Annotated in this window: 110 protein-coding genes (2 of these 110 cut by a window edge); 61 read left to right on the forward strand and 49 right to left on the reverse strand. The window is 58.7% G+C overall.

Annotated features, from left to right (window positions below):
• The 8 genes from soxC to ACO0LO_RS23445 all read left to right on the forward strand — a co-directional run.
• Positions 1-718 carry the 3' portion of a sulfite dehydrogenase gene (soxC, locus tag ACO0LO_RS23410; RefSeq protein WP_422967929.1) on the forward strand. It extends 641 nt beyond the left edge of the window, so only the last 718 of its 1359 coding nucleotides appear in the window; its start codon lies beyond the left edge, outside the window; its stop codon occupies positions 716-718.
• Between the two features lie 16 nt (positions 719-734).
• Positions 735-1817, forward strand: coding sequence for a c-type cytochrome (locus ACO0LO_RS23415; protein WP_422967930.1), 1083 nt, complete (start codon positions 735-737; stop codon positions 1815-1817).
• Positions 1818-1930: 113 nt separating this feature from the next.
• Positions 1931-2398, forward strand: a complete 468-nt coding sequence (gene soxY / locus ACO0LO_RS23420; protein ID WP_422967932.1) for a thiosulfate oxidation carrier protein SoxY — start codon at positions 1931-1933, stop codon at positions 2396-2398.
• Between the two features lie 72 nt (positions 2399-2470).
• Complete coding sequence (gene soxZ, locus ACO0LO_RS23425) at positions 2471-2782, forward strand: thiosulfate oxidation carrier complex protein SoxZ (RefSeq protein WP_422967933.1); 312 nt, start codon at positions 2471-2473, stop codon at positions 2780-2782.
• A 72-nt stretch (positions 2783-2854) separates the two neighbouring features.
• Entirely contained in the window at positions 2855-3670 is an 816-nt protein-coding gene (soxA, locus tag ACO0LO_RS23430) for a sulfur oxidation c-type cytochrome SoxA (RefSeq protein ID WP_422967935.1), read from the forward strand.
• Between the two features lie 15 nt (positions 3671-3685).
• Positions 3686-4342 carry a sulfur oxidation c-type cytochrome SoxX gene (soxX, locus tag ACO0LO_RS23435; RefSeq protein ID WP_422967937.1) on the forward strand — a complete coding sequence of 219 codons (657 nt, stop codon included), beginning with the start codon at positions 3686-3688 and terminating at the stop codon, positions 4340-4342.
• Positions 4343-4377: 35 nt separating this feature from the next.
• Complete coding sequence (gene soxB / locus ACO0LO_RS23440) at positions 4378-6126, forward strand: thiosulfohydrolase SoxB (protein ID WP_422967939.1); 1749 nt, start codon at positions 4378-4380, stop codon at positions 6124-6126.
• Positions 6127-6128: 2 nt separating this feature from the next.
• Complete coding sequence (locus ACO0LO_RS23445) at positions 6129-6638, forward strand: thioredoxin fold domain-containing protein (RefSeq protein ID WP_422967941.1); 510 nt, start codon at positions 6129-6131, stop codon at positions 6636-6638.
• A gap of 43 nt (positions 6639-6681) precedes the next feature.
• Here ACO0LO_RS23445 and ACO0LO_RS23450 read toward each other — a convergent pair whose 3' ends face one another.
• From ACO0LO_RS23450 to ACO0LO_RS23470, 5 genes are all read right to left on the reverse strand, one after another.
• Complete coding sequence (locus tag ACO0LO_RS23450; protein WP_422967943.1) at positions 6682-7107, reverse strand: BLUF domain-containing protein; 426 nt, start codon at positions 7105-7107, stop codon at positions 6682-6684.
• 64 nt (positions 7108-7171) lie between these two features.
• Complete coding sequence (gene folE / locus ACO0LO_RS23455; protein ID WP_422967945.1) at positions 7172-7873, reverse strand: GTP cyclohydrolase I; 702 nt, start codon at positions 7871-7873, stop codon at positions 7172-7174.
• Positions 7874-8023: 150 nt separating this feature from the next.
• Positions 8024-8236: a cysteine-rich CWC family protein gene (locus ACO0LO_RS23460; RefSeq protein ID WP_422967946.1), complete on the reverse strand. Its 213-nt coding sequence runs from the start codon at positions 8234-8236 to the stop codon at positions 8024-8026.
• 30 nt (positions 8237-8266) lie between these two features.
• Complete coding sequence (locus tag ACO0LO_RS23465; RefSeq protein WP_422967948.1) at positions 8267-8470, reverse strand: zf-HC2 domain-containing protein; 204 nt, start codon at positions 8468-8470, stop codon at positions 8267-8269.
• Between the two features lie 22 nt (positions 8471-8492).
• Entirely contained in the window at positions 8493-9062 is a 570-nt protein-coding gene (locus ACO0LO_RS23470; RefSeq protein WP_422967950.1) for a sigma-70 family RNA polymerase sigma factor, read from the reverse strand.
• Between the two features lie 137 nt (positions 9063-9199).
• Here ACO0LO_RS23470 and argB point away from each other — a divergent pair, with 137 nt between their 5' ends.
• From argB to slmA, 3 genes are all read left to right on the forward strand, one after another.
• On the forward strand, positions 9200-10123 hold the full coding sequence (argB, locus tag ACO0LO_RS23475) for an acetylglutamate kinase (RefSeq protein ID WP_422967952.1): 924 nt from the start codon (positions 9200-9202) through the stop codon (positions 10121-10123).
• 135 nt (positions 10124-10258) lie between these two features.
• A complete protein-coding gene (locus ACO0LO_RS23480; RefSeq protein ID WP_422968221.1) occupies positions 10259-10963 on the forward strand; it encodes a pyrimidine 5'-nucleotidase in 705 nt (234 codons plus the stop codon).
• Positions 10964-11041: 78 nt separating this feature from the next.
• Positions 11042-11617 carry a nucleoid occlusion factor SlmA gene (gene slmA, locus ACO0LO_RS23485; protein WP_422967954.1) on the forward strand — a complete coding sequence of 192 codons (576 nt, stop codon included), beginning with the start codon at positions 11042-11044 and terminating at the stop codon, positions 11615-11617.
• Positions 11618-11654: 37 nt separating this feature from the next.
• On the opposite strand, the gene ACO0LO_RS23490 is transcribed toward slmA, so the two are convergent.
• On the reverse strand, positions 11655-12929 hold the full coding sequence (locus ACO0LO_RS23490) for a diguanylate cyclase domain-containing protein (RefSeq protein ID WP_422967956.1): 1275 nt from the start codon (positions 12927-12929) through the stop codon (positions 11655-11657).
• Positions 12930-13119: 190 nt separating this feature from the next.
• On the opposite strand from ACO0LO_RS23490, the gene pabB reads away from it, so the two are divergent.
• On the forward strand, positions 13120-15114 hold the full coding sequence (gene pabB / locus ACO0LO_RS23495) for an aminodeoxychorismate synthase component I (RefSeq protein ID WP_422967958.1): 1995 nt from the start codon (positions 13120-13122) through the stop codon (positions 15112-15114).
• Here the strand turns inward: pabB and ACO0LO_RS23500 are convergent.
• The 3 genes from ACO0LO_RS23500 to ACO0LO_RS23510 form a co-directional block, all read right to left on the reverse strand.
• Positions 15111-15929, reverse strand: coding sequence for a putative DNA-binding domain-containing protein (locus ACO0LO_RS23500; protein WP_422967960.1), 819 nt, complete (start codon positions 15927-15929; stop codon positions 15111-15113). The genes pabB and ACO0LO_RS23500 overlap by 4 nt on opposite strands.
• Positions 15926-16795, reverse strand: a complete 870-nt coding sequence (locus ACO0LO_RS23505; protein ID WP_422967962.1) for a DUF692 domain-containing protein — start codon at positions 16793-16795, stop codon at positions 15926-15928. The genes ACO0LO_RS23500 and ACO0LO_RS23505 overlap by 4 nt, the downstream gene beginning before the upstream one ends.
• A gap of 132 nt (positions 16796-16927) precedes the next feature.
• The gene (locus ACO0LO_RS23510; RefSeq protein WP_422967964.1) at positions 16928-17191 is read right to left on the reverse strand and encodes a hypothetical protein; all 264 of its coding nucleotides are present in this window, start codon (positions 17189-17191) and stop codon (positions 16928-16930) included.
• 407 nt (positions 17192-17598) lie between these two features.
• Between ACO0LO_RS23510 and ACO0LO_RS23515 the strand changes: the two genes are divergently transcribed.
• The 4 genes from ACO0LO_RS23515 to ACO0LO_RS23530 all read left to right on the forward strand — a co-directional run bounded on the left by ACO0LO_RS23515 (position 17599) and on the right by ACO0LO_RS23530 (position 22475).
• The gene (locus ACO0LO_RS23515) at positions 17599-18711 is read left to right on the forward strand and encodes an ABC transporter substrate-binding protein (RefSeq protein WP_422968222.1); all 1113 of its coding nucleotides are present in this window, start codon (positions 17599-17601) and stop codon (positions 18709-18711) included.
• 132 nt (positions 18712-18843) lie between these two features.
• The gene (locus tag ACO0LO_RS23520; RefSeq protein WP_422967965.1) at positions 18844-19899 is read left to right on the forward strand and encodes a branched-chain amino acid ABC transporter permease; all 1056 of its coding nucleotides are present in this window, start codon (positions 18844-18846) and stop codon (positions 19897-19899) included.
• Entirely contained in the window at positions 19899-21704 is a 1806-nt protein-coding gene (locus tag ACO0LO_RS23525; RefSeq protein WP_422967966.1) for an ABC transporter permease subunit, read from the forward strand. The genes ACO0LO_RS23520 and ACO0LO_RS23525 overlap by 1 nt, the downstream gene beginning before the upstream one ends.
• 24 nt (positions 21705-21728) lie before the next feature.
• Positions 21729-22475, forward strand: coding sequence for an ABC transporter ATP-binding protein (locus ACO0LO_RS23530; protein ID WP_422967968.1), 747 nt, complete (start codon positions 21729-21731; stop codon positions 22473-22475).
• 69 nt (positions 22476-22544) lie between these two features.
• On the opposite strand, the gene ACO0LO_RS23535 is transcribed toward ACO0LO_RS23530, so the two are convergent.
• The 6 genes from ACO0LO_RS23535 to gpmA all read right to left on the reverse strand — a co-directional run bounded on the left by ACO0LO_RS23535 (position 22545) and on the right by gpmA (position 28325).
• Entirely contained in the window at positions 22545-22745 is a 201-nt protein-coding gene (locus ACO0LO_RS23535; RefSeq protein ID WP_422967970.1) for a hypothetical protein, read from the reverse strand.
• A gap of 147 nt (positions 22746-22892) precedes the next feature.
• Positions 22893-23651: a HesA/MoeB/ThiF family protein gene (locus ACO0LO_RS23540; protein ID WP_422967972.1), complete on the reverse strand. Its 759-nt coding sequence runs from the start codon at positions 23649-23651 to the stop codon at positions 22893-22895.
• A 70-nt stretch (positions 23652-23721) separates the two neighbouring features.
• Positions 23722-24384, reverse strand: coding sequence for a LysE family translocator (locus tag ACO0LO_RS23545; protein ID WP_422967974.1), 663 nt, complete (start codon positions 24382-24384; stop codon positions 23722-23724).
• A 205-nt stretch (positions 24385-24589) separates the two neighbouring features.
• A complete protein-coding gene (locus ACO0LO_RS23550) occupies positions 24590-26095 on the reverse strand; it encodes a S41 family peptidase (RefSeq protein WP_422967976.1) in 1506 nt (501 codons plus the stop codon).
• Between the two features lie 77 nt (positions 26096-26172).
• The gene (locus ACO0LO_RS23555) at positions 26173-27543 is read right to left on the reverse strand and encodes a murein hydrolase activator EnvC family protein (protein ID WP_422967978.1); all 1371 of its coding nucleotides are present in this window, start codon (positions 27541-27543) and stop codon (positions 26173-26175) included.
• A 35-nt stretch (positions 27544-27578) separates the two neighbouring features.
• Entirely contained in the window at positions 27579-28325 is a 747-nt protein-coding gene (gpmA, locus tag ACO0LO_RS23560) for a 2,3-diphosphoglycerate-dependent phosphoglycerate mutase (protein ID WP_422967980.1), read from the reverse strand.
• Between the two features lie 155 nt (positions 28326-28480).
• Here gpmA and ACO0LO_RS23565 point away from each other — a divergent pair, with 155 nt between their 5' ends.
• The 5 genes from ACO0LO_RS23565 to ACO0LO_RS23585 all read left to right on the forward strand — a co-directional run bounded on the left by ACO0LO_RS23565 (position 28481) and on the right by ACO0LO_RS23585 (position 31526).
• Complete coding sequence (locus ACO0LO_RS23565) at positions 28481-28891, forward strand: rhodanese-like domain-containing protein (protein WP_422967982.1); 411 nt, start codon at positions 28481-28483, stop codon at positions 28889-28891.
• 43 nt (positions 28892-28934) lie between these two features.
• Positions 28935-29198, forward strand: coding sequence for a glutaredoxin 3 (gene grxC, locus ACO0LO_RS23570; RefSeq protein WP_394780133.1), 264 nt, complete (start codon positions 28935-28937; stop codon positions 29196-29198).
• Between the two features lie 161 nt (positions 29199-29359).
• The gene (gene secB / locus ACO0LO_RS23575; protein WP_422967984.1) at positions 29360-29854 is read left to right on the forward strand and encodes a protein-export chaperone SecB; all 495 of its coding nucleotides are present in this window, start codon (positions 29360-29362) and stop codon (positions 29852-29854) included.
• Positions 29855-29977: 123 nt separating this feature from the next.
• Positions 29978-30424 carry an SH3 domain-containing protein gene (locus ACO0LO_RS23580; protein WP_422967986.1) on the forward strand — a complete coding sequence of 149 codons (447 nt, stop codon included), beginning with the start codon at positions 29978-29980 and terminating at the stop codon, positions 30422-30424.
• Positions 30425-30527: 103 nt separating this feature from the next.
• Positions 30528-31526 carry an NAD(P)H-dependent glycerol-3-phosphate dehydrogenase gene (locus tag ACO0LO_RS23585; protein WP_422967988.1) on the forward strand — a complete coding sequence of 333 codons (999 nt, stop codon included), beginning with the start codon at positions 30528-30530 and terminating at the stop codon, positions 31524-31526.
• Positions 31527-31558: 32 nt separating this feature from the next.
• On the opposite strand, the gene ACO0LO_RS23590 is transcribed toward ACO0LO_RS23585, so the two are convergent.
• The 3 genes from ACO0LO_RS23590 to hslV form a co-directional block, all read right to left on the reverse strand.
• A complete protein-coding gene (locus ACO0LO_RS23590; RefSeq protein WP_422967990.1) occupies positions 31559-31744 on the reverse strand; it encodes a hypothetical protein in 186 nt (61 codons plus the stop codon).
• Between the two features lie 71 nt (positions 31745-31815).
• A complete protein-coding gene (gene hslU, locus ACO0LO_RS23595) occupies positions 31816-33165 on the reverse strand; it encodes an ATP-dependent protease ATPase subunit HslU (protein WP_422967992.1) in 1350 nt (449 codons plus the stop codon).
• Between the two features lie 13 nt (positions 33166-33178).
• Positions 33179-33715 carry an ATP-dependent protease subunit HslV gene (gene hslV / locus ACO0LO_RS23600; protein ID WP_422967994.1) on the reverse strand — a complete coding sequence of 179 codons (537 nt, stop codon included), beginning with the start codon at positions 33713-33715 and terminating at the stop codon, positions 33179-33181.
• Between the two features lie 12 nt (positions 33716-33727).
• On the opposite strand from hslV, the gene ACO0LO_RS23605 reads away from it, so the two are divergent.
• A complete protein-coding gene (locus ACO0LO_RS23605; protein ID WP_422967996.1) occupies positions 33728-33973 on the forward strand; it encodes a hypothetical protein in 246 nt (81 codons plus the stop codon).
• 42 nt (positions 33974-34015) lie between these two features.
• Here ACO0LO_RS23605 and ACO0LO_RS23610 read toward each other — a convergent pair whose 3' ends face one another.
• The 7 genes from ACO0LO_RS23610 to dapF form a co-directional block, all read right to left on the reverse strand.
• Complete coding sequence (locus ACO0LO_RS23610; protein WP_422967998.1) at positions 34016-35542, reverse strand: STAS domain-containing protein; 1527 nt, start codon at positions 35540-35542, stop codon at positions 34016-34018.
• Positions 35543-35983: 441 nt separating this feature from the next.
• Positions 35984-36388 (reverse strand): RNA polymerase-binding protein DksA, encoded by a 405-nt coding sequence (dksA, locus tag ACO0LO_RS23615; RefSeq protein WP_422968224.1) that lies wholly within the window; start codon positions 36386-36388, stop codon positions 35984-35986.
• Between the two features lie 248 nt (positions 36389-36636).
• On the reverse strand, positions 36637-37695 hold the full coding sequence (locus ACO0LO_RS23620; RefSeq protein WP_422968000.1) for a CobW family GTP-binding protein: 1059 nt from the start codon (positions 37693-37695) through the stop codon (positions 36637-36639).
• Positions 37696-37778: 83 nt separating this feature from the next.
• Positions 37779-38321, reverse strand: coding sequence for a Fur family transcriptional regulator (locus ACO0LO_RS23625; protein ID WP_422968002.1), 543 nt, complete (start codon positions 38319-38321; stop codon positions 37779-37781).
• A gap of 114 nt (positions 38322-38435) precedes the next feature.
• Complete coding sequence (gene xerC / locus ACO0LO_RS23630; RefSeq protein ID WP_422968004.1) at positions 38436-39359, reverse strand: tyrosine recombinase XerC; 924 nt, start codon at positions 39357-39359, stop codon at positions 38436-38438.
• Positions 39360-39363: 4 nt separating this feature from the next.
• The gene (locus ACO0LO_RS23635; RefSeq protein WP_422968006.1) at positions 39364-40020 is read right to left on the reverse strand and encodes a DUF484 family protein; all 657 of its coding nucleotides are present in this window, start codon (positions 40018-40020) and stop codon (positions 39364-39366) included.
• A gap of 10 nt (positions 40021-40030) precedes the next feature.
• Positions 40031-40882: a diaminopimelate epimerase gene (gene dapF / locus ACO0LO_RS23640; protein ID WP_422968008.1), complete on the reverse strand. Its 852-nt coding sequence runs from the start codon at positions 40880-40882 to the stop codon at positions 40031-40033.
• A gap of 476 nt (positions 40883-41358) precedes the next feature.
• On the opposite strand from dapF, the gene ACO0LO_RS23645 reads away from it, so the two are divergent.
• From ACO0LO_RS23645 to ACO0LO_RS23675, 7 genes are all read left to right on the forward strand, one after another.
• Positions 41359-44934, forward strand: coding sequence for an indolepyruvate ferredoxin oxidoreductase family protein (locus tag ACO0LO_RS23645; protein ID WP_422968010.1), 3576 nt, complete (start codon positions 41359-41361; stop codon positions 44932-44934).
• A 121-nt stretch (positions 44935-45055) separates the two neighbouring features.
• Positions 45056-45433, forward strand: coding sequence for a DUF423 domain-containing protein (locus tag ACO0LO_RS23650; protein WP_422968012.1), 378 nt, complete (start codon positions 45056-45058; stop codon positions 45431-45433).
• A 184-nt stretch (positions 45434-45617) separates the two neighbouring features.
• Entirely contained in the window at positions 45618-46946 is a 1329-nt protein-coding gene (locus ACO0LO_RS23655) for an MFS transporter (protein WP_422968014.1), read from the forward strand.
• 43 nt (positions 46947-46989) lie between these two features.
• Positions 46990-47496: a DUF2867 domain-containing protein gene (locus ACO0LO_RS23660; RefSeq protein WP_422968015.1), complete on the forward strand. Its 507-nt coding sequence runs from the start codon at positions 46990-46992 to the stop codon at positions 47494-47496.
• Positions 47497-47720: 224 nt separating this feature from the next.
• Positions 47721-48344, forward strand: coding sequence for a hypothetical protein (locus ACO0LO_RS23665; protein WP_422968017.1), 624 nt, complete (start codon positions 47721-47723; stop codon positions 48342-48344).
• Between the two features lie 104 nt (positions 48345-48448).
• Positions 48449-49408, forward strand: a complete 960-nt coding sequence (locus ACO0LO_RS23670; protein WP_422968019.1) for a sensor histidine kinase — start codon at positions 48449-48451, stop codon at positions 49406-49408.
• The gene (locus ACO0LO_RS23675; RefSeq protein WP_422968021.1) at positions 49405-50139 is read left to right on the forward strand and encodes a LytR/AlgR family response regulator transcription factor; all 735 of its coding nucleotides are present in this window, start codon (positions 49405-49407) and stop codon (positions 50137-50139) included. Before ACO0LO_RS23670 ends, ACO0LO_RS23675 begins: the two co-directional genes overlap by 4 nt.
• A 16-nt stretch (positions 50140-50155) precedes the next feature.
• Here the strand turns inward: ACO0LO_RS23675 and ACO0LO_RS23680 are convergent, their stop codons facing one another.
• Entirely contained in the window at positions 50156-50719 is a 564-nt protein-coding gene (locus tag ACO0LO_RS23680; RefSeq protein ID WP_422968023.1) for a hypothetical protein, read from the reverse strand.
• A complete protein-coding gene (locus ACO0LO_RS23685) occupies positions 50704-51426 on the reverse strand; it encodes a gamma-glutamyl-gamma-aminobutyrate hydrolase family protein (protein WP_422968025.1) in 723 nt (240 codons plus the stop codon). Before ACO0LO_RS23685 ends, ACO0LO_RS23680 begins: the two co-directional genes overlap by 16 nt.
• Before the next feature lie 172 nt (positions 51427-51598).
• Between ACO0LO_RS23685 and ACO0LO_RS23690 the strand changes: the two genes are divergently transcribed.
• Positions 51599-52594, forward strand: coding sequence for a LysR family transcriptional regulator (locus ACO0LO_RS23690; RefSeq protein ID WP_422968027.1), 996 nt, complete (start codon positions 51599-51601; stop codon positions 52592-52594).
• 194 nt (positions 52595-52788) lie between these two features.
• Positions 52789-53940, forward strand: a complete 1152-nt coding sequence (locus tag ACO0LO_RS23695; RefSeq protein ID WP_422968029.1) for a branched-chain amino acid ABC transporter substrate-binding protein — start codon at positions 52789-52791, stop codon at positions 53938-53940.
• Positions 53941-53992: 52 nt separating this feature from the next.
• Here the strand turns inward: ACO0LO_RS23695 and queC are convergent, their stop codons facing one another.
• The 3 genes from queC to ACO0LO_RS23710 all read right to left on the reverse strand — a co-directional run bounded on the left by queC (position 53993) and on the right by ACO0LO_RS23710 (position 56801).
• Entirely contained in the window at positions 53993-54724 is a 732-nt protein-coding gene (gene queC / locus ACO0LO_RS23700) for a 7-cyano-7-deazaguanine synthase QueC (protein ID WP_422968031.1), read from the reverse strand.
• Positions 54725-54835: 111 nt separating this feature from the next.
• The gene (locus ACO0LO_RS23705) at positions 54836-55603 is read right to left on the reverse strand and encodes a DUF3108 domain-containing protein (protein WP_422968033.1); all 768 of its coding nucleotides are present in this window, start codon (positions 55601-55603) and stop codon (positions 54836-54838) included.
• Positions 55604-55688: 85 nt separating this feature from the next.
• Complete coding sequence (locus tag ACO0LO_RS23710) at positions 55689-56801, reverse strand: DUF3108 domain-containing protein (protein ID WP_422968035.1); 1113 nt, start codon at positions 56799-56801, stop codon at positions 55689-55691.
• 151 nt (positions 56802-56952) lie between these two features.
• On the opposite strand from ACO0LO_RS23710, the gene ACO0LO_RS23715 reads away from it, so the two are divergent.
• The 10 genes from ACO0LO_RS23715 (at position 56953) to ACO0LO_RS23760 (ending at position 69082) form a co-directional block, all read left to right on the forward strand.
• Positions 56953-58233: a branched-chain amino acid ABC transporter substrate-binding protein gene (locus ACO0LO_RS23715; protein ID WP_422968037.1), complete on the forward strand. Its 1281-nt coding sequence runs from the start codon at positions 56953-56955 to the stop codon at positions 58231-58233.
• A gap of 49 nt (positions 58234-58282) precedes the next feature.
• Positions 58283-59101: an enoyl-CoA hydratase/isomerase family protein gene (locus ACO0LO_RS23720; protein WP_422968039.1), complete on the forward strand. Its 819-nt coding sequence runs from the start codon at positions 58283-58285 to the stop codon at positions 59099-59101.
• A gap of 87 nt (positions 59102-59188) precedes the next feature.
• Positions 59189-60043, forward strand: a complete 855-nt coding sequence (locus ACO0LO_RS23725; RefSeq protein WP_422968041.1) for a PhaM family polyhydroxyalkanoate granule multifunctional regulatory protein — start codon at positions 59189-59191, stop codon at positions 60041-60043.
• A 210-nt stretch (positions 60044-60253) separates the two neighbouring features.
• Complete coding sequence (locus ACO0LO_RS23730) at positions 60254-60871, forward strand: hypothetical protein (RefSeq protein ID WP_422968043.1); 618 nt, start codon at positions 60254-60256, stop codon at positions 60869-60871.
• Positions 60872-61303: 432 nt separating this feature from the next.
• Positions 61304-62179: a fumarylacetoacetate hydrolase family protein gene (locus tag ACO0LO_RS23735; RefSeq protein WP_422968044.1), complete on the forward strand. Its 876-nt coding sequence runs from the start codon at positions 61304-61306 to the stop codon at positions 62177-62179.
• Positions 62180-62220: 41 nt separating this feature from the next.
• Positions 62221-63306 carry a gentisate 1,2-dioxygenase gene (gene gtdA, locus ACO0LO_RS23740; protein WP_422968046.1) on the forward strand — a complete coding sequence of 362 codons (1086 nt, stop codon included), beginning with the start codon at positions 62221-62223 and terminating at the stop codon, positions 63304-63306.
• Positions 63307-63400: 94 nt separating this feature from the next.
• Positions 63401-64606 (forward strand): FAD-dependent oxidoreductase, encoded by a 1206-nt coding sequence (locus ACO0LO_RS23745; RefSeq protein WP_422968048.1) that lies wholly within the window; start codon positions 63401-63403, stop codon positions 64604-64606.
• A 167-nt stretch (positions 64607-64773) separates the two neighbouring features.
• Positions 64774-65850, forward strand: a complete 1077-nt coding sequence (locus ACO0LO_RS23750) for a porin (protein ID WP_422968049.1) — start codon at positions 64774-64776, stop codon at positions 65848-65850.
• A 79-nt stretch (positions 65851-65929) separates the two neighbouring features.
• Positions 65930-67294 (forward strand): MFS transporter, encoded by a 1365-nt coding sequence (locus tag ACO0LO_RS23755; protein ID WP_422968051.1) that lies wholly within the window; start codon positions 65930-65932, stop codon positions 67292-67294.
• Positions 67295-67441: 147 nt separating this feature from the next.
• Entirely contained in the window at positions 67442-69082 is a 1641-nt protein-coding gene (locus tag ACO0LO_RS23760; protein ID WP_422968053.1) for a methyl-accepting chemotaxis protein, read from the forward strand.
• 75 nt (positions 69083-69157) lie between these two features.
• Here the strand turns inward: ACO0LO_RS23760 and ACO0LO_RS23765 are convergent, their stop codons facing one another.
• The gene (locus ACO0LO_RS23765; RefSeq protein ID WP_422968054.1) at positions 69158-69859 is read right to left on the reverse strand and encodes a TetR/AcrR family transcriptional regulator; all 702 of its coding nucleotides are present in this window, start codon (positions 69857-69859) and stop codon (positions 69158-69160) included.
• A gap of 311 nt (positions 69860-70170) precedes the next feature.
• Between ACO0LO_RS23765 and leuC the strand changes: the two genes are divergently transcribed.
• Together leuC and leuD are read left to right on the forward strand one after the other, a co-directional pair.
• Complete coding sequence (gene leuC / locus ACO0LO_RS23770) at positions 70171-71610, forward strand: 3-isopropylmalate dehydratase large subunit (RefSeq protein ID WP_422968056.1); 1440 nt, start codon at positions 70171-70173, stop codon at positions 71608-71610.
• Positions 71610-72260, forward strand: coding sequence for a 3-isopropylmalate dehydratase small subunit (gene leuD / locus ACO0LO_RS23775; protein WP_422968058.1), 651 nt, complete (start codon positions 71610-71612; stop codon positions 72258-72260). Before leuC ends, leuD begins: the two co-directional genes overlap by 1 nt.
• Before the next feature lie 52 nt (positions 72261-72312).
• Here the strand turns inward: leuD and ACO0LO_RS23780 are convergent, their stop codons facing one another.
• The 7 genes from ACO0LO_RS23780 to ACO0LO_RS23810 all read right to left on the reverse strand — a co-directional run bounded on the left by ACO0LO_RS23780 (position 72313) and on the right by ACO0LO_RS23810 (position 78200).
• Positions 72313-72780, reverse strand: coding sequence for a DUF4148 domain-containing protein (locus tag ACO0LO_RS23780; protein WP_422968060.1), 468 nt, complete (start codon positions 72778-72780; stop codon positions 72313-72315).
• 199 nt (positions 72781-72979) lie between these two features.
• Entirely contained in the window at positions 72980-73426 is a 447-nt protein-coding gene (locus ACO0LO_RS23785; RefSeq protein WP_422968062.1) for a nuclear transport factor 2 family protein, read from the reverse strand.
• Complete coding sequence (locus ACO0LO_RS23790; RefSeq protein WP_422968064.1) at positions 73423-74070, reverse strand: chalcone isomerase family protein; 648 nt, start codon at positions 74068-74070, stop codon at positions 73423-73425. Before ACO0LO_RS23790 ends, ACO0LO_RS23785 begins: the two co-directional genes overlap by 4 nt.
• A complete protein-coding gene (locus ACO0LO_RS23795; protein WP_422968066.1) occupies positions 74067-75296 on the reverse strand; it encodes a class I SAM-dependent methyltransferase in 1230 nt (409 codons plus the stop codon). The genes ACO0LO_RS23790 and ACO0LO_RS23795 overlap by 4 nt, the downstream gene beginning before the upstream one ends.
• An 11-nt stretch (positions 75297-75307) precedes the next feature.
• Positions 75308-76108: a DUF1365 domain-containing protein gene (locus ACO0LO_RS23800; protein WP_422968068.1), complete on the reverse strand. Its 801-nt coding sequence runs from the start codon at positions 76106-76108 to the stop codon at positions 75308-75310.
• A 24-nt stretch (positions 76109-76132) separates the two neighbouring features.
• Positions 76133-77416, reverse strand: coding sequence for an NAD(P)/FAD-dependent oxidoreductase (locus tag ACO0LO_RS23805; RefSeq protein ID WP_422968070.1), 1284 nt, complete (start codon positions 77414-77416; stop codon positions 76133-76135).
• A 235-nt stretch (positions 77417-77651) separates the two neighbouring features.
• The gene (locus ACO0LO_RS23810; RefSeq protein WP_422968226.1) at positions 77652-78200 is read right to left on the reverse strand and encodes a glutathione peroxidase; all 549 of its coding nucleotides are present in this window, start codon (positions 78198-78200) and stop codon (positions 77652-77654) included.
• A 262-nt stretch (positions 78201-78462) separates the two neighbouring features.
• Between ACO0LO_RS23810 and ACO0LO_RS23815 the strand changes: the two genes are divergently transcribed.
• Positions 78463-79326, forward strand: a complete 864-nt coding sequence (locus tag ACO0LO_RS23815) for a ferritin-like domain-containing protein (RefSeq protein WP_422968072.1) — start codon at positions 78463-78465, stop codon at positions 79324-79326.
• A gap of 126 nt (positions 79327-79452) precedes the next feature.
• A complete protein-coding gene (gene rfaE2, locus ACO0LO_RS23820; protein ID WP_422968074.1) occupies positions 79453-79932 on the forward strand; it encodes a D-glycero-beta-D-manno-heptose 1-phosphate adenylyltransferase in 480 nt (159 codons plus the stop codon).
• Between the two features lie 21 nt (positions 79933-79953).
• On the opposite strand, the gene trmL is transcribed toward rfaE2, so the two are convergent.
• Together trmL and ACO0LO_RS23830 are read right to left on the reverse strand one after the other, a co-directional pair.
• The gene (trmL, locus tag ACO0LO_RS23825) at positions 79954-80424 is read right to left on the reverse strand and encodes a tRNA (uridine(34)/cytosine(34)/5-carboxymethylaminomethyluridine(34)-2'-O)-methyltransferase TrmL (protein WP_422968076.1); all 471 of its coding nucleotides are present in this window, start codon (positions 80422-80424) and stop codon (positions 79954-79956) included.
• Positions 80425-80452: 28 nt separating this feature from the next.
• The gene (locus ACO0LO_RS23830; protein WP_422968078.1) at positions 80453-81166 is read right to left on the reverse strand and encodes a phosphoribosyltransferase family protein; all 714 of its coding nucleotides are present in this window, start codon (positions 81164-81166) and stop codon (positions 80453-80455) included.
• Between the two features lie 151 nt (positions 81167-81317).
• Between ACO0LO_RS23830 and ACO0LO_RS23835 the strand changes: the two genes are divergently transcribed.
• From ACO0LO_RS23835 to ACO0LO_RS23870, 8 genes are all read left to right on the forward strand, one after another.
• Complete coding sequence (locus ACO0LO_RS23835; RefSeq protein WP_422968080.1) at positions 81318-82235, forward strand: methyltransferase domain-containing protein; 918 nt, start codon at positions 81318-81320, stop codon at positions 82233-82235.
• A gap of 171 nt (positions 82236-82406) precedes the next feature.
• Entirely contained in the window at positions 82407-82850 is a 444-nt protein-coding gene (locus ACO0LO_RS23840) for a DUF2244 domain-containing protein (protein WP_422968081.1), read from the forward strand.
• A 29-nt stretch (positions 82851-82879) separates the two neighbouring features.
• Positions 82880-84061, forward strand: a complete 1182-nt coding sequence (coxB, locus tag ACO0LO_RS23845) for a cytochrome c oxidase subunit II (RefSeq protein ID WP_422968083.1) — start codon at positions 82880-82882, stop codon at positions 84059-84061.
• A 19-nt stretch (positions 84062-84080) separates the two neighbouring features.
• Positions 84081-85676, forward strand: a complete 1596-nt coding sequence (ctaD, locus tag ACO0LO_RS23850; protein ID WP_422968085.1) for a cytochrome c oxidase subunit I — start codon at positions 84081-84083, stop codon at positions 85674-85676.
• Positions 85677-85716: 40 nt separating this feature from the next.
• Entirely contained in the window at positions 85717-85821 is a 105-nt protein-coding gene (locus ACO0LO_RS23855) for a cytochrome oxidase small assembly protein (RefSeq protein WP_422968087.1), read from the forward strand.
• 9 nt (positions 85822-85830) lie between these two features.
• Positions 85831-86430 (forward strand): cytochrome c oxidase assembly protein, encoded by a 600-nt coding sequence (locus ACO0LO_RS23860; RefSeq protein ID WP_422968088.1) that lies wholly within the window; start codon positions 85831-85833, stop codon positions 86428-86430.
• Positions 86430-86645: a DUF2970 domain-containing protein gene (locus ACO0LO_RS23865; RefSeq protein WP_394779012.1), complete on the forward strand. Its 216-nt coding sequence runs from the start codon at positions 86430-86432 to the stop codon at positions 86643-86645. The genes ACO0LO_RS23860 and ACO0LO_RS23865 overlap by 1 nt, the downstream gene beginning before the upstream one ends.
• Positions 86646-86729: 84 nt before the next feature.
• A complete protein-coding gene (locus tag ACO0LO_RS23870) occupies positions 86730-87590 on the forward strand; it encodes a cytochrome c oxidase subunit 3 (protein WP_422968090.1) in 861 nt (286 codons plus the stop codon).
• Positions 87591-87736: 146 nt separating this feature from the next.
• Here the strand turns inward: ACO0LO_RS23870 and ACO0LO_RS23875 are convergent, their stop codons facing one another.
• Positions 87737-87943: a twin transmembrane helix small protein gene (locus tag ACO0LO_RS23875; RefSeq protein WP_394779010.1), complete on the reverse strand. Its 207-nt coding sequence runs from the start codon at positions 87941-87943 to the stop codon at positions 87737-87739.
• 78 nt (positions 87944-88021) lie between these two features.
• Here ACO0LO_RS23875 and ACO0LO_RS23880 point away from each other — a divergent pair, with 78 nt between their 5' ends.
• The 5 genes from ACO0LO_RS23880 to ACO0LO_RS23900 are packed head-to-tail and all read left to right on the forward strand — an operon-like array spanning position 88022 to position 91896.
• Positions 88022-88741, forward strand: coding sequence for an SURF1 family protein (locus ACO0LO_RS23880; protein WP_422968093.1), 720 nt, complete (start codon positions 88022-88024; stop codon positions 88739-88741).
• Entirely contained in the window at positions 88722-89312 is a 591-nt protein-coding gene (locus ACO0LO_RS23885; protein ID WP_422968095.1) for an SCO family protein, read from the forward strand. The genes ACO0LO_RS23880 and ACO0LO_RS23885 overlap by 20 nt, the downstream gene beginning before the upstream one ends.
• Positions 89313-89318: 6 nt before the next feature.
• Positions 89319-90380, forward strand: a complete 1062-nt coding sequence (locus ACO0LO_RS23890) for a COX15/CtaA family protein (RefSeq protein WP_422968097.1) — start codon at positions 89319-89321, stop codon at positions 90378-90380.
• Positions 90381-90418: 38 nt separating this feature from the next.
• Entirely contained in the window at positions 90419-91303 is an 885-nt protein-coding gene (gene cyoE, locus ACO0LO_RS23895; protein ID WP_422968099.1) for a heme o synthase, read from the forward strand.
• An 8-nt stretch (positions 91304-91311) separates the two neighbouring features.
• Positions 91312-91896, forward strand: coding sequence for an SCO family protein (locus ACO0LO_RS23900; protein WP_422968101.1), 585 nt, complete (start codon positions 91312-91314; stop codon positions 91894-91896).
• A 71-nt stretch (positions 91897-91967) separates the two neighbouring features.
• On the opposite strand, the gene ACO0LO_RS23905 is transcribed toward ACO0LO_RS23900, so the two are convergent.
• The 5 genes from ACO0LO_RS23905 to ACO0LO_RS23925 form a co-directional block, all read right to left on the reverse strand.
• Positions 91968-94712, reverse strand: a complete 2745-nt coding sequence (locus ACO0LO_RS23905; protein ID WP_422968103.1) for a molybdopterin-dependent oxidoreductase — start codon at positions 94710-94712, stop codon at positions 91968-91970.
• 23 nt (positions 94713-94735) lie between these two features.
• Positions 94736-95992, reverse strand: a complete 1257-nt coding sequence (locus ACO0LO_RS23910; protein WP_422968106.1) for an NAD(P)/FAD-dependent oxidoreductase — start codon at positions 95990-95992, stop codon at positions 94736-94738.
• Positions 95989-96336 carry a nitrite reductase small subunit NirD gene (gene nirD, locus ACO0LO_RS23915; RefSeq protein WP_422968108.1) on the reverse strand — a complete coding sequence of 116 codons (348 nt, stop codon included), beginning with the start codon at positions 96334-96336 and terminating at the stop codon, positions 95989-95991. The genes ACO0LO_RS23910 and nirD overlap by 4 nt, the downstream gene beginning before the upstream one ends.
• 71 nt (positions 96337-96407) lie before the next feature.
• Positions 96408-98957, reverse strand: a complete 2550-nt coding sequence (gene nirB, locus ACO0LO_RS23920; protein ID WP_422968110.1) for a nitrite reductase large subunit NirB — start codon at positions 98955-98957, stop codon at positions 96408-96410.
• A complete protein-coding gene (locus ACO0LO_RS23925) occupies positions 98954-99397 on the reverse strand; it encodes a hypothetical protein (protein WP_422968112.1) in 444 nt (147 codons plus the stop codon). Before ACO0LO_RS23925 ends, nirB begins: the two co-directional genes overlap by 4 nt.
• Positions 99398-99914: 517 nt before the next feature.
• Between ACO0LO_RS23925 and ACO0LO_RS23930 the strand changes: the two genes are divergently transcribed.
• The 3 genes from ACO0LO_RS23930 to ACO0LO_RS23940 all read left to right on the forward strand — a co-directional run bounded on the left by ACO0LO_RS23930 (position 99915) and on the right by ACO0LO_RS23940 (position 112835).
• Positions 99915-108308 (forward strand): SdrD B-like domain-containing protein, encoded by an 8394-nt coding sequence (locus ACO0LO_RS23930; protein ID WP_422968114.1) that lies wholly within the window; start codon positions 99915-99917, stop codon positions 108306-108308.
• Entirely contained in the window at positions 108295-111696 is a 3402-nt protein-coding gene (locus tag ACO0LO_RS23935) for a hypothetical protein (RefSeq protein WP_422968116.1), read from the forward strand. Before ACO0LO_RS23930 ends, ACO0LO_RS23935 begins: the two co-directional genes overlap by 14 nt.
• Before the next feature lie 80 nt (positions 111697-111776).
• Positions 111777-112835, forward strand: coding sequence for an OmpA family protein (locus ACO0LO_RS23940; RefSeq protein ID WP_422968118.1), 1059 nt, complete (start codon positions 111777-111779; stop codon positions 112833-112835).
• A gap of 80 nt (positions 112836-112915) precedes the next feature.
• On the opposite strand, the gene ACO0LO_RS23945 is transcribed toward ACO0LO_RS23940, so the two are convergent.
• From ACO0LO_RS23945 to ACO0LO_RS23955, 3 genes are all read right to left on the reverse strand, one after another.
• On the reverse strand, positions 112916-113584 hold the full coding sequence (locus ACO0LO_RS23945; protein ID WP_422968228.1) for an O-methyltransferase: 669 nt from the start codon (positions 113582-113584) through the stop codon (positions 112916-112918).
• A 103-nt stretch (positions 113585-113687) separates the two neighbouring features.
• The gene (rpoH, locus tag ACO0LO_RS23950) at positions 113688-114587 is read right to left on the reverse strand and encodes an RNA polymerase sigma factor RpoH (protein WP_422968120.1); all 900 of its coding nucleotides are present in this window, start codon (positions 114585-114587) and stop codon (positions 113688-113690) included.
• Between the two features lie 326 nt (positions 114588-114913).
• Positions 114914-115343: the end of a cell division protein FtsX gene (locus ACO0LO_RS23955; RefSeq protein ID WP_422968122.1), read on the reverse strand. It continues 485 nt past the right edge of the window; the window shows 430 of its 915 coding nt (coding positions 486-915); its start codon lies off the right edge, out of view; it ends in the stop codon at positions 114914-114916.

The following is a 115343-nucleotide window of genomic DNA, read 5'->3' on the forward strand; positions in this document are numbered from 1 at the left end:
GCTATCGACAATACTGGATGCCTGCGGCATCGATCGCAAACGCGCGCGGTTCATCCTGGCGGAAGGGGCTGATGGCTCTTCGATGACACGCACTATTTCGCTGGAAAGGGCCATGGATGATGTCATGGTGGCGTATGGCATGAACGGCGAAATGCTGCGGCCGGAAAACGGCTATCCGTTACGGCTGGTGGTGCCGGGCGTGCAGGGTGTTTCCTGGGTCAAGTGGCTGCGCAGGATAGAGGTCGGCGACATGCCGTATGCGACCAAGGACGAGACCGTCCACTATATCGACCTGATGCCGGACGGCACGCACCGGCAATATACGTCGATACAGGAATGCAAATCCGTCATCACGACGCCATCCGGCGGGCAGCAACTGATCGACAAAGGCTATTTCAATATTTCCGGCATTGCCTGGTCGGGACGAGGCAAGGTCAAACGGGTAGATGTTTCCGTGGATGGCGGCAAGAACTGGCGTACGGCAAGGCTGGAAACACCGGTGCTCAGCAAATGTCTGACGCGCTTCAATATCGACTGGGTATGGAATGGTGGTGCGGCGATACTGCAATCGCGGGCCATCGATGAAACCGGCTACGTGCAGCCGCAGATGCGGCAGTTGCGCGAAGTACGTGGCGCAAAATCGATCTATCACAACAACGCGATACAGTCTTGGCAAGTGGCGGAAACCGGTGAGGTAGGCAATGTCCACGTTTCCTGAAATGTGTAGCTTCGCTGTGAGCCGAGCAGTTCGCGCAGTATTCACCGTTCTGCTGCTGTGCTTTGTGTCGATGCAAGCGCTTGCTGCAGACAGCTATCCCGGCGTGGGCCGTACTGCCACGGCGAAGGAAATCGCCGCATGGGATATCGACGTGCGTCCGGACTTCAAGGGTTTGCCGCCCGGTTCCGGCAGTGTGGAAAAAGGCATGCTGGTGTGGGAAGGAAAATGCGCGATGTGCCACGGCAGTTTCGGCGAGTCCAACCAGGTGTTCACGCCCATCATCGGCGGTACAACAAAGCAGGATATAGAAATTGGCCGCGTGGCCGCGCTAAGCGGCAACACGCAGCCGCAACGCACGACGATGATGAAACTGTCGCAGGTCTCCACGCTGTGGGACTATATCAACCGTGCAATGCCCTGGAATGTGCCCAAATCACTGACGACCGACGAAGTCTACGCGGTAACTGCGTATATCCTGAACATGGCTGAAGTGGTGCCGGACGACTATGTGCTCAGCAACCATAACATCGCCGATGTGCAGAAACGCCTGCCGAACCGCAATGGCCTGCAAACCCGCCACGGCATGTGGGATATCAAAGGCAAGCCTGACGTCAGGAATATTGCCTGCATGACGGATTGCGCTGCAAGCGTCAGCATCTCATCCCGCCTGCCTGATTACGCCCGGAATGCCCACGGCGATATCGCCGAACAAAATCGTCTCATCGGCCCGGTGCGCGGTGCGGACACGCTGGCCGCCGCGCCGACTGAGCCGCTGAAAGGAAAGACCGTGCCCGCGGCGCCTTCGGCCTCTGCTGAACCGCCGAAAAACAATGTTGCGCCCGTCATTGACGCGGCAGCGCTGGCAAAAAAATATGCGTGCATGGCCTGCCATGGCATCAGCAACAAGATAGTAGGTCCGGCCTTGCGCGACGTGCAGAAAAAGTATGCGGGTGTATCCGGCGCTGAAGACACGCTGGTCGCCAAGATAAAAGCGGGCGGGCAAGGCGTCTGGGGCAGTGTTCCCATGCCTTCCAACGCGCAAGTGCCCGATGCCGATATCAAAATGATTGTCAGATGGATCATGGGCGGCGCCCAATAAAAAAGCCGGGGCACGGAATGGAGAAAGCCGGCAATTTACTCTTGTTTCCATGGAAATAATAAATCCGGCTGAAAAACTATTAAAATAGGTTTGTATAAACAGGAGAGACGTCAATGGAACAAAATCGTCGTGATGTATTGCGCATCGCCAGCATCATGGGTATGGCGGTCGCTGCGGGACTGATCAAGCCGGGCGAGGCCTGGGCGCAGGCGCAGGACTGGAACAAGTCTGCGTTTGATGCCAAGAGCCTGGGCGACACCGTAAAGGCATTGGGTGGCAGCACTGCCAGCGCTTCGACAGCAGTGGTGATCGATGCGCCGGATATCGCCGAAAACGGCGCCGTGGTGCCTATCGCGATATCGTCCACGCTGCCCAATGTGCAGCAGATGGCCATCGTCGTGGAAAAAAATCCGGCGGCGTTGTCCGGGACCTTTGCGATCCCTGCCGGTACGGAGCCCTATGTCGCGACCCGCGTCAAGATGGCGCAGACATCCAATGTGCATGCACTGGTCAAGGCCGATGGCAAATGGTTCGTCGCAAGCAAAGAGATCAAAGTCACTCTGGGCGGCTGCGGCGGCTAGCAGGCGACCCGGAAGGCCCGGTGCAACAAGCATAGGGCATACCGGGCACGAATAAATAATCAGGAGAGCAGCATGGCAGACCCGATGCGCATACGCGCAACAGAAAAAGCAGGCGTCACCGAAGTCAAGGTATTGATGAGCCACGAAATGGAAACCGGTCAGCGCAAGGACGGCAGCGGCAAGATCGTGCCGGCCTGGTTCATCCAGAACGTGTCGTTCAAGCATAAGGACAAGGAAGTGTTTACTGCGCAGTTCGGCACGTCCATTTCCAAGAACCCTTTATTGTCCTTCCGTTTCAAGGGTGCGGAAAAAGGCGACAAGATCACCGTAGACTGGGTCGATAACCATGGCGACAAGCGGCACGACGAAGGCACCGTCATCTGACGAAGTGTTGTTTTTCCCTGCATTTCCCCTGTCACGCATGGTTGCGGCAGGCAGCAAGATCATGGAGACAAGATGAAAACGTTGAACAGGCTGATCCTGGCGGCAGGCGCGCTGGCGCTGGCAAGCACGGCACATATCGCCCTTGCCCAACAGGGCAAGGATGATCCGCTGACCAAATACCGCGACATGCTGGCAGGCGACAATCCGGCGGAGCTGTCGGAAATGAAGGGCGAAGTGCTGTGGAAGACGCCGCGCGGCCCCAACAAGGTCAGCCTGGAAAAGTGCGATCTCGGTGTCGGCCCGGGCGTGGTGGCGGGCGCCTACGTAAAGCTGCCGCGTTATTTTGAAGACACCAAAACGGTCCAGGACCTGGAATCGCGGCTGGTGACCTGCATGGTGACCTTGCAGGGCATGAGTGCTGCGGACGCCAAGAAAAATCCTTTCTCTTCACCGGGCAAGCCCTCCGACATGGAGGCGCTGGCAGCCTACATCACCGAACAGTCGCGCGGCATGAAGATGGCGACGCCGCTGTCTCATCCCAAGGAAAAAGAAGCCTATGCGATAGGCCGCCAGATATTTTATTACCGCGCCGGACCTTACGATTTCTCCTGCGCTACCTGCCACGGTGCGCCGGACAAGCGCATACGGCTGCAGTATCTGCCGGACCTGACCAATTCCAAGGACGCCCGCGAAGCCTATGCGACCTGGCCTGCCTACCGCGTTTCGCAGGGCGAGGTACGTACGATGCAGCACAGGCTGAACGACTGCTTCCGCCAGCAGCGTTTTCCCGAGCCCTTGTACACCTCCGATGCGATTACCGCGTTGACGATGTTCCTGGCGAAGAATGCCGAAGGCGCGACCTATAATGCGCCCGCTCTTAAACGTTAAGCCTGAAGCGAGATCATGATGAACAAGAAAAACATATCGATGGCAGGCGCGGCGCTGATAGCGCTGGCGGTCGCCCTGGCCGGCTGCGCCGGCATGGGCAGCAGTGGCAGCAATGGTATTTCCGACGCAGAAGCGGCCAGGCTGGCGCAGGAGTCGATGAAGGCTTCTTTCGTGACCAGCGGCATTGCATCCATCGACAGGCTGACCCAGGATGAGCTGCAACGCATCTGCACCGAGTATGCGGGCAAGGAGGTGCCGAAGGACATTGCAGGAAAAATAGAAAAAGCACAGCTATCCGCCATCGTCATGCCGGCAACGGATACGCCGAACGGTAGCTGGCAGGAAGGCGAAAAAATTGCGCAGAACGGACGAGGCCTGACGTTCAGCGACAAGGCCGGTGATGTCGGCGGCGGCAACTGCTATGCCTGCCACCAGATTGCGCCGCAGGAGATTTCCTATGGCAATATCGGCCCTTCGCTGTACAACTACGGCAAGCTGCGCGGCCAGGGTAAGGAAATCGCCGATTATACGTACAAGAAAATCTACAATGCGCAGGCATTTTCAGCATGCTCGAACATGCCGCGCTTCGGCCACCAGAAGATATTGACGCAGGCGCAGATCATGGACCTGGTCGCGCTGCTGCTGGATCCGAAGTCGCCGGTCAACCAATAAGGCCGGCCGGTTCGTTCCACTCCTTCGGAGCAGTCATGTACAGGCGAGAATTTCTACAAATGCTGGCAGCGGGCGCCGCTGCCGGTTTGCCTTTGGCCAGGTATGCATCCGCGGCCAATGCTGCCGATGCTGCGGACGCCAGTGCCGCGGATGGCGGCATGTATCATCTGCCCGCTTTTGGTAATGTGCATCTGCTGCACTTTACCGATTGCCATGCGCAGCTCAATCCCCTGTATTTCCGCGAACCTGATGTCAACCTCGGTTTTGACGGCCAGTTCGGCAAACCGCCGCACCTGGTTGGCGAAGCCTTGCTGAAGGCCTACGGCATACGGCCCGGTACGGTGGAAGCGCATGCTTTTACTTATCTAGATTATGCGCAGGCAGCCAAGACTTATGGCAAGGTCGGCGGATTTGCGCACATCGCTACGCTGGTCCGGCAATTGAGGGCGAGCCGGCCGCAGGCGCTGTTATTGGACGGAGGCGACAGTTGGCAGGGTTCGGCGACTGCGCTATGGACCAAGGGCCAGGACATGGTCGAGGCCTGCAAACTACTGGGCGTGGATATAATGACCGCGCACTGGGAGTTCACGCTTGGCGATAAAAGGGTGCAGGAAATTATCAGCAAGGACCTGGCCGGCAAGATCGATTTTGTCGCGCAGAATGTCAAGACCAATGATTTCGGCGACCCGGTATTTATGCCCTATGTCATCAGGCAGCTCAACGGCGTGCCGATGGCCATCATAGGCCAGGCCTTTCCTTATACGCCGATTGCCAACCCGCGCTATATGGTGGCGGACTGGACCTTTGGCATCCAGGAAAAGGAAATGCAGGCTACCGTCAACGATGCACGTGCCAAGGGTGCGCAGGTGGTCGTGGTGCTCAGCCATAACGGCATGGATGTGGACCTGAAGATGGCCAGCCGCGTCACCGGCATTGACGCCATCATGGGCGGACATACGCATGACGGCGTGCCCGCACCCGTCATCGTCAGCAATGCCAGCGGCAAGACGCTGGTGACCAATGCCGGCTCCAACGGTAAATTCCTCGGCGTGCTGGATTTCGATGTGATGCACGGCAAAGTCAGCGATTTCCGCTACAAGCTGCTGCCGGTATTCGCCAATATGCTGCCGCCCGACCGGGAAATGCAGGCGCTGATTACAAAGCTGCGGGCGCCGTATGCGCAACAACTGGCGGAGGAACTTGCCGTCAGCGAGGGTCTGCTGTACCGGCGCGGGAATTTCAACGGCAGTTTCGACCAGCTGATCCTGGATGGCCTGATGGCGGAAAAAAATGCAGAGATCGCTTTTTCGCCGGGCTTCCGCTGGGGCACCTCGCTGCTGCCCGGACAGACCATCACGATGGAACACCTGATGGACCAGACCGCGATCACCTATCCGTATACGACTGTGACCATGATGAGTGGCGACACCATCAAGACCATCCTGGAAGACGTGGCTGACAACCTGTTCAATCCAGATCCCTACTACCAGCAAGGCGGCGACATGGTGCGTGTCGGCGGCTTGCAGTATGCGATTGACCCGGTGGCTCCCATGGGCGGGCGCATCAGCGACATGCGGTTGGCCGGCAAGACGATAGAAGCAGGCAAGCAGTACAAGGTGGCAGGTTGGGCGCCGGTGGCCGAAGGCGCCAGCGGCGAGCCTATATGGGACGTCATGGCGCGTTATCTGAAATCGCAGAAGCAGGTCGGCACGCGCACGCTGAACCAGCCAAAGATCAAGGGCGTACGCGGCAATCCCGGCATTGCGCCGGGCCAGGGGAGCTGAGCATGCGAGGCTGGCGTGTCTATCGGGGCTATCGCGTCTATCGTATCCATCATCTCGTCGGCTTGCTGCTGACACTGCTTGCGATCTGCCTGTTACAGGCAACTCCCGTCATGGCAAAGGAAACGCCGCTGCCTGCGGCGGTCAACCTGCGGCAGGAGGCCATTGCCGCAGCGAAGCAGGGCATGCCGCTGATCCTGATCGTCAGCCTGCCGGATTGCCCCTACTGCGAGCAGGTGCGGCGCCAGCATCTGGTTCCGCTGAGCAAGCAGGGAGTCATCGTGCGCCAGGTATATATCAACAGCGAAATCATCGTCAGCGGGTTCGACGGCAAGCTCATCAGCGAGCGGCAAGTGGCGGCCGCCTATGCGGTCAAGGCCGCGCCTACGGTGCTGTTCCTGGATAGGGATGGAAATGCGCTGGCGCCGCCCATCGTCGGCGCCTTGCTGGAAGATTTTTATGGAGCGTATCTGGACGAGGCGATAGAAACGTCCAGGCGCAAGCTTGCGGAATAAGCCGTGGTCTGTCTCTTGTGTCGGCCACCGATGAATGAAGCGTTCAGGTGCGTCCGACGATGGAGGCCGTGGCGATCAGCTCTTCCACCAGCGCCAGCGACATCTTGCCCGACATTGCATGCGGGTTCAGTTCCGGCAGATCCGAATATTTCAACAGGATGGATGGGTTGATCTTGCCCAGGTTGGCCTGGCCCATGGTCCAGCCGCTATAGCGCCGCTCCATGATTTCTTCATAGTGCAGCAATATCACATCGGTATGGCGCGGATCCTTCAAAATCTGCGCATACAGTTTGTTGACCGCTTCGCGGCCGCCTTCCAGCACCTGCATGAACACGTTGTCGCTGTGGCACAGGATGCCGGTAATGCCGTTCTTCGGGTTATGGGTGCGCGACTGCTGCATGATGTCGGCAATGATATCGCAGAGCTTCTTGTCTGCGGCCCGGCTGGCATAAAGTAATCTGACTAGCATGCTGCTCTCCTTGTACTGTTGCGCACTATCGCGTTGCGCCTTTATCTGCCGGCGCGGACGCGGGCTATCGTTTAATCAGGGACAGGAATTCACGGCGCAGGTTGGGATCCTTCAGGAAGGATCCGTGCATCACGCTGTTGATCATCTTGGCATCCATGTCCTTCACGCCGCGCCAGTGCATGCAGAAGTGGTCGGCTTCCATGACCACGGCCAGCCCATCCGGATGCATCTTCTCCTGCAGCGTGTCGGCCAGTTGCACGACGGCCTCTTCCTGTATCTGCGGGCGGCTCATGACCCATTCGGCGATCCGCGCGTATTTGGACAAGCCTATCAGGTTGGAATGTTCATTCGGCATTACGCCTATCCACACCTTGCCGATAATCGGGCACAGATGGTGCGAGCAGGCGCTGCGCACCGTGATCGGGCCGATGATCATCAGCTCGTTGAGGCGAGATGCATTCGGGAATTCAGTGACCGCCGGCATAGGTACATAGCGGCCCTTGAAGACTTCGTTGATAAACATCCTGGCCACGCGGCGGCCGGTGTCCTGCGTATTGTGGTCGCTGTCGGTATCGATGACCAGGCTTTGCAGCACCCCCTTCAGCTTCTCTTCAACCTCGTCAAGCAGCTGGTCGAGTTCGCCCGGCTGGATGAACTGCGCAATATTATCGTTTGCATGGAAGCGGGTTTTTTTCGCCTGTATGCGTTCGCGTATGCGCTGGGAAACAGGGATGGGCGTATCGACTGGGGTCAGGGTGGTAGGCATGCTTGCTTCCGGTGGTGTGTATCCATTTCCCTTCAGGCGCGTCTCACGCAGTGATGGAATGGATACTATTTTAGGTAAACATGCTTATGGTAACTGAAATGCGCGCAGGCTGTCCCGCCGGCATCATTGCTTCGCCAGCGTAAGCGCGGGCTAACTCTTTTGTGCTGCGGCGTCATTTTCAGCTTTCCAGGCGCGCAGGCAATCAGGACAATAGCAGCTGGCGTCCTGGGGGATGGCGATACTGCTGCTGGCCGGCAGGTCTTCCAGGCGCAGCCTGGGCATGGCGCCGCACCAGCAATCTTTGCCGGTCTGGTCGGCCATGCAACAGGTGAATTGCGCGTTGCAGCGCGGGCAATTGCTCATGGTGCGATGATAGTGCGTTTGTCGTGGGAATCAGGGCTCCGGGGAAAACGGATCCTGGAATTTCATTTTTTGCATCGCCTGGCGTATGGTCTGCATCTGCCCGTTAAAATTGGTGCAGGCATCGCACACGCTGAGGTGCAGGCGTAGCCGGGTGCGCTCGAAAGTTCCCAGGTCCCGGTCCAGGCCTTCGGAGACTATCTTGTGCGCTTCCTTGCATGTGAGTCGAATCAGCATATCTTTCCTGCAATTTATATTATTAGGCTTGTTTGCCGAACCAGTTCAAATCCAGGCACTCCCTTAGGCGCAGCCGTGCGCGATATAGAACTACCCATACGTTAGACGTAGTCAGCTGCAATTCCTTACAAATTTCTTCGGTATCCAGATCCAGCCATTCGCGCATCATGAAAACCCGGGCGGTCTTGGCCGGCAGCTTTTCCAGGCATATTTCCATGACACGGAAAAAATCCTTCTGTTCCAGCGTCGCGTCCGGGTCGCCCCAGGCCTTCGGCATTTCTATCGTGTGGCCGTCAGCCGCAAACAGGCTGTCGATCAGATCGGCCTCGGACTCATCGTCGGTGGTCTGCAATTGCTTTTCCTTGCTGGACGCGCGCAGGCAGTCGATGATCTTGTATTTCAGGATGCCTATTACATAAGTCCGCAGCGATGACTGGCCGGCAAAACTGTCCGGTTTCTCCAGAATGGCCAGCAAGGCGTCCTGCACCGCATCTTCCGCCAGCGTATCGTTGCGTAATTGCAGTAGGGCAAAGCGCAGTAGCGCAGGGCGCATTGCCTCCAGTTGCAGGTAAAGTGTTTCGCTAGATGTCATTTGAGCAAAATATTCAAAATTTGCGATCTGAAATACCCATGTTCGGCAAAGAAACTTGCACTGTTTCCCTGTAAAATCCTGAAAATCGAATTGAAGAAACGAATTTAAGACCTTTTATCAGGACATCAGGATACCTTATGAGCAATGCAACCGATACCGAAACGGCGCCGATAGACAGACTGGCTTCGGTCGCTCCGGAGATCAAGGCAGAGATTCTAGCTGAAGCGCTGCCGTATATCCGTAAATTTCACGGAAAAACCATCGTCGTCAAATACGGCGGCAATGCCATGACCGAAGAACGGCTGAAACACGGTTTCGCACGCGACGTGATCTTGCTGAAACTGGTCGGCATGAACCCGGTTGTCGTGCATGGCGGCGGCCCGCAGATCGATAATGCGCTGAAAAAAATAGGCAAGCAGGGCACTTTCGTGCAAGGCATGCGGATTACCGACGAAGAAACCATGGAAGTGGTGGAGTGGGTGCTTGGCGGCGAAGTGCAGCAGGATATCGTCATGCTGATCAACCATTACGGCGGCCAGGCAGTCGGCCTGACGGGCAAGGACGGCGGCCTGATCCGCGCGCGCAAGCTGAAAATGGCCGACCGCGAAAATCCGGGCAACTTCCTCGATATCGGCTTTGTCGGCGAGATCGACGCGATCAACCCGGCCGTGGTCAAGGCGTTGCAGGACGATGCGTTCATCCCCATCATTTCGCCTATCGGTTTCGGTGAAGACGGCCAGGCGTATAACATCAATGCCGATCTGGTGGCGGGCAAGATCGCTGAAATCCTGAAGGCTGAAAAGCTGATCATGATGACGAATATCCCCGGCGTGCTGGACAAGCAGGGCAACCTGGTCACTGATTTGTCGGCGCGCGAGATTGACGAGATGTTTGCAGACGGCACCATCTCCGGCGGCATGCTGCCGAAGATCTCATCGGCGTTGGATGCCGCCAAGTCGGGCGTCAACACGGTGCATATTATTGATGGCCGCATTGAACATTCGCTGCTGCTGGAAGTGCTGACCGAGCAGGCTTTCGGCACGATGATACGCAGCCACTAGTGGAGTGCAACAGTTGAAAGGGGAGTAAAGGGCACGTGACAAGCACGCTCGTTTCAGCTGTTACAGTTCACCGTGCCTTACTCGCCCGGGAATACGGGCGGCCTGTGCCGCCCGCTGCCCACACTCCATGATCCGATGAAATCCAAGCGTTCCGGCCCGGTCTGGCTGTTTGACCTCGACAATACGCTGCATAATGCGTCGCATGCCATCTTCCCGGCGGTCAACGTCAACATGAATGCTTACATGGCCAGGGTGCTGGGGGACGGCGATAATCCGGCCGATCCGGCCACCGTGGACGCAGCCCGGCTGCTATATTGGCAACGCTATGGCGCCACGCTGATGGGCCTGATCAAGCACCACGGCGTGGACGCCGACGACTTCCTGCATGAAGCGCACACCTTTGAAGACCTGCCGGCAATGATACGGGCCGAGCGCGGGCTGGCCGGCCTGTTCCGCCGCCTGCCGGGGCGCAAGATACTGCTGACCAATGCGCCGCGCAAGTATGCGCGCGATGTGGTACGCCACATCGGCCTGCACCGGCATTTTGCCGAGCATATCCCCATTGAAGACATGCGGGTGTTTCGCCGCCTGAGCCCCAAGCCTTCGCGCCGCTACCTGCGCAAGCTGCTGGCCGGGCTCGGTGTTGCTGCTGCACGCTGTATCCTGGTGGAAGACACTGTCGCCAACCTGCGCGCGGCAAAGCAGCTGGGCATGCGCACCGTATTGGTGACCCAGTACCTGCCGCAGCAGCCAAGGGCAGGAAAATCAAAAAAATCTGCCGCTTGCATAGATGTAACAGTAAAATCCGTACAACAACTACCCGGCCGCCGCTGGAGTTAGCTGCCCGGCCTGGCGCTGTGATCCGGCAGCCCGGTCGCTGCTGAAAGTTCATTGCATCCACTATTTAAAAAAATAAACATGGCAACCTCCAAACCGGGCGAACGCAAGCTACAGATACTCCAGACCCTGGCCGCGATGCTGGAAAATCCCAAGGGCGAGAAAATCACCACGGCGGCGCTCGCGGCAAAGATAGAGGTATCGGAAGCGGCGCTGTACCGCCATTTCGCCAGCAAGGCGCAAATGTTCGAGGGTTTGATCGAGTTCATCGAAAGCACGGTGTTCGGCCTGATCAACCAGATCAGCGAACAGCATGAGGACGGCCTGCTGCAGGCGCAGGCGATCGCATTGATGCTGCTGAATTTTTCCGAACGTAATCCCGGCATGACCAAGGTAATGACAGGCGACGCGCTGGTCAATGAAGACGAGCGCCTGCAAGTGCGGATGAACCAGTTTGTGGAGCGCGTGGAGCTGGCGTTCAGGCAGGCGCTGCGGCTGGCTGTCACGCAGGGCAATGCGGTGGAGGGCGAAGTGGCTGGCCGTGCCAACATGCTGTCCAGCTTTGTCGTCGGCCGCTGGCATCGCTACGCCAAGACCGGATTCAAGCAGGTCCCTACCGAGTACGGCGCGATGCAGCTTGCGCTGCTGCTGCGCTAGCCCGCACTAGTTTGTACTGGTTTGTACTTACGGCATTTCAGATTGTTTTGTGGGTGCGGTAGATATCCTTGCCCGCCGCCTTGGCAGCCGCCAGCGCGAGGTCGCCGTTGCGCAGCAACTGCCGCTGTTCCTGTGCATGCAGCGGCGCGCAGGTCAGGCCTATGCTGGCGCTGACTGCCAGCTTCTGGCCATACAGGAGGATGGGCTGCCGTATTCCCGCCAGCAGCCTGTCCGCCAGTGATTCCGCCAGCTGGATACTGCCTACCTGCGGCAAGATCGCGGCAAACTCGTCGCCGCCGATGCGGCATAGCGTGTCGGTGCCGCGCAAGGTGGTCGCCAGCCGACCGGCTATCGTGGTCAGCACGAAATCGCCGGCTTCATAGCCGAATTCGTCATTGATGAATTTGAAGTTATCCAGGTCGATGAACATCAGTGCGGCGAGTTCTCCGGTTTCCGCCGCCTCGTCCACATGGTGCACCAGCACGCGGTGAAAGTAATGGCGATTGGGCAGCCGGGTCAGGCTGTCGTGGTTGTCCAGGATATCGGTCTTTTGCTCTTCCTCGCGCTGCTGCCGGATCGCGATGTCCTCGCTGGATTCCCAGTTGTCGATGCGCGCCAGCATCTGGTTGAAATGCTGGATCAGCGGTGCGAATTCATGCTCGCCGTCATTCCAGATGCGCATGCTGTAATCGTTCAGGTTCACCACCTGTTCCGACACGGTAACCAATTCATGCACAGGTTCCAGCGCTTGTATCTGCAGCCTGGTGAGCCGGTAGCAGGCTAACAGCGCGGCCACGGCGCTCAACACCAGGCCGGACAGCAGCAAAACCAGCAATTCCTGGTAAATGGAAAAAATACTGGTATGCAGCTGCAGCCTGCCGACAATCTCGTCTTCCAGAATGATAGGGGTCGCCACACTCAGCTGGCTGATGCTCCAGCTGGTATGTACGGATTTGTCCATGACCAGCATGTCCGCGCCGGCCGGGCCATTGAACTGGCTGAGCACACTCCAGTTGGCGAAGCTGCGCCCCTGAACATCATAGACATTGACGGATTGCAGGCCGGGGCGGCTGCTGGACTGCAGGATCTGGTTGCGCGCAGCTGCGGCATCCTGGATGGAAACGGAGGGGGCCAAGCTGGCCGCCAGCATGCCGGCTTCGGAAATGACTTCGTTGCGTACATGCCGTTCAGCAATAAAAAGGCTGATTGTCAGCAGGCAGGCCAGCGTCGCCAACAGGCTGGCCAGGATGGTGGCGAAGTTATAGCCTGAAAATTTCCTTGCCAGCGGCAAATTGGGCACAAGCCTTTGCATGTCATCCTCATTGAATGTGTGCACCCATTATCAATGAATATTGGCAGATATGAAAGTTTGCCCAGGCAAATGATCCTTCGCCGCCACATTGTGCGCAGGACGGTTGACAATCCCGCTGTGCAGTGCAGACTTTCTGCGGTTACACTGCTCGGCATTCGTATTTGACGTTTGTAGTGACGCTCCGCTCATCATGCCCTCCGTGCCCTCCGTGCCTTCCTTATCCGTTTTCCCTGGTTTTTCTGATAGCTCCCGCGTTCCCGCAGATTGTTTTGCATTGCTGGATGATGCGCAGTCCGGGCCAATGGTGGCCGGCTCGCGCCTGTATACGCGCCTGATCAGCGTGCTGGAGTGCCGCGATGCCGTTTCGTGGAAAGGCATGCTGGCGCAGACGCAGACGGCGTTGCTGCAGGGCGCGTATGCAGTCGCTTTATTGTCGTACGACACCGGCGCCAGCTTGCATGCCGTGCCATTCCCCGATGTTGCCGCCGGCGCTTTGGGGGAACAGCCTTCCAGGATGCTGCTGTTTGCACGCTGCGAACAGATGACGGCGCAGCAAGTGCAGGCTTGGCTGGATGCGCAGACCGATGCGTGCAATTCCATGCCAGCCGGCGTTGCTGGTATTGCCGGGGTGCGCGCCAGCGTCGATGAAACCGCCTTTGCGGAGGCCATCGCACAGGTGCAGGCGTATATCGCAGCCGGCGACACCTATCAGGTCAACTATACCTACCGCCTGCATTTCGATGCCTATGGTTCGCCACCGGCCCTGTACCGCCGTCTGCGGCAGCGCCAGCCGGTGCCGTACGGCGCATTGATTGTATTGCCGGATGGAGAGGCCGTGCTGTCGCTATCGCCCGAGCTGTTCGTGCAGCATACCGCCGGCACGCTGACTGCGAGGCCGATGAAGGGGACAGCCGCGGCCAGCGGAGATGCAGAAGAAGACCGGCGCCGTGCCGACGCGCTCGCCGCGGACGGCAAGAACCGCGCGGAAAACCTGATGATCGTGGATCTGCTGAGGAACGACTTGGGCCGCATAGCAAAAACGGGCAGTGTGCGTGTGCCGCGGCTGTTTGATGTCACGCGTTTTTCCAGCGTGCTGCAAATGACTTCTACGGTGGAGGCCAGCTTGCGGCCGGAGCTGGATTTGCACGACGTACTATCGGCGCTGTATCCCTGCGGTTCCATCACCGGCGCACCCAAGCGCAGGACCATGCAGATCATCCGCGAGCTGGAAACCGAGCCGCGCGGCCTGTACACCGGAGCCATAGGCTGGTTCGACCCGCCCGCAGACGGCAGCGCCATAGGGGATTTTTGCCTGTCGGTGCCGATACGCACCCTGCATCTGCTGGCGCCTTCTACCGATGCCGCTGATGCTGCCGATGCGGTTGACACGGTGAATATACGCCGCGGCGTGCTGGGCGTGGGCGCGGGCATCGTGTACGACAGCGTGGCCGAAGATGAATATGCAGAATGCCGGCTGAAGGCGGGATTTCTCACCGGCCTGCCGGCGGAATTCAGCCTGTTTGAAACCATGCATGCGAGTATGGGGGAAGGCTTCCGCCACCTGGAGCGGCACTTGCAGCGGCTGCGCGCGTCGGCGGCGTATTTCGGTTTTGCCTATGACGATGCAGCCATCCGCGCCAGGCTGGAAAAACTATGGAACGAACTGAGAGGTGAACTGAAAAGCGGGCCGGGCGGCAGATCGGAAAATGCAGGCGCTTACCGCGTGCGCTTGGCCTTGCAGGCTTCGGGCGAAATCGACGTCAGCAGCGGCAAGCTGCAAGCACTGCAAACTCCCGCCAGGGTTTTGCTGGCCGCGGAGACGACCGCTGGCCATGATCTCTTCCTGCGCCACAAGACCACGGTGCGCAACCGCTACGACCGCGCCTGGCGGGCAGCAGAACAGCAGGGTGCTTTCGACATGCTGTTCTTCAACGAACGCGGCTACCTGACGGAAGGCGGGCGCACCAATGTGCTGCTGCAAAAGGACGGTCGCTGGACAACGCCGCCGCTGAGCGACGGCGTATTGCCCGGGGTGATGCGTAGCGCAATGCTGGAAGATGCGGCATTCGGGTTAAGCGAACGGCAGTCAACGCTGGAAGACCTGCGCAACGCCGATCGTGTAATGCTGTGCAATGCGCTGCGCGGCGCGTTCGAGGTGGAAGTCGTTTTCGGTAGCGCGCGCTAACATGCCGTTGCTGCGCATGGCCGCCGGATGCTGCTCAGCATTTCGCCGTTCAGCCAGGTTTGCAGCCAGCCGGCAAGCTGCGGCGTGATTGCCGGATTGCGGTCTGCCGCCAAAGCGCAGACGTCGGAAAAACTGCTGCCGGCATCCAGTCCGCGCAATGCATCGCGTTCTTCGTCCGCCAGCGAGCGGAAATGCGCCTGCAAGTCCTTGCGCCACACCAGCCATGACGCGCTTCCTCCCTGTTCGGCAGCGGGCGGATCCTGCCCTTCGCTCAGCGCCAGCCAGATTGCCACGGCGTTCCACTGCATGTCCAGGAAGTGCAGCGAAGGGTGGCATTCAAAGCCCAGCCCTTCCCAGTCTTCCGGCGCCAGCGCGCGCAGATCGTCCAGCGCCAGCACGGACCGGTCTTCGGCGTCAAAGGCCAGGCCCAGCGTCCATTCAAAGGCCGCCAGTTCAGCTACCACCGGATGCGCCGGCAGCTGCCCGGCCAGGAAGGCGGGAAATTGCGCGCCGTACCAGCGCAGGTTGCGCAACTGCGATGGGTGGGCATCGATATAGTCGTAGCAGAACGCGTAGAACATGTCGTCACCCAGGTAGCCGTGCGTGTTGCCGAAGGCATCGGCCAGCGCATCGCGTATGCGCAGCCGGTAGGCGTCGTAATAGATCGCCAGCCTGTCTGCCGCCGGCAGGCCGAATTGCTCCCGGACGTCATCCAGTATCGCCGGCTGTCCGGCGGGGTGCGTCGTGCCTGTGCCCAGCAGGTATTGCTGGAATCGGTCCTGTATCTGTTGCACGCCTGTGGTTGCGGAACTCATGCGTATGCCTCCGTGCGCTGCGCCTGCTGCTCCGCCAGCACGCCGGCAGCGATGCCACGCGCGACGCCGAGCTCCGCCACCAGTTCCGGCAGCGGCGGGATATGGTCGTCGCGTTCTATCATGCTGGCGACCTGGCCGAAGCGGCGCAACGCGGCGGCATACAGTTGCCACACCGGATCGGCGACGGCATGGTCGTGCGTATCGATAATGTGCGTGCCGTGGTGGCTGTGCCCGGCCAGATGGATCTGCTGCACCCGTCCTTGCGGTATGCCTTCCAGGTAGGCCAGCGGATCGAAGCCGTGATTGAAGCTGCTGACGTAGATATTGTTCACGTCCAGCAGGATCAGGCTATCGGACTCTTCCGCCACCGCAGCGACGAATTCCCATTCCTGCATGCTGTCACTGTTGAAGGACAGGTAGCTTGAAACATTTTCCAGCACCAGGGGCCGCTCCAGATAGTCCTGCACGCGGCGGATGTTGCCGGCAACCTGCCGTACCGTCTCTTCCGTGTAGGGCAGCGGAAGCAGGTCGTGCATATTCCTGCCGTGTACGCCCGTCCAGCACAGGTGATCGGACACCCACAGCGGCTGCACGCGCTGCATCAGTTTTTTCAGGTCGCGCAGATAGCTGTCGTCCGGGCCTTCCGGTGTGCCTATCGACATCGATACACCATGCATCACCATGGGATAATCCTGCCGTATGCTGTCCAGCATCGCCAGCGGCTTGCCACCCGGCACCATATAATTTTCGGACAGGATTTCAAACCAGTCTATCGGATGCGGCGCTGCCAGGATTTCATGGTAGTGCGCGGTGCGCAGGCCCAGGCCGAAACCGGGTGATGGGGCAGGGGCGGTAGGAGTATGCATGCAAGGGGTCGCCTGAATGAAAAAAGGTGCGCCGGCAATAACGCCGGCGCACCGAATGCCGTCTCGCTTGTCCGTGGCTGCCCGGCAAAGCTGCCAGGCACCGGCGACAAGGAGAGTGCTACCGGGTAAATATTACTTGGCGTCGATGATCTTGCCGTTCTGGGCTTTGCATTCTGCCGCTGTTGTGCTGACAAAGCCATGGCCTTTGCAGGAGTTCTGGCCTTTGCAGGCGTTCTCTGCGGTTTTGCATTCGGCAGTGCCCTTGCAGCTATTGATACCCGAGCAGTGTACTTTGGCTGTGCTGGCAGCGCTGTCGGCAGCAAAGGAAGCGCCGGACAGGGCCATTGCAGCTGCGGCGACGGCGATCATGGCGCCAGTTTGGATAGCTTGTTTCATTGTATTCTCCAGTAATAAAAAGTGTGTCTCGTCGGATGGACATGCGTCATAAGTGCGTTGCAGTGGATCTCGTCTTTTATATCCTGCTGCATCGACTTATGCATCTGTCGCGCCAATTCAGGATAACTTACAGCATAGAACAAAATTTTTTAAGGATATGCAAAAAATGCCGGACGGCCCGGTTAAGTACATGCAGGCGGCTATGTCTATCCGGTAATTCGGCTTGCTGTGCAAAATAGCGGCAAAAATTCGGCCTTCAGTTGTGTCATCCGATAGGAAAGGCTACACTTGGGTAATTAACCGACCAAGCGGTCGGAAAATGCACAATAACAATATTCAAAAACGAGGAGACATCGATGAAGAAGAAGTTTGTGTTGGCTTTGCTACCCGCGCTGCTATCTCTGGTGATGGCGGCAAATGCGTCGGCCCAGATCAAGATAGGCGTCAACGTATCGGCCACCGGCCCCGCCGCTTCGCTGGGCATTCCCGAGAAAAACACTTTTGCGCTGCTGCCCAAGGAAATCGCCGGCAAGAAAGTCGAATACATCGTCCTCGATGACGCTTCCGACACAACGACCGCGGTGAAGAATGCCCGCAAGATGATCGCGGAAGACAAGATCGACGCGCTGATCGGTTCCACGGTAACGCCAAACTCGCTGGCGATGATAGACGTTGCCGCTGAGAATGAAGTGCCGATGATTTCCATGGCGGCTTCTTCATCTATCGTGCTGCCTGTCGATTCCAAGCGGTTCTGGGTATTCAAGACGCCGCAGAACGATTCCCACATGGCGACGGCAATTACCGGCCACATGAGTGACGCCGGCATCAAGACCATTGCGTTCATCGGCTTCAACGATGCGTACGGCGAAGGCTGGTACAAGGAATTTTCCAAGCTGGCCGACCTGCGCAAGCTGAAGATCGTTGCCAATGAACGCTTTGCCCGCACCGACACTTCGGTCACCGGCCAGATCCTGAAGATCATGTCCTCCAATCCAGATGCGGTGCTGATCGCCGGTTCCGGCACGCCTGCCGCGCTGCCGCAAAAAACGCTGAAAGAGCGCGGCTACAAAGGCAAGATCTACCAGACGCACGGCATTGCCAATAACGACTTCCTGCGCGTGTGCGGCAAGGATTGCGAAGGCACTTTCCTGCCTGCCGGCCCGCTGCTGGTCGCTGAGCAGCTGCCTGCCGACAATCCGGTGAAAAAATCGTCTATGCGCTACCTGGCCGCCTATGAAAAAGCCTACGGCGCAGGTTCCATCTCCACCTTCGGCGGTCACGCGTGGGATTCCGGCCTGCTTCTGGAAGCGGCGATTCCTGTTGCACTGAAAAAAGGCGAACCGGGCACCAAGGAATTCAGGGCAGCATTGCGCACCGCACTGGAAAACATCAGCAATCTGCCGACTTCGCACGGTATCGTCAACATGAGCGCCACCGACCACCTCGGCCTGGACCAGCGCTCGCGCGTGATGGTGGAAATCGTCAACGGCAAATGGAAGCTGCTGGGTAAGGCCAACTGATAGTGCCTTTGCTGGTTCAGGTAGAAAGAGGGGAGCGCAGGCTCCCCTTTTTTAAGCAGCCATCCGGCGGCTTATTGCACTAACTCATCATCAACACCATGCAACGATATTGCAGGACAGGACGCTACTAGTATGGACTTATCAATCGCCGCCATCCTGGCCCAGGACGGCATCACCAGCGGGGCGATCTATGCGCTGCTGGCGCTGGCGCTGGTGCTGGTGTTTTCAGTCACCCGCGTCATTTTTATACCGCAGGGTGAATTTGTCGCTTTCGGTGCGCTGACGCTGGCGGCAATTCAGTCCGGCAAATTTCCGCATTCGATCACATTGCTGGTCGCTCTGGGCGTGCTCAGCTTTGTGCAGGAAATTGTTTCCATGCTGAGGGCCAGGCAGCGCAGCCAGCGCTTTGCCGCCGAAGCCGGCATCTCCGCGCTGAAGTTCATCGTGCTGCCTGCCGGCCTGTGGTTTGCTACCCGCAACCTGGCGGTACAGAACTGGCCGCTGTACGCGCAGGTGATACTGGCGCTAGTGACCGTGATTCCGATGGGGCCGATGATCTACCGGCTGGCCTACCAGGCATTGGCCGAAGCCAGCACGCTGGTGCTGCTGATCGTCTCGGTCGGCGTACATTATGCCTTGACGGGCATAGGCCTCGTGATGTTCGGCGCCGAAGGCTCGCGCACCACGCCGTTTTCCGACGCGCGCTTTGAACTGGGCGCACTGGCGATTTCCGGGCAGAGCCTGGTGATTATCGGCGTGTCGGCAGCGCTGATCGCCGGCCTATATTTCTATTTTGAACGCACGCTGTCCGGCAAGGCCTTGCGGGCGACGGCGGTGAACCGCCTGGGCGCGCAGCTGGTGGGCATCGGCACTACGCAGGCCGGCCGCCTGGCCTTCACGCTGGCGGCGGCAATGGGCGCGTTCTGCGGCGTACTGATCGCACCGCTGACAACGGTGTACTACGACGGCGGCTTCCTGATCGGCCTCAAGGGCTTTGTCGGCGCCATCGTCGGCGGCCTGGTCAGCTATCCGGTGGCAGCTGCCGGCGCAATCCTGGTGGGTCTGCTGGAATCGTATTCGTCGTTCTGGGCCAGCGCCTACAAGGAGGTGATCGTATTTACGCTGATTATTCCAGTCTTGCTGTGGCGTTCGCTCAGCAGCAAGCATAGCGATGAGGATGAAGAGTGATGAAGCAAGGCATCAACCGTATCTACCTGGTCTTCCTGGCGGCTGTCATCCTGCTGCCGCTGCTGCCCACTCCGGAGTTCTGGATCACGCTGGCCAATTACATTGGCCTGTATGCGATTGTCGCGCTGGGCCTGGTCCTGCTGACCGGCGTCGGCGGCCTGACTTCTTTCGGCCAGGCTGCCTTTGTCGGCCTGGGCGCGTATTCCACGGCTTACCTGTCCACCGGCTTCGGCGTATCTCCATGGCTGGGCCTGCTGGCCGGCCTGGCGCTGACGATGCTGGCTGCCTACGCGATAGGTGTGATCACGATGCGCCTGTCCGGTCATTACCTGCCGCTGGGCACGATCGCGTGGGGGCTGTCACTATTTTTCCTGTTCGGCAACCTGGAGTTTCTGGGCAAGTATGACGGCCTGAACGGCATTCCGCCGGTAGATATCTTCGGCCTGAAGCTGGACAGCGGACGTCGCATGTACGGGCTGATCTGGCTGATCCTGCTGCTGGGCGTGATTGCGGTGCAAAACCTGTTGCAGTCGCGTCCCGGCCGCGCGATACGCGCACTGCGTGGCGGCGGTGTAATGGCCGAAGCCATGGGTGTCAATACTGCACGCATGAAGGTCATCATTTTCGTCATTGCCGCGATGCTGGCCAGTGTCTCCGGCTGGCTGTATGCGCACTTGCAGCGCGCGGTCAATCCTACGCCTTTCGGCCTGAATGCCGGCATTGAATACCTGTTCATGGCGGTGGTCGGCGGCGCCGGTCACGTATGGGGTGCGCTGCTCGGTTCTGCGCTGCTGACGCTGCTGAAGGACAAGCTGCAATCCATCCTGCCGGTGCTGCTGGGCGCCAACGGCAATTTTGAGATCATCGTGTTCGGTATCCTGCTGATCCTGCTGCTGCAAAGGGCAAGGGACGGTGTCTGGCCTTACCTGGTCAAGCTGTTTGCCCGCTGGTTGCCCGCACCGCGCAAAATCGCTGTGCCGGACAACGCGCAGCCGCTGCCGCACCGTGAAAAACCGGCCAGCGGCAAGGTGATACTGGAAGTCGCGCAAGCCCGCAAGCAGTTCGGCGGACTGGTGGCCGTCAATGACATGCAGTTCCAGGTGAGTGCCGGCCAGATCGTCGGCCTGATCGGTCCTAACGGCGCCGGCAAGTCGACTATGTTCAACCTCGTGACCGGCGTGTTGCCGCTGACGTCGGGCGCGATACGCTTCCTGCGCGACGGCAGCCTGCAGCCTATCAGCGGCCTGCCTTCGCGTGAAATCGTCAGGCTGGGAATAGGGCGCACCTTCCAGCATGTGCGTCTGCTGCCAACCATGACTGTGCTGGAAAATGTGGCAATCGGTGCGCATCTGCGCGCCAAGCATGGCGATATCAGCGAGGTGATCTCCAGCGTGCTGTGCCGCAACCAGAAGATGGAGGATTCGCTGATGCTGGAAGCGAAGCGCCAGCTGGAGCGTGTAGGCCTGGGCAATATGCTGCATGAAGAGGCGGGCAGCCTGGCGCTGGGACAGCAGCGTATCCTGGAAATTGCGCGCGCGTTGTGCTGCGACCCCAGCCTGTTGCTGCTGGATGAGCCGGCGGCGGGTTTGCGCTACAAGGAAAAGCAGGAGCTGGCGAGCCTGCTGAACAAGCTGAAGGCAGAAGGCATGAGCGTGCTGCTGGTGGAGCACGACATGGACTTCGTGATGAACCTGACCGACCACCTGGTGGTGATGGAATTCGGCACCAAGATCGCGGAAGGCTTGCCGCAGCAGGTGCAGCAGAATCCCGCGGTGCTGGAAGCCTACCTGGGCGGCATAGACTAAGCCTGGCAATTCGGAAAAAATATAATGACGACACCACTACTTCAAGTCAGCGAACTGCATGTCTTCTACGGCAAGGTGGAAGCCTTGCACAAGGCCAGCATCCAGGTCGGCGCAGGCCAGATCGTCACCGTGATCGGCCCCAACGGAGCCGGCAAATCGACGATGCTGAATGCCATCGCCGGCGCCCTGCCGGCCAGCGGTGCGATTCAGGGCAAGGTTTTGCTGGACGGCCATGAGCTGAGCGGCATGGCGATAGAAAAACGGGTTGCGCGCGGCATGTGCCTGGTGCCGGAAAAGCGCGAGCTGTTTTCCAGCATGCGGGTGGAAGACAACCTGATGCTGGGCAGCTACCGCCGCTACCAGGCCGGCGAGAAAAATTATGCCGACCAGCTGCAGGTGGTCTACGACTTGTTTCCCCGCCTGAAAGAACGTCGCAATCAAGAGGCCGGCACATTATCGGGCGGCGAGCGCCAGATGCTGGCGCTGGGTCGCGCGCTGATGGCCAAACCGCAATTGCTGATGCTGGATGAGCCTAGCCTGGGCCTGGCGCCGCTGATCGTCAAGGAAATTTTCCATATCATCCAGCGCCTGAAGCAGACCGGCGTGGCAATTTTGCTGGTGGAACAGAATGCGCGCGCGGCGCTGCAGGTAGCGGACTACGCGTATGTGCTGGAGACCGGTGAACTGGCCTTGCAGGGGCCTGCAGATGAACTGGCGCATGACCAGCGGGTCATCGATACTTATCTGGGCCTGGCGAAAAAGACGGCTTAGCGCCTGCCACATTCATTCGTCACACAATAAAAGTGGCGGAACCGGATCGGGATAAATTGGATCGAGGCGCTAGCCCCCAGGGTTTTTGCGGCGGTCCTCGTCTGCAAGCCGGCGTTCTTCCCTGACGGCTAGCCGATAACGGCGCCTTTCCTTGCTGGCGCGGCGCTTTTCCTTGACGCGGAACAGCAAAATGCCCAGCACGCCGCCGCTGACGACAATTGCGCAGATCAGGAAGGCGAACAGGTCGTTTTCTATATCGCTGGAAGTCATGCGGCCCCGGGTCCAATCATTGGTGAACGACAGAAAAAGATAATGAGCTTGTTGCTCAAATTCTATTTCTTTTTGTTACTAAGATTGTACAGCCTGCCCGGGCTTTGGTGAATAGCGTGTTGTTTCCTGGCTGAACCCCTGTCAGCGTTACGCTGTATGTGCCTGGCCACATACAGGGCAAGCCGCATTGCGCGCGATTTTAATCTGCGTCCACTCCATGTCCTGCGCATCCAGCAGCAGCAGCCTGCCTACCAGCGTCTTACCCAAGCCTGTCAGCAGCTTCAATGCCTCGGCTGCCTGCATCGTGCCGATGATGCCTACCAGCGGTGCAAATACCCCCATGGTCGAGCACAGCGCTTCTTCGAACGGCTGGTCGGGCGGGAACAGGCAGGCGTAGCAGGGCGATATCGCATCGCGGCTGTCGAAGACGCTGATCTGGCCGTCGAAGGAAATGGCGGCGCCCGATACCAGCGGCTTTTTCAGACGCACGCAGGCCCGGTTGACGGCGTGACGGGTGGCAAAGTTGTCGCTGCAATCCAGTACGACATTGGCCGCCTGCACCAGCGCATCCAGCCGCGCGCCTTCTGCGCGTTCTTTCAATGCAATCACTTGCACATCCGGGTTGATCTGGTTCAGCGCCTGCTTACCGGAGGCAACCTTGGCCTGGCCCACGCGCTCGGTCGTATGCAGTATCTGCCTTTGCAGGTTGGTCAGGTCCACCTCATCGTCATCGACCAGCGTCAGCGTGCCGACGCCTGCGCTGGCAAGATAGAACGCTGCAGGCGAGCCGAGGCCGCCTGCGCCTATGATCAGCGCATGCGCAGCGGAGATTCTCTGCTGACCTTCTATGCCTATCTGCTCCAGCAGGATATGGCGCGAGTAGCGCAGTAATTGGTGATCTTCCATCGTGAAGCCGTTTTCCTGAGAAAGCCAGGCTCTATCTTAGCCTGTTCACGCCGGCGGCGGATAACAAGCCCTAGGCCCGCGAGTTCAGCAGCCTGATGCCGGCCAGTGCGAAGACGATGGCCAGGCAACCATCCATCCAGCGCCTCAGCCGCATATACAGCCGGCGCGCAGACGCCGTTGAAAACAGCGCGGCATAGCTGCCGAAGACGAACACGCCTATGCACAGGCAGCCGGCAACCACGGCCAGCATATGGGGCTGCATGCGGTGCGACGCCGCCTGTGCCTCGCCGCCTACGGGAGACGCCAGCGCGACCACGGAAATCCATACCAGTATCGCTTTGGGGTTGGTCAGGTGCAGCAGCGCGCCGCGCACGTACAACTGCCGGTGAGATTGCGGAAGCGGGCTTGCGGGCGCCATGGTTTTGTCTGGCGTAAACGCAGAACGGCCTGATTTGAAAGCCAGCCACAGCAAATAGATGCCGCCCAGCAGCTTTACGGTGACAATAAAGTTCTGGTACATCAGCAGCGCGGTGGATAAGCCCAGCGTTGCAAGCATGGCCCAGAAAAACGAACCTGACATGACGCCTGCGGCAAAAATGAAGGCGGCCTTGCGCCCGGCACTGGTTGCTACCGACATGATCGCGAGGTTGCTCGGCCCGGGGCTGGCGGTGCCGACGAAATAGGCTGAATACGCAAGCAGCAGGTCCGCGGTAAGGAAGGCTGGTCCGGTCATGGCTTGGTCACCTTTAGTGCAGGATTGTTCAACAGGGATGGCTGATGATAAGGCCATGGCGTGGGAAGCTGCGCATACAGTTGGCCCTCACGGCGACAGATACAGGCTTGGGCCGATAAGATATAGCGGCGGCAGGCCGAAAGCATGGTGTAGAAACGAAAACGTCCGGCCATAAGCCGGACGTCATGCCTGCATCAATGCCGGCTTATTTCTTTTTTACTTCCGGCTTGGCGTCCGGCTTCACGCTGTCAGGCTTTACCACATCCGGCTTGGAGTCGGATTTGCTTTCCTTGCCTTCTTCCTTGTCTTCGATCTTGGCAACCGTGGTTTTGACCGGCAGGCCTTTGAGGTGGTTCAGCGCCTGCGCCAGCTGGTAGTCGTCCTTGGTGCCGTACTCCAGCGGCTTGGCTTTCTTGGCCAGCGCCACCAGGCGGTTCTCTTCTTCCAGTTCGTCAACGACCTTGCCCTTGCCTGCCTCGGCTTCCTTGTCCTTGTCGTTGACCAGATGCTTCTGCAGATCCGATTCACGCGTGCGCAGTACGTTGAAACCGTCGCCATCGGCGGTTTCTTCGACGTTCAGGTCAGGCACTATGCCTTTGGCCTGGATGGAGCGGCCGTTCGGCGTGTAGTAGCGCGCCGTAGTCAGCTTGACTGCGGTATCAGCGGAAATCTGGCGTATCGTCTGCACCGAACCCTTGCCGAAGCTCTGCGTGCCGATGATGGTCGCGCGCTTGTAATCCTGCAAGGCGCCGGCAACGATTTCAGATGCCGATGCGGAACCGGTGTTGACCAGCACCACCATCGGCACGTTCTTGACCGCTTCCGGCAGCTTGGCCAGCGGATCGCCGACTGCGCGGGACGCATAAAATTCGCGCTTGGCGTAGAAGATTGCCTTGGAATCCGGCAACTGGCCGTTGGTGGAAACGACCGGTACATCTTTCGGCAGGAAGGCTGCGGACACGCCGATGGCGCCCGGCAGCACGCCGCCCGGATCATTCCTCAGGTCCAGCACCAGGCCCTTGATGTTGGGATCTTGCGCGTACAGGCCCTGGATTTTCTTGGCCATGTCTTCCACGGTCGGTTCCTGGAACTGCGAGATGCGCAGCCAGGCGTAACCGGGTTCTATCATCTTGGCCTTGACACTTTGCACCTTGATGGTTTCGCGCACGATAGTCACGACGATCGGCTTGTCTTCATTCTTGCGCGAGATGGTCAGCGTGATCTTGGTATTCGGCTCACCGCGCATCTTCTTGACGGCGTCATCCAGAGACAAGCCTTTGACGGGCGTCGAATCCAGCCGGGTAATCAGGTCGCCCGGCTTCAGGTTGGCGCGGTAGGCGGGGGAATCTTCAATCGGCGAAATGATTTTGACGTAACCGTCTTCCATGCCGACTTCTATGCCCAGGCCGACGAATTTGCCCTGCGTGCCCTCGCGCAGTTCCTTGAAGGATTTCTTGTCCAGATAGGCGGAGTGCGGGTCCAGCGAGGCCACCATGCCGGAAATCGCTTCAGTGAGCAGCTTGTTGTCTTCGACCGGCTCGACATAGTCTGACTTGATCAGGCCGAATACATCGGCCAGTTGCCGCAGCTCTTCGACCGGCAGCGGCGCGGTCGTGCTTTTTTGCGCCATTGCGGAAAACTGCATCGATGCAGCCACGCCGGCCACCATGCCCAGGCTGATCAAGCCTATATTCTTCAGTCGCTTACCCATGTGTCACCTGATTCCGATATTGCCGATATGTGAAATTGATTGAGCGGTCTTGCTGCTGCAGCGCCCATCGGCGATTGCTACTTGCCTACCCATGTCATTGGGTCTTGAACCTGGCCTCTATACCTTATTTCAAAGTATAAACCCGATTCTTCATTACCGCCGCTATTACCTGCACTGGCAATTGTATCGCCGGTCTTTACAATGTCGCCGACATGTTTCAGCACCGCCTGGTTATTGCCATAAATACTAATATATTCACTACCGTGGTCAACGATGATCATGTTGCCGAAGCCTTTCAGCCACTGCGCAAACACGACCTTGCCGGTGGCGATGGCTTTTACTTCTGCACCTTCCGCTGCGCGGATGAAGAGTCCTTTCCAGCTGGGCCCGTCGGCACGCCGGCTGCCGAAACGGGCGATCAGCTCGCCCTTGACCGGTAGCCTCAGCTGGCCTTTCAAACGGCTGAACTCGCCGTTATTGGTGCCGGGCACCGGCGTCAGTTCATTTCTGGCAATCGGTTTGGCTGGCGGCTCGTCGGCGTCGATGGCATCAGCAGGGTTGGGCGCCTTGCCGGGTTTCTTGCCCTGGTTGGCCAGGGCTTTTTCACGGGCTGCTTTTTGCTGCGCCAGTTTTTCCTGGCGCTGTTTTTCCAGCATGGCGGCGCGGGCCTGCTCGGCCTTGATTTGCTCTTCGATTAATTTATTCAGCCGGGTGACCAGCGTGCCCAGCCGCTGCTCGTCCTTTTGCAGGTCGTCGGCCTGCTTTTTCTGGTTGTGCAGCTTGTCTGCCAATTGGGCCAGCAGCGTAGCACGGCGCTTCTTCTCGGTTTCCAGCGCAGTTTTATGCTGGCGCTCTTCCTGCGCTATCTCGTCCAGCTCTTCCTTGGCGTCCTGCGCTTCTTCGGTATTCTTGGTAACGGCCTGCAGGCTGGCATGCAGGCTGTCTATCATCTTGGCCTGGGTTTGCGACACGTAGCCCATGTATTGCAGGTCGCGATTGATGCGGTTGGGGTTGTCGCCTGACAGTAGCAGTTTGATACGGTCGCTGCTGCCGCGCATATACTGGCGGCGCAGGAATTCGGACAGCTGTTTCTTCTGGGTTTCCACTTGCAGCTGCAGCCGGTTCTGTTCTTCCGTCAGCCTGGTCAGCTTGGTCTGGGTTTCCGCCTGCTCGCCCTGCAGGTCGCGCAGCGAGCGGTTGGCTTCCGAGATCGCCTGTTCCGATACGGCGAGCGCATCGCTGGCCTGGTCCTTGGCGGTTTCGGTCTTGCTGATGTCGTTTTTCAGTGCATTCAGTTTTTGCCGCAATTCGGCCCGTTCTGCTTCAGCCGCAGTCTTCTGGGCCGCGCGGGTGCTGGCGGCAAGCGCCGGGCCCTGCAGCCCGGCCCATAGCAGCAGGCCACACACCGGCAATACCAAACGGAATGCGCGAACATACCGCTGCTTCATGGAAAGCATCGCGAAAATGGGAGCGACAGCAGCGATTACTTGGCCTTTCCCTGGCTGGCCACGGCTTTCAGCGCGGCGTCAATCGCCGACTGGTCGCCCAGGTAGTAGTGGCGGATCGGCTTCAGGTCGGCATCCAGTTCATACACCAGCGGCTGGCCGTTGGGGATGTTGAGGCCGACGATGTCGGCGTCGCTGATGCCGTCCAGCATCTTGATCAGCGCGCGCAGGCTGTTGCCGTGCGCGGAAATGATGATGCGCTTGCCGGCGCGTATGGCTGGCGCAATGCTGTCGTCCCAGGCAGGCATTACGCGTTCCACCGTATCTTTCAGGCATTCCGTCAGCGGAATCTGCGAACGCTGCAGGCCGGCGTAGCGCGGGTCGGCAAAGGAGGTGCGCGGGTCGTTTTCTGCCAGCGGATTGGGTGGCGTGTCGTAGCTGCGGCGCCATACCAATACCTGCTCGTCGCCGTACTGGGCGGCGGTTTCGGCCTTGTTCAGGCCTTGCAGCGCACCGTAGTGGCGCTCATTCAGGCGCCAGTCGTTGAGGACGGGCAGCCACATCATGTCCATTTCATCCATGGTGATCCACAGCGTGCGGATCGCGCGTTTCAATACGGACGTATAGGCGAGGTCGAAGCTGAGTCCGGCTTCCTTCAGCAGCTTGCCGGCCTGGCGGGCTTCCGCCGCGCCTTTTTCAGTCAGGTCGACGTCGGTCCAGCCTGTAAAGCGGTTGTCCAGGTTCCAGGTAGACTCGCCATGGCGCATTAAAACGATTTTATACATGGTGGAAATAAGGGAGACGGTAAGGGTTGATAGTAGGGTTGTAACTAGGATCGATACTAAGGTTGATACTAAGAAATGAGAAGATAGAGTGTAGCCTTGCCTTCTATTTTATAATGATAGGGTTACCTAAAACCATTTATACCCATTGGAATACTGTGAAATTCTTTACTGACAATCTTTTTAACCTCCTGTTGCTGGCCCTGATCATCGCTTCCGGCATCGCTTTGCTGGTGCCGGTATTGCAAAGGCGCGGCGCCAAAGTTTCCCTATTGCAAGCTACACAATTCATGAACCAGGGCAAAACCCTGGTGCTGGATGTGCGCGATGCCGAGGAATTTGCGTCGGGACACCTGCAAAATGCCAAAAATATTCCTCTGGCTGAGCTGCCGAACCGCATCAAGGAAATTGAAAAATCGAAAAATGCTACCACCATTGCCGTGTGTGACCGCGGTATTCGCTCATCCAGTGCCGTATCGGTGCTGAAAAATGCCGGTTTTGAACAGGCGTTCAGTCTGGAAGGCGGCTTGTCGGCATGGAAAGCGCAGGGCTTGCCGACGGTAAAGTGAGGAATGCGGGATAATACGTACGGTAATAATGCTGGAGGAAATCATGACATCCCACGTAGTAATGTATAGCACCGCCGTTTGTCCCTATTGCGTCATGGCGGAACGCCTGTTGAAATCCAAGGGCGTGGACAATATAGAAAAGATACGTGTGGACCTCGATCCTGCCATCAGGGAAAACATGATGCAGAAGACCGGGCGCCGCACTGTGCCGCAAATCTACATAGGGGAAACCCACGTCGGCGGCTTTGATGACCTGTCCGCGCTGGACAGGGCTGGCAAGCTCGATCCTTTATTACAGCAAGCTTGATTGCTGTTAGGGCGTTCTGCTTGTTAGAATAGCGAGTTGCGGGCTTACATGAGTCCGGGAGATGCTGTCCGCAGCAGGCATCCGGATGGAACCGGTGCAAAATAAGCGTTTTGCACCCTCGCTGTTCATTATTAATCTTTTAGTATTTTAGAAAGCCTCACATGTCTGACGAAAACCTGCAGCCCGTATTTCAAATTCAACGCGTTTATCTGAAGGATTTGTCGCTTGAACAGCCTAATTCCCCAGGAATTTTCCTGGAACAAGAGGCGCCAAGCATAGAAGTTGCAGTAGACGTGGGCGCAGAGCAACTGGCCGAAGGCATCGTCGAATCCACAGTCACGATCACCGTGACGGCAAAAGTCAAAGACAAGGTCGCTTTCCTGGTAGAGGGTAAACAGGCAGGTATATTCGAAGCGCGCAACATCCCGGCGGAACAGCTGGATCCGCTGCTCGGCATTGGCTGCCCCAACATTGTCTACCCGTATCTGCGCGCCAACATTGCCGATGCGATCACTCGCGCAGGCTTCCCTCCCGTGCATCTGGCGGAAATCAATTTCGAAGCTTTCTACGCTCAACGCCTGCAAAACCTGGCAGAGCAGCAGGCAGTCGCAGCGCCAGCCGATGGCGCCGCTCCTGAAGGCACGACAACACACTGATCGCGCTAGTTAGCTTGAAGATTGCGGTCGGCCGGGAATGGATTGCACTGTTCCCGCGTCCGGCTGCCGCAAGCCGGAGCCTCGCCCGGCTTTTCATCGTGGAGTCCTGATTTTATGCGTGATATGCGTCGTTTACTGCTTTTGCCTTTGCTGGCCGGCCTCAGCCTGCTGGCGGGTGCAGCTCATGCGCTGGAATTCAAATCGATAGGCGCTTCGCCTGTCATCCTGTATGACGCTCCTTCCAGCAAGGGCGGCAAGTTGTATGTGGCGCCGCGCGGCATGCCGGTGGAAGTGATCCTGACCTATGGCACCTGGAGCAAGGTGCGCGATATGGCCGGCGATCTGAGCTGGGTCGAGTCCAAGGAACTGGTTGCGCGGCGCAATGTGGTTGTACGTGTTGCCAATGCCAAGGTCCGCGCCACGGCCGACGATGCGGCTGCGGTCGTTTTCAGCGCCGATAAAAACGTGTTACTGGAACTGGCCGAGCCTGCCGCCAGCGGCTGGCTGAAGGTCAAGCACAAGGATGGGCAGCTGGGATATATCAGGGCATCCGAAGTCTGGGGCGTTTAAAAGCTGCCGCAGCCAACATGAAAAGGACAGCCTGCTGTCCTTTTTTTATATCGATCACGATAGCAAGAGAGACCGCTGCGATGGCATGCCAGGTTAATACACAATGAAAATTACCATATTAGGCGCCGGCGCCTGGGGTACTGCGCTGGCGATGTCGCTGGCCGGACGCAATGAGGTCCTGCTGTGGGGCCGTAATGCCGCGCTGATGCAGCAGATAGAAGCTGCGCGCGAGAACAGCGCCTATTTACCGGGTTTTGCGTTGCCCGCCAGCTTGCAGGTGACGGCGGATTTCGACGCGGCGCTGAAGCACGTTGCCGATCCCGCAGATCTGCTGATCCTGGCGACGTCGGTGGCCGGCCTGCGCCCGGCGCTGCAGCAATGCCTGCCTTACCGGCCAAGGCGTGTGATCTGGCTGTGCAAGGGGTTTGAAGAAGGCAGCCTGCTGCTGCCGCACCAGGTCGTGCAGCAGGTGCTGGGCAGCGATATCGCCGCCGGTGCCCTGTCCGGCCCCTCGTTTGCGCAGGAAGTCGCTAAAGGCATGCCTTGCGCGCTGACGATCGCTTCCTCTTCTGCCGAGCTATGCCTGCAGGTAGTGAGCGCCGCGCATGGCAATGCGCTGCGCGTCTATTCCAGCGACGACCTGGTAGGCGTGGAAGTGGGCGGCGCGGTCAAGAATATCCTCGCTATTGCGACCGGCATCGCCGATGGCCTGGGCCTGGGCCTGAATGCGCGCGCCGCACTGATTACGCGCGGGCTGGCGGAAATCAGCCGCCTCAGCTCGGCATTGGGCGGGCGCGTGGAAACACTGATGGGCCTGACCGGCGTCGGCGACCTGATCCTGACCTGTACCGGCGACCTGTCGCGCAACCGCAAGGTAGGGCTGGCGCTGGCGCAGGGCAAGTCGCTGCCGGTGATCGTTGCGGAGCTGGGCCACGTGGCAGAAGGCGTGCGCTGCGCGCAGGCAGTCAAGACGCTGGCGGCGAAGCTGAAGGTGGAAATGCCGATTGCCGATGCGGTGGCGGGTGTGCTGTTTGATGACGTGCCGGTGCAGCAGATGATAGGGCGGCTGCTGGCGCGCGATGCGAAGCAGGAACTGAATTAGCTCCTGAATTAGCTTTTTAACGAGCGCCGGGCCTAGGGCTCGGTGTCGTCTTTTTTGACAGCCAGCTTCTGTGCCTGCCTCACAGCCGATGCGGATTTTCTGTGCGGACCTGCCGCGCGCTGCCTGGCTGCTACCGCTACCAGATTGCGTGGCCTGGATTGCGCCGGTTCGATGCGAAAACTCAGCTTCTGGCGCGTGCCCAGCGTTTTGTTTGCCATGAATATCCTCCAATGAAAAAGCCCGGCATGCTGGTCAGGCAAACCGGGCTTTTTATTCTACTGCATTTGGCTTACAGCACGTAGCGCGACAGGTCCTCGTTCACGGACAGCGCGCCCAGCTTTTCTTCGACGTAGGCGGCATCGATGACGATGGTCTGCCCGCTCTTCTGGTGCGCATCGAAAGACACTTCTTCCAGCAGCTTCTCCATTACCGTATACAGTCGGCGGGCGCCGATGTTTTCGGTGGTTTCATTGACGGAGTAGGCGATGCCGGCGAGTCTTTCCACCCCGTCTTTCGTAAAGTCCACCTTCACATCCTCGGTTGCCAGCAAGGCTTCGTATTGCTTGGTCAGGCAGGCATCGGTGCTGGTCAGGATGCGTTCAAAATCGGCAATCGACAAGGACTCCAGCTCCACGCGGATAGGGAAGCGGCCCTGCAGTTCAGGTATCAGGTCCGATGGCTTGGCCAGGTGGAAAGCGCCGGAGGCGATGAACAGGATGTGGTCGGTCTTGATCATGCCGTACTTGGTGTTGACGGTCGTGCCTTCCACCAGCGGCAGCAGGTCGCGCTGTACGCCGGCGCGCGACACGTCGGCGCCGCCCATTTCAGAGCGGTTGGCAATCTTGTCGATCTCATCCAGGAACACGATGCCGTTCTGTTCGACATTGGTAATTGCCGCCTGCTTCAATTCGTCCTCATTGACCAGCTTGCCGGCTTCTTCCTCGACCAGCAGCTTCATCGCATCCTTGATCTTCAGCTTGCGCGATTTCTTGCGGCCGTTGCCTATGCCTGAAAACATGGTCTTGATCTGCTCGGTCATTTCTTCCATGCCGGGCGGCGCCATGATTTCCATCTGCGGGCCGGCCTCAGCCACCTCGATCTCGATTTCCTTGTCGTCCAGCGCGCCTTCGCGCAGGCGTTTGCGGAAGGTCTGGCGGGTTGTGTTGCCGCTGCTATCGGCTTCTGCCGTTGCCGTCGTGCTGGACGCGTTGAAGCCAAAATCGCGCGCCGGCGGCAGCAGGATGTCCAATACGCGGTCTTCCGCGGCATCTTCCGCCTGCTCACGCACCTTGCGGGTAGCCGTTTCGCGGGTCTGCTTGATGCCGATGTCGATCAGGTCGCGGATGATGGTGTCCACGTCGCGGCCCACATAGCCTACCTCGGTAAACTTGGTCGCTTCTATCTTGATGAAAGGGGCGTCGGCCAGCTTGGCCAGGCGGCGCGCGATCTCGGTCTTGCCCACGCCCGTAGGCCCTATCATCAGGATATTTTTCGGCGTGATTTCATGGCGCAGCGGTTCTGCCACCTGCTGCCGGCGCCAGCGGTTGCGCAGGGCGATCGCGACCGCGCGTTTTGCCTTTCCCTGGCCGACAACGTGCTTGTCCAGTTCGGAGACTATCTCTTGGGGAGTCATGTTCATGGTGTTTTCCAGCTTAATCCAGCGTTTCTATGGTGTGCGACAAATTGGTGTAGATGCACAATTCGCCGGCAATCGTCAGGGACTTCTTGACGATTTCTATCGGGGACAGGTCAGTGTTTTCCTGCAGCGCCTTGGCCGCAGATTGCGCAAAGGTACCGCCCGAACCGATGGCGCCTATGCCGTCGCTCGGTTCCAGCACGTCGCCGTTGCCGGTGATGACCAGCGTGGTTTCCTTGTCGGCGACCAGCAGCATGGCTTCCAGCCGGCGCAGCATGCGGTCGGTGCGCCAGTCCTTGGCCAGCTCTACCGAGGCGCGCATCAGGTGTCCCTGGTGTTTTTCCAGTTTTGCTTCAAAGCGCTCTATCAGCGTGAAGGCATCGGCGGTGCCGCCGGCAAATCCCGCCAGCACTTTGTTGTGGTACAGCTTGCGCACTTTGCGCGCCGTGCCTTTCATGACGATATTGCCCAGCGTAACCTGGCCGTCGCCGCCTAGCGCAACCAGGTTGCCGCGCCGCACGGACAGGATGGTGGTGCCGTGAAATTGTTCCATAGGAGCCTCAAAATGAATGATGATGCAATTCCCGTTTCCCCTGCCCGCACAAAATGTGCATGGCAAAAGGACATGCATCTCTTCATCCGGGAAGAAGGGTTGCAGGAGCGGGATAAAGCTATTGTCGGTGTTGCATGGTGCATGACACCAGTGCTAAGGAAATGGGGGCAGGCGCTGGCGTTTGCAAGGTCTGGCCGAAGGGGATGGCGCGGGCGTTTGCGAAGCCCGGCCTGTTTTCAATTTGGCAATGCCTGGTAGCAGTGAGTGCGGCAGCAGGAAGTTTAATGCCGTTAGTGCGTGTTACTGTTTGCGGGGAAAGATCGCCGCAACGTTTTTCAGGCCCATCGCATTGAACAGCGCCATCACCAGGTAATTCACTTCGTGAAACTGTATCGTCGTATCTTTCTGTGTCGCCAGTGGAACCAGGCCGCTTAGCAACTGGGCCGATGCACCGAATTCCACCCTTTCCAGCCGCGAGCAATCCAGCAGGATCGTGCTGTGCTGTTTGGCATGCACGGTGATCTGGCCGATCAGCGCGTCGGTTTTGCCTTCTATGACGGTGGGCATCATGAAGCGGTCGGACGGTGCTTCCACTTCAAGTTCCGGCGCAGATGTGGTGACCTTGTTTTTTGGCGCCACGAAAGACGGAGGAGACACTTCAAAGGTAATGCAGTAATCGATACTGGTTTCTTCAAACACCTGCTCCAGCTGCAGCAGCTGCAGGATTTCCAGCAACAGCAGCCATGGCGCTTCGGTTTCGTCGCGGCGGCCTACTTCCAGTATGCCGCGCAGGCACACCGTCAGTTCATGCGCGCCGACCAGCACCAGGTCATGGCCGGACTTGTTCAGTTTCTTGATGGCGGCCAGCAGCAGCGCTGCGCCTGCCGGATCTACCTGCTTCACACGGGCAAATTCCAGTTTGATCGTGCGGCTTTTCTGGCTCAGCTCCTGCAGCTTTTCCAGCAATTTGGCGATGTCGCCGTCTAGCTGCCTAGGGAAAGATACCGTGGGGATATCGCTAGGGTGGCTCCTGCTATCGGTATCTGCGCTCTTTTTGGAGGAATCCACCCAGACCGGCGGCGAGGTTTCAAACTTGCTGGCGTACTCCAGCGACAGCGCTTCAAATTTTGCCTGCTTGCCAGTGATCTGGTACAGGTCGAACAGCATATACCAGCCAAGCTGGGCTGCCGGTCCCAGGCTGTCCTGGTGGATCCAGCTGGACAGCATCTGTTCGGCCACTTCGGACTGGCCGCTGGCAAACAGGATCGCGGCTTCTTCCAGCACCGGTACCGATTCGGTCGGCGCCAGCGTAGCGGCCACCAGCGTGTCATGGCGGCCCAGCGTATCTGTGCTGCCGAGCAGGTAGTCGGTATTCGGGCCGACCAGCGGCATCGTGCTCTGAAAATCAGTGATCAGCTGTGCGGCGGGTATGGCTTTCCTGCCCAGGGAGGCGTTGGCGGGCTGCCTGGCCGGCGCGGCAGCTGCCTGGTTTTGGGTATTGGCCTGGGTATGCGCCTGAGTATTGGCGTGGGCTTGGGCTTGGGTCTGGGTCACCGGGCCGCCGCCGATGGTGGTATTGCGCATGCTGCCGGGTTTCGACCGGACAATGTCACGCGACATTTCGAATTCGATGGCGTCTATCTTGCGTTCCGTGGCGCGCGCCTTATGCTTTTGCGCCAGTACGGACTGGGCGAATGCATCGTCGGTAACAGCGTTTTCCGAAGAAGATTCAACCCCCTTGGGCTGTGAGTTTTTAGAGGAAGACCTGGCAGTGGAAGTATTTTCCTTCTGCTCGTTCTTCTTACCGAAAAGCGAAAAAATCCCCACGTTAATCCTGTGTGTTAGGTAGGTAGAGCTACCGTTAACTGTGACTCTGAACAAAAAGATCCATAGATGCCGGGTAGACACCTATTCGCGAGACTAAAGTATAGTCCCATTCACTCAATTATTGTTAAGCTCGCCGGTTCCGGCGTTCGCACAAACCCCAATTAGCGTTAGCTATTGTCGGTATTGTGCCACTTTGACAGACTATAAGCTCAAATAGGGATTTTCAATCCGGGAATCTGGGGCCGGTACGGGGCCTAATTCTGAATCAGGGGCAAGCAAAATTGTTTCCCATTTACAAATATTTACAAGTAAGCATCTGCCCATGTCTTTTCGCTCAGGGAGATCATCTGTAATTGTCTTGGTTACATATTTAGATATTAAAAAAGCGTGCAGTATTCCTGCACGCTTTCTGTCAAGCGTTTCGCACAGCTTGCCGTGCAATCAGTCACCGTACAGCTTTTGCTTCATTTCGCGTCTTTGCTGCGCTTCCAGCGACAGGGTTGCTGTCGGACGAGCCAGCAAACGGGGAACACCGATAGGTTCGCCTGTTTCTTCGCACCAGCCGTAATCGCCATCATCAATGCTGGCGATGGACTGCTGCACTTTTTTCAGCAGTTTGCGTTCACGGTCGCGGGTGCGCAGTTCCAGCGCATGTTCTTCCTCGATCGTGGCGCGGTCTGCCGGATCAGGCACCAGCACGGTTTCACGCAGATGTTCCGTTGTTTCGTCGGCGTTTTTAAGCAAATCCTTCTCAAGCTGTTGCAAACGGGCCTTGAAAAATGCCAGTTGTGCATCGTTCATATAGTCCTTCTCGCCCATCTTCAGAATTTCTTCTTCAGTGAGCAGAGTTGCAGGCGCATTGACTGTTGCAGTCGATTTAGGTGATTTAGTTGCCACTTCGCTTAACTTTCGATACGACGGGTTAACACACAAGTAATAGCCGGGATGCGATTCATGGTTCACATTATCACTATTTTCCATGAAAGCAATCCGGACAAGGCCATTATCCTCCCCTTACTGACAAAGTAAATGACCTCTGCGTGACACCGGTCATTTAGCTAAAACGGCATCGCCGCTCTCAGTAGCCCGCTAGTTTATACCAAACATTGGCTTAATCCTTCAATAAAAATATCTTTTGGTAGATTTTTGCCAATAAAAACCATCTTGCTTTCCCTGGTCTCCCCGTCAGCCCATTTACCGCCTACATCGGTACCCATAATCTGGTGCACACCCTGAAAAATGACCTTGCGGTCGGCGCCATCCATCAACAGCACACCCTTGTAGCGCAGCATGCGCGGCCCAAAAACCTGCACCAGGCCGCCCAGGAATTCATCCAGCTTGGCCGTATCGAAAGGGCGCAGGCTTTTGAACACGAAAGCGGCGATGTCGTCGCTGTGGTGCGCATGGTGGTGGTCGTGATGGTCGTGCTTGCAATTTTCATCATGCACGTGGTCATGCTCTTGCGCATGTTCATGTGCGTGATCATGTTCCTCTTCCGCCTGCAGGAAATCGGGATCCAGTTCCAGTTTTGCATTCAGGTTGAAGCCGCGCAGGTCCAGCACTTCGGCGATGGCGACCTTGCCGAAATCAACCGGCACGATACTGGTGCGCGGGTTGATGCGGGTCAGGCGCGTGCGCAGTGCCGCCACTTGCTGCGCATCCACCAGGTCGGTCTTGGACAGCAATATCTTGTCGGCAAAGCCTACCTGCCGCTGTGCTTCTTCGTGTTCATCCAGCTGCTGCATTGCATGTCGCGCATCTACCACGGTGACTACCGCATCCAGCATATAGTTCATGCCCACTTCGTCATCGACGAAGAAGGTCTGCGCTACCGGGCCGGGGTTGGCCAGCCCTGTGGTTTCTATGATCACACGGTCAAAGTTCAGGATGCCATCGCGTTTCTGCTCAGCCAGCTTGCTGAGCGCAACGATCAGGTCGCCGCGCACCGTGCAGCAGATACAGCCGTTGTTCATCTCGACGATCTGCTCATTGCTGTCCTGGACCAGGATCTCATTGTCGATGTTTTCCTGGCCGAATTCATTCTCGATCACGGCAATCTTGTGGCCGTGGTCTTCCTGCAGGATGCGGTTCAGCAAGGTGGTTTTGCCGGCGCCGAGGAAGCCGGTCAGGATGGTGGTGGGGATCAATGCCATGGTGGTATCTCTGCTTGTGACTTAATGGGATTATGTGTACAGCCTGCGGCAACCCGCTCAGTGGTTGTTGCGCCGGAGTTTGCCTACTTTGCGCAGTCTGCGCACCAGCCCTTGATGGTCAGCTCTATGTCGTGGCTCTGGAAGCCGCGGCTGGACGTCGCGCGCAGCGTGGCCTGCAACTGCTGTTTCAAGGACGGTGGCGCAGGATCGGCATCTTGCTCGCTGTGCTCATCATCCAGGCAAAACACCCGCGTGCAGCGCGTGCATTTGAAATGGCCGTGCTGGTGCTGGATGGTGCCGGACGCATGCTGGTGGTCGCCATGTTCGCCGCCGGTGCTGTAGCGGTACACGCGGTCGTCGCCGGCAATCTTATGGGTGAGGCCGGCATCGGTCAGGCAATCCAGCGCGCGGTACAGTGTGACCCTGTCCATGCTCTGCAAGGCATCCTGCACTTCCTGATGGGACAGCGCACAGCGGTTGTCCAGCAGCACGGCCAGCACATTGATCCTGGCTTCGGTGGCCCGCACCGAGGAATTGCGCAACATGTTCTCCGCCAGCGCCTTGCCATGCTGGGCGTGGCTATGGTGCGGATCGGCGGGCGGGTTGCTGGCGAGCTTGGTTTTCATGGATAAGGCGGTAAATGAAAAAACGCCTGGAGGCGAAGCCCCTATTATGCATCAAATTGCAATTCAGTTGCAAAACACTGAATCTAGGCAATTTTTTTTAAAAGGGGCAACCGCTTATTTCTTGGCGCGCGGATGGGCCTGGTCGTAGACCTTGGACAGATGCTGGAAATCCAGCGACGTATACACCTGTGTCGCTGCGATGGAGCTGTGGCCCAGCATTTCCTGTACCGCGCGCAAGTCGCCGGAGGATTGCAGCACGTGCGACGCAAACGAATGGCGCAGCACGTGCGGATGCACGTCGGCCGGGATGTCCAGCGATTGCGCATGTGCTTTTAACCGCAGCTGCACCAGCCGGGCAGACATGCGGGTGCCGCGTTCGGTCAGGAACAACGGATGCGGGTCCAGCTTCTGCAAAGCAGGGCGCAATGCCAGCCAGGCCTGTATGGCTTCCAGCGCAGGCTTGCCGACCGGTACGATGCGCTGCTTGTTACCCTTGCCGGTGACGACGACCTCCTGTTGCTCCATATCCACCCAGCCCAGCGAAGTGTGGCCTTTTTCCGCCACGTTGGCGACATCCAGCCCTACCAATTCCGAAACCCGCAGGCCGCTGGAATACAGCAGCTCAAACATGGCCCGGTTGGCGGCCGGCGTGGCGCCGTCGCTACGTGCCTGCGACACCAGGCGGACTGCATCGTCCGCGCCCAGCGCCTTGGGCAGGGACTTGCCGCGTTTGGGCGCCTTGATGCCGTCGACGGGGTTGCCGGGCAAAGGCTGCTGCTCCGCCAGCCAGCGGTAAAAGCCGCGCCAGCCGGACAGCTTGCGCGCAATGCTGCGCGGACTCTGCCCGTTGGCGTGCAGTTGCGATGTGAAGCGGCGGATATGAAAATAGGAGAGAGCGGCAAGGTCGGGTTCTCCGGCAGCGGCTGCCAGCGACGCCAACTCCTCCAGGTCTAGCCGGTAGCTGGACACCGTATGCGGAGATAAATTGCGCTGTGTGCGCAAGACCTGCAGATAGTCGGCGAGCCTTGCGTTGTCCATGGACTTACTCGATGAGGCAGCTCAGTGCGGCGCTGCTGGTATCGGCTATCCTGGACAGGAAATCGGTGGCCATCTCTTTGGTATAGCGGGCAGGGTCGGGCGAGCCCAGCACCAGCAGGCCGAAGGTAGATGCGCCCGGCGCCAGGCGTAGCGGCAGCATGGCCAGCGACTGTATCGGTTCTTCAGACTCTATCCAGCCGGCGGCTTCAAAATCCATGTTCTTGCCGCAGAAAGGCGAATTCAGGCCCTTTGCAAACAGGCGCACGTCTTCCGTCACCGACTGCGAGAACCAGGTATGCGAATAGTCTTCCGCCGTATTCCACAGCCGCAGCGTAGCGTGCGGCAAGTCGAAGAACTGCTGCAAGCCTTGCGTCAATACATAGGGCAAGTCCACATCATTGCGCGCCAGCAACAGCGAACGGGTCCAGGTCTGGAACTTGGTTGTGATGCCGTCATTTTCCTGCGCAACGCGCATCAGGTCTGACATGCGCAGCTCCAGCAGCTTGTATTTTTCCCTGACGATTTCCATTTGCCGCTCCTGCAGCGAAATGGCGCGGCCGAGTAGCGGGCTGGTCAGTTTGACGGCGGACAGCAGTTCTGCATGCTCTTCAAAGAAATGGGGGTGTTGGGTCAGGTAATCCGCTATGTCGTTAGAATTCATGAGTGATAGATTAAATGTTGATTTCGCCTTCGTACACCGACACCGCCGGCCCGCTCATTAATACCGGCTGGCCTTCGCCCTGCCATGCAATCGATAATTCTCCGCCGTGCGTTGTTACCCGCACCGGCGATTCCAGCAGGCCACGGCGCATGCCGGCCACGGCTGCCGCGCAGGCGCCGGTGCCGCAGGCCAGCGTCTCGCCGGCGCCGCGTTCATATACGCGCAGGCGTATATGCTGCTTGTCCACAATCTGCATGAAACCCACATTCACCCGGCGCGGAAAGCGCGGATGGTGTTCTATCACCGGGCCATCGGCCAATACCGGCCAGGCTTCGGTGTCCTCCACCACCTGCACCGCATGCGGATTGCCCATGGAGATCGTCGAAATCCATACGGTCTTGCCATTCACTTCCAGCGGCCACAGTGCATCGCGGCCTTCGGCGCGGGACGTCAGGCCGTTGGCGTCGAACGGCACTTTGGCCGGTTCCAGCACAGGCGCGCCCATGTCCACCGTGACGCTGCCGTCTGCTTCCAGCCGCGGTTCTATGATGCCGGACAGGGTTTCCACCCGGATCGCATCCTTGGTCGTCAGGCCCTTGTCGCGCACAAAGCGGACAAAGGCGCGTGAGCCGTTGCCGCACTGTTCCACTTCGCCGCCGTCAGCGTTATAAATGCGGTAGCGGAAATCCACGCCCTCGGTATCAGGCTTTTCCACTACCAGAATCTGGTCCGCGCCGACGCCGAAACGGCGGTCAGCCAACTGCTTCCACTGTTCCGGGGTAAAGGCGATCTGCTGGTTGATGGCATCGATGACGACAAAATCATTGCCGGCGCCATGCATCTTTGTGAATTTAAGTTTCATTTTGCCATTATAGACTTATTCACTTACGCAATTGGCGGGAACGGGTATTACAGCCGAGTGCCGGTCGATTTTTACTCCAGCAGATCGCTCATTTGTTGTATTTAAGTAATTTTTCTCTGTTGCAGACGCCGGACGGGGAGAATTGGCTGAGCCTGAGTACAAAATGCTATTTACCCATATTGATATGGAGGCGCGCCAGAGAAGTGCAATTTCCATCAAGAATTAATGTCAATTTAACCGGTACACTTTAGTAAAGTGTCAGCAATGCTGTACTGGTCTCTTTATGTTGCAGTGTCCATTGAATTGGCCGGTACAGCGTGTTAATGTGCGATCCGTCATAGAACAAACCGGAGATTCGCGAGGCAGGAATAGGCGCCGATTGTGCAACTATCTTAGCGAATCCCATATATGATTACCCACAAGGTGATTCTGTTTGAAGCGATATCCTCGCAACGAAACCAAAGCACGGAGACCCCATGAACGCACCCCTCAAGGTCGATCAGCATAACCCGCTGGTGGACGACAAGATTTCCCTGGATGACAAATTTACGCTGGAGCGCGGCCGCGCCTTCATGACCGGCACGCAGGCCATCATCCGCCTGGCGATGCTGCAGCGCCAGCATGATGTGAAGGCAGGCCTGAACACCGGCGGCTTCATCACAGGCTATCGCGGCTCGCCATTGGGCGGCGTCGACATGACTGCGCAAAAAGCCAAGAAGCACCTGGCGGCCCACCATGTGACGTTCCATCCCGGCGTCAACGAGGATCTGGCGGCAACTACCGTGTGGGGCACGCAGCAGGTCAACCTGTATCCCGGCGCCAAATACGACGGCGTGTTTTCCATCTGGTACGGCAAGGGCCCCGGTGTGGACCGCTGCGGCGACGTCTTCAAGCATGCGAACATGGCGGGCACGTCCAAGCACGGCGGCGTGCTGGTGCTGGCCGGCGACGACCATGCGGCCAAATCGTCCACCACCGCGCATCAGAGCGAACATATCCTGAAAGCCTGCGGCATTCCCGTGCTGTATCCATCGTCGGTGCAGGAATACCTGGACTACGGCCTGCATGCATTTGCAATGAGCCGCTACACCGGCCTGTGGGTCTCGATGAAATGCGTGACCGACATCGTTGAATCCGGCGCTGCCGTCGACATCGATCCGGACCGCGTGCAACCTGTCATCCCGACCGACCTGATCCTGCCGCCTGACGGCCTCAACATCCGCATGCCGGATGCCGTGCTGGATCAGGAAGCGCGGATGAACAACTATAAATGGTATGCGGCGCTGGCCTATGCGCGCGCCAACAAACTGAACCAGATTGTATGGGACAGCCCCAAGGCGCGCATCGGCATTGTCACCGCCGGCAAATCCTACCTCGATACGCGCCAGGCGCTGGCCGATCTGGGCATAGACGAGCAGGTTGCGCATGACGTCGGCATCCGCCTGTACAAAATAGGCATGACCTGGCCGCTCGAATCGCAGGGCGTGCACCAGTTTGCCGAGGGCCTGGAAGAAATCCTGGTTGTTGAAGAAAAACGCCAGATTCTCGAATACCAGATAAAGGAAGAACTGTACAACCTGCCGGACGGCCAGCGTCCACGCGTGGTCGGCAAGTTCGACGATACCGGCGAATGGAGCAATCTGCAGGGCGCAGGCCATGGCGACTGGCTGCTGCCGGCCACCTATGAGCTGACACCGGCGCAGATCGCCCGTGCAGTGGCATCGCGCATCTCGCGCTATTTCGCCGGCCACCCGGTGGAGCAGCGTGTCAAGGAGCGCATCGCCTACCTGGAAGCCAAGGAGTCGGTGCTGAAAGTCATGTCCAGCAAACCGGATCCGAACAAGGACCGTATTCCGCATTTCTGCTCCGGCTGTCCGCACAATACGTCGACCAAGGTGCCGGAAGGCAGTCGTGCGCTGGCCGGGATCGGCTGCCACTACATGGTGCTGTGGATGGACAGGGAAACCTCCACCTTCACGCACATGGGCGCAGAAGGCACGACCTGGATAGGCCAGGCCCCGTTTACGACCGAACAGCATGTGTTCAGCAACCTGGGCGACGGCACCTATTATCATTCCGGCCTGCTGGCAATCCGCGCAGCGGTATCGGGCAAGGTCAACATCACCTACAAGATTCTGTATAACGACGCGGTAGCGATGACCGGCGGCCAGGAATTCGACGGCCCGCTGGACCCGGCGATGATTTCGCGCCAGATCGCCGCCGAAGGCGTGACCCCTATCATCGTCGTCACCGACGAGCCGGACAAGTATCCCGCCGACTACGCATGGGCGCCCGGCGTGACCGTGCGCCATCGCAGCGAGCTGGATGCCGTGCAGCGCGAGCTGCGCGAAGTCAAGGGCGTCTCGGCAATGATCTACGACCAGACCTGTGCCAGCGAAAAACGCCGCCGCCGGAAACGTAATGAATACCCGGATCCGGCCAAGCGTGCCGTGATCAACGAGGCAGTCTGCGAAGGCTGCGGCGATTGCAGTGTGCAATCCAACTGTCTGTCGGTGGAACCGCTGGAAACTGAACTCGGCCGCAAGCGCCAGATCAACCAGTCGTCCTGCAACAAGGACTTCTCCTGCGTTACCGGTTTCTGCCCGAGCTTTGTGACGGTGGAAGGCGGCAGCCTGAAGAAACCGAAAAAGGCCAAGGTGGAGGGCACGACGTCGTCGCTGGACGTGGCCAACCTGCCTGTTCCCGTCATCCCGTCCACCGCGGAGCCTTTCGGCATCCTGGTGACCGGCATAGGCGGCACCGGCGTGGTCACCGTCGGCCAGATCCTGGCGATGGCGGCGCACGTTGCCGGCAAGGGCTGTTCGGTACTGGACATGAGCGGCCTGGCGCAAAAAGGCGGTCCTGTGCTGTCCCACGTGCGCCTGGCAGACAAGCCGGAAGACATCCATTCCACCCGTGTCGGCACCGGCGCGGCGGATCTGGTGATTGGCTGCGACGTCATCGTCACTGCCGGCAAGGATGCGTTGTCGCGCATGGGCGAAGGCCGTACTTACGCTGCAATCAATTCCACCGGCACGCCGACCGCCGCTTTCGTCAAGAACCCGGACTGGCAGTTTCCCGGCGCCGGCGCCGAGAGCGACATCCGTGCAGCCTGCGGCAGCGACCATGTATCGCTGATCGATGCTGGCAGGATCGCCACTGCGCTGATGGGCGACAATATCGCCACCAATATGTTCATGCTTGGTTATGCATGGCAAAAAGGCTGGGTGCCGCTGACCGAGGCAGTATTGATGCGCGCCATCGAATTGAACGGTGTCTCGGTAGACTTCAACAAGAAAGCCTTCAACTGGGGCCGGATCGCCGCGCATGACCTGCCTGCGGTGGAGAAGCTGATTACGCCTGCCCTGGTCATCGAACTGAAACGTGCACCGACGCTGGATGACATCATCGCCAAGCGCACTGCCTTCCTGACCGATTACCAGGACGCAGCCTACGCCAGGCAGTATGTGGACTTCATCGGCCAGGTCAAGGCGGCGGAAGAGAAAGTCGTGGACGGCGCCAGGAGCCTGCGCCTGACGGAAGCCGCAGCACGCTATTTGTTCAAGCTGATGGCCTACAAGGACGAGTATGAAGTCGCACGCCTGTACACTACCGGCAGCTTCGAGAAAAAGATTGCCGACATGTTCGAAGGCGATTACAAGATCAATTTCCACCTGGCGCCGCCTTTGCTGGCCAAGCGCGATGCCAAGGGACACCTGATCAAGCAATCCTTCGGCCCGTGGATGATGAAAGCCTTCGGCCTTCTGGCCAAAGGCAAATTCCTGCGCGGCGGCATGCTCGATATTTTCGGCTATACGGAAGAGCGCAAGATGGAACGCGCCTTGCCTGTCGAGTACAAGCAATTGCTGTCCAGCCTGCTGCCGCAGCTGAACGCAGACAACCTGTCCAAGGCAGTTGCCATCGCCAGCATTCCGGAAGACATCCGTGGCTACGGCCATGTGAAGGAGCGTCACCTGAATGTCGCAAAGGCGCGCCAGGCCTCGCTGCTGGCGGAGTTCAATGCGCCGAAGCAGGACAAGAAGGCAGCCTGATGTAGTAGTTTGGTTGCGTGCATGCCTGAAGAATGGCCGACCTAGTCGGCCATTTTTTTCGGGGTGCAGCATTGCCCGAGTGGCACGCACTATAATAGCGCTCAACTCAAAGGACAAGCTCATGAATGAACGCACCATCATCATTGTCGCCGCCATCAACATGTTCATCGCCGTCGGCGCCGGTGCATTCGGCGCACACGGGCTGAAGCAGGTACTCAGTGCCGAGATGCTGGCAATCTGGCAGACCGCGGTCAGCTACCAGGCGATGCATGCGCTGGGCCTGTTTGCCGTTGCCCTGCTGATGCCGCGACTGAATCCGGCGCTGCTAGGCTGGGCCGGTATTGCGATGCTGGCCGGTATCATCCTGTTCAGCGGCAGCCTATATGCGTTGGCGCTGTCCGGCGTGCGCGTGCTGGGTGCGATCACGCCGCTGGGTGGGCTGGGATTCCTGGCGGCCTGGGCGATGGTGGCGTGGGCGGCATACCAGTCTGCCCGCTAAGTCATCATCTATCGCGCTGTCTTCCTGCAACAGATTGCGCAAGCCTTCAGCCTGCGCAACGGCTTGCTATATAATCCAGACAGACCCCTGCACGCTCCCGGGCGGATGCCCGATTGGCCGTGACGGGGCATATACGGCAAGCCCCTGAGCAAGGCGCCTTTCTCCTTATATATGCGAGATCATAATGACAGCCATTCCAGCACCCAGCCAGTCAAAATTCGGTACCGTCCTGCGCGTGACCAGCGGCAACTTCATGGAGATGTTCGATTTTTTCCTGTTCGGTTTTTACGCACAGTACATCTCCAAAACCTTCTTCCCGGCCGGAGACGAATTCGCCTCGCTGATGCTGACCTTCATGACCTTCGGCGCCGGTTTCCTGATGCGGCCGCTGGGCGCGATCTTCCTAGGCGCCTATGTGGACCGCGTAGGCCGCCGCCGTGGCCTGATCGTCACGCTGGCGCTGATGGCGCTCGGCACCGTGCTGATCGCTTTCGTGCCCGGGTTTGCGACGATAGGCTACCTGGCGCCTTTCCTGGTGCTGGTGGGTCGTCTGCTGCAAGGTTTTTCCGCCGGTGTGGAGCTGGGCGGCGTATCGGTCTACCTGTCTGAAATGGCAACGCCCGGCAACAAGGGTTTCTATGTCAGCTGGCAGTCCGCCAGCCAGCAGGTTGCCATCATCGTGGCGGCAGCACTGGGCTATGCGCTGAACGTGACACTGACCCCGCTGCAGATCGGCGACTGGGGCTGGCGCGTGCCTTTCTTCATCGGCTGCATGATCGTGCCGGTGCTGTTCATGATCCGCCGCTCGCTGCAGGAAACCGAAGAATTCATAAAGCGCAAGCACCGTCCCGATGCCAAGGAAATTTTCCGCTCGATGCTGGACAACTGGGGCCTGGTGATTGCAGGCATGATGCTGGTGGCAATGACGACGGTGTCGTTCTACCTGATCACCGTCTATACACCGACCTTCGGCAAGAGCGTGCTGAAACTCAGCACAACCGACAGTCTGGTCGTGACGCTGTGCGTCGGCATTTCCAATTTCATCTGGCTGCCCATCATGGGTGCGCTGTCAGACAAGATGGGACGCCGCCCCATCCTGCTATTCTTTACGCTGCTGACTATCGCCACGGCGTATCCCGCCATGAGCTGGCTGACCAACCTGCCGACCTTCAACAAGATGCTGACCGTGGAATTGTGGCTGTCCTTCCTGTATGCCAGTTACAACGGCGCCATGGTGGTGTCGCTGACCGAAGTGATGCCGGTCGAAGTGCGCACAGCCGGCTTCTCGCTGGCGTATAGCCTCGCTACGGCGATCTTCGGCGGATTTACGCCCGCCATTGCGACGGCCTTGATTGAAGCGACCAAGGACAAGGCCGCACCGGGACTGTGGATGACCTTTGCCGCCGTATGCGGCCTGATTGCCACACTGGTGCTGTACCGCAAGCGCGGCGACGTTACCCCCGGCCCCGGCGCCCGCAATTCCGAACCGGAGACTGATCTGAAGCCTGCGTAGAAGGTGGACGCGCTCAACGACGAACAACAGGACGGAAACAGCCATGCATGCAACGCAGGTGCCGCAGCAAAGCGAATTACAGCAGGAACTGGCGACAGCCTATTTTTACGATGCCTATGCAGTACCGCTGGAATGGGAAGGACGCACGGCGCTGCAAATATACCTGGACGTCATTTCGCGCACGCCGGCCTGGATGGATGCGTTGATGGCCGCAAGAAATCGTATCGTGGCGCCATTCGGCCTCAAGGACATAGGCCGCTTCACCAGCATAGATCCGGAGCGCAAGGCCGCTACTTACCGGATTGGCGACCGGGCCGGCATTTTTTCCATTCTGTCGCTGTCTGACGGCGAAGTGGTGCTTGGCGATTTCGACAAGCACCTGAAAGCCAGGATTTCGATTTACCGCGATCTCACGGCAGATGGAAGCCCCAGGGTCACTGTCAGCACGGTTGTACACATCAACAACTTCCTGGGACGCGCTTACCTGTTTTTCGTCGTGCCGGTTCATCAATTCCTGGTGCCGGCCATGCTGTCGCGCGCCATGCGCTAAGCTCAAATCCCTCATCCCTGTGTACAATCTCGCCGAGCGGATATCTTGGCCAGGGGTTGCCGTGCGCGCCCGAGAATACGGCCGCCTCAGTCCGGGTTTTCCTGGGTTTATCGCAGCATATCCTGCCGCAATCCGCAAAATCGCCGCACCTGTCGCAGCCCTGTTGTCTGCCGCTACCGCCGCAGGCAGCATGTGCATCAGTATCAACTACATGAGGAACGACGATGAAACATGGAAAAATCCTGGCGGCCGCACTGGCAGTGGCGGTTGCAATGAATTTGTCATTCGCAGGAGCGGCGCAAACCGGCGTGCCCAAGGGCTGGACGGCCAGCTTCAAGACGGCGGCTCAGGCCGAAACAGGCTTTGATCCGGCGGAGAAAAGCGAAGGTCATGCCAGTGTTTATCTGGAAGGCAAGGATGCAGCGGAGGGGGAGTTCGTCGCGCTGACGCAGACTGTTGACGCCAGACCTTGGCAAGGGCAGATGGTGGAATTTTCACTGACCGGGAAATCGCTGGACGGCACAGCGTATGCTCAGATGTGGATTCGCGGCACTGACGGCGGCGATGTCAAAGCTGGCGCGGTCCGCTACAAATCGGTGGGAGTTGACTGGATCAGGAGCAGGGACTGGAAGAAATCCAAAATAAGCATGATCATCCCCAAGGAGGTCACCCATCTTGAACTGGGCGCAGGCATACGAGGCAAGGGCAAGATCTGGATTCGCGATATCCAGTTCCGCGTGATACCGGCCCTGCAGCAGAAGGAGGTTGAAGACAGGCGTCCTGTTACCGACCTGGTGCCGATGGCGCCGCTCGCCGCAAGCATCGTCAACCTCGGCATGGCCGAATGATTCCGGCCCCTCTCTGGACAGATATCTCCTCCGCCGCAACAATCGCGCGGGCCGGAGAGGAACCTGGCTGGCCCGTATGGCCGGCCGGTGGCATGCTGTTTTTGATGACTGCATCTCGGGCCTTGACGCCGCATGCATGGATGGCGGACGGCATCGCCCTGCTGGCATGCTTTTGCATTGTGGAGAGCGCATCGGTTTGCCTGAGGAAATCGGAATGGCTGTTATCTACGGCGGCTCGCTGGATTGTGCTCGCCGCGGCCACCGGCGCCGGTATTGCCATCTCCTGCGTCATACAACAGGAATTCTGGCCGGCAACGCTGTCACGGCATCCGGCCTGGCTGCTGCCGGCAGTGCTGGCAGCATTCATCGTCCTGCTGCGCGCACCCGAGGAAATCAATGCCGAAGTGCGGCGGCGCGCCGGTCTGGCGCTGGCACAGGCGCAAGTGCTGCATCAGGCTGAACGCCGCATACTGGAAGCCAGACTGGCCGCGTTGCAGGGACAGATCGAGCCGCATTTTTTATACAATACGCTTGCCAATACGCGGGCGCTGATCAGGCAGGATGCTGGCGCGGCCGAGACCATGCTGAACCATCTGATTGCCTACCTGAGAGCTGCAATGCCCGATCTGCGCGAAAATACAACCAGCCTGGGCCAGGAGCTGCAGCGCGCGCAGGCCTTCCTGGATATTCTCAAGATACGCCTGGGAGAGCGGCTAAACTTCCATATCAGCGCCGCGCCGGAGGCCTGCGCCTGCATGATCCCGCCGCTGGCGGTGATGACGCTGGTGGAAAATGCGATCAAGCACGGTATAGAGCCGCGCGTACGGGGTGGAAGCCTGCGGATTGACGCCAATTGCAATGCGGGCTGGCTGACGGTCAGTGTGGCCGATGATGGGGTAGGCTTTCAGAGTGAAACCGGCGGCGGCATAGGCTTGCTTAACCTGCAGGAACGTTTGCACGTATTGTTCGGCCCGGCGGCCGAACTGCGACTGGAGGCGCTTGACCCTTGCGGCGTCAAGGCCAGTTTCGTTCTGCCCGTTACCAAGGGAGAATCAGTACAATGAATATGCCGGCGGCCAGCGCCATACTCGCGGAAGACGAAGCGGTGCTGCGTGCCGAGCTGAGGCAGTCATTGGCGCAGTTATGGCCGGAACTGGACATTATCGGCGAAGCCGCGGACGGCATGAGCGCCGCGAAACAGATTTCAGACTTGCAGCCCGATGTCGCTTTCCTGGACGTGCGCATGCCGGGCTTGTCCGGCATAGAGGCGGCCCATGTTGCCGCAGGGCGCACGCACGTCGTCTTCCTGACGGCGTTTGACGAATATGCTGTCAATGCCTTCGACCATGGCGCCGTCGATTACCTGCTCAAGCCGCTGGACATGGCGCGGCTTGCCGTCTGTATACAGCGTATCAAGGCCAGGCTGGTCCACCGGCCGGCCGACCTGTCCGGTTTGCAGTCGCGCAAGCCGGAACGCCTGAGCTGGATCCAGGCTTCCAGCGGCAACCAGCTGCGTTTCATCAATATCAATGATGTTCGCTGCTTCCGCGCGGATGCAAAATACACGAGGGTGGTAACCGCCGGCTTCGAAGCGCACATCCGCACGCCGATCAAGGAGTTGATGGCGTCGCTCGATACCGAGAAATTTTGGCAGATATCGCGCAGCACGATTGTCGGCGTCGCCGCGATCGATGCGGTAAAACGTGCCGACGGCGGGCTGGTGCTGCGGCTTGGCGGAGATACCGAATGGCTAAGCGTTTCCCAGGCGTTCCAGCATCAGTTCCGGCAAATGTAGCCCTATCCGCATGGAGTCATGCCGGTTCCAGTTCCTCGACACTTGCCGTTACCGCCAATACCTGCACGGCTGATATTTCCAGTGTGATCTGCGGCGGGGGAGCAAAGCGTATCTTCCGGCGCGCCCGATAATTGACATACTGAAAACCGGTTTGCGCATGGCTGGCCGTATCCAGCCGGAAGCGCGACAGGTGGGCGATGAACTGTGGTTCGACAGACAGTAGCGCTTGCGACACCAGCAGGTCGGTCTTGCCATCGGGCGGGGAATTGTTCGGCGACAGGGCTTTGCTGGAGCCATCACCGGCGGCAATGGCCTGCCATACGTCGGCCAGCGTGATTTGCCCGGGATCGACGGCGAGGGCCCAGCGGCTGGCAGTACTGCCGGGCATGATCAGTCCAGCCAGCAGCAGGGCGCGGCAGGCTTTTTTGACGTCGGCCTCCGAGAAACGCACACCGGCAATGATCTGCCTGAGCCCGATTTCGCGTGCGTGGGCCGCAATAAAGCGTTCCAGCACTGCCGCCGCCGCATAGAGCGGGCGGTAGGCCGGATGGCGGCTGGGATCTGTCAGCGGCGCATGCATGCAGCGGCCCTGACGAGCTCGGTGAACAGGCGGCGTTCGCAATCATTGACGAAGTATTCGGGGTGCCATTGCACGCCTATGCAGAAAGGATACTCCGCCGCCTCAATGGATTCGATAACGCCATCGTCGGCCACGGCGCCTGCGATAAAACGCCTGTTTTCTTCAACGACGGCCTGGTGATGCAGGCTATTGATCAGACATTCATCGACACCCAGGATGCGGTGCAGGTGCGAACCGGGCTTGATATGGATGCGGTGCGTGGATTCATTGCAGGGCGCCTGCTGCTTGTGCTCGACAATATTCTGCAGGTCGGACGGCAGGTGCTGGTGCAATTGCGCGCCCAGTTCGACAGCGATCAGCTGCATGCCGCCGCAAATGCCCAGCACCGGCATGCCCCTCTGCAAAGCGCCGCGCAGCACGGCTTGCTCAAACCGGGTGCGGTCATCCTTCAGCGCTACCTTGTCCGGATAGCTACTGGCCGCGCCATATAGCGCCGGTGCGATATCGAACATGCCGCCGCTGAGGATGACGCCATCTGCCAGGTCCAGGTAATCGCCTACAGCATCCATGCAGTAAGGCAGCACGATCGCGGTGCCGCCGCTTTCGGCAACCGCAGAACAGTAATTGCGGCGAATAAAGAAATGCGACTCTATGTCTTCTGCGCCGTTGTTCCTGTCGGGCGTGATGGCGATGACGGGTTTGTTCATGGCTCTGCGGTGGCTGTGGCTGTGGGAGAAGGCGCCATTATTTGCCCGACGTCAGCAGAACGGCAAACCATGATTTCTATTTGGAATGATTAGATTTGCTAATGTGTGACGGCGGGTGCAGAATAAGGCTGCCTGTTGTTCTCTCGCATTAGCACTCTCCGGGAAATCCGCCATGCCACAAAACCAGATCGTCACCCCGCTTGTCCTGCATGCCATCCAGTATTTTGAGGCGGCAGCGAGGAACTGCAGCTTTACGCGCGCAGCGGAAGAATTGCACGTCACCCAGGGTGCTGTCAGCCAGCAGATCAAGGGGCTGGAAGAGCAGGTGGGCGTGAAGCTGTTCAACCGGCTCGCGCGAGGACTGGCGCTGACGCCGGAGGGGGAGCGCCTGTTCCGTGTCGTACATCTGGCGCTGACGGAGATTGAAACCGTCATGCAGGCCATCCAACCGAGCGCTGCTACCGAAGCACTGGTCATACGCTCATCGCCGTCTTTTTCGATGATGTGGCTGATGCCGCGTCTCAGCCGTTTCAGCAGCCTGCATCCGCAGATAGAAATCAAGCTGCGCGGAGAGCTGTTCGGCATGAGCACCTCAAGGATGAATCTGGAAGGCGTTGATGTACTGGTGCTATATGAACAATTGCAGCAGCGCCGCGAGCAGCATATTACGCCGCTGATGAAGGAGTACTTGCTGCCGGTGGCCAGCGGGGCTTTCCTGGCGCAGACGAAACCCGTGGCGCAGGCGGCGGACTTCAGGCGGCTGAGTCTGCTGCATGACGACGCACCATGGGAAGGCGCAGCGCCCTGCGCGGAATGGGGTGAATGGCTGCGCATTGCGACGCAGGACAAGTCGGGCGCGGTAGAGCAATTCGGCGCGCATGGCCACCAGTACAACCTGGCGCAGCTGGCCATCAATGCCGCCGTGCATGGCGAGGGTATTGCAATGGCGCGTACGTCGCTGATCCATGATGAACTGGCGCACGGCAAGCTGTTGCCAGCGGTACCGCTGGCGACCTGCGCCAGCGCAGCCTATGGCCTGGTAGTCAACAGCAATGCCAGGAATAGCCGCGCGGTGCAGGCTTTTACCGAATGGATCAGTGAGGAGTGCCGGCAGTTTGAAATGCAGAGAGATGCCACACTGGCAGGAATGGCCAGGCTGGTATCCTGATGCGGGAATGGCTAGGCATTAGATTTTCTAATGCCGCAGTATAGAAAACATGGTTTGTGCGGTTTCAGGCTTGGTAGAAAAATGGGCTCCGACGTTTTGCATCGCTGGGCCTGCAGGGCTTAGGCAAACGCCGATTATCTTACCGCTGCCCCGGCGGCTTTCTATTTCAATAACAAACCGTGACCGAGAGAACCATGAATGCCAAAATCTGCGTTTTACCTATCGTCGCTTCCATCATGCTGGCATGGCAGGGAAGTGCGCTTGCCGAAGACATCCTGGTCAAGATCGGCCATGTGAGCCCGCTTTCCGGGCCTTCCGCCCACATGGGCAAAGATACCGAAGACGGCGCGAGGATGGCAATCGACGAGCTGAACACGAAAAACATCTCGATAGGCGGCAAGAAAGCGAAATTCGAACTGGTCGCGGAAGACGACGGCAGCGACCCGAAACAGGCGACGACGGCGGCGCAAAAACTAGTGGATGCCAAGGTGAATGCCGTCATCGGGCACATGAATTCCGGCACCACGATACCTGCGTCCAAGATCTACAATATTGCGGGTATTCCGCAGATATCGCCTTCTGCCACCAATCCCAAATACACGCAGCAGGGTTTCAACACGGCGTTCCGCGTGGTCGCCAACGACGGCCAGTTGGGCGGCACGCTGGGCCGTTATGCAGTGCAGGTCACCCAGGCCAAGACCATTGCCGTCATTGACGACCGCACTTCTTACGGTCAGGGCGTGGCCGACGAATTCATCAAGGGTGCAACAGGCAAATCGCGCACCGTGCTGATGCTGCCGCGCCAGTACACGACGGACAAGGCCACCGATTTCAACTCTATCCTGACCACGATCAAGGGCAAGAAACCGGACCTGATCTTCTTTGGCGGCATGGATGCGGTAGGCGGCCCCATGCTGCGCCAGATGCAGCAGCTGGGCATAGACGCCAAGTTCATGGGAGGCGACGGCATCTGCTCGACCGACCTGGCGAAACTGGCCGGCGAGGCGCTCGGCGAAGGCAAGATAGTCTGTGCCGAGGCCGGCGGCGTGGAAGAGGGGATGAAAGGTGGGCTGGAGAAGTTCAAGACCGACTTCAGCAAGAAGTTCGGCCACCCGGTCGTGCTGAATGCGCCTTACGCCTATGATGCGGTGATGACGGTGGTTGCGGCAATGCAGAAGGCAGGCTCGGCTGAACCCGCGAAATACCTGCCGTCTCTGGCGAATATCCAGTACAAGGGGGTCACCGGCAACATCGCATTCGACGAACACGGCGATATCCGCGACGGTACGCTGACGCTGTATACCTACAAGAGCGGCAAGCGCGAGCTGATTGCCGTCACACGCTAAATCCGGAGACCAGTGAATAGAACCGGGGCACACGCTGTATGCCCCGGTTTTTTTATTCCTTGTCGACCTTGCTGTTACTTTTTTTCGCCACGAACTGATGATAGCCGCGTGCCCTCAGTTCGCAGGCCGGGCAGGTGCCGCAGCCATGGCCCCAGTCATGCAGCTGGCCGCGCTCGCCAAGGTAGCAGGTATGTGTATCTGCGCGGATCAGGTCCACCAGTGCTTCGCCGCCGAGATCTTGCGCCAGTTCCCAGGTTTGCGATTTGTCTATCCACATCAGTGGGGTTTCCACCTTCAGCCGGGTTGCCATGCCCAGGTTCAGCGCGACTTGCAAGGCCTTCATCGTATCGTCGCGGCAATCCGGGTAGCCGGAAAAATCGGTTTCGCACATGCCGCCCACCAGCACGTTGATGCCGCGGCGATAGGCCAGCGTCGCGGCCGTCATCATGAACATCAGGTTACGGCCCGGCACGAAGGTGTTAGGCAAACCGTTTTCCTGCATGACGATCTCGATATCCTCGGTCATTGCCGTATGCGATAGCTGGGAAATCAGCGACAGGTCTATCATGTGGTCTTCGCCCAGCTTCTGTTGCCAGTCCGTCGAAAAACCGCGCATTTTCTCCAGTAGGGTAGGCCGTACCGTCAGTTCTATCGCATGGCGCTGGCCGTAGTCGAAGCCTATGGTTTCGACCCGGCGATAGCGGGACAGGGCCCAGGCCAGGCAGGTCGTGGAATCCTGGCCTCCGCTGAAGAGGACCAGGGCGCTGTCGGTAGATGTGCTCATAAGGGTATCGTATATAGAGTGGCTGGAGCGGCGAAGCCGGGATAAAGCAGAATCATCCCACAAGCGCCCGGGTTTGTGCAGCCTTGTGCATACAGCCTGCTTGCAGCTTTGTTATTTCCTGATATTGCTGATCGTCTGGTCCACGAAGTCGCCATCGGCGTCTTCGAACTTCAGGCGCACCGGATACCATTCCAGCGACGGCGCCAGCCACAGGTCCAGTTGCTGGTCCTTGGAATCCGGTGGCGGCGCCTTGACGACGTGCAGCGTTGTAAGCTCGCCAAAGGCGGTGGACAGGGTTTCCTGCGCCGTCACCTTGAAGGACCACGGGTCGGCATCGCGCCTTCCCGCAGTCAGGAAATGCCATTCGGAGCCCGGCTTGAATTTGTCGCCTGCCGCGCGCGCCAGTGCGACCAGTTGCCACACGGCGCTGGTGCGGTCCTGTTCGCCGCCTTTGATCGTATATTTTTCCGTGGATTCGGAAAAACTGATCTGCCGTGCGGCGCGGTCGAAACTGGTTGTTGTTTCAGCCTTGCGGAAGCGCTTCTCGACGAATTTTTCTGGGCCCAGACCGTAGCTGTCGATGACGCCGATGCTGCTGGCGTCCAGCACCTTGCCGAAGATGGGAGCGCGGGTTTCCGTGATCACGCTATATCTCTGGCTGCCGGCTGCGCCGCTGACCTGCCACTTGACGCTGGCATCTCCTGAAAACGGGATGCCGCTTTGCCGGGCCTTGATCGCATACTGCAGATCCGCAGATGGCGGCAGGTTATACGCATTGCCTCCGCTGTCTGCATGGGCTGCCAGCGATAAAAAAGTGCCGGCAATAAAAAGAGAAATGGCGCGCAGGCGTTTGCCTGTAGGGATGCTGCTATGACGCATGCTGGATGTTCCTGTCGGTGCTTGTTGCGTGGTTATTCTGAGATGCTCGCATGAGCATGGCCTGGCTATTGTTTGGATATTGTGGCTATTGAGTGATCTTGACCACGGTCTGCGTGGTGACCGCGCCGCTGGTCTCGGTATTGCGAATCTGCACAGGATACCATTGCAATTCTGGCGCCAGCCACACATCCAGCCTGGAATTATAGGAGCCGGGGCGGGGCGGGCGCACCAGGTGCCAGGTGTGCAGCGTGCCCAGCTTGGTCGTAATGGTTTCCTGCCCCTGCACGATAAACTGGAACACCGTCGCCTCGCGGTCTTCGCCGACCTGGATGGCAAACTCCTTGCCCGGCTGCATCTGTTTGGGGTCGGCATTGCCTATGCCCGCCAGCTGCATGATGATGGTGTTTTTATCCTGTGCGCCATCGTTCAGTGCCATCGTTTTGGTGGATGCAGAGAAGGTGATGGTTTTTTCATCGCGGTTGAAATGGGTCGCCGTTTCTGAACGGCCGCGCCGTGTTTCGCTGCTGGTGACGGGAGCGATGCCGTTGGCGTCTATCAGGCCCTCGCTGCGCATGCTCAACAGGTTGACGGAGGCAAACAGTATCTTCAGGCCGGCTTTCATCGTCATACGGTATTTGCCGTTGCCGGTCTGCCAGTTGATTTCGCCTTCGCCCAGATAGGGGTTGGGCTGGCCAGGTTTGGTGTTGACCAGTTCCAGTACAAGCCGGGCTGACGGCGGCGGAGCAACCGCATAATGCGGCGTCTGGTCCCTGGCGGGCTTGTCAGTTGCTGGCGCGACCGGTACCTCCGGCATGTTGGACATCAGGTCCGGCGGCGGCGTGACCGGCTGCGCGATCTCCGCCGGCGCAGCTTCGGCGGCGGCCGTTGCGGACTCCGTCGGCTCAGTTGCGGGGGTTTGTGAACTTAGCGCGGAGGAAAAATCGGTGTCGGTAGCGGGACGCTGCACCGGCCTGGGCCGCTGCTTCACCGCTTCGACGGGCTTGGGTTGGGATTCTGCCCGCACCGGGTCGGCAGGCCGCGGTGTCAGGCTGATTTCGACCGTTCTTTCCACCTGCTCCTTGGGCCGCGGCAGGCTGATTTTTTCATCTGCCCAGTACAGCACCAGTATATGCAGCAGCGCCGTGACGGCGAGCGGCACCACCCAGTGTCGGGAATGACGCCTGGTTTGTTTGTTCATGGGCAATGTGATACTGGTCATGATGCTAGTGTAAACGTTCTTGCACATCGCTGCGATGACAGAGAGCGGTGGATTGCCGCCTGGCGGCCCCGGGCCTGACACCGTCTGCGGCATGTAAAATGGCTACTTTATGTATCCAGCAGGGAAATGCATGTCCAAAGTAGCAACTACCGTCTTATGTGCGGCACTGTCGTGTGCATCTGTTGCAGGTGCTGCGGCAACAATGGTGAAGGCCGCAGCGCCTGCCTTGCCTATCCGTATTGCGATGATAGACGGCTTGTCCGGCTCTTTCACCAATGCAGGCGAAGCCGTGGTCCGCAACCTGCAGCTGGCGATAGAAGGAGTAAATGCGCGCGGCGGCGTGAAATTGCCGGATGGGAAGCATCCATTGATGCTTGCCACTTTTGATAACAAGCAGGGAGTGGAAGATTCCCTGACCGAATTCAAGCGCGTGACCGACCAGCACATTCCGTTTGTGGTGCAGGGCAACAGTTCGGCGGTGGCGCTGGCGCTGGTGGATGCGATCAACAAGCATAACCAGCGCGCGCCGGATAACCGCGTGCTGTTTCTGAACTATGCGGCGGTGGATCCTAGCCTGACCAATGATAAGTGCAGCTACTGGCATTTTCGTTTTGATGCCGATGCCGACATGCGCATGAATGCGCTGACCGAAGTGATCAAGGACGACAGCCAGGCAAAACGGGTTTACCTGATAGGCCAGGATTACACGTTCGGCCGCCAGGTTGCCAGGTCGGCGCGCAGCATGCTGGCGGCAAAGCGGCCGGATATTGCCATTGTCGGTGATGAATTGCACCCTATCGGCAAGATCAAGGACTTCTCACCCTATGCGGCCAAGATCAAGGCCAGCGGTGCCGATACCGTCATCACCGGTAACTGGGGCAACGACCTGACGCTGCTGATCAAGGCGGCCAGGGATGCCGGCATGAACACCAAGTTCTACACTTTCTATGCCAATGCGCTGGGCGCGCCGGCGGCGATCGGCGACGCCGGCATAGGACGGGTGCGGGCGGTGGCCGAATGGCATCCGAATGCCGGCGGTGCCGACAGCGATGCATTCTACAGCCGTTTCCGCCAGCGTTATCCTGAGCCTAAAGATGATTATGTGCACATGCGCATGCATGTACTGATCAACATGCTGGCGGCGGCGATAGAAAAAGCCGGCAGCACGGAAGCTGCCGCAGTCGCCAAAGCGCTGGAAGGCGCACAATTCAGCAACAGCTTCTACCGTGCCGCCATGCGCGCGACGGACCACCAGCTGATACCGCCGCTGTACGTGTCCGTCATGCAGAAACGCGATGGCGGCAGCGTGCGTTTTGACAATGAAGGCAGCGGCTACGGTTTCAAGACGGAGCGTTATTTCGATGCCGCGTTGACGGCCCTGCCCACCTCATGCAAGATGCAGAGGCCTTAGCAGCAAGCCTGCACCGGCAATCATAGTCCACCATCATCAGGAGCACACCATGTCCACAGCGCCGTCTTCCCTGTATGACAAATACCAGTCCCTGCAGCTGGAACTGCATCCCGGCGGCATACTGGAAATCGTCATGGGGGCGGCACAGTCGGCCAATGGCAAGCTGTCCACTGCTGACCAGCACCTGCACCGCGAACTGGCCGATATCTGGCGCACCGTCGATGAAGACCCGCAGGTACGGGTTGCCGTCATCCGCGGCGAGGGGCGGGGATTTTCCGCCGGCGGCGACCTGTCCCTGGTGGAGGATATGGCCAGCGATTTTGCCGTGCGCACCCGTGTATGGAAAGAAGCGAAAGACCTGGTCTATAACGTCATCAATTGCAGCAAGCCCATTGTCTCTGCAATGCATGGCCCGGCGGTCGGCGCCGGCCTGGTTGCCGGACTGCTGGCGGATATTTCCATCGCCGCGAAGTCGGCGCGCATCATAGACGGCCATACGCGGCTGGGCGTAGCCGCCGGCGACCATGCAGCGATAGTCTGGCCTTTGCTGTGCGGCATGGCCAAGGCCAAATATTACCTGCTGCTGTGCGAGACCGTCAGCGGCGAAGAGGCTGAACGCATAGGCCTGGTGTCGCTATGCTGCGAAGATGCCGACTTGCGTGCCAAGGCCTTTGAGGTTGCAGCGCGGCTGGCTAACGGTTCGCAGAGTGCGATACGCTGGACCAAGTATGCGCTGAATAACTGGCTGCGCATGGCCGGCCCCAGCTTCGACGCTTCGCTGGCGCTGGAGTTCATGGGGTTTGCCGGGCCCGATGTCCACGAAGGAATTGCATCGTTGCGGGAAAAGCGGAATCCACAGTTTCCTTAGCAGCTACCTCACCGCAACTAATGAGATGGCTTCAAACGCATATTCAGAGTACCCTGCCGTAATGGCACATTTGATAAGGAGAGCGCGATGACATCCCAATTCCCTGGAGGCGACATGCCCGGCATGGCGGCAATGAACGATACCCTGTCTTTTGTGAAAAAACTGTGGGGCGGCATGCAGGTGCCCGGCATGATTGCTCCCACGGTGTCGATTGACGACCTGGACAAAAAGATCAAGGACTTGAAGACGGTGGAGTCCTGGCTCAACGTCAATATGAACATGCTGCGTGGAACCATACAGGCGCTCGAAGTACAGCGCGCGACGATTGCCACATTGAATTCGCTGGGTGCAAGCTTTTCCAATGCGATGCACACTCCCGCTACGCCGGCTTTTGCAGAGCCGGCGGCCGATGCCGGGCCCAAGGCCGTCAATCCCGAATGGCCGATGCCTCCTTCAGCCACTACAGCGCCCGCTGCCGCACCATCAGCCGCCGAGCCGGAAGATGAAGCTGAAGAAGGCGAAGAGGAAGCGGCCGCGGATGGTTCCTCAGCACAGGGCAGGCAGCAAGATACTGCTGCGGAAGATGCCGCGGCATCGCAATTCGTCAATCCTGCAGCCTGGTGGACCTTGCTGCAGGACCAGTTCAAGCAGGCGGTCAGCAATGCCATGGCCGGTGAACTGACCGGAGGCAAGCAGGCGGAGCAAACGCCTGCGCCCGCAGCCAAAACAGCGGCGGCAAAACCGGCCTCTCGATCAGCTCCCAAGCCGGCCGCAAAGACCGCCGCAAAGGCCACTTCAAAAACAGCTGCCACGGCGGCAGGCGCAAGTCCGAAGAAAGTTGCGGATCAGGCGGGCAGCAAACGTGCCGCCACGGCGAAAGGGGCGTCTTCCAAAGCAAAATCCGCTGTGGCTACGCCACGGCGCGTCACCCCCAAAGCCTGACCACGCTTCAGCACGGCCCGCGTGTCTGTTTTGAACCGATAAGGCACAAACCGGCATCTACAGCCGGTTCCGCAGCGCCCGGCAGCAAAACCGGGAATGCAATACAATTTCCCGGCGCAATCGGCGGCTCAATGTATCTGGTTGCCGGCTTGTTTAACCGCGGGCGGCGGATTTCCCTGTGCTCATCACCCTCATCAGAAAGCCCTACCTATGAATACTGTTCCCTCTGTCCGGCAGATATTGTCGGCTACTGTCGTTTCCGTTTCCCTGCTGTCCAGCGTCGCTGCGATTGCCCAGACGGCGCCTGCGCGCATTCGCGCGACCATCAACAAGATCACCGGCGACAATGTGGACGTCACCGATATCGGCGGCAAAAACATGACGCTAAAGCTGGCGCCGGACGTCGGTTTCCTGAGCGTGGATAACGCCGCCATCACCGACATCAAAACGGACAGTTTCATCGGTACTGCCGCGATTCCGCTGCCGGACGGTACCTTGAAAGCGATGGAGGTGACGGTTTTCCCGCCCGGCATGAAGCCCGGTGAAGGCCATTATCCATGGGACCTGGGCGACAACAGCACCATGACCAACGGCACCGTCGGCGACGTGGTCGTCACTAGCGGCCGCACGATCACCGTCAAATACGCCAAGGGAGAAAAGAAAATCATGATCCCGGAAAATGCGCCTATCGTTCGTCTGGCTCCCTCCGACCGCACGCTGCTGGTAGCGGGCGCCCACGCGATCTTCTTCATGTCCAAGGCGGCCGACGGCTCGCCGCTGGTAGCGCGGGCGGCTATCGGCAGAGGCGGCGTCGTGCCACCTATGTAAGCGCTCACCTTCTGTAACACCGGCATTGGGGCTTGAGGCCCGCAATGCCGGCTGGCCGGCAGCCGGCCCCTGCAGTGCTGTTTCCATTGCCAGACTCTTCTCACACCACCTGCTTCACGGCCCCATGTTTTTCAGTGGAGAGCCTCTGTTTTCCCTTAGCATCCTTGCTGCCCGCAGCGTAGATATCTTCCTCCCCCTGGTGTTTTGTCGGCGCTCACGGCTCTCCAGCGCCAAGTCATATTGCTATGCAGCAATTTGTGCGTGTATAATTATTTTTATACTGCGCTCAAAATTTAATTGACTTACAAATTTCACGGAACAATAATAGAGTGCGCTCAATAATAAGCTCGCTATAAAAAATTTGCTCGGCCTGCCTGCGGTCCGCGGAGACAAATCCTTTCTACAGTGAGCCTTCACTTTTGGAGGTAGTAAATGAAACTATGCCGGTATAACGACAACCGCGTCGGCCTGGTCGAAGACGGTCTTGTCTACGACGTCACCGCAATTACGGCCTCGCTGCCTCCATTGGCCTGGCCGGTGACACCGGGCGACCAGTTGCTGACACATTTGCCGCAACTGAAAGACAAGCTGCTGGCTCTGAAAGCCAATGCGGCGTCATTACCCATCTCCGAAGTCAGGCTGCTCAGTCCAGTGGCCAACCCATCCAAGATCATTGCCGCGCCGCTTAACTACCATGCGCATGTGGCGGAATCGGCAGCCGACAAGCAGATTCACAATGGCGTGCACTTGCCGGGTTATGAAGGCTTCGCATCGCCGGTCGCAAAATTCGGCGTGTTCCTGAAATCCCCGTCCTCAATTGTCGGCGCCGGTGAAGGCGTGGCAATTGCCTACCCCGGCCGCCGCAACGACCATGAAGTGGAACTCGCGGTCATCATCGGCACCCAATGCAAGAATGTTTCCGCGGCGGACGCGTTCAGCGTTATCGCCGGTTATGCGATCGGCCTGGACATGACCGTGCGCGGCCCTGAAGACCGTAGCTACCGTAAATCTGCCGATACCTACAGCGTACTCGGCCCCTACCTGGTGACGGCTGATGAAATAGCGGACCCGGACGTGCTGGATTTCTCCATCACCGTCAATGGCGAGCCGCGCCAGTCCGCCAATACGCGCGACCTGATCACCGGCGTGGCCGAGCTGATTGAAGTCGCCTCCCGCGCCTATACGCTGTATCCGGGCGACATCATCATGACCGGCACACCGGAAGGCGTGAACACCATCGTGCCCGGCGATGTCATGCATGCGCGCATTGAAGGCATAGGCGAAATGGACGTTGCTGTCAGGGCCTGAAGAGGCCTTCAAGCGAACCGAATGCGGTTGAGGAGACTAGCATGAGCGATTTGAACACATCAGCGGCAGGCCCTGCGGACAGTGCAGACGCAGCGGATGCCGCAGAAAAACGGCGTAGCGAACGCCAGATTTTCTACAAGAAGATAGACCAGTACAACCTGACGCCCTTGTGGGAGCAGTTGCACAACCTGGTGACAAAAACCCCGGTTTCCGACTGCCGGCATGCGCATTGGGAATACGGGAAAATGCGCGCCTACCTGGCGGAAGCGGGCGACCTGATTACCGCGGAAGAAGCGATACGCCGTGTGCTGGTGCTGGAAAACCCAGGCCTGCGCGGAAAAGCGGCGGTCACCACATCGCTGTACGCGGGTTTGCAAATGATATTGCCGGGCGAGATCGCGCCACCGCACCGTCATACCCAGGCAGCGTTGCGCCTGGTGCTGGAAGGGGAAGGGGCCTACACCTCGGTGGAAGGCGAAAAAACCATCATGCACCGCGGCGATTTTGTCACTACGCCGTCGTGGACCTGGCACGAACATGGCAATGAATCCGATGCGCCGATGATCTGGCTGGACGGCCTGGATGTGCCGCTGGTGGCGATGCTGGACGCGAGTTTTTCCGAGCACGCGCATGAACAGAAAACGCCTTCTGCCTTCAAGGCGGCGGGTGACAGCAAGGCCCGCTTCGGCAGCAACCTGCTGCCGGTGGATTGGGTTCCGCCTTCGCCTTCTTCGCCGCTGTTCTGCTATCCGTATAAGGAAACGCTGGCCTCGCTGCGCACGATTGCCGCTGGTGAAGCGGATGCCTGCCACGGCTACAAGCTGCGCTACGCCAACCCCGTCACCGGCGGTTATCCAATGCCGACCATGGGTGCCTATATCCAGTTGCTGACGGATGGGTTTGCCACGGCTGGCTACCGCTGTTCCGCCGGAACCGTATTCGCCGTCATCGACGGCGAAGTCACTGTGGAGCTGGAAGGCGCGAGTTTTACGGCACGCCCGAACGACGTTTTTGTGGTGCCGAGCTGGGCACGCCACTGGTTCACCGCTCGCGGGGAAACCGTCCTGTTCAGCTTTTCCGACCGTCCGGTGCAGGAGGTGCTGGGCCTGTGGCGTGAACAACGCTGAGCATGCCGGCACGCGGCAAAAATATTTTTTATTAAACAAATAGGTGGGCGGCGCCTGGGGGCCGCGCGCCTTGTCATTATCCGGATCAAGAAATATGGAAAAGAATCCCGTTGTTATCGCAGGCGGCGGCCCGGTCGGGCTGGTTACTGCCCTGTCGCTGGCACGCAAGGGCATCGACGTTGTGTTGCTTGAGGGAGAGGCCGACATTCCGCGCGATCTGCGCGCCGGCACCTTTCATCCGCCTACAGTGGAAATGCTGGACAGCCTGGGAGTGGGAGCGCGGCTGCTGGAGCAGGGAATCAAAGTGCCGGAATGGCAGATTCGCGATCGCCGCAATGGTGTAGTCGCGCAGTTTGACCTGGGCATGATAGGCGACATGACGCCGCATCCTTTCCGCCTGCACTGCGAGCAGCACAAGTTGTCGCGCATTGCGTACGACGCGCTGGCGCAATACCCGAATGTACGCGTGCTGTTTTCACACCGCTGCACCGGCTACACGCAAGACAATGAAGGCGTCACTGTGGCGGTGGCGACACCGTCCGGCACCGAAGAAATACGCGCCAGCTACCTGGTCGGCACGGATGGCGCGCGCAGTACAGTGCGCAAGGAAATGGGCGTGGAATTCGAGGGGTTTACCTGGCCCGAACGTTTCCTGGTGTTTGCCACCCCCTATGATCTGCGCGAACAGGGTTTTACCGGCAACGCTTATATCGCCGACCCGGATGAGTGGTGCGCCATCTTCATCCAGCCGCATGAAGGACCTCCCGGCATCTGGCGCATCGCTTTCCCGACCAAGTCGGAGATGAGCGAAGAAGAAATCCTGTCGGATGAATTCGTGCAAAGCCGCATCAAGGGTTTCCTGAAACCGGAAATCGATTATGAAATCGCCTATCGCAGCGTATACCGCGTGCATCAGCGCGTTGCTGCAGACTTCCGCGTCAAGCGCGTGCTGCTGGCGGGTGATTCCGCACACGTGAACAATCCTTTGGGCGGCATGGGACTCAATAGCGGTATCCACGATGCCGTCAATTTGGGTGACAAGCTCAGTGCGGTGCTGGCCGGCGAGCAGGAGCAGGATTATCTGGACCGCTATGTGCGGCAGCGCCGCCTGACCAATATTGAATATGTGCAGGCCATCACGATACGCAACAAGCGTCTGCTGGAAGAGCGCGATCCGCTGGTGCGGCAGGAAAGGCTGAATGAAATGCGCGACATCGCTGCCGATCCGGACAAGGCGCGCACCTACCTGCTCAATTCCTCAATGATTGCCAGCGTCAGGCGCGCACAGGAGATTCAGTAAAGCCGCATTCAATAGCGGCACCAGCAACACTGGCAACACCAGCAACACCAGCAACACCAGTTAAGCAGTACCAGAAAAAATCCAGACATAGCCGCATGACAGATATTCCAGGTATTTAAAATTATCATAAAGGAAGAGACGCAATGAACAAGAGCAGCAAAATACTCATGGCAACAATGTTGTCCGTGGCCGGCGGTGCGTACGCGCAATCCAGTGTCACCATCTACGGCAGCATCGATGCCGGCGTCAGCTACGTCAATAACCAGCGCGGTGGTAGCAGCGTGCGCGAAGATACGGGCAACCGTTCCCCGGACCGCCTCGGCTTTCGCGGCACGGAAGATCTGGGCGACGGCTACAAAGCGCTGTGGCAGCTGGAAACCGGCTTCAACGTGGATGACGGCACCAATAAGAAGCCTACGGTCTTTTTCAACCGCGCAGCGCTGGTCGGCCTGTCCGGCCCCATGGGTACGCTGACGCTGGGCCACATGCCGGACTTCATGTATGAATACCTGCGCTTCCAGAGCAGCGGCAATATGGGCTCTGCGTACTTTTTCCATCCGGGCAACCTGGATAACCTGGCCAGCCAGTTCCAGCTGGACAATGCCATCAAATATGAATCGCCTGTATTCAACGGCTTTACGCTGGGAGCGATGAATGGTTTTGGCGAACAGACGGACGGTTTCAACAAGCTGCGTTCGTATAGCTTCGGCGCCAAATATATAGGCGAAGCACTGAACGCCGGCCTGGCTTATACCTCGTCCAACAACCGCGCGATCAATATCGGCGGCACGCTCGGCGTAGGCAAGCTGCTAGGCCAGACGTTGAGCGCCAACCCGGTGGCGCCAAATGCGGTATATGCCAACTTTAATGCAGACAGCGTCAAGAGCATAGGCCTGAGCGCATCCTACAAAGTGGGCGACTTCACGCCGCATTTCATGTATTCCCGCATCAAGCTGGAAACCGCCGCCGGTTCCGCTGCGGAAGCCAACTATGAGGCAGGCACCGACTATGCGGTCACCGGGCTGGACACAGTAGGCGCATCGTTTACCCGCACGACCTTCCAGGACATTCGCTGGAACCAGTACAACCTGATTAATATGTACCGCCTGTCCAAGCGCACCCAAGTATATATCGCCGCTTCCTACCAGAAAGCGGATAACGGCTATGCGGTGATCAACAGCTTCCTGCCGTCCAATACGCAGTCGCAGTCGGTCTACCGGGTAGGCGTGCATCACCTGTTTTAAGATGCTTGCGAAAAGCAGCGCCATGCGGCTATCGTAGCGCGGCGGCACGGCGCACTATTATAAGGAGACGGGGTACAGCATGGATACAAGTGCAAGGCAAATTGATGTAGTCGACCTGATCGACAAATCAGGGATCAGGAAATTTCATGTGAACCTGATTTTCTGGTCTTTCCTGATCATGGTCGTGGACGGCTTCGACCTGCAGGCGATAGGTTATGTGGCGCCGTCGCTGATCAAAGCGTGGCAGCTCAGCAGGGCTTCTTTTGGAATTGCGTTCAGTGCGGGTCTGGTCGGCATGATGATAGGCGCCACGCAGGGCGGTTCGATGGGCGACCGTTGGGGCCGCAAGCGTACTGTGCTCGCCGGAGTTGTCTGTTTTGCGCTGTTCACACTGGTCACCGCCGGGGCGACAGGGTTGAGCAGCCTGGTTGTGCTGCGCTTCCTGGCCGGCATAGGCCTGGGCTGTGCAGTGCCGAATGCGATTGCGCTGAATACGGAATACGCGCCAAAAAAATACCGCGCGACGATGGTTACCGTGATGTTCCTCGGCTACACGATAGGCGCGGCGCTCGGCGGCGCCGCGGCTGCGCTGATGATTCCACATTTCGGCTGGCAATCGGTGTTCGTGCTTGGCGGTGTTGCACCCCTGCTGGTGGCAGTGCTGTGCTATGTCTACCTGCCGGAATCGATACGTTTCCAGATCCTGCGCCGCGGCGGTCCGGGTGCGATGCGCGCGCACCTGCAGAAGTGGTTTCCCGAAGCAGGCATCACCGAGGACTCAGAACTGGTCGTGCATGAAGAGGTAAAGGCGGGAATGTCGTTCACCCACCTGTTCAAGGAAAACCGCGCGCCTTTTACCGTCCTGTTGTGGACCTGCTTTATCGCCAACCTGATCACGCTGCACTTCATTGCCAACTGGCTGCCTACCGTCATCGAAAGCACGGGCATTCCGCTGCAGCGCGCGGTCATCGTAACATCGCTGTTCCAGCTCGGCGGCACGCTGGGCGGCATTGTCATCAGCCGCCTGCTGGACCGTGGCAGCCTGATGCCCCTGGTGGGATTTTTCGGCGCGGCCGCAGTGATGATTGCATCCATAGGCGCGGTCAACAACAGCGAAAGCATGCTGGAGGTCGTGGTGTTTGCGGCAGGCCTGTTCGTCGTGGGCACACAGTTCGGGCTGAATGCACTGGCAGGCAGCTCCTACCCGACCTTTATCCGTGCAACCGGAGTGGGCTGGGCGCTGGGCATAGGGCGCATAGGCTCCATCCTGGGACCCATGGTCGGCGGCATCCTGATTGCATTGAAGCTGCCGTTGCCTCAGATATTTCTATACGGGGCGATCCCCATGCTGGTCGGATGCGTCGCCTCTTTCATGCTGCTGACGTTGCGCCGGAAAGCCATCCAGCGCGGAGAAGACCTTACCGTTGTGGCTGGTTCGCACTGAGGTGCCGGCTGGAATCGATGTTTCAGCATTCAGCACCATAGCGGAAACGCGATGGCAGGACGCGCTGCGCAGCAAGACTGCCGGCGCGTCTTCGCCTTGGAAGCAATGCCGCCATAAGCGGTACCGATGAAGCAAGGAGCAAGCAAGATGAAGTTGACCGACATGACAATTGGTAAAAGGCTGGGCGGGGGTTTTGCCGCACTGCTGGTGTTGATGGCTGCGATGGCAGTGATCAGCGTAATGCGGCTGCAGAGTGTGGGCAATGCCACCGAGGCCATGGTGCGCGATGCGCTGGTCAAGGAGAGGCTGGCGTCGGAATGGATGAAGATCATCGAAGGCAACAGCATACGTACGCTGTCGCGCATCAAGAGCGATGATCCCGAGACGCAGAAATTCTTTGCGCAGCAGATCGCCGGCCAGAGCGTGCGCGCCAATGAAATATACAAACAGCTGGAATCGACCACGCCGCAGGGCAACAAGCACATCCTGCAAGTGCAGGCCCAGCTGGAAAATTACAAATCGGTGCGCGACGCGGTGCTGAAACTCAAGACTGCAGGCGATGAGGCTGCAACCAAGGAGGCAACCGAGAAACGGCTTATCCCTGCAATGCAACAATACAATGATGCAGTGCTCGACTTCGTCAATTCGCAAAAGGATTTCATCAATACTTCAGCCGCCGAGATCGATGCCAGTTATCGCAGCGGCAGGATATTCCTGATTGCGCTGGCCGTGGCGGCCCTATTGGTCGGTGCGGTTCTGGCGCTGCTGCTGTCGCGCAGCATCGTGCGCCCGCTGGCGCGCGCGGTAGACGTTGCCCGGGCCGTTGCCGCGGGCGACCTGAGCACTACCATTACATTGTCCGGCAAGGATGAAACCGGCCAGTTGCTGGAAGCGCTGAAGGAAATGAACCAGAATCTGTTCGAGACGGTGAGCCAGGTACGCAGCGGCGCTGCCAGCATTGCCACCGCATCGAGCGAGATCGCTTCCGGCAACCTGGACCTGTCCACGCGCACGGAAGAGCAGGCCAGCTCTTTGCAGGAAACCGCGTCTGCGATGGAGCAGCTGAGTTCCACGGTCAGGCAGAATGCCGACAATGCGCGCCAGGCCAACCAGCTGGCGATGACCGCGTCCAGCGTTGCCTCGGATGGCGGCAAGGTGGTGTCGCAAGTCGTCGATACGATGAATTCGATCAATGACTCGTCCGGCAAGATCGTCGATATCATCAGCGTCATCAACAGTATCGCCTTCCAGACCAACATCCTGGCGCTAAACGCAGCAGTGGAGGCCGCGCGCGCCGGCGAGCAGGGGCGCGGTTTCGCCGTGGTTGCCAGCGAAGTACGCAACCTGGCGCAACGCTCTGCGGCAGCGGCGAAGGAAATCAAGACCCTGATCGACGATTCTGTAGAAAAGGTCCAGGTCGGTAGCAGGCTGGTGGATGACGCCGGTATCACGATGGAGAAAATTGTCGCCAGCGTCAGGCGTGTGACCGATATCGTTGGCGAAATCAGCGCAGCCAGCCAGGAACAAAGTACGGGCATAGAGGAAGTCAGCCGCGCTGTCATTCAGATGGATAAAGTGACGCAGCAGAACGCGGCGCTGGTAGAGCAGGCTGCGGTCGCCGCCCATTCGCTGCAGGACCAGGCCGCCAATCTTGAGCAGACGGTCAGCCTGTTCCAACTGGGGCACCGGGTGGCGGCGCAGCCGGCCTTTAGCGGAAGAGCTTCCGGCGCCGATGCGTTGAGGACGGTATTGCCGGCAAAGCCTGTATCCAGGCTGAGGATAGGTTAACAAGTAGAGGGCAGGACGGACCGGATATTGCCGGCAGCCTTGGCCTGTGGCTAGGTGGCGAAGATGCCGGAGGCTTCAGGCTTCCGCTTCGCCCTCGCCAGGTTTGACGCCGCACAGGGCGATGGATAGCAGCTTGCGCAGGTGGGCGACGCCGGTTTCCATGTCGGGATGTTCGTTGCCGTTGATCCAGCGGCGAACTTCCGTCATGTAGATAGTCAGGATCAGCGAAGCGATTTCCTGCGCGGGATAGGCGGAACAAATCCTGCCGGCATCCTGCTTGGCCTGGATGATGGCGGACACCATGTCCATCGTACGGCCGCGGCGAGCATAGAAGCGCATTGTTTCAGGGCCTTGTGCTGTGGCGCGGGACAGGAAATCAAACGTTTCCTGGATGGCAGGCCGTGAAAGGCGCGGCTCGCTGGACCAGTACTGGTAGCGGCGGCGGAAGAAATTCGTCAGCTGGTCGATCAGCGTACCGCTTTTCGGTGTCTCGGACAGGTCGTCGGTGATCTGGTCGAGATCGTCGTTGATGATCAACATCAACAGGTCGCGCTTGTCCTTGGCGTACACGAACAGCGTGCCTATCGCGACATCGGCGCGTTCGGCGATTTCACGCGTGGTGGCGGCATCGTAACCCTTCTCCAGGAACATTTCGCGGGCTGCCTGCTTGATGCGCCTGCGCTTGTCCAGTTTGCTGCGCTCCCGCAATCCCAGTTTGGCAGGCGCGGCGCCGGCAGGCGAGGTGGTGGAGTCGGGTGACAGGACGGTTTCAGACATGATGTTTTTATTGGTAATAGGCTGCTGGCTGCTAAATGCATCCCCGGTACCGCCCGGGATATGGATATGGGGTATGTAGGGATTATAGCGTGCCGACATCAAAAAAATCTGTAGTTCACTCAATTGTGACCAAGTTTTACTTTTGAAAACGCACACTGCAGAAAATGATTTCTGCATCGCAATATTGGAACGCATTTCATCACCAGGAGCGGGGGTGAACGGGTCCGCACGCTGGATTGATTTCAATAGGCAAACGCATCTCACTCCTATGGATGAAATGAATTCCAGTTACTGTTCCGGAAGGACTAAGGATGTTAAAAGCACGGACTTTATACGACAAGCTATGGGATGAGCATGTTGTCAGGACAGAGCCGGATGGCACGGCGTTGCTGTATATAGACCGCCATCTGCTGTACGAAGTGACCAGTCCGCAGGCATTTGAAGGCCTGGAATTGCAACAGCGCCCGGTGTGGCGCGCTGCTGCCAATCTGGCGGTCTGCGACCACAATGTACCGACCTCCGGCCGCGCACAGGGAATCAGTGATCCGCTGGCGCGCCTGCAGGTGGAAACGCTGGCACACAATAGTGAAAAACACGGCATTGCCCAACTGAGACTGCATGACCGCAGGCAGGGTATTGTCCATATTGTCGGTCCCGAGCAGGGCGTGACGCTGCCGGGTATGACTGTCGTCTGCGGCGATTCGCATACCAGCACCCACGGTGCGTTTGCCGCGCTGGCGTTCGGCATAGGCACCAGCGAGGTTGAGCACGTGCTGGCGACGCAGACGCTGCCGGCAAAGAAAAGCCGCAATATGCGCATTGAGGTCACGGGAACAATGCCTGCCGGTTGCAGCGCCAAAGACCTGATCCTGCATATCATCGGCAGCATAGGCAGTGATGGCGGCGTCGGCATGACGATAGAATTCAGCGGCCCGGCCATTTCTGCGTTGTCGATGGAGGCGCGCATGACCTTGTGCAATATGGCGATAGAAGCCGGCGCGCGCAGCGGACTGGTGGCGGTGGACGACGTCACGATTACCTACCTGCAAGGACGTCCCTCCGCGCCTGCCGGCGCAGACTGGCAGCAGGCCGTGCAGCACTGGCGCACGCTGGTGTCGGATCATGGCGCGCATTTTGACCACGAGCTAGGCATTGATATTTCGTTCCTGAGGCCGCAGGTCACATGGGGCACGTCACCGGCGATGCTGGCCGACATCGATGGCACGGTGCCCGATCCTGCCGATGAAGGCGACCCGGGCAAGCGCGCTGCGATGGTACGCGCACTCGCGTATATGGGGCTGGCACCGGGGTTGGCGATACAGGAAATTTCGTTCGACAAGGTATTCATCGGCTCCTGTACCAACAGTCGCATCGAGGACCTGCGGTCCGCGGCTGCGGTGGTGAAAAAGCTGGGGGGAGCGGTGGCGCCTACGGTAAAGATGGCAATGGTCGTACCGGGTTCCGGCTTGGTCAAGCAGCAGGCCGAACACGAGGGCCTGGACAGAATATTTACCGATGCAGGGTTCAGTTGGCATGAGCCGGGCTGCTCGATGTGCCTGGCGATGAACGAGGATAGGCTGGCGCCGGGCGAGCGCTGCGCATCGACGTCGAACCGCAACTTTGAAGGGCGCCAAGGTGCGGGTGGACGCAGCCATTTGATGAGTCCGGCGATGGCCGCCGCCGCGGCGATCGCCGGCCATTGCGTGGATGTGGCTTTGCTTTTTGATGCCGGGGTCACAGGAGAAAACTGATGGAAAAATTTGCTAGCTTCTCAGGCCTCGTCGCTCCACTGGACCGCGATGATGTGGATACCGATGCCATTATTCCCAAGCAATTCATGAAATCAATTTTCCGCACCGGCTTTGGGGACAACCTGTTCGATGCCTGGCGCTACCTGGATGAAGGGGAACCGGGCGCCGACAATAGCAAGCGGCCGCTGAATCCGGATTTTGTGCTGAACCAGCCGCGCTACCGGGCGGCGGCCATCCTGCTGGCGCGTAAAAATTTCGGTTGCGGCAGCTCACGCGAGCATGCGCCGTGGGCCCTGCTGCAATACGGGTTCAAGGTGGTGCTGGCGACCAGCTTTGCCGAAATTTTCATGGGCAATTGCTACAAGAACGGCCTGCTGCCGGTGGCACTGGAGGAGGCGCAGATAGAAGACATTTTCCGGCGCATGCGCGACTTGCCTGCCTATGTGCTGACGGTCAGCCTGGAAAACCAGACTGTCAGCGATGGATACGGAAATTCCTATGGGTTTGCCATTTCAGCTTATGTGAAGGAGGCGTTGATGACAGGCTCGGACGAGATCAGCCTGAGCCTGGCGCACCAGGAAGAAACCAGAGCATTTGAAGCGCAGCGCTTCCAGCGCTACCCGTGGCTGCAACACCCGGTCCGGATATGACAACGGCGCGCCGCTGCATTATCCGGCAACCTGGCTCACTAGCCCTTAGCCCTTAGCCATGGCTTGCGCCGCTGGCGCCGGCGGCAACGGCCGCGTGGCTGCCGGCTTGTGGATGGCTGACCACGGGATAGTCCCAGTCCGACACAAACAGCGTACCGTCGGCGCGGGCCATCGCCAGTTCCTGTTTGACTTGCGCGCGCGTCTTGCCTGTGCCTGCTGCAACGGGGGAGATATGCGGATAGTCATAGTCGGAATCCGCCAGCAGGCTGCCATCCTGACGTGCTTCCTTGACTTCGGCAACGACTTCAGCGCGGGTCAGCGTGGATTTCAGCACGGGGAAGGTAGGCCAGTCGTAGTCGGATGAAAACAGGGTTCCCTGTTGCCGCGCTTCGCGCAATTCATTGACTACTTGCTCGCGGGTCTTGCCAGCTGCATTTGGAGAGACTGATATCTCCTGGGAAAAAGCAACAGAGCTTGCCGCTGCCAGTGCCAATAATATAACTAATTTCTTCGCGTTCATGTTCATTCTCCAATGGGTAGGGTGATCAATCCAGTCTTGCGGCAGGCCGGTAAGGCTTGAACCGCATTTGACTGGCATGAACGGAAGTCTAGAGATATCACCGCAACAGGAAGATGACGCGATTATGACGAATTTGTAATAAGCCTGGATTTATTGGCCAGGGGCGCCGCACATGCCGCAAGAACGTGGCGGCAAACGACTATTTACTGGCGATCCTCTTCAGCAGTCGCATCAGGCCGCGCAGTACCGGAATTTTTTCATACAGTTCTTCCGCCGCGTCCCAGTAGTCGCGATGATAGTTGACACGGCCCACCGCATTGAAGCGCAGATGCGTGGCCCCGCGTATGCGTTGTTCGACACCGGGCTTGCGCTTCATCTCAAACAGGAAATCCCAGGTCAGGAAGGCTTCATTGTGCTGCAGCACGCGGCTATGAATTTTGAAATGGGGGTTGCCCACCTGCGCAAACATGTGCAGGAAAATAGGCTTGATCTCGTCCAGGCCTTCCACTTCATTAAAAGGGTCTTTGAAGAAGGCGTCGCCGGTGTAGATCAGGTGCAGCTGCTGGCAGGATTGCAGCGTCAGCGTTTCGAAAAACTCCACGACCATGTCAAGGTCTTTGTCGTAGCTCATCAATGTATTTGTCATGGCGTGCGTACAGGGTTAGGGTCAGCAGTTGCGGCCGTTGAAGAGGCAGGTGATGTCATGGACGGAGCAGGCGCTGCCTGCGACAGCAGCTTGCTGCGCAATGCCGGCGCGGTCGTGTTCTTGTCCAGCCAGATCGCAAAGAAGGCGTGCGCGAATTCTGCATCGGCTATTTCGCCGAGAGCGTTGCCGTTCAGGTAAAACCGCGCGCCCTGCGCCGGCAGGTAGATGCCGGTAATGCGGTCGCCTTCGCGCACGTCGGGAAACAGGCGGTTCATCTGTGTCAGCCATTTCTGCCGGGTTTCTTCGCTGCCCAGTTTCAGCCTGGTGATTTCTTCATAACTGGCTTTGGCAATTTTTGTGCCGACCAGGGCACGCGCATATTGCAGTTCCAGTGCAAATTTGTTCTTGCCGGGCGCGTCGTCGCGATAGCCGGCGTCTGTGACCCATAGCGCAGCGTCATAGATTTTCAGGCCGAACCAGCGGAAGCTGCCTGCGCCCGCCAGGTGTGCATGGGAGAATTCAGCTTGAACAGGTGCAGGGACTTCCGAGGGCTCAGGTGCGGTTTCTTTGCCCCATGCGTTTGCCGCCAGCATGCACAGGCAAACCAGCGCCATGCGGGCAAGCCTGCAAAACGCCAGTGTCATGGTTTGACCAGCGTGAATTGCGTGACATTGATACTGCCCGCGCGGAAGCCTGCTTCGCAATACGCGAGGTAGAATTCCCAGGTGCGCAGGAATTTTTCATCGAAGCCCTGTGCCTTGATTTCCTGCAGTTTCTCTGCGAACGCGGTGCGCCATTCCAACAAGGTGCGGGCATAGTCCATGCCGAAACTGAAGGTTTCAACGACCTTGAGACCGTGGTTTTCCGCGTACTGCGTGAAGACCTCAATAGAAGGCAGCATGCCGCCCGGGAAGATATATTGCTGAATAAAGTCTGTGCCCTTGCGGTAGCGGTCGAACAGCGCATCATCGATGACGATAGTCTGTATGCAGGCGCGACCGTGCTGCTTCAGGTTGCGGTGTATGCAGTCGAAGTAGCTGGGCCAGTATTTCTCGCCGACAGCTTCAAACATTTCTATGGAGGCGATTGCATCGTATTCGCCCTTGCTGTCGCGATAGTCCTGCAGCTTGAGCTGGCTATGCTGTTGCAGGCCGGCGCGGTTTAGTCGCTGCTGCGCAAATTCCAGCTGCTCGCCGGACAAGGTCAGCCCCGTCACATGGGCCCCAGTCTCGCCGGCGGCAATCTCGGCAAAGCCGCCCCAGCCGCAGCCTATTTCCAGAATTCTGGAGCCGAAGCCGACCTGCAATTCATCCAGGATGCGGCGGTATTTGTTGACCTGGCCATCCTGCAGACTGACGACGTGGCCGGATGAAAACAGTGCACTGGAATAAGTCATCGTCGGATCCAGCCACAGGCGGTAGAAGTCGTTGCCGATGTCGTAGTGGGCATGGATATTCTTTTTGCTGCCGGTGCGCGAGTTACGATTTAGCAGATGCCTTGCCCTGTATAGGAGATTGCCCCACCAGGTACCGTAAATAATTTCTTCCAGGTGCCGACGGTTATACGAGATCAGTTCTATCAGCGCAGGCAGGTTATTGGTAGTCCAGTGGCCGTCGATATAGGTCTCGGCAAAACCGATGTCGCCGGACTTCAGGATTGCGTTGCAGACCTGCCAGTTACGCAAGTTCAGGCTGACGGCTGGTGTGCCGTTGCCGAAGCCGGCGGTTTGTCCGTCGGGAAATAGCATCTGCAGGCTGCCATGTTCCAGCTTTTGCAGCAGGCGGATGATGAACTGCGCTTCCGCAGGAAAGCCGCTGGTGTCCAGGCTGGCTTGACGGGTATTTTCCAGGGTAAAAGAATTAGTGGCCATTTTTTGTCTCTTTATCTGCTGATGTCGCTGGCGGGTGGCGCCGGTTTGGAAAAGAAAGGAATCCGCTTCAGCCACAGGCGCAGGGCCTGTACATGGATACGGACGATGACGGCCAGCGTCATCAGGGGGAAGCGCAACATGGCCCAGCCCAGTGCACGGTCGCTCAAGGGTTGCGCAATACCCGATATGCTGGTCAGCAGCAGCGGGCCGGACGCATCGTCGTAGTCGATGCTGGCGACATGGTGTTGCAGCATCTGCCCGCCGGCTTGCCTTTCCGATTGCATGAAATGGAAACGGTATCCGCCTTCCAGCGGGCAAAAGGGAGATACGTGGAAAATCTTCTTGGCCGTCAATTCCTGGCCGTAAGCCTGGACTGTGCCGGTCTCCAGCAGGTACACATGTTTTTCGCCAAAGGTATTGCAGACCTCCACGACGATGGCGCGCAGCGCGCCGTCCTGGCGGTGGCAAAACCAGAAAGACACCGGGTTGAATACGTAACCGAACACGCGCGGGAAACATTGCAGCCAGATTTCACCGTCGGCATCGGCAATGCCCTGCTGCTGCAAAATGCCGTTGACCCAGGCCAGCGGAGCCTGCTTGCCGTCGCCGTGGTCTTTATCATGGAAGGACAAAAGGTTGAAGCGATTGTGTGAAAAGAAACGGGCCGGCAATGGCGTTGCCGCCGACGCTTTCAAGGGAATGCGCAGGAAGAAGACGCCGTAGGTAAACGCGTTCTGCGCCGGGCGCAGGCGCTTGTGCCTGACGGCGCCGGTGCATAGCTGGGTGGCGTCTGGGCTCGTTGCCGTATTCATGGGATTGTGCGCGTCCATGCCGGTTCAGGCAGCCCGGGCCGTTTGCCGCGCACTTGATTGCGCTATTCCTTCGGCGGCCAGCAAACCCGATTTCAGCCCGTCTTCATGAAAGCCGTAACCGGTCCATGCGCCCGCGAACCAGATATTGCGCTTGCCCTGTATGGCGGGCAGCAGCGCCTGTGCTGCAATGGCAGCCTGGTCAAAAAACGGGTGTGCATAGTCGTATTCGGCAATCAGCTTGCCCCGCGCGGGTTCTTCTATTGGATTCAGGCTGACGATGACCGGTGTCGTAAACGGCAGCGGTTGCAGCTGGTTGATCAGGTAGTGCACGCAGACGCGAGGGTCCGCGCCGCTACTGCTCTGGTAGTTCCAGGCCGACCAGGCTTTACGGTGCTGTGGCAGGAAGCGCGCGTCGGTATGCAGCACTGCACGGTTCGGCTGATACGTGATGGCGGACAGCACGGCACGCTCGTCGGAGGTGGCATCCGTCAGCAATTTCAGGCTTTGATCGCTGTGTGCGGCGAGCACCGCATGATCGAATTCCCTTTGCACCCCGCCGGCCTGAACCAGCACTGTGTTGCGGTTGCTTGCGCGTACCGACTGTACCGGCGTTTTCAGGTAGGTCTGCGTTATCTGTACCAGCATTTCGTCTACATATTTCCTGGCGCCGCCTTTGACGGTGCGCCATTGCGGCCTGTTGTTGACTTGCAGTAAACCGTGGTTGTGGCAGAAGCGCACGAAAGAAGACAGGGGAAATTCCAGCATTTCTTCCGCCGGGCAGGACCAGATGCAGGCAGCCATGGGCAGCAGATACCAATGCCGGAATTCGGTGCTGTATTTATGTTTTTCCAGAAAACGGCCCAGCGACAGGTGGATGTCGGCGTCCTGCATCAGTGCGGCGATGGCGCTTGCCTGGCGATTGAACCGGATGATGTCGGACAGCATGCGCAAAAAGCCGGGGTTGATCAGGTTGCGCCGCTGCGCAAATACGGTGTCGAGACTGGCGCCCGCCCATTCCAGCGTTCTATTGTCGACCGGCATTTTTACCGAGAATGACATATCGGTAGCCGCGGTTTCCACGCCCAATTCGTCAAACAGCTGTACCAGCTGCGGGTAGGTGCGGTGGTTGAAAACCAGGAAACCGGTGTCCACACCATGGCGATGGCCGTCCAGTTCAACGTCGACAGTGTGCGTATGGCCGCCAAAATAGTCATTGGCTTCGAACAGCGACACCGCATGTCCTGCGCGGCTCAGTTTATAAGCGCAGGACAAACCTGAGATACCTGATCCTATGACGGCGATGTTCATGGTCTTCATGTCCAGTGAGTGGCCCTATAGGGCTTCGTATGATCTTTTTGATATTTTTATTGCTGCGTATGTGAGGGATATACGGGACGCTTGCCAAACTGGATTCAGTTTTTGCAAAAAAATGTTACTTGGGGGCAGTAAGCCAGGCGCAGCGTGCCGGCCGGATCGCCGCAAGGGGCGGAAATGAAAAAAGCCTGGCGGAACCAGGCTTTTGCAATCGAGGGAAGGGTAGAACTTATTCGGCCAGTGCTTTTTCCACGTCGGCGACCAGCTTTTTATCATCCGGCGTTGTTTCGCTAGGATAGGAGGCGACGACATTGCCTTTTCTGTCGATCAGGTATTTGGTGAAATTCCATTTAGGCGTCCTGCCGGTAGCCTTGATCAGCTCGGCATGCAGGGGATTTACATCCTTGCCGGTGACCGAGGATTTGGCGAACATCGGGAATTTGACGCCGTAGGTATTAAAGCAGAAGTCCGCTATTTCCTTGCTGGAGCCCGGTTCCTGTTTGCCGAAATCATTGGACGGGAAGCCCAGTACCACGAGGCCTTTGGGGTTATATTTGGCATGCAGCGCTTCCAGGCCTTCATACTGCTTAGTAAAACCACAATAACTGGCGGTATTGACGACCAAGGTTACCTTGCCTGTATATTGGCAGAGGTCTTGTTTGGCGTCATCCTGCAGGCGGTTAAACGTATGGTGCAGAATGGCCGGGCAGCTTTCCGGCACCGCTGCCGATGCGCTGGATGTGATACCGCCGGCCAGGATGCTGAATAAAACGATCATTCCGGCAACTAATTTCTTGTGCATGGTCTATCTCCGTGTAGAGGGGTTGAATCCGATAGCCGAATGGTAGCGTAATATTAAATATGCTGTTGGACGGCTATAAACTACTTTACAAAATTCCCTGAATTATCAATTTGATATTCATAATCCGGGAAAAATCTTGAAACGATTCGCATTTATCAAACAAGGTAGTGAAGATGTCACATCTGTCTGCTAAAATTAGATAAGTTACTCTATTTTCTATCTTTGTGTGAAGGTCAACATGCTTTACCCAGAATTGTTTAAATCGCTTGAGCAGGTCCGCTGGAATATGGATACCGATATTCCCTGGGACCAGTACGACGACTCCAAGCTGACCAAGGAGCAGGCTCAAACGATCAAGATGAATGCGATCACCGAGTGGTCTGCATTGCCTGCAACAGAAATGTTTCTGCGCGACAACCGCGGCGACAGCGATTTTTCTGCTTTCATGTCGATCTGGTTCTTCGAAGAACAAAAACATTCACTGGTGCTGATGGAGTATCTACGCCGCTTCCACCCTGAGCTGGTGCCGACCGAGGAAGAGTTGCACAATGTGCGTTTCGAGTTCGACCCCGCGCCGCCGTTGGAAACACTGATGCTGCACTTCTGCGGCGAAATCCGGCTGAACCACTGGTACCGCTGCGCGTCCGACTGGCATACCGAACCCGTCATCAAGCAAATCTACAAGATCATCAGCCAGGATGAGGCACGCCACGGCGGCGCCTATCTGCGCTACATGAAAAAATCTTTGTCGGAAGTGGGCGACACCGCGCGCGCTGCATTCGCCAAGATAGGCGTGTTGATGGCGTCCGCCCGCCGCACCGAAAAGCCGCTGCACCCGACCAACCTGCATGTGAACCAGGCGCTGTTCCCCAACGATACGATACAGAGCCGTCTGCCGGACCCGGCCTGGCTGGAACGCTGGCTGGATGGCCAGATCAATTTTGACGGCAACTGGGAAAAGAAAGTCGTGGATCGTATCTTGCACAATATGTCGCTGCTGTTCGAGCGCACTTTTGAGTCGGTGCAGGACTTGAACCGTTATCGCAAGGAAATTACGCAGCGTATTGCCGCCAGTGCCGCCGCAGCTGCGAATGCGGTATAGATCGCGGACATACATCCCTACATAGTCGCGGCACAAATCGCGACATAAACAATATGCAGCGCAGACGCGCTGCAGTCTCATATAAAATGGCCGCTCTTCGTGGCCATTTTTATTTCATCACACCCTATGCCGAATTTCGAAACCAAAATGACCAACAGTAAGGAACTCGCCAGCCGCGTGGCGGGGCTGCCCAAGCCGGTGGTGATGACCAACGGGGTATTCGATATCCTGCATCGCGGCCACGTCAGCTACCTGGCGCAGGCCAAGGCGCTGGGAGGCTCGCTGGTGGTCGCGGTCAACACCGATGCGTCCGTCAGACGGCTGGGTAAGGGCGACGACCGTCCCGTCAATGCCTGCGAAGACCGCATGGCTGTGCTGGCTGCGCTGGAGTCGGTTAGCCTGGTGGTGGAGTTTGCCGAAGATACTGCGCTGGAAGCGGTGCAACTGGCGCACCCCGACATCTACGTCAAGGGCGGCGATTACGACATGGCAGCCATTCCTGAGGGGCAGGCGGTACTGGCTTATGGCGGCAAGGTGGCTGCGATAGAGTTTGTGCATGACCGCTCGACCAGCAAGCTGCTGGCCAAGGTCAGGCTCAGTAAATAAGGTGGCAAGTCAGGTAGTCATTCAGGCGCCGCCGGCAAAGCCGTTCTGGCGCCAGGCTTCATACACGACTACCGCCACCGTATTGGACAGGTTCAGGCTGCGATTGTCCGGCCGCATCGGCAGGCGTATGCGCTGTGCTGCCGGAAAAGATTCGCGTAGCTCCGGCGCCAGGCCGCGGGTCTCGGCGCCGAACACAAACACATCGCCGGGTTTGAATTCCACCTGCGCAAACGGCGCGGAGCCGTGTGTGGTCATTGCAAACATGCGGCCGGCATCAGGCTGCTCCTGCGCCAGGTAGGCCTGCCAGTTCTTATGCACCTTCATCGTCGCATAGTCGTGGTAGTCCAGGCCGGCGCGCTTCATCTTGGAATCGTCCAGTGGGAAGCCCAGTGGTTCTATCAAGTGCAGCTGCACGCCGGTGTTGGCACACAGGCGGATGATGTTGCCGGTATTGGGCGGGATCTCCGGTTCGACCAGGACTACATGAAACAAGCTATTCTCCTTGTAAGCTCTTTACTGATTAATGGGGCAAGGTGCGCGCAAACACGTAGTTGCTGACCCTGGCGGCACCGAAGCGTTTCAGCATCGCCGCGATTTCATTCAGCGTGGTGCCGGTGGTCATCACGTCGTCCACGATGCCTATGTGCCGGCCCTTGATCCTGTCCAGCATGGCAGGCGCCAGCATGAAGGCATTGCGCACGTTCTTTTGCCTGTCGTCCGGATGCAGACCGCTTTGCTGCGCGGTTTCTCGGCTGCGGTTGAGCAAAAGCGGCTCCAGCGAGATGCCTAGGTGCCGGGCCAGCGGCCTGGCGATTTCCAGTGCCTGGTTGAAGCCGCGCTCCGCCAGCCTGTTTTGCCCCAGCGGCACCATGGTCAGCAGGTCCGGCAAAGGTGTGCCGCGTTGCTCCAGGATGGCGTCGCGCAGCACTGCTGAAAATACCGGCGCCAGCGCCAGGTGATGAGCAAATTTCAGGTTCAGCACCAATTGGTCCAGCGGTGCGGCATAGTTGCAGGCAGCTACCGTGTGGTCGAATGCGGGTGTATCGGTCAGGCAGGCGCCGCATCGGCTGCTGCCTCCGGTATCCTCCCGAGGTAGTGGCAGCGCGCATTGCATACAGCGTGTCAGACGAACGTTCAGGAAAGCCGCGTGGCAGGCAGCGCACACCACGAGCTTGCCATGTTCTCCACATAAGGCGCAGGCAGACGGCAGCAAGGCGGATAGTTGTGCAAACATGTCGGTCTTGATCGCTGGCGGAGCCAGGACTGGTGTTGTAAAAGCCGCGCCATCCTGCGGCCAGGGCGGCAAACGTGTAAACTCTGCGCATTATCGCATCCCGCATGGGCTTGCGCAGCCCAATCAGACTATTCCATCCCCATCCTGCCCCATGTTAAGCGCCCCGATCGATTTAAAAACCGTACGCCAGCTATTTGCAAAACCCGAAAAAATCATCGGTTCTGATTTCCTGCGCCGTGAAATTGCCGGCCGCATGCGCGAAAAGCTGGAGCTGGTGAAGATACAGCCGCAGCGCGTGCTGGATGCCGGCTGCGGCGAAGGCGCCGATATTGTTCATTTGCAAAAAATATATGCGGAGGCGCATGTGATGGGCGCCGACGCATCGCCGCAGATGCTGGCCGCCGCGATGCAAAACCAGAGGGCAGCGGTCAGTTCGGTGGGCCGGCTGCTGGCAAAATGGACGCCGCCGGTCTTGCGCCGCGCGCAGAACGAGGGGCTGGCCTGCGCCGATTTCGCTCGGCTGCCGTTGCCGGCCAATGCGGTGGACCTGGTCTGGTCCAATCTGGCGTTGCACTGGCATCCCCAGCCGGACCTGGTGTTTGCCGAGTGGAGGCGGGTGCTGCGCACCGAGGGCCTGCTGATGTTTTCCTGCTTCGGCCCGGATACGCTGGTGGAGCTGCGCCAGGCCTTCGCCGGTGTCGACCAGTTGCCGCATACGCTGCCCTTCGTGGACATGCACGATTTTGGCGATATGCTGGTCAACGCCGGTTTTTCCACACCGGTGATGGACATGGAAAAAATCACGCTGACCTATGACACTTTGGATAAGCTGGTTACGGATGTGCGTGCCCTGGGCGGAAATCCGCTGCTGACACGGCGCACCGGCTTGCTGGGTCGGCAGGCATGGCGCCGCCTGTGTGATGCATTTGATAAGATGCGTGGTGCTGACAACAGGGTGGCGCTGACTTTTGAAATAGTTTACGGCCATGCATTTCGGCCGGCACCAAAGAAAATTTCTAGCGGGGAATCAATTATTCGCCTTGATTTGCACAAAAAACCGCCGCAGTAACGAGAATTGTTTCAAGAAATGATGCTTTATTTTGATTTATTTTTGTGCAATTTACTGGCGTCACGACAAGTATTCTGCTTGATATAAGCCTACTTTACGTCTTATACTCTCGCAGTTGTGGAAGTCGCCAGCGAATGTCATTGAAATGACTGTCGATCTTGGGTGCGTCGGATGGAATCTCATGAATGGCTGATGAAGCGAAATTGCGCATTGTCACCCAAACAGCTAGCCTTGTTTTACTGTGTACTTTGTAGTGTATCTTTCAGTATTGCCATCATTTTTCTGGTGAATGGCGCATGGCTGGTGCTTTGTTTTTCATTTTTGGAAATGCTGGGTGTCGGTGCCGCATTTCTCATCTACGCGCGTCACGCTGGTGATCGTGAATATGTTTCCCTGACCAGGGAGTGCCTGCTGGTCGTTGTAGTACAGGGAAGCCATGTTCACGAATACAGACTTTATCCACTGTTTGTCAAAGTTGATTTGCCCGATTCGCCCGGAGGACTGGTGGAATTGCGGGCACAGCAGCTTTTGGTCAAGGTGGGGCGGTATTTAATGGTAAGCAGGCGGCGTGAATTTGTGCGGGAATTGCAGAGCGCACTCATGTCGGTTTGTTAAAGAATTCTATTTGGGTTTTTGGGGAAATCATGAAACATGCGAAGCGATTACAATCGTTAGTGCTTGGAGCGTCTCTGCTGGCGACGGGTTTGCCATCTTGGGCGGCTGGCGAAGTCAAGGACATCGTGGGCGGCCCAGCTGTGCTGGAGACTAACCTGCAACCGCCGGTGACGCAGATTGCGCAGCAGATTTATTCGCTGCACAACCTGATGCTGATCATCTGCCTGGTGATTTTCGTCGCCGTATTCGGTGTGATGTTCTACTCGATCTTCAAGCATCGCAAATCCCTGGGCCACAAGGCTGCCAGTTTCCATGAAAGCACTTCGGTCGAGATCGCCTGGACCGTGGTTCCTTTCATCATCGTTATCGGCATGGCATTGCCGGCTACCCGTACCGTGGTGGCGATGAAAGACACGTCCAATGCAGATATCACGATCAAAGCCACCGGCATGCAGTGGAAATGGGGCTATGACTACTTGAAGGGTGACGGCGAAGGCATCTCCTTCCTGTCCACGCTGAAGACCCCAAGGTCGCAGGTTGGCGCACCGGGCGTTGCCCCGACGGAAGCGCGCAGCGACACTTACCTGCTGGAAGTGGACAATGAAGTGCACGTTCCCGTGAACAAGAAGGTGCGCATCATTACTACCGCCAACGACGTTATCCACTCCTGGACCATCCCTGCATTCGGCGTCAAGCAGGATGCGATTCCCGGCTATGTCCGCGATACCTGGTTCAAAGCTGAAAAAGAAGGTACTTACCGCGGCCAGTGCGTGGAACTGTGCGGCAAGGAACATGCGTTCATGCCTATCGTCGTTGTTGTCGAATCCGAAGAAAAATACAAGGCCTGGGTAGATACCAAGAAAAAGGAAATGGCTGCGCTGGCGGACGATCCTAATAAGGTATGGACCATCGACGAGCTGAAACAGCGCGGCGAAAAAGTATTCAACGCCAATTGCGCAGCCTGCCACCAGGCTAATGGCAAGGGCGTGCCCGGCGCCTTCCCTGCCCTGGACGGTTCGCCAATTGTCGCCGGCCCGAAAGCCGACCAGATTCATCTGGTACTGAACGGCAAGGGCGGCATGCCTGCCTGGAAAGCGACATTGTCCGATACCGAGATCGCTGCCGCTATTACCTATACACGTAACAGCTGGTCCAACAAGTCGGCCGAAAATATTGTTCAACCAGCAGAAGTTCTGGCTGCGCGCAAGTAATTGAATTTAGGAGATTGAGATGAGCACAACTGCAGTCGATCACGCACACGATCACTCTCACGACCACGCGCACGACCATCCTCATGGTTTCCGCCGCTGGTTGTTTGCAACAAACCATAAAGACATCGGTAGCCTGTACCTGTGGTTCGCTTTCACCATGCTGCTGTCGGGCGGCGTGCTGGCCTTGATGATACGCAGCGAGCTGTTCCAGCCCGGCCTGCAACTGATGCAGCCGGAGTTCTTCAACCAGCTGACCACGATGCACGGCCTGATCATGGTGTTCGGCGCGATCATGCCGGCGTTCGTCGGCTTTGCCAACTGGATGATCCCGCTGCAAATCGGCGCATCCGATATGGCTTTTGCGCGGATGAACAACTTCTCGTTCTGGCTGATGCCTCCTGCTGCATTGCTGCTGATCGGTTCCTTCTGGGTACCTGGCGGCGCGACCGCTGCCGGCTGGACGCTGTATGCTCCGCTGTCCACACAGATGGGCCCAGGCATGGACATGGCGATTTTTGCGATCCACATCATGGGTGCTTCTTCCATCATGGGTTCGATCAACATCATCACTACCATCCTGAACATGCGCGCTCCCGGCATGACGCTGATGAAGATGCCGATGTTCTGCTGGACATGGCTGATTACTGCCTACCTGCTGATCGCTGTGATGCCGGTTCTGGCTGGCGCCATCACGATGACCCTGACAGACCGTCATTTCGGCACGTCTTTCTTTAATGCTGCCGGCGGCGGCGACCCTGTGATGTACCAGCATATTTTCTGGTTCTTCGGACACCCAGAAGTGTACATCATGATTCTGCCGGCCTTCGGCATCGTCTCCCAGATTGTTCCTGCGTTTGCCCGCAAGCCGCTGTTCGGCTATGCATCGATGGTGTATGCAACGGCATCCATCGCGATCCTGTCCTTCATCGTCTGGGCCCACCACATGTTCACGACAGGCATGCCGGTGACCGCACAGCTGTTCTTCATGTATGCCACGATGCTGATCTCGGTGCCGACCGGCGTGAAAGTGTTCAACTGGATCGCGACCATGTGGAAAGGCTCGATGACGTTTGAAACGCCTATGCTGTTCGCGATCGGCTTCATCTTCGTGTTCACGATGGGTGGCTTCACCGGCCTGATCCTGGCGGTAACGCCGATCGACATCCAGCTGCAGGATACTTATTACGTGGTTGCCCACTTCCACTATGTGCTGGTGGCAGGTTCGCTGTTCGCGCTGTTCGCAGGCTACTACTACTGGGGGCCGAAGTGGACAGGTTTCATGTACAACGAAACCCGCGGCAAGATCCACTTCTGGGGTTCGCTGATCGCTTTCAACGTCACGTTCTTCCCTATGCACTTCCTGGGCCTGGCAGGCATGCCGCGCCGCTACGCTGATTATCCAGCGCAGTTCACGGATTTCAACATGGTTGCAACCATCGGTGCTTTCTGGTTCGGCCTGATGCAGGTGTACTTCATCCTGGCCGTGGTATTGCCATCGATCAAAGGCGGCAAACCTGCGCCGGCCAAACCATGGGACGGCGCTGAAGGCCTGGAATGGACAGTGCCTAGCCCTGCGCCTTTCCATACGTTTGAAGAACCGCCAGTTTTTAAATAATGTTCAAGGCGGACTGCCGAAACGGCAGTCCGTGTAAAAAATGACAAACGGTAAGAAACCCAGCAACATCAGGACCGCGTTGATATTGGCTTCCGTCGCGCTGGTATTTTTTGTCGGCATCATCGTCAAGCAGTCTTTGCATTAAAGGACGGCCATGAGCGAAGAATCCGGTAAACCCGCAGGCGCAAGCAAGCTGAATGTCGTTGTCCTGAAAAAGCTGCTGGTCGTCGCCGTGCTGATGTTTGGCTTCGGTTACGGCCTGGTGCCGGTCTACAAGCAGATATGCGAGCTGACCGGCGTGAATATACTGACCACAAAGGATGACAACGTCCAGCCGGTCGGCAATTCGCAGATCGACAAGAGCCGTGAAGTCACTATAGAGTTTGATGCGAATACGCAGGGTCCGTGGAGGTTCCGTCCCACGGTCAGCAGCATGAAAGTGCACCCTGGCGAAATGTCGACGGTTGTGTATGAGGTCGTCAACAAGCAGTCGTACAAGATGGATGCGCAGGCGATCCCCAGTTTTGCGCCGCAGCAGTCAGCCGCCTTCTTCAAGAAAGTGGAATGCTTCTGCTTCAAGCAGCAGACTTTGGGACCGAATGAAGCCAGGCAGATGCCGGTCGTGTTTTTTGTCGATCCGGCCTTGCCGAAGGATGTAAAGACGATTACCTTGTCCTATACCTTCTTTGAAGTGGGCGGCCAGCCTAAAACGGCAGGCCAGGCAGATGCCAAACCCGCCGGCAAGGAAGGCTGATGGAGGACAACAAGCCGGCAACGCAGCGCAAGATGTCTTTTGGCGCAACGGTCCGGGCGGTGTTGTGGTCCTTCATCGGCATCCGCAAGGGCAAAGATTATGAAAAGGATGTGGGACAACTCAATCCGGTTCATGTCGTCATCGCCGGTGTCATTGGCGCAGCACTGTTTATCACGATATTGATACTGATCGTAAAAAGTGTCGTTGCAAAATAAGGAATACGGCGGTCAGGCCGCAGCCAGACGGCTGTAGTGGAACCGACGTAGAGATTAAGTTTAAATTTGTATCAGGAGATGGAAATGAGTTCTTCACACGCTAAAGTACCTTATTACTTCGTGCCTGGTCCGTCCAGATGGCCGGTGCTGGCTGGCGCGTCCTTGCTGGTCACGATGCTGGGCGCCGCAGGCTGGGTCAATGCCGTACCTGGCGCCAATATCGTCAATATCGTCGGTATTCTGATGACACTGGTCGTGCTGTATTTCTGGTTCGGCGATGCCATCAAGGAATCCGAAGGGGGCCTGTACAGCCCGCGCATCGACGTCTCTTACCGCTGGAGCATGAGCTGGTTCATCTTCTCCGAAGTGATGTTCTTCGGTGCTTTCTTCGGTGCACTGTTTTATGCACGTTCGATCTCCATGCCTTGGTTGGCGGATCTGGACCATAAAGTACTGTGGCCTGATTTCGCCGCTCACTGGGGCAATACCGGCCCAGCCGGCACGATCGAAGCGTTCAAGACCATGGGACCTTTCCCTATCCCTACGATCAATACTGCGCTGCTGCTGACTTCCGGCGTAACGCTGACGATTTCCCACCACGCGCTGCGTGAAGGCCATCGTGCAAAAACGGCTTTCTGGCTGGCTGCAACCATCCTGCTGGGCGCTGTGTTCATGTGTTTCCAGATATTCGAATATCACCACGCTTACACTGAACTGAACCTGAAACTGACTTCCGGCATCTACGGTTCCACCTTCTTCCTGTTGACCGGTTTCCACGGTTTCCATGTGACGATGGGTGCGATCATGCTGGCGGTGGTGCTGCGCCGTTTGCTGAAGGGCCACTTTACGCCCGAGCATCACTTTGCGTTTGAAGGCGCTGCCTGGTACTGGCACTTTGTCGACGTGGTATGGCTGGGCCTGTATGTTGTTGTGTACTGGCTGTAATCGCCAGCATAGCCAGACTAGCTGTTGAATAAGCAAAAAGCCGCACTATGTGCGGCTTTTTCTTGGGTGTTATGACCGCGAAGCGGGTAGGGTCAACGCTTCACAGGAACCCTAAGCTGAAATCCCTGTCTGACTCATTACCGGGTTTAGTGCATGCTGATGCCGGTGGGCTGTATCCAGCCCAGGCGGTTGGCGATCAGGATGAAGATGAACAGGCTGATCGAGAACCCTACGCGGAACGCCAGCGCCTTGACGGTGCGATTGCTCTTGCCCTTGTCTTTCATCAGATACACCAGCGCAGAACCCATGCTGAAGATGATGAGGAAAAAAGCAATGGCGACAATAATTTTCATGATGAGCTATAAATGAAGCCGCAGCATATACTCCGCGGATCAGTACCGGTTAAAGCCATATTGTAATGCGAATCTGCGATGCCCCTTAAATTTCGTGTCCGCCTGATCCCCCTGCTGGCGACTATCGCGCTGGTGGTGCTGGGCGTTTCCCTTGCGCAGTGGCAAACCCGCAGAGCACATCAAAAAGAACAGATAGACCTGCAGATGCACGAGCGAGCGCTGATGGCGCCGCTCAGCCTTGGGGCTGCGCCCGTGCCTGCCGCCGGCATCGTATTCCGGCACGTGCGGCTCAGCGGCCGCTTCGCCGGCAACTGGCCGCTGTATCTGGACAACCGCGCGCTGCACGGCAATGCCGGGTTCTATGTGATGATGCCGTTTAAAATCGAAGGCAGCGACATGCATGTGTTGGTCGCGCGGGGCTGGCAGCCGCGCAACGCGCAGGACAGGAGCAAGATGCCGCCGCTGGCCACGCCGGACGGCGTCGTACAGATAGAAGGCATCGCCCGCGACAGCATAGACCGCGTGATGCAGCTGGGCCAGGCCACACCGATTACCCCCGGCGCTATCGTACAGAACATCACTGCAGCCGACGTGGCGCGGCAATCGCATCTGGCGATGCAGGACATCATAGTGGAGCAGACTTCGGCCTCGCCGGATGGCTTGCAGCGCGACTGGCCCTTGCCGTCGGCCGGTGCCGACAAGCACAGGGCCTACGCATTCCAGTGGTATGCACTATCGCTGATGGCAATTCTTTTTTTTGTAGTAACAGGATATCGTCGTGGAAAAAACAGTCAATAAAACCTCTGGCCGCTGGAAGCTCTTCCTCATCATTATCATCTGTGCATCGCCGCTGGTGTTTTCCTATCTGGCCTATTACGTCATCAAGCCGGAAGGTCGCACCAATTACGGTGCGATCCTGGACCCGCGCCAGTATCCGATGCCCAAGCTGCAATCCTCGCTGCTGGGCGGTGAGCCGAAAGAGCTGGATGCCTATAAAGGCAAATGGATCATGCTGGTTGCCGACGGCGGCGACTGTGCCGAGGCTTGCAAGAAGAAGCTATACGATATGCGCCAGCTGAGGCTGATACAAGGCAAGGAAATGGACAGGATAGAGCGCGTGTGGCTGATCACCGACGACAAACCCATCGATACTGTGCTGATCCGCGAATACGACGGCATGCGCATGCTGCATGCCAAGGCGGAACTGGTCAAGGCCTGGCTGCCGGTCGAGCAGGGCACCGATATCCGCGACCACATCTACATGATAGACCCGCTGGGCAACCTGATGATGCGCTTCCCCAAAGACGCCGATCCCAACAAGATCAAGAAGGACATCATCAAGCTGCTGAAAGCTTCCGCGATAGGCTGATCGCACATGCATATCCTGCAACTCGCCATCACCGGCCTGCTGGTCGCACTGCTGCCCCTGAGCGTCGTATGGGTGTCGGCCGACCAGAACAAATACCGCAAACTGGTGGCGGTGACGCTGTTCCTGACCTTCGACCTGATCATGTTCGGCGCGTTTACCCGGCTGACCGATTCCGGTCTGGGTTGCCCGGACTGGCCGGGCTGCTACGGGGAGGCCAATCCTTTCCAGGCGCATGCGGCGATCAAGGCAGCAGAGGCCATCATGCCTACCGGCCCGGTCAGCGTGCAAAAGGCCTGGATAGAAATGATCCACCGCTATCTGGCGATGGCGGTCGGCGTGCTGATCGTGGCGCAGGTCATTATCGCCTGGCGCGACCGTCTCAGGGGAAAGAAAGTGCTGGGGTCGCCATGGCTGCCGACCGGCCTGTTTTTTTTCGTTTGCCTGCAAGGGGCGTTCGGCGCCTGGACCGTGACGCTGAAGCTGCAGCCGGTGATCGTAACGACCCATCTGCTGCTCGGCATGGGGCTGCTGGGCCTGTTGGCATGGCTGTCGGCGCAGCAGTCGGTGCACCAGCATGTGGCCAATCGCAGTGTTGTGGCGCCGGCCACGATAGCGCTGGCATTGCTTGCAGTGCAGATTGCGCTGGGCGGGTGGGTAAGCACTAACTATGCGGCGCTGGCTTGCCACGACTATCCCCTATGCAGTGGCGCGGTAATACCGGAAATGGATTTCGAACACGGGTTTACGCTATGGCGGCAGCTCGGCCAGAAAGCAAACGGCGAATTCCTGCCCTTCCAGGCGCTGGTGGCTATCCACTGGGTGCACAGGAATTTTGCCTTGCTGGTCATTGCCGTTGTGGCCTGGGCCGCGCTGCGCGCCAGGAAGGTCCGGGGACTGGAAAATCTCGGCAAATGGCTGCTGCTGGTGATCGCAGTGCAATTCCTGTCCGGCGTATCGACGATCTTTTTTTCCTGGCCCCTGCTGATCGCCGTCATACACAATGGCGGCGCCGCATTGCTCCTGCTATTGCTGTGCATGTTAAACTACAGGGCTAGACTCGCTTCTTGAGCCATCCCTTGCCGCTTCTTGCCGTCCTGACCACCTTTATGAGTACTTTGAGCCTACCTGCCAACCGCATCGCCCAGTATCTGGCCCTGACCAAGCCGCGTGTCACGCAGCTGGCTGTATTTTGCGCGGTCATCGGCATGTTCCTGGCAACGCCCGACTTGCCTGACTGGCGCCTCGTGGTCGCGGCTACGGTAGGCATCTGGCTGCTGGCCGGGGCCGCGTTTGCCGTCAACTGCCTGGTCGAGCGAGAGATCGATTCCCGCATGGCCCGCACCGCCCGTCGTCCTATGGCGCAAGGCGAGATCACGGTGCCGCAGACGCTGGTGTTTTCCGGCGTCATCGGCGGCGCCGGCATGTGGGTGCTGTACAACTTCGTCAATCCGCTGACAATGTGGCTGACCTTCGCCACCTTCGTCGGTTATGCGGTGATCTACACCATCATCCTGAAGCCTTCGACGCCGCAGAACATCGTCATCGGGGGCCTGTCCGGTGCGATGCCGCCGGCGCTGGGCTGGGCAGCCATTGCCAATGACGTGCCGATGCAGGCCTGGCTGCTGGTGCTGATCATCTTCATCTGGACGCCGCCGCACTTCTGGGCGCTGGCGATGTACCGCCGCGACGACTATGCAAAATCCGGCCTGCCGATGCTGCCGATCACGCACGGCCTGGAATTTACGCGCTTCCACATCTGGCTGTACACGATCGCCCTGTTTTCGACAACGATGATGCCGTATGCGGTGCACATGAGCGGCCTCATTTACCTCGTCAGCGCGGTGATCCTGGGCGGCATCTTCCTGTGGTATTCATGGCGCATCTACAAGCATTACGACGATATCCTGGCGCGCAAGACCTTTACGTATTCCATCGTCTATCTGTCACTGCTGTTTATCGCGCTGCTGGTAGACCATTACATCAAGCTGTGAAAGCCTGCATGAAAACTCTGTTCCGTCTTGCCTGTCTGCTGTTCGTATTGTCACTGGCGGCTTGCGGCCAGGAATCCAAGCCCCAGTTCAAGAACACCGACCTGACCGGGCTAGACTATGCAAAAGATTTCGCGCTCACCGACCACACCGGCAAGCCGCGTACGCTGGCAGACTTCAAGGGCAAGGCGGTCGTGATGTTCTTCGGTTACACGCAATGCCCGGATGTGTGCCCGACCACGATGGCGGAAATGGCCAACGTCATGAAACAGCTGGGCCCGGATGCCGACAAGGTGCAGGTGCTGTTCGTGACGATAGACCCGGAACGCGATACGCAGGCGCTGCTGGCCAACTATGTGCCGGCTTTCGATCCGCGCTTCCTCGGCCTTTACGGCGACAAGGCCGCAACCGAAAAAGTCGCCAAGGAATTCAAGGTGTTTTACCAGAAGGTGCCCGGCAAAACGCAGGATTCCTACACGATGGACCATACCGCCGGTTCCTATGTATTCGATCCACAGGGCCGCATCCGCCTGTTCCTGCGCAACGAGCAGGGCGCCGAACCTATCGTGCATGACCTCAAACTGCTGCTGCAATAAAGTGTTTTGATCTGATCGAAAAAAGCCCGGTTTGAACCGGGCTTTTTTCATTGTAGGGATACCGGTTTTGCTCAAGCCGATTGTTGTGCCGTCATTTCGTTCAGAAGCTTTTTCAATTCCGGCACGCAAGAGCCGCAATTGCCGCCGGCTTTCAGGCAGGAGGTGATCTCGGGCACGGATTTGATATTGTGCTGGCGTATCGCCGCGCAGATCGTATTGCGGCCCACGCCGAAGCAGGAGCAGATGGTCGGGCCGGTGTCGGCGCCTTTGTCCAGCGGCTGGCCGGGCAGCAGGCCGGCGTAGTCGGCTTCTTCCAGTTGCAGTTTCAGGAACAGGCTGGCGAGCCACGCGCGCGCCGGCAGGTCCAGCCGCGGCGAGATGAATACGCATGCTTCTATCCTGCCATCCACGATATAGGCTGCCCGGTAGGCGCCTGCGCTGGCGTCCTCGTATTCCAGCCAGTCTGCATCGCCATGCGTCGCGCCGCACAGGCTGCGCGCCCATACACCGGGGTGGGAAAGCATTTTCAGCCCTGCCATTTCGTGGCGGGTAAATTGCTGACCTTGTATACGGGTCCAGTGACTGATCTCCGGTATCTGGTCCACAGCCGTCGAATGGCGGTGCAGCACGAAACCCTGCCACGCTACCGTAAACTCTTCTACCCGTACCGGCGTGTGCTTGAACTCAGGCTCGCCGGAAATCGGGTCCACCACCGGATTCACCAGAGCACCGACCCTGGCGTCCGATGCCGACTGGCCGTTCCAGTGAATGGGAACGAATACGCTGCCGCGTGCAATGCCGCCACCGTGCTGTACGCGGGCCACCAATGAACCCCAGCGGGTGGAGACACGCGCCAGCGCGCCCTCGCGTACGCCGTACAGCAGCGCATCCTGCGGATGCAGGTCAACGAAGGATTCCGGCACATGGTCGGCCAGCCTGGCCGATTTGCCGGTGCGTGTCATCGTATGCCACTGGTCGCGCACGCGGCCGGTATTCAGGCTCAGCGGATAATCGCGGTCCGGCATATGGGCCGGATATCGCGGCGGCGTGGCAATAAAGCGCGCCTTGCCGTCGGCATGCGCATAGGTATTATCGGTGAACAGGCGTGCGCTGCTGCTTTCCGACGGCAGCATTTTCAACGGCCATTGCACTGGTTGCAGCGCGTCGAAAGCGGCCTTGCCTAACCCAGTTAATCCATCCAGGTTGAAAAAGCGCGGCACCCCTTCTGCAGCATCATTGCGGAATGCACTGAGGCGCGCATGCTCGTCGAATACTTCGTGCACGCCGGCAAAATCAAAACCGGCATACCCCATGCGCCGGGCCAGCGCACACATGATGTCCCAGTCCGCCTTCGCCTCGCCGGGCGCCGTCAGGAAACCTCGCTGGCGTGAAATGCGTCTTTCCGAATTCGTGACGGTGCCATCCTTCTCGCCCCAGCCCATCGCCGGCAGCAGCACATCGGCACAGGCATTGGTGTCGGTATTTTCCATGATGTCGGACACCACCACCAGCTCGCAGCGGCTGAGCGCACGCTGCACGCGGTCTGCGTCCGGCAGACTGACGACCGGGTTGGTCGCCATGATCCACACTGCCTTGACGTCGCCGCGCTCGATAGCCTGGAACAGGTCCACCGCCTTCAGCCCCGGCTTATCCGCAATCGCGGGGGAATTCCAGAAGGTCTGCACCAGTTCCCTGTGCAAGGGCTGGTCCAGTTCCATGTGCGCCGCCAGCGTATTGGCCAGCCCCCCCACTTCGCGGCCACCCATCGCGTTCGGCTGGCCGGTAATCGAAAACGGACCCATTCCTGGCTTGCCTATACGCCCGGTCAGCAGGTGGCAGTTGATGATGCTGTTGACCTTGTCGGTGCCGGAAGACGACTGGTTGACGCCTTGCGAAAAACCGGTGACGACCTTCCCGGTTCTGGCAAACATCGCGTAGAAGTCCAGCAAATCCTGCAGCTTCAGCCCGCAGACTGTGGCTACCTGAGAGGGCGCCAGGCATTCTAGCTCTGCCGCCTGCAAGGCTGCGACGGAACCGTTGGTGTGGGCGGCGATGAAGCCGGCATCGGCCGCGCCGTTCCTTGACAGGTAGCTGAGCAGGCCGTTGAACAGCCATACATCGGTGCCGGGTTGCAGCGGCAGGTGCAGGTCCGCCAGCTCGCAGCTTGCGGTACGGCGCGGGTCGATGACGACCAGTTTCATCTGCGGCCGCGCTTCCCTGGCTCGCGCAATGCGCTGGAATAAGATCGGGTGGCACCATGCAGTGTTGGAGCCTACCAGCACGACCAGATCGGCCAGTTCCAGGTCTTCATAACAGACCGGCACCAGGTCGGCGCCGAAGGCCCGCTTGTGCCCTGCCACCGCAGAAGACATGCACAGCCGCGAGTTCGTGTCGATATTGGCGCTGCCGATATAGCCCTTCATCAGCTTGTTGGCGATGTAGTAGTCTTCCGTCAGCAACTGGCCGGACACATAAAACGCCACCGCATCCGGACCGTGCTCGGTGATGATGTTCTGGAAGCCTAGCGCGACTTTATCCAGCGCCTCGTCCCAGGACACGCGCTGCGCTGCTGCGTTACCGTTGCCTTTTTCGGTGCGGACCTTCGGAAACAGCAGGCGGCCTTCCAGCCCCACCGTTTCGCCCAGCGCGGACCCCTTGACGCATAGCCGGCCCTTGTTGGCAGCATGGCTGTCATCGCCTGCAATCGCCAGCTGTCCATCTGCCTGCAGGCTGGCGCGCACGCCGCAGCCCACGCCGCAATACGGGCAGGTTGTGTTGGTGACCGATGTGGCGATAGGGCTCAGGGAAAGGTTCATGCGCGTTCCATCTATGTTCTGCCTCAGGCTGCCTGCAGGCACAAGGCCTGGCCGAACAATAGCTGGCCGCGCAGCGCGGAGATGTCGGTCTTGTTTTGTATCAGGTCGAAATACCACGGCCCATCTTTGACATCGCCATACAGCACGGCACCGACTACGCGTTGCCCCTTCAGCACCAACCGCTTGTAGATGCCGCGCCTTGGATCGCGCAAGACCAGGTCTTCGCTGCCTTCACCACCGATGAAGTCGCCGGCGGAATACAGGTCCACGCCGGTTACCTTCAGCTTGGTTGCCGTGGCCTGCTGCACGTACCTGCGGTGGCCCGCTCCTGCCAGGTGGGCGCCACAGACTCGTGCCTGGTCCCAGATCGGCGCCACCAGGCCAAAGGTCGCCATCCTGTGTTGCACGCACTCGCCGACCGCGTACACGCGCGGGTCGTAGCTTTGCAGGGTGTCGTCCACGACAATCGCGCGTTCGCAATGCAGGCCGGACTGTTTTGCCAGGTCGATATTCGGACGCACACCCACCGTCATCACGACGAGGTCGGCCGGTATCTCGCTGCCGTCCTTGAAGCGCACCGCGCTGACCTGTTCCGGCCCTGCGATTTCCGCGGTATCGGCGCTGAGCAGGAAGCGTAAGCCCTTGGCTTCCAGCGCTTTTTTCAACAAGACGGAAGCGGGCTTGTCCAGCTGCCTGTCCATCAGGCTGTCGGCCACATGCACGACGGTCACCTCCATGCCTTGCCGCTGCAGGCCATTGGCGGCTTCCAGACCCAGCAAGCCGCCGCCGATGACCACCGCATGCCGGTGCCTGCATGCTGCCTCCAGCATGGTTTCCACATCCTGGATATCGCGGAAGGCGATCACGCCCGGCAAATCATGACCGGGTACAGGGATGATGAAAGGGCGGGAGCCAGTGGCCAGCAGCAGCCTGTCGTACGGCGCCTGCACGCCGGATTGCGAATACACGATGCGCCTGAGCCGGTCTATCCTGACGACCGGGTCGCCCGCATGCAGCGTGATGCCGTTCTGCACATACCACTCGCGTGTATGCAGCATGATGTCAGCCATGTCCTTGTCGCCTGCCAGCACCGGCGACAGCAGGATGCGGTTGTAGTTGCCATGCGGCTCGGCGCCGAATACGGTGATGTCGTACAGGTCCGGCGCCAGCTTCAGCAGCTCTTCCACGGTGCGCATGCCTGCCATGCCATTGCCGACGACCACCAGCCTGGGCCGGGCACTGGCCGAAGAGCAGCTGTTATTGTCAGGCAAAAAACTCATGCACCTACCCAGACCATGCCGTCTGTCAGGCGCACCGGATAGGCATGCACCGATTGCCCAGGCAATTCCACGCATTCACCAGTCATCAGGTCGAAGTGATTTTTGTAGATGGGCGAGGCCACGACGATACGTTCGCCCAGGCTGCCTACCAGGCCGCGCGATAGTACGGAAGCGTCTGCAGTAGGGTCGTAGTTATCGATTGCGAACAGCCGGGTCTCGCCGTCCTGGATGCGAAAGACTGCAATCTGCTGGTCTTTGACCAGCGCGCATACGCCGGTATTGGGCACGATGTCGTCCAGCGTGCAAACCTGTGTCCAGCAATCCTGCTGCAATTCGTTTTTCATTGCGTTCTCCGAAGTCGGTGTATTTCTATACTTGTATGGCGGATTAAAGTTTGCTTAAAGAAAGTTCAGCATCAGGCAGCTTCGTCGGCCACGGCAATCGGGATCATCGCGTATTGCCGTTCTTCCGGAGTTGCAGGGCGTATCTGGCCGCGTTCTTCCATGAAGACCACATTGCCGTCCGGCTGTGCGCTGTTGACGAAGTGACGGAAGCGCTTGCGGGTTTCCGGATCGGTCACCGCATTCTTCCATTCGCACTCATAGGTATCGACGACATGCTGCATGTCGTTTTCCAGTTCGGCAGCGATGCCCAGCTTGTCCCGCACCACGACGCCGGCCAGGTAGTCCAGGCCGCCTTCCAGGTTGTCGCGCCATACGCTGGTGCGTTGCAGGCGGTCAGCCGTGCGGATATAGAACATTAGGAAGCGGTCGATGTAGCGCACCAGTGTCGCCTTATCCAGGTCGCTTGCAAGCAGCTCTGCATGGCGCGGTTTCATGCCGCCGTTGCCGCACACGTATAGGTTCCAGCCCTTGTCGGTGGCGATGATGCCCACGTCCTTGCCTTGCGCTTCCGCGCATTCGCGCGTGCAGCCGGAAATGCCGAACTTGATCTTGTGCGGCGCGCGCAAGCCCTTGTAGCGGTTTTCCAGTTCTATCGCCAGGCCCACGCTGTCGGCAACGCCGTAACGGCACCAGGTGGAGCCCACGCAGGATTTGACGGTGCGTAGCGATTTGCCGTAGGCGTGTCCTGATTCAAAGCCGGCGCTGATCAGTTCTTCCCAGATCTGAGGCAACTGTTCAACGCGCGCGCCGAACAGGTCAATGCGCTGGCCGCCGGTGACCTTGGTATACAGCCCGTATTTCTTCGCCACCTGGCCCACGGCGATCAGCCCGTCCGGTGTCACTTCACCGCCTGCCATGCGCGGCACGACGGAATAGGTGCCGTCTTTCTGTATATTGCCGAGGAAGTAGTCGTTGGTATCCTGCAGGCTTGCATGCTCTTTTTTCAGCACAAAATCATTCCAGCACGAGGCCAGCACGCTGGCCGCCACCGGCTTGCAGATGTCGCAGCCCAGGCCCTGGCCGTGCTGCGCCAGCAGCGCGTCGAAAGTCCTGATCTGCCCCACCTTCACCAAGTGGTAAATCTCTTGCCGTGAGTACGGGAAGTGTTCGCACAGGTGGTTGTTGACGGCCATGCCCTGCTTTTTCATTTCCGACTTCATGATCTGCGTGACCAGCGACACGCAGCCGCCGCAGGTAGTGCCCGCCTTGGTGCAGCTTTTCACTGCGCTTATACTGGTGGCGCCGTCGCACACAGCGGCACAGATGTCGCCCTTGCTGACATCGTTGCAGGAACAGATCTGTGCGCCGTCGGGCAGCGCATCCACACCCAGGCCGGGACGCGATGCGCCGTCTGCCTGCGGCAGTATCAGGAATTCAGGCGATTCCGGCAGCTCGATGCGGTTCAGCATCATCTGCAACAGGCTGCCGTATTCACTGGCATCGCCTACCATTACACCGCCCAGCAAATACTTGCCGCAATCCGATACGACGATTTTCTTGTAGATCTGCTTGCGCTCGTCGGTGAACTGATAAGAGCGGCTGCCGGCCTCGGTCGCATGCGGATCGCCTATGCTGGCGACATCCACCCCCATCAGCTTCAGCTTGGTGCTCATGTCGGCGCCGGTGAATTCCGCGCCTGCGTTGAAGGTGTCCGTAATATGGCGCGCCGCGACGCGCGCCATGTCGTAGCCGGGCGCCACCAGGCCGAATATCTTGCCGTTCCACAGCGCGCATTCGCCAATCGCATAGATATCGGGATCGGAGGTCAGGCAGCGGTTGTCGATGACGATGCCGCCGCGCTCGCCGACTTGCAGGCCGCAACTGCGCGCCAGTTCATCGCGCGGACGTATGCCGGCGGAGAATACGATCATGTCGGTGTCCAGGTGGCTGCCATCGGCAAACACCATCCTGTGCGTGCCGTTTTCTCCATCGATAATCTCTACCGTGTTCTTGTGCGTGTGCGCGGTCACGCCGAGTTCTTCCATCTTCTTGCGCAGCACCCGGCCGCCGCCTTCATCCACCTGTACCGCCATCAGGCGCGGTGAAAATTCCACGACATGCGTCTGCAAATTCATGTCGCGCAAGGCCTTTGCGCATTCCAGCCCCAGCAGGCCTCCGCCTATGACGACGCCTGTGCGGGAGCGGGCTCCGCATTCCTGCATGGCCTCCAGGTCTTCTATCGTGCGGTAGACAAAGCAGTCCTTCCTGTTCTTGCCAGGCACCGGCGGCACAAAGGGATAGGAGCCGGTCGCCATCACCAGCTTGTCGTAGGCCAGCGTTTCGCCATTGTTGACGGAGACTGTTTTTGCCGCGCGGTCTATCGCTGTTGCGCGCGCATTCAGCTTCAGCAGCAGGTTGCCGCGCTCAAAGAAACCTGCTGGCACCAGCGACAGGTCGTCCGCTGATTTACCTGCAAAAAATTCGGACAGGTGCACCCTGTCGTAGGCAGGGCGGGGCTCCTCGCACAATACCGTGACTTCCAGTTGCCCCAGTTGTCCTTCTGGCAGGCTCTCCAGGAATTTATGTCCCACCATGCCGTGACCGATGACGATGATTTTCATGATCCGTTGTTCCTTTGCGCGTCGTTTCGTGGCTGCAAAAACAAAACGGCGCCCTCTGAACCCGATTTCATCAATCGGTTCAGAGGACGCCGTTGTCCGAACAAGTCCGCCGTTAGACCTGCATAGAAATTCGTGGGCCAAGCATGACCCTGTGTACCAATCGAAGCAAAGGCCGTGCCATCGGTGAAGGAGTGTCTTGCCGGGGGAATGAAGGGGGTATCAACATTTTTAGGCGAACCGGTGCGCCACATCAGGGCGATGCCGTGCAAATTTGCCTGAAAGCGGTGCACTTTTTCTGAAAGCTTGTGCTCTGCCCAGATAGAGAGAGCGGGACCGCAATGAACAAAAAATGCATATAAAAAAATAGAAAAGAGTGCGAAAAAACGACAAATGCAAATCAGCATGGCTCCATCAAAAACTGTGAAATGTGACAGGTGCATGTCAATCTTTAAGTTTTTTAACACATGTCTCTTTTAGGTCGAAATTGGATTGCTTAAATGCATTTTTTAATTGAGCGCACTATATAATCCGTCCGCGAAATCCATCACCCGAAGAAATCGAACATCAAAAATTTCCGCGGGTTTTCTGGCTGAAACAGGCCGCTCTTCATAGCTGGCACCGGCGAAATTCGCTGCGTGAAAACGTTAATTAACTTGACAATTGACGAGTTAATAATTGTTGACAGTATGAAATTGTTTCCATTGGTACACTACGCAAAATTTATAAATATCCACGGGATTTTATTTGCCTAATATTTATAAATAATTGTTAAAACATAAAAATAATAGCGGTAATTTGTATTGGTAATCACGGGGATTTCGCTGGCAACGGCAAGCTGTGAATCACGCCATTACGCGCCGCATGCAGAATGCCGCGCTGTCTTCCGCAATACCTGTTTCTGGGAAAAGCGCCGGTTTTGAGAATGCAACCGACGTCCATCTGAGGATGACCAGAATCATGAATGCCATTAGTTTCTTGCTGCATAAGATACGCAGTTCTTTTCCTTCCAAGTTTGCCGCGAGGCGGGATAGCCGCGCAGGCGTGCCACGCAGCCGCATCGCGAAACCCACTCTGGGAGCGGGTGCAATGCTGCTGAGTGCAGCCCTGGGTGTGAGCGTCAGTGCGAATTCATACGCGCAGGTGGTAGCGACGTCTGTCACGTCCGCCACCGATCTTGGCCGTAACCAGATTGTTGCCGTCAACGTGGACTGGTCGCGCATCACGACCGGCGCGGGCGACAAGATCACGGTCACCATACCAGCCGAACTGACCGCCAACCCGCCCGCGCCGCCCGCCGGCTGCGTGTACACCGCGCCCAGCATGGTGTGCGACGTGCCGGACGGCACTGCAGGCGACGGCGGCACGATCACTTTCCAGGTGAAGGGTTTTGCGCTGGGCGGCTTCAACCTGAACGCCACCGGCACTTCGCCGCCGGCAGCGACCTTCTCCGGCACGGTCAACAGTACCGGCGACGTCACTATCGGCAAAACCAAATCTTCGCCCGCCGGCAATCCGGTGGCGGGCGCTACCACCGTATTTACGCTGACGCCGCAAATCGCCTCCGGCGACGATGTGCCGACGGGCGGATCCATGGTCGTCGTGGACAACCTGCCGGGCACCTCCGCCGATTATGGCCTGAACAGCGTCACTTTCACCGGCATTACGCCATCGTGCAACTCAGCTTCCAGCGCCAACGGCAGCCGTACGCTGACCTGTACCTATGCAGGTCCGTTCACCGTCGCAGCGCTGAATGCTAGCTCCATCATTGTCAGCGGTGCGCCGGGCAACAACGGCGCGTTTGCAAACACCGCGTCGATATCTTCGGCCAACAATAAATATTTCGATTCCAATAACGGCAACAACACCGTGACGGTCAACTACACGGTGGATCCCGGCACGGATGTCCAGGCGCTTGGCAGTTTTCCTTCCGCTGCGCAAATCGTCAGCACGTCGCAGCCACTGTCCATCACGTATAAAAACAATGGTCCTCTGGTCAGCATTGCCGGCGGCATCGTGGAAACCATCGTGCCCGCGAGTTTCACCATCGGCGCCTTGCCGGCCGGCTGCACATCGACGGCGGCCCAGTCCCGCACCGTCAGCGGCACTACCTACAACGGCACGCTGGTCAGCTGTACCGCAGCTGCCGTCTCAATCGCCGCCGGCCAGTCTTTCAGCATTCCGCTGACGATGCCGTCGGCCGCGGAAGCATCCAGCTTCCCGGTACTGGTAACACCTCCGCCCGGTATGGGTGATGCCAACCTGGGCAATAACACACTGCTGCTGCCTTACCAGATCGTCAATCCGTTTGCCGACTTGCGCGCGTCCAAGAGCAAGACGCCGGGCGGCCCGCAGCCTTCCGGCACGTCGGTCACCAGCACGCTGACCATCACCAATGATGCGGCCAGCCCCAGTGCTGCAGCCTATAGCGCCGGCCAGCCTTTGCGTATCGTTGATTTTGCCCGTCCGGAAGAGGTCAGCGGCGGCACGGTCAGCGGCGTCACCGCTGGGTGGACCTGCTCGGTTGCTACCGGCATCACGCCTCCCGCTTTTGCCGGCGACAGCAACAGGACCACGCGCATCACCTGCAGCAATGTCGGCCCCGGCAGCCTCGCCGTGGGCGCTTCCACATCAGTCAGCTTTACATCGACCATTGCCGCAGTGGCATCGCCGATAGAACTGACCAACCGCGCCTGTACCGGTTCCCAAGCACTGGCTGCGCTGAGCCTGGCCGACACCGCCGGCCCTCAGCCGCCGGATGGCGGCCGTACCGGCAACGACTGCGCCGACGCAGGCAGCGGCCTGATTGCGACGCCGGTGGTGTCCGGCAATGCGCAGGTCAGCATCAAAAAAGAGTCGTCGGTGGACAATACGACTTACTTCGACGCGGTAGGCAGTGCGCCTACACTACTGGGCGGAGCCAATACCCTTTACTGGCGCATGACGGTGACCACGCCAACCGTGGGCGCCAATGCCGCCCAGCAGACTATTCCCACGCTGCTGCTGACCGATACGTTGCCCGGCATCGTCAATGTCACCAGCACCGGCGCACCGGCGCCGGACTTCAAGACCCCGGCGATTATCGTCACCACAACACCATCCACTTTCGGCAGCTGCCCGAATATCGCCGCAGGCGACAATGGCCTGACATGCTCGTTCTCCAATGTACCCGCCGGCACAACGATCATCGTGGATGTGCCCGTATCGCGCGCGCTGACCGGCGGCATCCTGAGCAACACCGCCACACTGACTTCGCCCAACGCGATCCTGAGCGCCCCTGCCGGCGGCCAGTTGAATGACGCGGCCGCCGTCAACGTCGTACCGCGCGTGGACGTGGCGCTGACCACCAAGACCGTAACGCCCACGACGCCGTCCGTCGGCCAGATCGTGCAGTTCAACATCACTGCGGAAAACCTCGGCGTAGCCGACATCACCGGCGCAGGCCAGTTCACCATTACCGACACGCTGTTTACCGGCACGCCCACGCTGTCCACGGTTGCGTATGAAGTCGTCAGCGTGACACCGTCCAATGCCGCCAAGATGAGCTGCGCGGCAAGCAACCTGAGCACCGGCGCCATTTCCTGCACGAACACCGCGCAGATCAACCGCTATGAAACGCAGACCATCGTCATCAGCGCGCGTATCAAGAAGCCTACGGGTATCGTATCGGCCGCCAACAGCATCCTGTACACCGGCGTCACCAATACCGCATCTGTTGTTCTCGATTCCAGCTATTGCGAATTCAGGACGGAAACCAGCACTGTGCCGGTTTCCACGTCCACTGCCTGTAACGACGCTGCAGCCACGTCCAATAACAGCAAGACCGCGACCTTCGATGTCAAAGTGCCTGCCATCGACCTGCAGCAGGGCAAGGTCCGTGTGCTGCCGGTCGGCCAGACTTCATTTGCGATCGGCGACCAGTTGCGCTACCGCTTCAGCATCCGCAACGCCGGCCCATCACGCGCCGAAGGCGTCATCATGACCGACGTGCTGACCATTCCTGCCGGGTTCCACCTGGCGATGGCCAGCGCCATGCCGGACAACATCAATGGCGCTGCCGCCAGCGCCGGCTTTACGCTGGATAGCAAAGCGGTCACCTGTATGCAGGCCAGCCAGGATCAGGCTGTCACCTGCCAGCTGGATGCGACCGTGGCAAACGACTTCCTGGATGCAGGCAAGGAAGTCAACTTTGAAATTGCCATGAACATGACCGGCACGTCGTCGTCGCCTATCGTGTTCGGCAATGCTGCGCATGTATGCGCGGATGAAACCAATACCTATGAAAGCTCCGGCAAGTGTTCAGCAGATCCTGCCATCGCCGGCAACAACCTGGCAGCGGTCAATGACGTGATCTTTCCCAAGACCGATCTGGAAGTCGTCAGTAAAACCCGCATCACCGCCAGCCCGGTCGATATCAACCAGCCGGTGCAATACCAGATCGTCGTGCGCAACAACGGCGGCAGCAGTACAACCGGCATGCGCGTCAAGGATTTCCTGCCGCCGAATTTTGAATTCCTGACCGGCACCGTCAACGGCGTCAATTACACGCCGACCGTCGTCAAGGGCAGTTTCGCCGGTCTGGCGCTGGATGCGGGAACGCCTATTACTTGCGCAGCCAGCCCGGCGTCGCTGACGGCCACCGGCCAGTCGCAAACCGTCAGCTGCGACCTGCTCGGCACCTTCCCCGGCAATAACGGTGCGACCAATGTACTGACGCTGACACTGTATGCACGCGCCAAATACGACATCTTTACCGGCCCCTTCCTGACCGACCGCCAGAACCAGGCGACAGTGGAACCCGGCAAAGACAGTACCGGCACCGATATTTCCATCGATCCTATTCCCGGCAACAGCGACAACACCAATACCAACGGCCGCGCACAGACGCAGGTCAAGGATGCATCGCTCGGCGGTCGTACTTTTGCCGACCTGAACAACAATGGCATCCAGAACGGTACTGCAGCGGGCCAGGATGAAGGCATAGGCGGTGTGACGATCACGCTGACAGGCACTGATCTGTATGGCAATGCCATCAGCAAGAGCGTCACTTCCAACGGCGCCACCGGCGCAACAAAAGGCGACTACCTGTTCGACGGCCTGCCACCTTCCAGCACCGGAGCCGCCAACGGCTATACGGTCACGCAAACCCAGCCTGCAGGCTTCCTGATCAACGGCACGCCGCAGCCGGGCACTGGCACGGCAAGCGCCGGCACCGCATCCAACAACAATGGCACATCCCCTGTACTGAGCCTGATATCCAATGTCAATTTGGCATCCGCGCAAAATGGCATCAGCTTCAACTTCCCGGAGCCGGGCGGTTCGGCGCTGGAATTATCCGGCTTTGTCTATGCAGACACCAATAACAACGGCGTCAAGGATGGCGGAGAAGCCGGCATCCTCGGCGTCGTCATGACCCTGTCCGGCTACGGTTTCGGCGCCAACGGCGTAGATGACAATGGCGGCGGCGACGATCTGCCAGTCTCCAATGCGACAGTCGCATCCAGCACCACCGCGACGACCGACTCTAGCGGCAAATACACTTTCGTGCTGCTGCAAACCGGCAAGTACACGGTAACCGAGCAAACGGCACAGCCTGCTGTCGGCGGCGTGACCACGCTACGCGGTATCACCACGCCCGGCACGGCGGCAGGCGGCACACAAGGCTGCGTGGAAACAGCCACTGCGTGTATTGTGCCGACCGGCGTCGCCCCTTCCCCTGCCACCGCAGGCCAGGGCGAAACATTGACCACGGTGACACAGGAGCTGGCAGGCGCCGGCACCGCCAGCGCGATCAAGTATATCCTCCCTTCCAGCGGCAACAGCTCGCTGAACAATAACTTCGGTGAAGTACTTCCGGGCAGCATCGCCGGCTTCGTCTTCAAGGAGCGTACGCCCGGCAACCCGACACCGGTACCGAACCAGAACTATCAGCCCGGCACCGATGCGCCTTTCGGCGGTGTGACATTGACGCTGTCCGGCACCGATGACCTCGGCAACGCAGTAAGCGCGACGCAGATAAGCAGCGGCACCGGCGCCTACCTGTTCGCCGGCCTGCGCCCCGGCACTTACACGGTCACCGAAACCCAGCCTGCCGGCATCGTCAGCGCGACTCCCGGCGCCTTCGCCGGCAAGGACCAGGGCGCCACAGTGCGCGGCACGGTAAGCAGTTCGGAAATCATCGGCAGCATCGCGATTGCCGCAGGCCGCCAGGTCACGGATACCAATTTCGCCGAGATCAGCAACGATCCTCCCGCAGTACTGGTGCAGGTCAGCGGTAAGGTGTGGATAGATAACGATTCCAGCCAGACCCAATCGTCCACGGAAAAGAACCTGTCGAACATCTTTGGTTCAGATTCTGCAAGCACCCTGTATGCGGGCGATCTGGTAGTCAGGATTACCGACTCCGTGGGCGCGGTGCAGCTGGTCGCAGTCGCCGCCGATGGCACTTACCATGCCAGTGTTCCGCCCGGCGCCGTCACGGTGCAGGTAGTCGGCCCGGCCAACTACAGCAACACCACAAATAACCAGAGCCAGAACCTGGCAGCGGCCGTCGGCGCCGGGCCTACGTCATGCCCTGCACCTATCGGCTCGCAGCCTGCAAATAATTTCTGCCCGATAGGCTACCGTCCGCCATCAGGCAATATCATCGGCCACGTATTTTTCGACGATAACAAGGACCGTAACCAGAACGGCAGCGAGCCCAATTACTCAGGTACGAGCATCACGGTCAAGCTGCTGAACCCGGACGGAACGCCAGTGTTGGGCGGCGACGGCAAACCGGTAACGGCGGTTGTTGATGCCAACGGCGACTACACGTTCACCAACATCCCTGTCGGCAATTACCTGACCCAGCTGGCCGGTCCGGGCAATATCACGCAGACGACTCCGGGAACAGAAGCGCAGAACATTATCGTCACCTCCGGCCAGACCACCGGCCGCTGCCCTGCGTATGTCACTCCCGGCGCCAAGGCCGCGTGCGTTGTCGATACCGGCTATGCACGCTCTTCGCCTGACCTGGTCGTCACCAAATCGACGGCTAAAGCGACTTTCACCGAAGGCTACACCGCGACTTATACGCTGAGCGTCGCAAACGCCGGCAGCCAGCCTACCGCCGGCAGCTACACGGTCACCGACCGCCTTGCTGTTACGGCAGCGCCGCAGAAATGGGCGATCAATGCCGCCAGCGGCAATGGCTGGATCTGCACCATTTCCGCCGACCGCATCAGCGTGGCCTGCGACAGTACACTGGTGCTGCAACCGGGGCAAAGCAACCCTAACGCGATTTCGCTGGCGGTGGATATCCGCAGCGGCGCGCAGGCGGCCAGCCCTGTCCGTAACGTGGTCAGCGTGGCAGGCGGTGGCGAGAGCCCGTCCACCCAGCCCACTTCCGGCGAGTTGGCCAACCCGCCGCTGTGCGCGGCGACCCCGCAAGCTAATGTATGCCACGTGGATACGCCGATACAGTTTGCAGCGGGCCTCAGCGGCAGCGTCTGGCTGGATGGCGGCATGCTGAAAAAAGGCCTGGACGGTGGCGACAAGCTGCTGCCGTCGTGGACAGTGGAACTGTACGACATGAGCAACCCGGCCAACGCCACGCGTTCGTTCAGCGACATCATTCGCTCCGGCCCGACGGTATCCACTACGACCAACAGCAACGGTTTTTACCAATTCCTGAACCTGGAACCGGGTTCGGTCTACCGGGTTGTGTTCCGCGATCCGGCCAGCCGCATCGTATTCCCCGGCGTGGTCACCAACAACGAAGGCACGACCACCGGCGCCGACTACTTCTCGCAAGTGGTCACGCGCGACGGTTACCAGGTGCTGGAAGTACGCCTGCCGGTGCCGCGTTCAGCCGGCCAGATCACCGCACCGGAGCAAAGCCTGCCGATAGACCCGAACGGTGTCGTGTACGACTCCACGACACGCCTGCCGGTGCCGGGCGCCATCGTCGCCTTTGTTCCGACTGATATCTGCGCCGGCTATTCGCCGCAGCAGCACGTGATCAACTACGAGTCCTATGCCAAGGATGCGCAGGGCAATCCGGAAATGACGGTAGGTAGCGACGGCTTCTATAAATTCCTGCTGTCCGGCGATCCGACTGCGCCTGCCAACTGCAAGTTCTCGCTGGTGGTCACGCCGCCTGCGGGCTACCTGCCTGCGCCGTCCGGCATCATCAAGCCAAGTTCGCCGCTGATGACGCCGCCGGCTCCCGGCGTGCTGGAAGTACAGCCGCAAAAAACGCCGCCTACCGGTACGCAGAGCACGACCTATTACCTGACGCTGCAAGCCGGCCGCCAGGACCAGGAAATCGTGAACAACCATATTCCGCTGGACCCGTATTCCGGTTCCAACTTGGCGATCACAAAAATTGGCTCCACCGATGTCGTGGAACTGGGCGACAGCCTGCTGTACACGATACAGGTCTTCAACCGCGGCGCGGTGATTGCGGCCAAGACCACCGTCATCGACAGCATGCCTGCCGGTTTCCGCTACATTGCCGGCAGCTATCGCCTTAATAATGTTGCGAAGGCCGATCCGGCCGGCGGCGCCGGTCCCGTGCTGCAGTTTGCCGTAGGCGATATTCCTGCAGCTTCGTCGATCACGCTGACCTATCGCGCCAGGGTGGCGGTAGGCGCCCAGCAGGGCGACGGTATCAACCGCGCGCAGGCAGTGTCAGGCAATGCCAGTTCCGGCGAAGCGCGCTGGAAAGTGCGCGTCACCGGCGGCGTGTTCACCGATGATGCCTGCATCCTCGGCAAGATCTTCGTCGACTGCAACGGCAACCATATCCAGGACAAGGAAGAGCTGGGCATTCCCGGCGTGCGCCTGTACATGGAAGACGGTACATCGCTGATATCCGATTCCGAAGGCAAGTACAGCATCTGCGGCGTATCGCCCCGCACCCACGTGCTCAAGGTCGACAAGCTGACTCTGCCGCGCGGCAGCCGCCTGACAACCAGCAGCAGCCGCAATGCCGGCGACGCCAACAGCCTGTTCGTGGATCTGCAGAACGGCGAACTGCATCGCGCCGATTTCATCGAAGGCAGCTGTTCCAACACCGTGCTGGAACAGGTGAAGGCGCGCCGCGGCCAGGGCGAAGTCAGCGTGCCGCAGACCGAGAAAAAACAAACCCCGGGCCTGCGCTTTGAAAGCAAGGGCAGGATGGCGCCGCAAGAAGCGACCGATTCCGCCAACCAGCAAGCGGTCAAGCCCCGGTATGCGGTGCCGCCGGACGGGCCGCCGCTACCCGAGCCGATAAGGCGATCCGAGCATGAACAGGATGTCCCAACACCGTTGTTACCTATGTTGTTACCCGCTAGTCAGGCACAGGGAGGCGCACATGTCGGCAAATAAACGCAGCGCACACCCGGTGCGCCCAGGCAGCCTGCCGTCTGTCCGCAGGCCGGCAGGCAACAAACAAAAGGGAAAACAGCTGGCGGCACGCTGCAGCATGCTTACGCTGGCGCTTGCTTGCGCCTATCCGCAGATGGCAGCAATGGCGCAGGAGGCGTCCACGTCCTACACCGGCATAGCCGGTGACAGCCGGGGCCTCAACCCGGCATCGAATATGGTGCCCGCAGGGCGGCCGGAAGTATTCCGCCAGACAATAGGCGCAACGGACTATTCCGCCAATGCGCAGGTGGCGAAAATCATTGTTGAACTGGACCGCGACGGCATCCCCGCCGATGGCCAGACACCGGTGAAATTCACCATACGCCTGCTGGGCCGCGACGGCAAGCCGGTGCAGGGCAGCAGTTTTGCGACGATAGAAAACACCGGTGGCCGCATCCAGCTGCCCAAGGCCAGGACCGATGAACTCGGTCCCGGCAGGCGCGACCTGGACAAGGCAACGCCGGGCACGCAGCTAAAGGTGGAAAACGGCGTTGCCGAATTCTCGCTGATCGCACCGGCCGAACCGATGGACGTGCGGGTGCGCATCACCGCCGGCGCCGAGGAAGCCACAGGCAGCATCAGCTTCCTGCCTGAGTTGCGCGAGATGGTCGCGGTGGGCCTGGTGGAAGGCATCATCAACCTGAACAATATCGCCACGTCGCAACTGGCGCAGACGCGCAACAGCGACGTCTTCGAGCAGGAAATCCGCGACTTCAGCCGCAGCTTCTCCAATGGCAAGGGCAGCTACGCCTACCGTACCGCGTTCTTCCTGAAAGGCATGGTCAAGGGCGAATACCTGCTGACGGCAGCCTACGATTCCGACAAGCAGACGCAGACCAACCTGATGCGGGACATCCAGCCCGACCAGTTCTATCCGGTGTATGGCGACAGCTCGGTCAAGGGTTTCGATGCGCGTTCCGTCGCCAAGCTGTACGTGCGTGTGGACAAGGATAAAAACTACCTGCTGTTCGGCGACTACGATACTGGCGCCGGGTTTGCGCAGATGACGGGCGGCGGCAGCACCGCCAGCCTGGCCATGCGCCAGCTCGGCAATTACAGCCGCACGGTCAACGGCCTGCGCCTGCACGGCGAAAACAGCAACTACGTCGCCAACCTGTTCGCCAGCAAGGACAGCCTGAAACAGGTCGTCGAGGAATTCGCCGGGCGCGGCGTATCCGGTCCGTATTCGGTGTCCAATAACAGCGGCGTGACCAACAGCGAAAAAGTGGAAGTGCTCGTGCGTAACCGCAACCAGCCCTCGCAGATCATCAGCTCCACGCCGATGACGCGCTTTGTCGATTATTCGTTTGACCCGTTCTCCGGCCAGGTATTGTTCACGCAGCCTATTCCGGCCGCCGATGCCAACCTGAACCCGGTATCGGTGCGCATTACCTATGAAGTGGACCAGGGTGGCGAACAATTCTGGCTGGTCGGCGCAGACGGCCAGGTCAAGCTGAGCAAGAATGTCGAAGTCGGCGGTTCCTATGTGAAAGATGAAAATCCGCTTGCGCCTTACCTGCTGAACAGCGCCAACCTCGGCATACGGCTGAGCGACCACACGCTGCTGGTGCTGGAAGCGGCGCATACCACCAGCACCGTCAATACCGGCACCGGCGTCAACAGCTATACCACGCCTGCACTGGCCAACCGCGTCGGCGAAGTCAGCGGCAATGCCATGCGTGCCGATCTGCACCACCAGGGTGAAACCTGGGACCTGCGCGCCTTTGTGGCCAAGAGCGATGCCGAGTTCAACAACCCGGCAGCGTCGTTCAACGGCGGCCGCGTGGAAGGCGGCCTCAAGGTCAATGCGGACGTCACTGATAGCGTGAAAGCCTATGGCGAACTGCTGCATTCCGAGGACAAGATTGCCGATGGCAAGCGCGACGGCGCGCAAGTCGGCGTACAGCTGAAAGCCACCGACAAGCTGACAGTGGATGTCAGCGTGCGCAAGTCGCGTGAAGAGCGTAGCCAGAACGGTGCCGACATCACAACGCCGACGCCGATCACTGCGCCGCTCGGCAACGGCGTGGGCACCGATTCCATCGTCAGCAATGGCGGCGGCGGTTTCTTCGGCAACGGCAGCGACGCCATCAATCCAACCACCGGCACCTCGGTGTTGAACGGGAATTCAGCCTTCCCGGTCAGCGGCGGCACGATATTGCCGGGCTCGCTGGACAGCACCTCCGTCAGCCTGGGCGCCAGCTACAAGCTGACCGACAAGCTGACTGTGCGCGGCGTTGCCGAAAACAGCATAGAAGGCGACCGTTACCGCCGCGTGGCAGTGGGCGCGGATTACCAGCTGGCAGAGCGTACGCGGCTGTACGGGCGCTATGAAACCAATAGCGGCCTGGCATCGCTGTATTCGCTGAATCCGGATGTGCGCAGCAATGTGTTCGTGGCCGGCGTCGATACCAGCTATATGAAGGGCGGCCAGGTGTTTTCCGAATACCGCATGCGCGATGCGGTCGAGGCGCGCGACCTGCAGGCGGCATCCGGTATCCGCAATGTATGGGATATCGACGAAGGCCTGCGTGCGTCCACCAGCGCCGAAAGGCTGACGGTATTTGCCGGCTCCGGTGCGCAGGCGACTGCGCTGACCGGCGGCATCGACTACTCTGCCAATCCGCTGTGGCGCGCATCGGCCAGGCTGGAATGGCGGCGTACCGACGACAGCCTGGGCGCAGCCGGTTTCGACACCTACCTGTCGACAATTACGCTGGCACGCAAGCTGAACCGCGACTGGACCATGCTGGGCCGTAACTACCTGCTGTACACCGACAACAAGGACAAGGGCGACATCATCCAGGACCGTTTCCAGGTGGGCGCCGCCTATCGCGACAACGACACCAACCTGGTCAATGCGCTTGCCAAGTATGAGTACGTGATCGAGCAGGATGACAGCATAGACCCGCGCAGCATGCGCAAGACGCACATCCTGTCCGCGCATGCCGATTATCACCCGAGCCGCCCATGGTGGTTTACCGGGCGGGTTGCCGGCAAATATGTGAAGGAAGATATCAGTGCGGTGCGCGACAGCTATACGGCCATGCTGATGGGCGGACGATTTACCTACGACATCAGCGAACGCTGGGATCTGGGCGCCTCTACCAGCGTGCTGTACAGCCCGCAGGGCGCGGCACGCCAGTGGGCGCAGGGAGTCGAAGCCGGCTATCAGGTGCAGACCAACCTGTGGGTATCGGCAGGCTTCAACTGGAGCGGTTTCTACGACCGCGACCTGACAGCCTCCGACTACACCACGCGCGGCGTCTACCTGAGGCTGCGCTGGAAGTTTGACGAAGACCTGTTCCGCGGGAAAAATCCGGACGTGAACCGGGCGCTGGACCGCTAGCCGCCGTGCTGAGGCAATATCGAGGCAAGATGGAAACAAGATTCAACCAAGAGTCACAAAAAAGTCACTGAAAAGAGGCAATGATGAAATTGAAATTACCTACCTTCCGTAAGGCTGGCGGCGCTGCGGTTACTCTCGCTGCAGCCGTGGTTGCGCTGTTGGCGCAGGGTACCGCAGGTGCGCAGACGCTGAATCCGCAGCAGGACAGGATCAGCGACGAAGCGATCCACGCCGATTACCAGACCTATGAGGCAACCCAGGGCAGGATCAGGGCGTTGAACGACGGTGGCCGCCGCATCGCCGATTACCACCTGTCCAAAGCCCAGTGCTGGCTGAACGTGTCCTTCCACGAATATACGCGTAACGACCGCAGCGCCTTCCCTCAGGAAGCGCTGGATGAATCGGCCAAGCTGATCCGGCTGATGGAAGCCAAGGCCAGCCCTCTGCCTATGGATACGCCGCTGGTCAACAATGCAGAGCGCCTGCGCCCGGACCTGTGGGACAAGGCACTGAAACTGCAAAGCCATCCAGGTTTCCAGTGCGTACAGCAGCGCGTCGCCTGCGGCGAGGTCGAGCTGGTGCATGCCGGCAATGAGAGCCGCCAGCAAGGCTGGCGTCATGCCAAGCCCTATGTGCAGATTGCCGAAGACCAGATCAGTGCTGCCGAAATCGAGGCTGATGCCTGCGTACCCAAGCCGGCAGTCGCTACGGCGCCCACGCCCGCGCCGCAAGTCGTTGCCCAAGCCGCCAAGCCTGTGCATCTGATCGCCAACCTATTGTTCCAGCATGATAAATTCGCCAAAGACAAGATACTGCCGGCGACACTGGCGCAACTCGATGAAACACTGGCAAAAGTCAGGCGTGAAGGAGTACAACTGACCGAAGTGAAACTAACAGGCTTTGCCGACCGCACGGGCAAGCCAGCCTACAATGCTGCGCTGGCAGCGAAGCGCTCCGCCACTATCAAGAATTATCTGATAGAGCAGGGCATCCCCGCAGGCATCCTGCGCGTCGATTCCAAAGGTGATGCCAACCAGCTTGAGCCCTGCCGCGACAAGTTCCAGGCGCTGGCCGAAGAGCTGCAATGCCTCACACCAAACCGCCGCGTAGAAGTGGAATTCAGTTGGGCAGGAAAATAAATAGTTTTACCTGACAAGCCGCGCCGAGAAATCAGCGCGGTTTTTTTATGTCTGAAGATGTTCAGCCTGTGTCCAGCCACTCAACCGATGACTATCGCCATAGAAAATCCGTCATAGCCCTTGCTGCCCACGGTCTGCAGCGCTGTTGCGGATAGGCGTGGGTGCCCTGCCATCAGATCGAAGAAGCTGCGCACGCCGATTACATTGCTGTCCGTGCTGGCGGCATCGCTCACTGCGCCGTTACGCACTACGTTGTCGCCGATGATGACAGTACCTGGCCGCGCCAGGCGGAGCGACCATTCCAGGTACAGTGGATTGCTGGGTTTGTCCGCGTCAATAAAAACAAAGTCAAACGGCGCGATGCCCTCTAGTTCCAACTGGGGCAGGGTATCCGCCGCCTTGCCGATACGGATATCCACCCGGTGCGCTAGCCCCGCGCGCTCTATATTACGGCGCGCTACTTCCGCATGCGCCGCGTTGGCTTCCAGCGTCACCACGCGCCCGCCTTCTGGCAGCGCGCGGGCCAGCCATATCGTGCTGTAACCACCCAGCGTGCCAAACTCCAGTATGGTTTTCGCTCCTTGCATCTGTACCAGTAAATGCAGGAACTTACCTTGGTTGGGCGCGACATTATGTGGCGGCAAGCCAGCGGTATCGCTGTCGCGCAGTGCCTGCTCCAGTGCGCTGTCGGTTTGCACCAGGCGCTCGCAAAAATAGGCATCCACGTCAGTCCATGTTTCCTGGCTCATCATTTATTCCTCAGGGGGGTGTAGGCAAAAAAAAACCTCCGGGAATTGCTTCCGGGAGGATTTTTGTGTCTGCCTTGGTCAGGCTGGTATTTTGCAAAATCAATCAAGCAAAATTAGCCAGTGCGCCTTTCATCTTCTTCAATGCCGCGCTTTCGATCTGGCGGATGCGTTCGGCAGAGACGCCGTATTCGCTGGCCAGCTCATGCAGGGTTGCGCCTGAGCCGTCATCATTTTTCAACCAACGCTCTTCCACGATACGGCGCGAGCGTGGGTCCAGCTTGGACAACGCAGTTGCCAGGCCTTCAGTCTGCAGACGGTCGTAAGCCTGCGCTTCCAGCATGCGCGTAGGTTCTTCCGCTTCCGTTTTCAGGTAGGCGATAGGCGCGAATTTTTCATCATCGTCGTCGGTCGGTGCATCCAGGGCCACATCGCGGCCGGACAGACGCATTTCCATTTCGATGACTTCTTCACGCTTTACATTGAGTTCCTTGGCAAGCGAATCTACTTGCTTCGGAGACATCGCATCCAGGCCTTCCTTATGGCTACGCAGGTTGAAGAACAGCTTGCGCTGTGCCTTCGTTGTCGCAACCTTAACCAGACGCCAGTTTTTCAGGATGTACTCATGCATCTCCGCCTTGATCCAATGCATGGCATAGGACACCAGGCGCACGCCCTGGTCAGGGTCGAAACGCTTCACGGCTTTCATCAGGCCGATATTGCCTTCCTGGATCAAATCTGCATGCGGCAGGCCATAACCCAGGTAACCGCGGGCGATGGACACCACCAGGCGCAGATGCGATAGAACCAGCTGCTGCGCAGCATTCAAATCATTGTTTTGGCTGAGTTTTTTAGCCAGATCAATCTCTTGCTCATGGGTCAACATAGGCAGGCGATTGACAGCGGAAATATAGGCATCGATATTACCGAGCGTCCCGGTAAAACCAAGTGCCAGCGCTGTACTATCCGAAGATTGCATCACGGGGTGTGTTGCTGAATTAGTCATTCTTCCTCCTCATTGCCGCCGGTGAAAAACAGCTTGGTTTAATTACCAAACCGTAACCGACCATTTCTAGCCACTATATTAGCACTCTCTCGGTTTGAGTGCTAATACTCCAAATTCATATGCTAACAATGGATAAATTACTATCAATTTCCAGTAATCAATTTGGATTTGCTATACAACTTAGAGTGAAGAAATGGCGGAAAGTTGCATCTACGGGTGAATATTAAGGCGAAATTGTAGGACACGCGGTGCGCTAAGCCACGTACCGGCACATATTGGGTGCTCCGGCGGAAATATCAATACTTGCGCAGACGCGCGTTAGTTTGTCAGCTTGCGCGAGACAGTTGGCGCCGCACCGAGAGAAAAGCGCCGCACAGGCCAAGGGCCGTGCTCACCGCCAGCAAGGCTGCGCTGGGCAATATTCCCAGCGGCACCAGGTGGAATTCGGACGCATACAGCTTGGCGAATTCGGCAATCGCCTGGTTCAGCGGCTGTAGCGAAACCGCGATCAGCCCCATCGCCGCGCCGCCGGCCAGCAGGCCCAGCAGTGCGCCGGTATAGTAATAAGGGCGGTGGATAAAGCTATTGGTCGCGCCCAGCATCTTGGCCACGGTGATTTCCGCCTGGTGCGAGATCACCTGCAGCCGTGTGGCATTAAACACCACCACCACCACCACGACCGCCAAAGTTGCCGCCAGGAACAGCAACGATAGTTGCAGCACCTGCACCAGCGCTGCCAGCCGCTTGACCCAGGCC

The organism is Undibacterium sp. TJN25, from assembly GCF_049339885.1.
Classification (GTDB): domain Bacteria; phylum Pseudomonadota; class Gammaproteobacteria; order Burkholderiales; family Burkholderiaceae_D; genus Undibacterium.

Coding starts and splice junctions, on each gene's coding strand:
- soxY (WP_422967932.1), top strand. CDS start 1,931: ATGGAACAAAATCGTCGTGATGTATTGCGCATCGCCAGCATCATGGGT.
- soxZ (WP_422967933.1), top strand. CDS start 2,471: ATGGCAGACCCGATGCGCATACGCGCAACAGAAAAAGCAGGCGTCACC.
- soxA (WP_422967935.1), top strand. CDS start 2,855: ATGAAAACGTTGAACAGGCTGATCCTGGCGGCAGGCGCGCTGGCGCTG.
- soxX (WP_422967937.1), top strand. CDS start 3,686: ATGATGAACAAGAAAAACATATCGATGGCAGGCGCGGCGCTGATAGCG.
- soxB (WP_422967939.1), top strand. CDS start 4,378: ATGTACAGGCGAGAATTTCTACAAATGCTGGCAGCGGGCGCCGCTGCC.
- ACO0LO_RS23445 (WP_422967941.1), top strand. CDS start 6,129: ATGCGAGGCTGGCGTGTCTATCGGGGCTATCGCGTCTATCGTATCCAT.
- ACO0LO_RS23450 (WP_422967943.1), bottom strand. CDS start 7,107: ATGCTAGTCAGATTACTTTATGCCAGCCGGGCCGCAGACAAGAAGCTC.
- folE (WP_422967945.1), bottom strand. CDS start 7,873: ATGCCTACCACCCTGACCCCAGTCGATACGCCCATCCCTGTTTCCCAG.
- ACO0LO_RS23460 (WP_422967946.1), bottom strand. CDS start 8,236: ATGAGCAATTGCCCGCGCTGCAACGCGCAATTCACCTGTTGCATGGCC.
- ACO0LO_RS23465 (WP_422967948.1), bottom strand. CDS start 8,470: ATGCTGATTCGACTCACATGCAAGGAAGCGCACAAGATAGTCTCCGAA.
- ACO0LO_RS23470 (WP_422967950.1), bottom strand. CDS start 9,062: ATGACATCTAGCGAAACACTTTACCTGCAACTGGAGGCAATGCGCCCT.
- argB (WP_422967952.1), top strand. CDS start 9,200: ATGAGCAATGCAACCGATACCGAAACGGCGCCGATAGACAGACTGGCT.
- ACO0LO_RS23480 (WP_422968221.1), top strand. CDS start 10,259: ATGAAATCCAAGCGTTCCGGCCCGGTCTGGCTGTTTGACCTCGACAAT.
- slmA (WP_422967954.1), top strand. CDS start 11,042: ATGGCAACCTCCAAACCGGGCGAACGCAAGCTACAGATACTCCAGACC.
- ACO0LO_RS23490 (WP_422967956.1), bottom strand. CDS start 12,929: ATGCAAAGGCTTGTGCCCAATTTGCCGCTGGCAAGGAAATTTTCAGGC.
- pabB (WP_422967958.1), top strand. CDS start 13,120: ATGCCCTCCGTGCCCTCCGTGCCTTCCTTATCCGTTTTCCCTGGTTTT.
- ACO0LO_RS23500 (WP_422967960.1), bottom strand. CDS start 15,929: ATGAGTTCCGCAACCACAGGCGTGCAACAGATACAGGACCGATTCCAG.
- ACO0LO_RS23505 (WP_422967962.1), bottom strand. CDS start 16,795: ATGCATACTCCTACCGCCCCTGCCCCATCACCCGGTTTCGGCCTGGGC.
- ACO0LO_RS23510 (WP_422967964.1), bottom strand. CDS start 17,191: ATGAAACAAGCTATCCAAACTGGCGCCATGATCGCCGTCGCCGCAGCT.
- ACO0LO_RS23515 (WP_422968222.1), top strand. CDS start 17,599: ATGGCGGCAAATGCGTCGGCCCAGATCAAGATAGGCGTCAACGTATCG.
- ACO0LO_RS23520 (WP_422967965.1), top strand. CDS start 18,844: ATGGACTTATCAATCGCCGCCATCCTGGCCCAGGACGGCATCACCAGC.
- ACO0LO_RS23525 (WP_422967966.1), top strand. CDS start 19,899: ATGAAGCAAGGCATCAACCGTATCTACCTGGTCTTCCTGGCGGCTGTC.
- ACO0LO_RS23530 (WP_422967968.1), top strand. CDS start 21,729: ATGACGACACCACTACTTCAAGTCAGCGAACTGCATGTCTTCTACGGC.
- ACO0LO_RS23535 (WP_422967970.1), bottom strand. CDS start 22,745: ATGACTTCCAGCGATATAGAAAACGACCTGTTCGCCTTCCTGATCTGC.
- ACO0LO_RS23540 (WP_422967972.1), bottom strand. CDS start 23,651: ATGGAAGATCACCAATTACTGCGCTACTCGCGCCATATCCTGCTGGAG.
- ACO0LO_RS23545 (WP_422967974.1), bottom strand. CDS start 24,384: ATGACCGGACCAGCCTTCCTTACCGCGGACCTGCTGCTTGCGTATTCA.
- ACO0LO_RS23550 (WP_422967976.1), bottom strand. CDS start 26,095: ATGGGTAAGCGACTGAAGAATATAGGCTTGATCAGCCTGGGCATGGTG.
- ACO0LO_RS23555 (WP_422967978.1), bottom strand. CDS start 27,543: ATGAAGCAGCGGTATGTTCGCGCATTCCGTTTGGTATTGCCGGTGTGT.
- gpmA (WP_422967980.1), bottom strand. CDS start 28,325: ATGTATAAAATCGTTTTAATGCGCCATGGCGAGTCTACCTGGAACCTG.
- grxC (WP_394780133.1), top strand. CDS start 28,935: ATGACATCCCACGTAGTAATGTATAGCACCGCCGTTTGTCCCTATTGC.
- secB (WP_422967984.1), top strand. CDS start 29,360: ATGTCTGACGAAAACCTGCAGCCCGTATTTCAAATTCAACGCGTTTAT.
- ACO0LO_RS23580 (WP_422967986.1), top strand. CDS start 29,978: ATGCGTCGTTTACTGCTTTTGCCTTTGCTGGCCGGCCTCAGCCTGCTG.
- ACO0LO_RS23585 (WP_422967988.1), top strand. CDS start 30,528: ATGAAAATTACCATATTAGGCGCCGGCGCCTGGGGTACTGCGCTGGCG.
- ACO0LO_RS23590 (WP_422967990.1), bottom strand. CDS start 31,744: ATGGCAAACAAAACGCTGGGCACGCGCCAGAAGCTGAGTTTTCGCATC.
- hslU (WP_422967992.1), bottom strand. CDS start 33,165: ATGAACATGACTCCCCAAGAGATAGTCTCCGAACTGGACAAGCACGTT.
- hslV (WP_422967994.1), bottom strand. CDS start 33,715: ATGGAACAATTTCACGGCACCACCATCCTGTCCGTGCGGCGCGGCAAC.
- ACO0LO_RS23605 (WP_422967996.1), top strand. CDS start 33,728: ATGAATGATGATGCAATTCCCGTTTCCCCTGCCCGCACAAAATGTGCA.
- ACO0LO_RS23620 (WP_422968000.1), bottom strand. CDS start 37,695: ATGGCATTGATCCCCACCACCATCCTGACCGGCTTCCTCGGCGCCGGC.
- ACO0LO_RS23625 (WP_422968002.1), bottom strand. CDS start 38,321: ATGAAAACCAAGCTCGCCAGCAACCCGCCCGCCGATCCGCACCATAGC.
- xerC (WP_422968004.1), bottom strand. CDS start 39,359: ATGGACAACGCAAGGCTCGCCGACTATCTGCAGGTCTTGCGCACACAG.
- ACO0LO_RS23635 (WP_422968006.1), bottom strand. CDS start 40,020: ATGAATTCTAACGACATAGCGGATTACCTGACCCAACACCCCCATTTC.
- dapF (WP_422968008.1), bottom strand. CDS start 40,882: ATGAAACTTAAATTCACAAAGATGCATGGCGCCGGCAATGATTTTGTC.
- ACO0LO_RS23645 (WP_422968010.1), top strand. CDS start 41,359: ATGAACGCACCCCTCAAGGTCGATCAGCATAACCCGCTGGTGGACGAC.
- ACO0LO_RS23650 (WP_422968012.1), top strand. CDS start 45,056: ATGAATGAACGCACCATCATCATTGTCGCCGCCATCAACATGTTCATC.
- ACO0LO_RS23655 (WP_422968014.1), top strand. CDS start 45,618: ATGACAGCCATTCCAGCACCCAGCCAGTCAAAATTCGGTACCGTCCTG.
- ACO0LO_RS23660 (WP_422968015.1), top strand. CDS start 46,990: ATGCATGCAACGCAGGTGCCGCAGCAAAGCGAATTACAGCAGGAACTG.
- ACO0LO_RS23665 (WP_422968017.1), top strand. CDS start 47,721: ATGAAACATGGAAAAATCCTGGCGGCCGCACTGGCAGTGGCGGTTGCA.
- ACO0LO_RS23670 (WP_422968019.1), top strand. CDS start 48,449: ATGACTGCATCTCGGGCCTTGACGCCGCATGCATGGATGGCGGACGGC.
- ACO0LO_RS23675 (WP_422968021.1), top strand. CDS start 49,405: ATGAATATGCCGGCGGCCAGCGCCATACTCGCGGAAGACGAAGCGGTG.
- ACO0LO_RS23680 (WP_422968023.1), bottom strand. CDS start 50,719: ATGCATGCGCCGCTGACAGATCCCAGCCGCCATCCGGCCTACCGCCCG.
- ACO0LO_RS23685 (WP_422968025.1), bottom strand. CDS start 51,426: ATGAACAAACCCGTCATCGCCATCACGCCCGACAGGAACAACGGCGCA.
- ACO0LO_RS23690 (WP_422968027.1), top strand. CDS start 51,599: ATGCCACAAAACCAGATCGTCACCCCGCTTGTCCTGCATGCCATCCAG.
- ACO0LO_RS23695 (WP_422968029.1), top strand. CDS start 52,789: ATGAATGCCAAAATCTGCGTTTTACCTATCGTCGCTTCCATCATGCTG.
- queC (WP_422968031.1), bottom strand. CDS start 54,724: ATGAGCACATCTACCGACAGCGCCCTGGTCCTCTTCAGCGGAGGCCAG.
- ACO0LO_RS23705 (WP_422968033.1), bottom strand. CDS start 55,603: ATGCGTCATAGCAGCATCCCTACAGGCAAACGCCTGCGCGCCATTTCT.
- ACO0LO_RS23710 (WP_422968035.1), bottom strand. CDS start 56,801: ATGAACAAACAAACCAGGCGTCATTCCCGACACTGGGTGGTGCCGCTC.
- ACO0LO_RS23715 (WP_422968037.1), top strand. CDS start 56,953: ATGTCCAAAGTAGCAACTACCGTCTTATGTGCGGCACTGTCGTGTGCA.
- ACO0LO_RS23720 (WP_422968039.1), top strand. CDS start 58,283: ATGTCCACAGCGCCGTCTTCCCTGTATGACAAATACCAGTCCCTGCAG.
- ACO0LO_RS23725 (WP_422968041.1), top strand. CDS start 59,189: ATGACATCCCAATTCCCTGGAGGCGACATGCCCGGCATGGCGGCAATG.
- ACO0LO_RS23730 (WP_422968043.1), top strand. CDS start 60,254: ATGAATACTGTTCCCTCTGTCCGGCAGATATTGTCGGCTACTGTCGTT.
- ACO0LO_RS23735 (WP_422968044.1), top strand. CDS start 61,304: ATGAAACTATGCCGGTATAACGACAACCGCGTCGGCCTGGTCGAAGAC.
- gtdA (WP_422968046.1), top strand. CDS start 62,221: ATGAGCGATTTGAACACATCAGCGGCAGGCCCTGCGGACAGTGCAGAC.
- ACO0LO_RS23745 (WP_422968048.1), top strand. CDS start 63,401: ATGGAAAAGAATCCCGTTGTTATCGCAGGCGGCGGCCCGGTCGGGCTG.
- ACO0LO_RS23750 (WP_422968049.1), top strand. CDS start 64,774: ATGGCAACAATGTTGTCCGTGGCCGGCGGTGCGTACGCGCAATCCAGT.
- ACO0LO_RS23755 (WP_422968051.1), top strand. CDS start 65,930: ATGGATACAAGTGCAAGGCAAATTGATGTAGTCGACCTGATCGACAAA.
- ACO0LO_RS23760 (WP_422968053.1), top strand. CDS start 67,442: ATGAAGTTGACCGACATGACAATTGGTAAAAGGCTGGGCGGGGGTTTT.
- ACO0LO_RS23765 (WP_422968054.1), bottom strand. CDS start 69,859: ATGTCTGAAACCGTCCTGTCACCCGACTCCACCACCTCGCCTGCCGGC.
- leuC (WP_422968056.1), top strand. CDS start 70,171: ATGTTAAAAGCACGGACTTTATACGACAAGCTATGGGATGAGCATGTT.
- leuD (WP_422968058.1), top strand. CDS start 71,610: ATGGAAAAATTTGCTAGCTTCTCAGGCCTCGTCGCTCCACTGGACCGC.
- ACO0LO_RS23780 (WP_422968060.1), bottom strand. CDS start 72,780: ATGAACGCGAAGAAATTAGTTATATTATTGGCACTGGCAGCGGCAAGC.
- ACO0LO_RS23785 (WP_422968062.1), bottom strand. CDS start 73,426: ATGACAAATACATTGATGAGCTACGACAAAGACCTTGACATGGTCGTG.
- ACO0LO_RS23790 (WP_422968064.1), bottom strand. CDS start 74,070: ATGACACTGGCGTTTTGCAGGCTTGCCCGCATGGCGCTGGTTTGCCTG.
- ACO0LO_RS23795 (WP_422968066.1), bottom strand. CDS start 75,296: ATGGCCACTAATTCTTTTACCCTGGAAAATACCCGTCAAGCCAGCCTG.
- ACO0LO_RS23800 (WP_422968068.1), bottom strand. CDS start 76,108: ATGAATACGGCAACGAGCCCAGACGCCACCCAGCTATGCACCGGCGCC.
- ACO0LO_RS23805 (WP_422968070.1), bottom strand. CDS start 77,416: ATGAACATCGCCGTCATAGGATCAGGTATCTCAGGTTTGTCCTGCGCT.
- ACO0LO_RS23810 (WP_422968226.1), bottom strand. CDS start 78,200: ATGATCGTTTTATTCAGCATCCTGGCCGGCGGTATCACATCCAGCGCA.
- ACO0LO_RS23815 (WP_422968072.1), top strand. CDS start 78,463: ATGCTTTACCCAGAATTGTTTAAATCGCTTGAGCAGGTCCGCTGGAAT.
- rfaE2 (WP_422968074.1), top strand. CDS start 79,453: ATGCCGAATTTCGAAACCAAAATGACCAACAGTAAGGAACTCGCCAGC.
- ACO0LO_RS23830 (WP_422968078.1), bottom strand. CDS start 81,166: ATGTTTGCACAACTATCCGCCTTGCTGCCGTCTGCCTGCGCCTTATGT.
- ACO0LO_RS23835 (WP_422968080.1), top strand. CDS start 81,318: ATGTTAAGCGCCCCGATCGATTTAAAAACCGTACGCCAGCTATTTGCA.
- ACO0LO_RS23840 (WP_422968081.1), top strand. CDS start 82,407: ATGGAATCTCATGAATGGCTGATGAAGCGAAATTGCGCATTGTCACCC.
- coxB (WP_422968083.1), top strand. CDS start 82,880: ATGAAACATGCGAAGCGATTACAATCGTTAGTGCTTGGAGCGTCTCTG.
- ctaD (WP_422968085.1), top strand. CDS start 84,081: ATGAGCACAACTGCAGTCGATCACGCACACGATCACTCTCACGACCAC.
- ACO0LO_RS23855 (WP_422968087.1), top strand. CDS start 85,717: ATGACAAACGGTAAGAAACCCAGCAACATCAGGACCGCGTTGATATTG.
- ACO0LO_RS23860 (WP_422968088.1), top strand. CDS start 85,831: ATGAGCGAAGAATCCGGTAAACCCGCAGGCGCAAGCAAGCTGAATGTC.
- ACO0LO_RS23865 (WP_394779012.1), top strand. CDS start 86,430: ATGGAGGACAACAAGCCGGCAACGCAGCGCAAGATGTCTTTTGGCGCA.
- ACO0LO_RS23870 (WP_422968090.1), top strand. CDS start 86,730: ATGAGTTCTTCACACGCTAAAGTACCTTATTACTTCGTGCCTGGTCCG.
- ACO0LO_RS23875 (WP_394779010.1), bottom strand. CDS start 87,943: ATGAAAATTATTGTCGCCATTGCTTTTTTCCTCATCATCTTCAGCATG.
- ACO0LO_RS23880 (WP_422968093.1), top strand. CDS start 88,022: ATGCCCCTTAAATTTCGTGTCCGCCTGATCCCCCTGCTGGCGACTATC.
- ACO0LO_RS23890 (WP_422968097.1), top strand. CDS start 89,319: ATGCATATCCTGCAACTCGCCATCACCGGCCTGCTGGTCGCACTGCTG.
- cyoE (WP_422968099.1), top strand. CDS start 90,419: ATGAGTACTTTGAGCCTACCTGCCAACCGCATCGCCCAGTATCTGGCC.
- ACO0LO_RS23900 (WP_422968101.1), top strand. CDS start 91,312: ATGAAAACTCTGTTCCGTCTTGCCTGTCTGCTGTTCGTATTGTCACTG.
- ACO0LO_RS23905 (WP_422968103.1), bottom strand. CDS start 94,712: ATGAACCTTTCCCTGAGCCCTATCGCCACATCGGTCACCAACACAACC.
- ACO0LO_RS23910 (WP_422968106.1), bottom strand. CDS start 95,992: ATGAGTTTTTTGCCTGACAATAACAGCTGCTCTTCGGCCAGTGCCCGG.
- nirD (WP_422968108.1), bottom strand. CDS start 96,336: ATGAAAAACGAATTGCAGCAGGATTGCTGGACACAGGTTTGCACGCTG.
- nirB (WP_422968110.1), bottom strand. CDS start 98,957: ATGAAAATCATCGTCATCGGTCACGGCATGGTGGGACATAAATTCCTG.
- ACO0LO_RS23925 (WP_422968112.1), bottom strand. CDS start 99,397: ATGCACCTGTCACATTTCACAGTTTTTGATGGAGCCATGCTGATTTGC.
- ACO0LO_RS23930 (WP_422968114.1), top strand. CDS start 99,915: ATGAATGCCATTAGTTTCTTGCTGCATAAGATACGCAGTTCTTTTCCT.
- ACO0LO_RS23935 (WP_422968116.1), top strand. CDS start 108,295: ATGTCGGCAAATAAACGCAGCGCACACCCGGTGCGCCCAGGCAGCCTG.
- ACO0LO_RS23940 (WP_422968118.1), top strand. CDS start 111,777: ATGATGAAATTGAAATTACCTACCTTCCGTAAGGCTGGCGGCGCTGCG.
- ACO0LO_RS23945 (WP_422968228.1), bottom strand. CDS start 113,584: ATGAGCCAGGAAACATGGACTGACGTGGATGCCTATTTTTGCGAGCGC.
- rpoH (WP_422968120.1), bottom strand. CDS start 114,587: ATGACTAATTCAGCAACACACCCCGTGATGCAATCTTCGGATAGTACA.